The organism is Streptomyces sp. BK208 (assembly GCF_004364245.1).
GTDB lineage: Bacteria > Actinomycetota > Actinomycetes > Streptomycetales > Streptomycetaceae > Streptomyces.
The window spans coordinates 1-114669 of sequence record NZ_SOAV01000008.1 but is presented as its reverse complement, the minus strand read 5'-3'; the positions used below and the strand labels follow the sequence as shown (position 1 = coordinate 114669).

Genomic DNA, 114669 nt, shown 5'->3' with positions numbered 1-114669 from the left:
TAACTTCTGCGAAACAAATGGGTCACGCCCGAGAAATCACCCGTCCCTAGGGTCGAGGGAGCGTGTGCCACCCGCACTGGCCGCACGAACGATCTACCACCCCGGCGGGACGGTCGGGAGTAGGAGGAGCTGGATGTTCCAGAACGCCGACGACGCCAAGAAGTACATCGCGGACGAGGACGTCAAGTTCGTCGATGTCCGGTTCTGCGACCTGCCGGGCGTCATGCAGCACTTCACGTTGCCCGCCGAGGCGTTCGACCCCGACGACGAGCAGGCCTTCGACGGGTCCTCGATCCGCGGCTTCCAGGCCATCCACGAGTCGGACATGTCCCTGCGCCCCGACCTGTCGACGGCGCGCATCGACCCGTTCCGCCGGGACAAGACGCTCAACATCAACTTCTTCATCCACGACCCGATCACGGGCGAGCAGTACTCCCGCGACCCGCGGAACGTGGCGAAGAAGGCCGAGGCGTACCTGGCCTCCACGGGCATCGCCGACACCGCGTTCTTCGGCCCGGAGGCGGAGTTCTACGTCTTCGACTCCGTCCGCTTCGCCACCAGCGCGAACGAGTCCTTCTACCACATCGACTCCGAGGCCGGCGCCTGGAACACCGGTGCCCTGGAGGACAACCGCGGTTACAAGGTCCGTTACAAGGGCGGCTACTTCCCGGTCCCGCCGGTCGACCACTTCGCCGACCTGCGCGCCGAGATCTCCCTGGAGCTGGAGCGGTCCGGCCTGAAGGTCGAGCGCCAGCACCACGAGGTGGGCACCGCCGGCCAGGCCGAGATCAACTACAAGTTCAACACGCTGCTCGCGGCCGCCGACGACCTCCAGCTCTTCAAGTACATCGTGAAGAACGTGGCCTGGAAGAACGGCAAGACGGCGACCTTCATGCCGAAGCCGATCTTCGGTGACAACGGGTCGGGCATGCACGTCCACCAGTCCCTGTGGTCGGGCGGCGAGCCGCTCTTCTACGACGAGCAGGGCTACGCCGGCCTGTCGGACACCGCCCGCTACTACATCGGCGGCATCCTCAAGCACGCCCCGTCGCTGCTGGCCTTCACCAACCCGACGGTGAACTCGTACCACCGCCTGGTGCCGGGCTTCGAGGCGCCGGTGAACCTGGTGTACTCGCAGCGCAACCGCTCGGCCGCGATGCGCATCCCGATCACGGGCTCGAACCCGAAGGCCAAGCGCGTCGAGTTCCGCGCCCCGGACGCCTCCGGCAACCCGTACCTGGCCTTCTCGGCGCTGCTGCTGGCGGGCCTGGACGGCATCAAGAACAAGATCGAGCCGGCCGAGCCGATCGACAAGGACCTCTACGAGCTGGCTCCCGAGGAGCACGCGAACGTGGCGCAGGTCCCGACCTCGCTGGGCGCCGTCCTCGACCGCCTGGAGGCCGACCACGAGTTCCTCCTCCAGGGCGACGTGTTCACGCCGGACCTGATCGAGACGTGGATCGACTTCAAGCGCGCCAACGAGATCGCGCCGCTGCAGCTGCGTCCGCACCCGCACGAGTTCGAGATGTACTTCGACGTGTGATCGACGCCCCACGCCGTTCCGGCCGGCGCCCCCGTCCCCGTTTCCCGGGGGCGGGGGCGCCGTCGTGCGTGGCCGAAAACACTTCACAGGGTGCGGGCGGGCCGGGATCATGTCCACTGACACGGTTGTCCGAGTCGGGTTGCACGTCGGGGGGACGGGGAGAGTGCCGGAGATGGCGGAGCCAGGCGACGAGGAGCGCGAGTTCGACCTGAGGTGGGCGGACGGCGCCGAGCACAAGGAGCCGTCGGCGCGGGCGCGGATGCTCGCCGCACGCTGGAAGGAGAACCCTCCCGGCCCGGTCCCCTTCCGTGCCGACCCCGACCACGTGGGCTCCGGCCGCCGGTCCTCGTGGGTGTCCACCGCGGTGGTGCTCGGCTGCGTGGCCGCGGTGATCGTGCTGCTCGGTTACGTCGATCTCCGGGCGCCGTACTAGTCGCGGCGCCGCCCTCCCCCGCCGGCGGGTTCGGCGGAAGGCCTCGACGTGACGGGCGGCCCGGTCGGCGAAGGAGCGCGGGACACGGCCGAGGACGCGCCCGACGTGCGGGCTGAGGCGCAGCTCGGCCGGGCCCGGGTCGCCGAGGGTGTCGAGAGTGTCGTCGGAACACGAAGCCGTCCGGGCCACGGGCCGCCGGTTGTCAGTGGTGTCGGGCACGATGTCCCCACCGAGGACGCGACGCGCGTACGGACGGGTGGAGGGCCTGCATGGGTGAGGGCGTACGACGGCACATCGGGACGGCCGAGCGGCGGGACCGGCTGGCCCTGCGGCAGCTGCTGACGGCGTCCGCGCGGGCGGAGAGCCCGGAGGAGGTCGCCGGTGCACTGGTCGCGCTGCACGGCACGGACCCGGCGGCGGTGCACCTGGCCGTGGGCGCGCGGCTGGCGGACAGCGCGCAGACCGTGGGAGAGACGGAGCGGGCGCTGTACGAGGACCGGTCGCTGGTCCGGATGCACGGCATGCGGCACACGGTGTTCGTGTTCCCGACGGAGCTGACGGCCGTCGTGCACGCCTCCACCGGACGCACCGTCGCCGCCCGGGAGCGGGCCAGACTGGTCAAGAACATGGCGGAGGCGGGGGCCCCGGACGCCGCCTGGCTGGCGGAGGTCGAGGAGTCGACGCTGGCCGCGCTGGCCCGGCGCGGCCAGGCCACGGCGGCCGAGCTGGCCCGTGACGAGCCGCGCCTGAAGGAGCAGTTCGCCTACGCGGCCGGGAAGAGCTACGAGGGTGTGCACACCGTCTCCACCCGCCTGCTGCGGGTGCTGGGCGTGGAGGGCAAGGTGGTGCGGGGCCGGCCGCTGGGCTCGTGGACGTCCAGCCAGTTCCGCTGGGCTCCGGCGCCCGAGCATCCCGAGCTGGACCCGGGCGGGGCCCAGGCCGAGCTGCTGGGCCGGTGGCTGGCGGCGTGCGGTCCGGCGACCGAGGAGGACCTCAAGTGGTGGACCGGGTGGCGGGTGACGGAGGTGCGCCGGGCACTGACCGCGATCGGCGCGGAGGCGGTCTCCCTGGACGAGGGCACGGGGTACGTCGTCGCCGGTGACGCCGGCCCGGTCGCCGGGCCCGCCGAGCCGTGGGCGGCGCTGCTGCCCGGCCTGGATCCGACGGCGATGGGCTGGCAGCAGCGGGACTGGTACCTCGCCCCCGGGCTGCGGCCGGCGCTCTTCGACGGCAGCGGCAACGTCGGTCCGACGGTGTGGTGGAACGGCCGGGTGATCGGCGGCTGGGCCCAGCGGGCCGACGGCGAGATCGTCTGGCGGATCCTGGAGGGCGAGGGCGTCGGCCGTGAGGCGGAGACCGCGATCGCGGCGGAGGCCGAGCGGCTGGCGTCCTGGGTGGGCACGACCCGGATCACGCCCCGGTTCCGGACGCCGCTGGAGCGGGAGTTGTCGGCGTAGGTCCCCGCTCGGCGCCGGTCGGGAGGATCGGCCCCTCCGGGGGAGTCGAGGGCGGGGCCCGTCAGGGCCGAAGTGGGGGCGCGGTGCCGGCAGCCCCCAGGGACGGCGAACGAGCGCCGGGCACCGTGGACGACACGGCACCCGGCGCCGAGGTCACCGCGAGTACCGCATCAACGCCCGCACCATGTGGCACGTGGTGTCCGACGGCGGGTGGACCCCGATGGTGAGCGCGGCGCTCCGGATCCTCTCGTTGCGCGCCTGGGCGGGCAGGTAGACGCCGGAGTCCAGCAGGGCGATGGCGAGGCGCATCGCCTTGAGCCGGCGGTTGTGCGACACGTACCACTCGCGGGGGCGGCCCGCCGGCAGCGGACGCTTCTCCACGGGCTCGTACGGCAGGTCGAGCAGGACGGGCCGCTTGGCGGTGGACTGGGTGGGCAGCGGCTTCGGCTTCAGTGCGGCAGCGGGCACGGGCATCCTCCTGTCGCGGTCAGGGCGCCGTCCGGACCTCCCGGCGACACCCTCGAACACTGCTTCTATTTTACCGCCCCCCACTGACAAAAGCCCCTGCCCACAAGGGCTTTCGGGGCCGCTGTGACCCCCGTGGTGAACGAGTTTCCGCACCCCTCCGGTTACCGTGTGCGGCATGGAGATCTGGATCAATCCGGCCTGTTCGAAGTGCCGCAGCGCGATCAGCCTGCTCGACGCCGAAGGGGCCGACTACACCGTCCGTCGCTACCTGGAGGACGTGCCCAGCGCGGACGAGATCCGCGAGGTGCTCACCCGGCTCGGACTCGAACCGTGGGACATCACCCGCACCCAGGAGGCGGCCGCCGAGGAACTGGGCCTGAAGGACTGGCCCCGTGACGAGGCGTCACGTGACCGCTGGGTCACCGCGCTCGCCGGACACCCGAAGCTGATCCAGCGGCCGATCATCACGGCGGACGACGGGACGGCCGTGGTGGGGCGCACCGACGAGGCGGTCCGGGAGGCCCTGTCCCGGTAGTCCGGGATCCGAGGGTGTGACGCAGGTTACGTGCGCGCATCGACGCGACCGGTGAGCAACTCCGTTCGGTATCTCGTACATAGCGGCGTACGCTCCCCTACCTCTTCAGGAGGCGCGCATGTCGCGCAGGAGAACTCTCGGCACGAAGAAGAAGATCGCGCTACTGGTGGGCGCCGCCACGGTGGCCGGCGGCGGCGCCTTCGTCATGGCGAACGCCTCTAATGCCGCGCAGACCACCCAGGAGGCGCGGACGACGGCCGCCCAGGACTCGGGCGTCTGCCAGGGGCTGGCCACCGCGCTCGGCAACAACCAGCGGTTCATCGAGGGCCAGCGGGCCGAACCCGACGCGCTGTCCCAGGCCCGGATCGAGAACCGCGAGGCGGTCGTCGCGGAGATCGAGCGCAAGCAGGCGGCGTCCGGCTGCGCGGTCGGGGAGTCGGCTCAGGACTCCCAGACCGCGCCGCCGGCCCGGAGCGGCTCCCCGTCCGCGCAGCCGCCGCAGGCCGGGCAGGAGACGGGCCAGGACGCCGGGCAGGAGTCCGGAGAGCAGGCCGGGGGCCAGGACGCCGGGCAGGAGACGGGAGAGCAGGCCGGGGGCCAGGCCGGCGGGGCCGGGCAGGCCGGCGAGCAGGTCTGCGCCGGTTCCACCGTCACCCTCTCCGGCGAGGGCGGCGCACCCGCCGCCTCCAGCAACCAGTTCCCGGTGGGCACCGACCTGCGGGTGACCAACCTCGACAACGGCAGGTCCACGACCGTCGAGGTCACCTCGGTCTCGGGCAGCTGCGCGCTCCTCAACAACGCGGCGTTCGAACAGGTGCGGGAGGAGGGCAAGTTCCTGATCCGGCGCGCGCTGATCGAGAAGGTCGGCTGACGATCAGCCGGCCGGTGCGGCGAGGAAGCCGCCGAGGCGCCGCCCCAGTGCGGACGGCGCGGACTGCGGCAGCGCGTGGTGGGACACGTCCGGCAGGACGACCGTCTCCACGTGCGGCAGCAGGGTCCGCGCCCGGGCCGCCACCTCCGCGGCGTCGTGCGTCCTGCTGTTCCCGGCCAGGAGCAGCAGGACCGGCACGTCGAGGGCGCGCAGGGCCTGCGGGGCCGGGCGCGGCCCGGTGACCGGCCTGCGCTCCGGGAAGCCGGCGGCGGCCTCCTGGAGGGCGAGCCAGTCGGCGTCGAGCGGGGTCGCGCCCGTCTCCCAGTCCAGGAAGGCGCGGACCCGGCGGGGCGTGGGCCGCAGCAGCATCGGCAGCGCGTGCAGCAGGTAGGCCGCCTTGAGCCCGGCGAAGCACTGGGTCGGGTCCAGGAGGAACAGGCGGCGTACCCGTTCGGGCGCGTGCAGGGCGTGGTGCAGGGCGATCCAGGCGCCGTAGGAGTGCCCGCCGAGGTCGGTCTCCGCGATGCCGAGGCCGTCGAGGAGCGCGTCCAGCCAGCCGGTGAGGTCGGCGACCGTACGGGGGTGCCGGTCGCCGGCCGGGATGCTGCGCCCGGGGGCGCCGATCAGGTCGACGGCGTGGACGCGGTGGGTGCGGGACAGCTCGGCGGCCTGGGCGTACCAGGACGCGGAGGTCGCCGCGCCGCCGCCCGGCAACAGGACGAGGGGGCGGCCGCCGGCCGGACCGGTCACGTGGACGTGCGTCTCGCCGAACGGGGTGGGCACGGTCACCGCCTCGGTCCCCGCGGGCCACTTGGCCATGACCTTGTCGTAGGCGTCGTGGAATCGGCCTGCTTCGTACGAACCGCGCGCGCTCATGAGCGTGCCCCCTGTCTCGTTCGCTCCCCTGGTCCCTGCATGTCCCTGCATCCCCGCTACTATCTCGCTGAACAAGATACTTGTCGAGCGAGATGATCCTGAAGGAGGGTGCCGGATGTCCGACCGGGGACCGGAGATGGAGATCGTCCACCTGTTGCGGGCGCTCACCGTGGAACTGGGCGCGCACAGTGCGCGGTTCGCGCAGCGCAACGGCATGCACCCCACCGACGTCCGCGCGCTCATCGCGCTGATGGACGCCGCGCGGGCGGGCGATGCGCTGACCGCCGGGCACCTGGGCGCCGCGCTCGGGCTGAACTCCGCGGGGACGACGGCGCTGGTCGACCGGCTGGAGCGGGCGGGGCACGTGCGGCGGGTGCGTGACGAGCGGGACCGGCGCAAGGTCACCGTCGAGGTGGACGAGCGCGCGGTCGCGCTGGGCTGGTCCCACTTCGGGCCGCTGATCACCCGCGCGGTGGAGCTGCTGAGTGGATACGACGCACGCGAACGGGCCGCGATCGAGGGCTTCCTGTCCGGCATGCGGGAGGCGGCCGGCGACGACGTGGGTGAGCCGCACCACAAGCAGCCCGGGTAACACGGGGTTCACACACGGGCAACGGTCGGGAAATCGCCCGTTGGCAGGCTGCACGGCAGTAGACGCGGCGCCCCTGCCGCCCAGCGCCGCAGCACCCGCGAGTGCGCCCAGACCACCCCGAAGGATGTGGCCCCCGTGACCTTCAAGGCCGAGTACATCTGGATCGACGGCACCGAGCCGACGGCCAAGCTCCGTTCCAAGACGAAGATCATCACGGATGCCCCCGCCGGCCTGGACGCGCTGCCCGTCTGGGGCTTCGACGGCTCCTCCACCAACCAGGCCGAGGGCAACTCCTCGGACTGCGTGCTGAGGCCGGTCTTCTCCTGCCCCGACCCGATCCGCGGCGGCGACGACATCCTGGTGCTGTGCGAGGTCCTCGACACGGACATGACGCCGCACCCGAGCAACACCCGCGCCGAACTGGCCGAGCTGACCGAGCGCTTCGCCGCGCAGGAGCCGATCTTCGGCATCGAGCAGGAGTACACCTTCTTCAAGGGCGCCCGCCCGCTCGGCTTCCCCGAGGGCGGCTTCCCGGCCGCGCAGGGGGGCTACTACTGCGGTGTCGGCTCGGACGAGATCTTCGGCCGCGACGTCGTCGAGGCGCACCTGGAGAACTGCCTCAAGGCCGGACTCGGCATCTCCGGCATCAACGCCGAGGTCATGCCCGGCCAGTGGGAGTTCCAGGTCGGCCCGCTGTCCCCGCTGGAGGTCTCCGACCAGCTGTGGGTGGCCCGCTGGCTGCTCTACCGCACGGCCGAGGACTTCGAGGTCTCCGCCACCCTCGACCCCAAGCCGGTCAAGGGCGACTGGAACGGCGCGGGCGCGCACACCAACTTCTCCACCAGGGCGATGCGCGAGGGGTACGACGCCATCATCACCGCCGCCGAGTCGCTCGGTGAGGGGTCCAAGCCGTTGGACCACGTCAAGAACTACGGCGCCGGCATCGACGACCGCCTCACCGGCCTGCACGAGACCGCCCCGTGGAACGAGTACTCCTACGGCGTCTCCGACCGGGGCGCCTCGGTGCGCATCCCGTGGCAGGTCGAGAAGGACGGCAAGGGGTACATCGAGGACCGCCGCCCCAACGCCAACGTCGACCCGTACGTGGTGACGCGGCTGCTCGTCGACACCTGCTGCACGGCGCTGGAGAAGGCCGGCCAGGTCTGAGACCGGCCCGCGCCGTCAGTGGCGCGTGCGAGGGTGGGGACATGGAGATCGGCGGAGTCCTCGCCCTCAAGGTCCTCACGGAGAGCGGACGGACGCACACCCGGTCGCGTGCGGCGGAGCTGCGGGAGCTGATCGCGCGTATCGGCCGAGCCGGCGACCGCTTCCTGCTGATGCAGCGGATACCTGACCTCCCCGACGTGTTCGCCCAGGTGTGGCACGAGGGCAGGTCGGGCAGCGGGTGTGCGAGCAGCTCCCCTGCGGCCACGACGACCGCGGGACGCTGACGGAGATCGCGGAGGAACACCTCGTCGGCGGCGCGTACGGCGAGCGGCCGGTCTCCCGTGCCCAGGCCGGGCTGCTGGTGGACCGCGCTGTGGCGGGAGCGGGTGGCCGAGCAGGAGAGCTGGGGCGGGGAGACCACCGACCCGGACCGGCTCACCCGGGTCTTCGAGGCCCTGGACGCGGCCGGCATCACCGCCCGGGAGGACTTCACCTGCTGCCGGGGCTGCGGGGCGGCGGAGATCGGCGCGGAGCGCCGGGGCGCCCGGGGCTTCGTCTTCTTCCACCGGCAGAGCACCGAGGCCGCCGCCGAGGGCCACGGGCTCATGCTGCACTACGGCGGTTTCGACGGCTCGCAGGAGACGACCACGGCCGCCGGGCACGAGGTCGTGGCCGCGTTCGCGGGCTCCGGCCTGTCCGCGCAGTGGGACGGTGGCCCGGGCCGGGCGATCGAGGTCGCCCCGCTGAACCGGCGCAAACGGCTGGTGGGACGACCGTTTCGACGTCCGGATCCCGGCCGGCCGGCGTCCACGCACTGAGAGGACTCTCCTCTCCCCCGCCGCCGTCTGCTTCAATGGGGCCCATGGCCAGCTTCCGGAAGTACGCAGCGACGGGTCGCCATGACCTCGAGCCCTTCTGGCCTTCCCGTCAGCACGACGACTTCGACCGGGTGTGTTGCCGCGCGACGATCGCGCCGGCCCGCTAGGAAGCCGTACATCCCAGGCCTTCTGCGCCTGCCGCCGGTGCGCACGACGTACGTCCCGCGACGCGCCCGACCACGAACTCGCGCCCGTCGCCCCTCCCGACGAACCTCTCGCGCGAAAGAGCTGACGTCTCATGGCGACCACCCGTTCCCTGTCCACCGTCACCCTCGACTCCCCCGCCGTCCGTCCCGACACCGGCAGCCCCCGGCACCGGCTGCGCGCCGTCGATCCGGACGAGGTGGTGGACGTCGCGGACCTGCTGCCGCCGGGCGCCACCTGGCTGCCCGCGCCCCCGCACACCCTCCCGGCGCTGCCGGGGCATCCGCCGATGGTCGGCTACCTGGTGCTCGTCCCGGCCGACCAGCAGCCGCCCTTCGGGGACCCGGGCCGGAGCCGGGACCGGATCCCGGGCCTTCCGGCGCAGAACCGGCCCCGAGACCGGGTCCCGGGCGAGAACCCGCTCGTCCGGATCGACCCCGCGCGGCGCACCGCCGCCGTGGAGGGTCGTGAACTCGACCTGACCTATCTGGAGTTCGAACTGCTCGCCCATCTCGTCGCGCACCCGCACCGGGTCCACACCCGCGACCAGCTGGTCACCACGGTGTGGGGCTACGGACACGTGGGCGACGGCCGCACCGTCGACGTGCACGTGGCCCGGCTGCGCCGGAAGCTCGGCGCGGAGCACCGGCAGACGATCCAGACGGTGCGCCGGGTCGGTTACAAGTACACGCCGCCCACCGGCCGCTGACGCCGGCCGCCCGTCTGCCGACGGCAGAGGACCGTTCCCTCCGAAACCCGCGCCCGGCACAGTGGCGGCATGAGACTACTGGTGCTGGGCGGTACGGAGTTCGTGGGGCGGGCCGTGGCCGAGGCGGCGCTCGGCCGCGGCTGGGAGGTGACCGTCCTGCACCGCGGACGGCACACCCCGCCGCCCGGGGTGCGGGCGCTGCACGGCGACCGCACCGCGCCGGACGGGCTCGCCGCCCTGGCCGAGGGCACCTGGGACGCCGTCGTCGACACCTGGTCGGCGGCGCCCCGCGCGGTACGGGACGCGGCGCGGCTGCTGCGGGGCCGCGCCGGACGGTACGTGTACGTGTCGAGCTGCTCGGTGTACGCCTGGGCGCCGCCCGCCGGGTACACCGAGGACGCCCCGCTCGTCGAGGGCGCCTCGGCGGACGCCGGGCGGAGCGACTACGCCCGGGACAAGCGGGGTGCCGAGCTGGCCGCCGTGGAGGCCTTCGGCGCGGACCGGTCGGTGCTGGTGCGGGCCGGGCTGATCCTCGGCCCGTACGAGAACATCGGCCGGCTCCCGTGGTGGCTGAACCGCGTCGCCCGCGGCGGCCCGGTCCTCGCGCCGGGCCCGCGGGACCTGCCCCTGCAGTACATCGACGCCCGTGACCTCGCCGACTGGACGCTCGGCGCGGTCGACCGGGAGCTGGGCGGACCGTACAACCTGGCCTCCCCGGCGGGGCACACCACCATGGGCGGACTGCTCGACGCCTGTGCGAGGGCCACCGGCGGCGCGGCGGAGCTGCGCTGGACGGCCCCCGAGGCCGTTCTCGCCGCCGGCGTCGAGCCGTGGGAGCAGCTGCCGGTGTGGACACCGCCGGGCAGCGACCTGCACGACGCACTGCAGGGTGCGGACGTCTCCCGGGCCCTGGCCACCGGCCTGACCTGCCGCCCGGTCGGCGACACGGTGGCCGACACCTGGTCCTGGCTGCGTGCCGTCGGCGGCACCGCGCCGCAGCGCCCCGGCCGGCCGCCGGTCGGCCTGGACCCGGACACGGAGGCGAAGGTCCTCGCGGCCGGCACCGCCTGACCCGGCGGAGGTGTACCTGGCACCACCCCCTGACCGGGGTGCCCGGCCCCGTGTCACCGGCCGCCGACTCCGCGAGACTGCCGTCATGAGCATCGACACGAAGAGCGGCGCCCGGCAGACCCGGCCCCCCGGGCGCACGACGCGGACGCGAGGCATGGCGCTGTCGGCCGTGCGGGGACTGGCCCTGACGTTCATCTCCCTGCCCGGGTCGGTGCTCTGCTTCTGCCTGACCCTGGTGTCCGTCGCCCTCGTCCCGATCGGCGTCGGCATCGTCACCACGCCGTACGTGCTGACCGGTGTGCGGATGTTCGCGGACTGGCGGCGGCTGCTCGCCGCCGAGTGGGGCGGGGTGCGCATCCGGCGGGCCTACCGGCCGCTGCCCGAGGGCGCCAACCCGTGGACGCGCACCTTCGGGATGCTCCGTGACCCGGCGACCTGGCGGGACTTCCGCTGGCTCCCGGTCGACATGACGGCGGGCTTCGTCACCGCGCTGCTGGCCTTCGCGCTGGTGGCCTACCCGCTGGAGGGGTTCACGATCGCGGCCGGGCTGTGGCGGGTCTGGGACGACACCTACTGGTACGGCTTCGTGCCCGTGTCCGACCAGACCACCGCGTTGTACGCCGCCGCCCTGGGCGCCGTCCTCCTCGTCTCCGCCGCCTGGCTCGGCCCGCTCGCGCTGCGGGCCCACTTCCGGCTCGCCGGCGCGGTCCTCGGCTCGGACCAGACCGAACTCGCCGAGCGGGTGAGGGTGCTGACCGAGACCCGGCGCGACGCCGTGGACACCTCCGCCGCCGAACTGCGCCGCATCGAACGCGACCTGCACGACGGGGCGCAGGCCCGGCTGGTCGCCATGGGCATGGACCTGGGCACCATCGAGGCGCTGCTGGAGAAGGACCCGCGCAGGGCCAGGGAACTGCTGGCGCAGGCCCGGCGTTCCTCCGCCGACGCGCTGACCGAGCTGCGCGAGCTGGTGCGCGGCATCCACCCGCCGGTGCTGGCGGAGCGCGGGCTCGGCGACGCGGTGCGCGCCCTGGCGCTGCGCCTGCCGGTCGCCGTCGAGGTCGACGTGGATCTGCCCGGCCGCGCCGAGGCACCCGTGGAGTCGGCCGCGTACTTCGCGGTCAGCGAGATCCTCACCAACGCCGTGAAGCACTCCGGCGCCGACCGGATATGGGTCGACGTGCACCACAGCGAGGGGAACCTGCGCGTATCGGTCACCGACAACGGCAAGGGCGGCGCGGTGGTCGGGGCGGGTTCGGGCCTGGCCGGGGTGGAACGGCGACTGGGTACATTCGACGGCGTCCTGGCCGTCAGCTCGCCCGCGGGCGGCCCCACCATGGTCACCATGGAGATCCCTTGCGCGTTGTCCTAGCCGAAGACCTGTTCCTGCTGCGCGACGGACTGGTCCGGCTCCTGGAGGCCCACGACTTCGAGATCGCCGCGGCCGTCGAGACCGGCCCGGAGCTGTCCCGGGCCCTGGCCGAACTGGAGCCGGACGTGGCCGTGGTCGACGTCCGGCTGCCGCCCACGCTCACCGACGAGGGCCTGCAGTGCGCGCTGGAGGCCCGCCGCGAAAAGCCGGGGCTGCCGGTCCTGGTCCTCTCCCAGCACGTGGAGCAGCTGTACGCGCGCGAGTTGCTGGCCGACGGGAGCGGCGGAGTGGGCTACCTGCTCAAGGACCGGGTGTTCGACGCGGAGCAGTTCGTGGACGCCGTACGCCGGGTGGCGGCGGGGGGTACCGCGATGGACCCGCAGGTCATCCAGCAGCTGCTCAGCCGGCGTGCGGCGGAGGACCGGCCGCTGGAGCGGCTCACCCCCCGCGAGCTGGAGGTGCTGGAACTGATGGCGCAGGGCCGGACCAACGCGGCGATCGCCGGCAAACTCGTCGTCACGGAGCGGGCGATCGCGAAGCACACGGCGAACATCTTCGCGAAGCTGAGTCTGGAGGTCTCGGACGACGACAACCGCCGTGTGCTGGCGGTTCTGGCGTATCTGGACCGCGGCCGCTGACCTTCTCACACGTCCCGCCCGTCCCACGGGACCCGGCAATTCCCGCCACGGGTGAACACCTCCGGAGCGGCTTCCGTATGAAGGGAAGCCGCTTCACTCCTGTCGGGCGCCCTCGATGCCCCGCAAGCGATGCCCCCGCAAGGAAGTCAGAGGAGTTCCATGGGACGCAACACGAGAAAACGCCGTACGCCGCTGGCCACCAAGATCGTTGCCGGGGCGGCGGCCCTGGCGGTCGGCGGGGGCGGGCTGGTCTGGGCCAACTTCTACGCTTCGGCGCACGAGGAGCACGGGGGTCACAACCGGACCAGGTCGGCCGCCGCGCAGGTGGCGACGATCGACTGCCCCGACGTCGGTCAGCAGATCCGGGACGTGCCGGACCGGGCGCGCGGGGAGGTGGACGGCGAACTGGCCACGATGGACAGCCAGATCACCGACGCCTACCAGCGTCTCGCCACGACACGGCGGGCTCAGGCGGGTGACGCGCAGTTCGTCGGCAACAGCATTCTCGGCCCGCTCAAGGAGCGCCGGAAGGCGATCATCGACCGGATCCAGCTGGAGATCAACCGGGCCGGCGGCCGGGCCGACGACGACCTGGACGAGCTGGCCGGATGCCAGGGCCGCCCCGCCGACCAGACGCAGAACGGCGGCGGCCAGAACGGCGGAGACGGGCAGAGCGGCGGAGACGGCCAGGACGGCGGAAACCAGAACGGGGACGGCCAGAACCAGGACGACAACGGCAACGGTGTCGCCGGTCCGGTCGCCGACGACTTCATCGACATCAACGACGTCCAGCCGAACTCCCGCAACAGCCGCAACGGCCTCGCCGCGAACGGCGACGGCGGTTCCACCGGCACCTTCACCACGGAGTGCGGCGTCAACGAGAACAACCTGTTCAACAGCGACAACCTGATCGCCGCCCCGGGTGTCGACAACGGCGCCCACCACACGCACGACTACGTAGGCAATCAGGACAACGACGCCTTCTCCAGCGACCAGGACCTCGCGGCCGCGGACACCTCCTGCCAGAACCAGGGCGACAAGTCCACGTACTACTGGCCGGTGCTGCGCCTCCAGGACGGTACGCAGGAGTTCGACGCGGGCGACCAGGGCGGTGGCGCCGAGGGCAACATCGGCAAGATCCTCAAGCCCGCGCAGGCAGAGATCAAGTTCGTCGGCAGCCGGCAGGGCGACGTGGTCGCGATGCCGAAGTTCCTGCGCGTCATCACCGGCGACGCCAAGTCCTTCACCAACGGCGACGCCAACGCCAACACCTCGTGGAGCTGCTCGGGCTTCGAGGACCGCCAGGTGACGGACAAGTACCCGCTGTGCCCCGAGGGCAGTCAGGTGCTGCGCACGATCAACTTCCAGAGCTGCTGGGACGGCCAGAACATCGACAGCGCCAACCACCGGGACCACATGGCTTTCGTCCAGGAGGACGGCAGCTGCGCGAACGGCTTCCAGGCCGTCCCCCAGCTGCAGATCCGCCTCGCGTACGACATCCCCGCCCCGACCGTCGAGAACGGCCAGGTGCAGAACCCGTACGCCGTGGACAGCTTCCCGGAGCAGCTGCACAAGCCCATCACCGACCACAACGACTTCATCAACGTCATGGACGAGGACCTGATGAACGAGGTGGTCGACTGCATCAACCGCGGCGAGGACTGCCGGTAGCGGTCCGGGCCCGGCACGCGTGAGAGGGCCGGTGGCGGATATCCGCCACCGGCCCTCCCCGTGTCCCCTCGTGTCCCGCGCCCGGTCAGCCGGTGTGTCCGGCGTGCTCGCCGTGCCCATCCGGGTGGCCGCCGTCGCCGCCGTGCCGGGCGCCCTGCTCCAGGGTGCCGCCGAGCCGACCGCGCAGGTCGGCGACGACGTCCTCGTGGCCGACGGCGACCCATTTGCGGCCGACGAGGTAGTAACCGCCGTAGTCCTTGGCGGTGTTGATCCACTCGCGCTGGCCGCGGTCGGTGGCGAAGGTGGCGAGGACGTACTTCTCGTCGCCCTTCCCGCACAGGGCCTGGCGGATGGTGTCCGCGTCGGTCTGCAGGTCGGGCGTGCACTTCGCCTCGGCGGCCAGGTGTTCCAGGCTGCCGGCCGCCGTCTCGGGGACGGCGGCCCCGCCGTCCCCGTCGGCGCCGCAGCCGGTCAGCGCGAGGACCGCCGCAAGGGCGGCCGCCGCGGGCATCGGTCGGGTCAGCCTCATGTGTTCCTCCGGTCCGCTGGGACGACATGCCGCACGGAGCCCCCGAGGGCTCTCGTCATCGATACGGGCGCGACGCGCGAAGTACTCAGGAACCCGGGTGCTCTTGTGCGGGGACCGTGCGAGAGTGGCGGGGTGGACCAGGACTGGGAACAGCGCGTGACGGCCGCCTGGGCGGCATTCGACGACTACGCCGAGGAGGATGCCGCCGACTTCCGTGCGGTCGTCGACGCCCTCGCCGACGAGCTGCCGGCCGACAGCCCCCTCGGCCTGTTCGAGCGGGCCTGCGCCTGGGACTCCACCGGCCACTCCGACCGTGCCGTGCCGCTGTACCGCGAGGCACTGGAGCGCGGACTCTCCGAGGCCAGCCCCTACAAGGGGCGCCGGGCGAAGATCCAGCTCTCCAGCTCCCTGCGGAACACCGGGCACCCGGAGGAGGGCGTGACGCTGCTCTCGCCGGAACTGGTCGCGCCGTCGGACGAGTTGGACGACGCCGTGCGCGCCGTGCTGGCGCTGTGCCTGTCGAGCATGGGCCGCGACCGGGAGGGCCTGGCCCTGGTGCTCGGCGCGTTGGCCCCCCATCTGCCCCGCTACCAGCGGTCGATGGCCCACTACGCGCGCCTCCTGGTGGAGCCGGAAGCGCAGTAGCGCGCCCCGGCGGGGGCGGCCCCACGGTGACCATCGCCCCGTTCGCTCGTTCTGCTGAACGTGCAGCCACAGGATGTCGCCCCGCGCCCCGCACCGTCCGCCGCCTCCCCGGCCGACCCGGTGGTCGACGTCGAGCAGGCCGAGGCCGCGCTCGTCGAGCACTATCCGCGCCTGGCCCGGCTGGCCTACCTGGTGCTGCCGCCGGGCCTCGGCCGCAGCCGCCGGGTACTGACCGCGCACGCCCTCACCCAGCGCGCCCTGCCCCGGAACCGGACGACGACCCCGGTGATCCCCGCCCAGTCCACCGGCCGGGCGGTCGACCCCGGGTACGCGCTGGTCCGGCTGCGGGTGGTGCGTACGGCGCTGGAGGCCGGGCTGCCGCTGCGGCGCCGGGCGTGGCCGCGGCGGTCCCAGCTGCCGCCGCTGCTGCCGCACGTGCGAGGCCTCAAGCTCTTCCCGCGCTCCGGCGGAGCCGACGAACTCGCGCTGGACCAGCGGCTGTCCGCGCTCTCCGGGCCGGGCCGGGCGGCGTACGTGCTGCGCGGTCTCGAGCGGCTGCCCGACGACGGGGTGCGGCAGCTGCTCGACGCCGCCGGGGTCGCCGACCCGGAGGCGGCCCTGCGGGAGGCGGACGGGGTGCCGGGCCAGTACGGGCTGCTCGGCTCGCCCGAGTTCGACCCCTGCTCGCTGCAGGCCAGGCCGACCGACCTGCTGCGCCGGCGTCAGCACACCAAGGCCGCGCTGGTCGCCGGAGCCGCGCTGGTGGTGTGCGGGGCGCTGCTCGGGCTGCCCGGGGACGGCTGGGGGCCGGACGGCGCCGCCGCCCCGTCCTACGCGCGCAACCCGGCGGCCGAGGCCGCGCTGGACCCCGGCAGGCTCACGAAGGCCGCGCCCGCCGCCTGGGAGACGTCCGCGCGCACCGACTTCTCGGTGTGGCCTGCGCGAGGGGGCCTCACCGGCGACGTGGAGCTGCTGCGCCGCGCCCTGGCCGTCTGGGCCCGGCCCGGCGAGAGCGTCGGGGTGTCCGCGACACCGGGGACCCCGACCGGCGGTCCGGCGGGTCCGCCGCAGCTGCTGTACGCCGGGGAGGTGGACAACGCCCGGGTGGTCGTCCTGCACGACGGCCTGCGCCTGGTCAGGTACGCCGAGCCGAAGGACGGTTCGACCGGTGCCGCCCTGGACTTCGCGCGGACCGACGGGGCGGGCCGCGCCGAGGCGACCGCGGTGGTCCTGGGCCGGGCCGACGGCAACGTCCGCTATCTGACGGCACCCTGGGTGACGGGGGTGACCGGGCGGGATCTCGTCGAGCCGGTCTCCGGCACCAGGGAGCTGACGCTCACCGACGGGGTGACGTCCCCGCTGGCCAGCCCGGTGCAGCAGCGGTCCGGCGCCTGCACGTCGTGGAACGTGCTGGAGCTGACCGACGGTTCGCGCACCCGGGTGGTGAGTGACCTGGGCGAGCTGGTGCCGGCCCGGCTCACCACCGGGCGTCCCGGTGCGGCGAAGGACGCCTCGGGCGCGAAGGCGCTGGACGCCTGGGCGCCGTACGCCTGCTCGCTGGGCACGGTGCGCGGGCAGGGGGTGCGCTCGGTGAACGCCTGGGAGTTCGCGGCGCAGCCGCTGCCCGACGGGACGGGGTCGGGCGTGTGGGTGTGCACCCGCGCCGAGACCTGGCGCGGTGACGGGACGCGGGTGCTGGCGCAGTTCCGGACGCCGGGCGGGGCGCAGGGCGCGGTGGCGGCGAAGGCGCAGGACGTGCCGGCGTGCGGCGAGCGCGACCCGCACGTGCTGGCCGGGGTGCTGTGGAAGTCGGAGGGCGGGCACTGGTACCTGCTCGCGGCGGGCAGCCGGGGCACGAGGTCGGTCGAGGCCACCGGCGGGATCGACGACTCCGCCGACGGCAACCTGCTGACGGCGAAGGCCGAACAGGGCGCGCGGGCCCAGCTGACGGGGACACTGGAGGACGGGCGGACGATCGGCGGGCTGCGCTAGCCCGGTCCCACACGGCGTCCGCCAACTTGCTGACACTGACGTCAACAAGTACTGCCAGAAGGGTTCCACGCGGAGCTACCGGTCAGTACATTGACGCCATGTCCAACAAGCTTGCTCCGCTGCTCACCCGGCGGCCGAGGCCGACGGTCCTGCTCCTCGCGGCCGGTGCCGCGCTCGTCGTCGGCCGGGCGGTGCGGCGCCGGACACCGGGCTCGCCGGCGGGAACGGGTTCCGCCCCCCGCCCGCCGGCCTCGGGACGGTCCCGCTCCTCCGCGCCGACGTTGCTGGTGACCGCGCACGAGCGGTTGGCCGACGGGGTGGTGCTGCTGCGCCTGGAGGGGACCGATCTGCCGCGCTGGGAGCCGGGCGCCCACCTGGATCTGGTGCTGCCTTCGGGCCTGGTCCGGCAGTACTCGCTGTGCGGCGACCCGGAGGACACCTCGTCGTACACCGTGGCCGCGCGGCTGGTCGAGGACGGGCGGGGCGGCTCGCGCGAGCTGCACGAGCAGGTGCAGGAGGGCACCGAGCTGGAGGTGCGCGGGCCGCGCAACCGCTTCCCGCTGGTCCAGGCACCCGCCTACGCGTTCGTCGCCGGGGGCATCGGGATCACGCCCGTGCTGCCGATGCTGCGGGCACTGCCCGAGGGCACCGAGTGGCGGCTGCTGTACGGCGGCCGGACGCGAGCCTCGATGCCGTTCCTGGAGGAGATCGAGAAGCTGGACCCGGACGGCGGCCGTGTCACGGTCGTCCCCGAGGACGAGGACGGGCGGCCCGGCGTCGGCGCCTTCCTGGCGGCCCTGCCCGAGGGTGCGGCCGTGTACTGCTGCGGTCCGGAGGGCCTGATGACGGCCGTGGCGGAGCACCTCCCCGACGGCGCCGCCCTGCACCTGGAGCGGTTCGCGCCGCGCACCACGGCGGACGGCGACGGGGAGTTCGAGGTCGAGCTGCACCGCAGCGGTCGCACGCTGACCGTGTCCGGCGACTCCTCGGTGCTGGCCGCCGTGCGCGCCGAGCTGCCGAACACCCCGTACTCCTGCGAGCAGGGCTGGTGCGGGACGTGCCAACAGAAGGTGCTGGAGGGGGAGATCGATCACCGGGACGAGCTGCTGACCGACTCGGAGCGGGGCGACTCGATGCTCATCTGCGTGTCCCGCTGCTCGGGTACGCGGCTGGTGCTCGACATGTGAACCGCCGGTGCCCGGTCCGATCCGGTCCGGTCCGTTCGAGGGCCGGATTCGATCGGTAAGGTATTCGTATGACTACCGGGGTGCGCCGCAGAATGGGCGTCGAGGAGCGACGGCAGCAGTTGATCGGCGTCGCGCTCGATCTGTTCAGCCGCCGCTCGCCCGACGAGGTCTCCATCGACGAGATAGCGTCGGCGGCGGGCATCTCGCGCCCGCTGGTCTACCACTACTTCCCCGGCAAACTCAGCCTGTACGAGGCCGCGTTGAAGCGTGCCGCGGACGATCTGGCGGCCCGGTTCGCGGAGCCTCGGACGGGTCCGCTGGGCGCGCGACTGCTGCGGGTCATGGGCCGCTACTTCGACTTCGTCGACGGCCACGGCCCGGGTTTCTCGGCCCTGATGCGCGGCGGCCCGGCGGTGGGCTCGTCCACGACCAACGCGCTCGTCGACTCCGTACGGCAGGCCGCGTATGTCCAGATCCTTTCGCACCTGGACGTCACCGAGCCGCCCGCGCGTCTGGAACTGGTCGTCCGCTCCTGGATCTCGCTCGCCGAGTCGACGGCGCTGCTCTGGCTGGACGGGCGCCGCATCCCGCGCGCCGAGCTGGAGGCGCAGCTCGTGCAGGACTTCGGCGCGCTGCTGGCGGTGAGCGCCGCGCACGACGCGTGGATGGCCGCCCTCGTGCGCCGCGTGGTCGCCGCCGAGCCGGCCGACGGCCCCCTAGGGAACCTGGCCGGCCGGCTCGCGGAGCTGCTCGGCTAGGGGGTGTCGTTTGGATCTTGCCGTGGGTCGCGGGGTCCGGCAACAGGGCACCGTCGCCCGGAGCCGGCCTGATCCGAACGACACCCCCTACCCCTCGAACTTCCGGTACGACGGGTCCAGGTCGCGGACCTCGGCCGACAGGTGCAGCCGGATGCCGTCCCTGGGCTGGACGTGCTTGCGCAGCAGTTCCACCACGGCCTCGGTGAGCCGGGCCTTGGTCGCCTCGTCGCGTCCGGCGAGCAGGGCGATCGAGACGTTGACGACGGCGTGCCGGTCGCGCTCCGCTCCGACGACCTCGTCCTCGGTGACCGTCACCCGCGTCTTGCACGCCTCCGGTCGCGCCCCGGCCGTCTCGACGACCACCGGGTGCAGGGCGAGCGCGAACTCCTCCCAGTCGACGTCGTCGAGATGGGGGGAACGCTCGACACTGATCTGCGGCATGGGTGCTCCTGTTCTGCGGTGGACAGGAGCACCCTAACCGCGGGGCGCTAGCTCCCGCGGGTGAAGACCGCCACCGTGCGGCCCGGCACCGTGAAGGTGCCCGATTCCTCCGCGTAGTCCGCCTTCTTCACGACCGGGTCCGTCCCCGACGCCTGCACCGGGTGCAGCCGGTAGCCGGTCCCCGCCGCCTCGGTCACCCGCTGGCGCTGCTCCCGCGGGGTCGCGTTGAAGACCACGACCAGGTCACCGAGGCTCATGGTGATCACGCCGGGGGTCTCCCGCGTGCCGGAGAGCGGGAAGGAGAGCCGGGACCGCACCTGCCCGGCCGTGGCCAGGGAGAAGTCCTTCTCGCCGGTGCGGATCCTCAGCAGGTCCCGGTACGCCGCCGAGGCACCGGTGATCTGCGGGCAGCCCACCCGCACCGAGCCCAGCAGGGGCTTGGCGTAGGACCACTTGTCCCGGTTGTCGGCGGCCGGCGGAAGTCCGCGGCCGAAGCCGTTGCCGTCGGCGCAGTTCCAGTGGAGGGCGTTGAACCAGTCGCCGCTGTCGAAGGAGTTGCGGTCCAGCGACTTGGAGCGCAGCAGGTCGGTGCCGGCCTGGGAGAGCGCCGGGCCTTGCGAGAGGGCGGCGGTCGCCATGGCGAGGACCTGCATGCGGGCCCGGTCGTCGGCGGAGGTGTCCTTCGGCAGCTTGAAGGTGAGCGCGTCGAACAGGGACTCGTTGTCGTGGGCGTCGGCATAGGCGAGGGCGTCGCCGGGGGCCGCCGCGTATCCGGCGGGGGCGCCGTTGTAGTCGACCTCGGAGCCCTTGACCACCTTGCCGTCGGTGCCGGTGAAGGTGTAGTCGGCGAGGTTGCCGCTCAGCCCGACCTTGATCAGGTCCTGGTAGTGCAGCAGGCGGGCCTTCTGCTCGGCCTCGGTGCCGTTGTCCGGCGAGCCGTTGGGGTCGGTGTAGAGGCCGGAGGCGAAGCCCTGGACGCCGGGGTCCTCGTCGAAGGGGCCGCCGCCGCGCACGGCGTCACGGGCCCGGTCGGAGAAGGTGGCGATGCCGGTGCCGGCCATGTTCTTCTGGGTGGCCTGGATGAAGCGGGCGTCGTCGGCGACCTCCCCGAAGTTCCAGCCCTCGCCGTACAGGATGATCTTCTTGCCGTCGACGCCGTCCTTCTCGGGGGTCAGCGCGTCCAGTGCCTTCCTGACCGCGAGGATGTTGGCCTTGGGGTGGTGGCCCATGAGGTCGAAGCGGAAGCCGTCGACCTTGTACTCCTTGGCCCAGGTGACGACCGAGTCCACGACGAGCTTGCCCATCATGGTGTTCTCGGTGGCGGTGTTGGCGCAGCAGGTGCTGTTGGCCACCGAGCCGTCGGCGAGCAGCCGCTGGTAGTAGCCGGGCACGATCCGGTCGAGGACGCTCGTCCCGGCCTGGCCGCTCGCGGCCGTGTGGTTGTAGACGACGTCCATGACGACGCGCAGGCCGTCGTCGTTGAGGGCCTTGACCATCCTGCGGAACTCGACGGTGCGCCCGGTGCCGTCCGGGTCGGTGGCGTAGGAACCCTCGGGGACCGTGTAGTGGTACGGGTCGTAGCCCCAGTTGAAGGCGTCCTTGGCGGCGGCCTTCGTCACGCACTCCTGCTGCTTCTCGGAGTCGGCCGGGAGGGCGGCGAGGTCGCAGTCGGGCGTCGTCTGCTCGGACTTCTTCTCGGGGATGGTGGCGATGTCGAAGGCGGGCAGCAGGTGCACGTAGGACGTGCCGGCCTCGGCCAGCTCGCGCAGGTGCTTCGAGCCGTCGCTGTCCTTGTCGGTGAAGGCGAGGTAGGTGCCGCGGTGGTCCGCGTCCGCCGTCGGGTCGGCGACGGAGAAGTCGCGGATGTGCAGCTCCTGGATCTGGGCGTCCCGCAGCGGCACCGCCTCGGGCTTCCGGTAGCCGTCCCAGCCGCGCGGGGCGAGGGAGCGGTCGTCCAGGTCGACGACGAGGCTGCGCTCGGAGTCGGTGGTCAGGGCGAGGGAGTAGGGGTCGGTGACCTTGTTGGTGACGACCTCGCCCGCGGTGGGCGCCCACACCTTGACGGCGTACCGGTAGGCCTTGCCCTGCCAGGACTTCGGGCCGGTGACGGACCAGACGCCGGTGGCGTCGTCGCGGCGCATCCGCACCGTGCGGTCGCCGATCTCCAGCTTCACGTCCTGCGCGGTCGGCGCCCACACGGAGAGGGTGGGCCGCCCGTGCCGGAAGACCGGGCCGAGGTCGGCCTTGGTCGCACGGTCCGCGTACAGGTCGTCCAGGGCGCCGGCGGTCTGTACGCCCGTCGCGGCGAGCAGGGCTCCGTCGGCGGTGTGCTGGGTGGCGACGACCTGGCCGCGCAGGGCCTCGCGGACCCGGTCGCGGTCGCGCGGGTCGACCGACCAGGCGGTGTACTCCTTCAGGTGCGGGAACTTCGCCTTCTGGGCGTCGGTGAGTGCGCTCCTGGTGAGGCGGAGCCACTGCTGGTCGTCGCCGGTGAGCCTGCCGCCTTCGGCGGTGATGGAGCCGGTGCGGGAGGCGAGCAGCTGGGTGGAGGCGGCGCCGTCCGAGCCGTTCCAGGCGACGGTGTTCCGGTCGATCCAGACCGCCTTGGAGGTGGTGAGGTCGACGGCCGCCGCGGAGCCCGCGGGCTGCGGCAGCAGGTACTCCTCCTGACCGCTCAGCAGCCACACCTCGTGGCCGTCGGCCTTGAGGTCGAGGGCCTGGTCGGTGGGCAGGTCCTTCTCGTCGCCCTTGTGGACGATGTAGCTGAGGCTGCTCGCGCCCTCGGTGAGGGGCACTTCGAAGACGGCGCCGTACGGGTCGGTCCTCACCGGCTGGAGGGGCTTCGCCCAGTCGGTGGGGTTCGCGGCGTCGCCCCAGACGTGCAGGCCCCAGCCGTCGTAGTTGCCGTCGGCGCGCTTGTAGTGCAGTACGGCCTTGGTGGTGTCCTGGGCCGGGTACTCGGGCTGCTCCGTGGCGACCTGCTCCTTGCCCTGCTCGATCCACACCTCGCCGGTCTCGGTGACGTCGATGGTGCGGTCGGCGGCGACGTCCTTGTTGCCGTCCTTGTCGATGACGAGGAAGCCGACGTTCGACGCGCCGGGCTTGAGCTTGACGTAGGCGAAGGCGCCGTAGGCGTCCCGGCCGGTGAAGGGGTGGGTCCCGGGCCAGGTGGTCGCCTCGCCGTCGGCGAGGTCGCCCCAGGCGTACAGGCCCCAGTCGTCGTAGTTCCCGTCCGCGCGCTTGTAGTGGACGACGGCGTAGTCCCGGGACGCGGCGGTGGGCACCTCCTCGGCGGGCGGGGTGCCGGTGGTGGAGGCGGCCGTGGCGCTCGCGGTGCGGCCGGCCGAGTCCACGACGACCGCCTTGTAGCGCAGGGCGGTGCCGGCCGGGGTGTCCGCGTCGACAGCCTGGGTGACCTTGTAGGGGGCGTGGTCGGCGGTGCCGAGGGTGCGCCACTTGCCGTCGCCGGTCTGGGCGGCGAAGACGACGCGGTTGAGCTGTCCACCCGCGACGTCGGCGTTCAGCTCGACGGTGCCGGTGGCGCCGGGTTCCGGAGCGCGGAGGGTGATCGTCGGTTTGGCGGCGGGCGCCGCGAGCCTGCCCGCGGCCTTGAGGACGACGGCCGACCCGGCCGGGACGGTGACGGTGACCTTCTTGTCGGCGCCCGACTTCACTTTGGCGTCGGTGCCGTACAGGCCGCGGAAGGTCATGTGCGCCGAGCCGGTGGCGAAGGCGGCGCTCTTCGCGGTGTCGGCGTTGTTGAAGGCGACGACGTACTCGGTGCCGGTCTTCGCGTCGGTGCGGGAGAAGGCGTAGATCCCGGCGCCGTCGGCCGCGTACCGCTCGGTCTGGACGCCGTCGGCGAGGGCGGGGTTGGACTTGCGCAGCTCGGCGAGGGCGCTGATCTGCCGGTAGAGCGGGGCGCTCGTGTCGTAGGCGGCCTCGGCGTGGGTGCGGTCGGTGCCGAGCTGGTCGTCGTCGAGGTAGTCGGCGGTGCGGGAGGCGAACATCGGCTGGCGGGCGTCCTTGTCGCCGCCGGCGCCGGTGAAGCCCTGCTCGTCGCCGTAGTAGACCACCGGGTTGCCGCGGCTGAGGAACATCAGCTCGTTGGCGAGCCTGTCCTTCTTCAGCAGTTCGGCGTCGGTTGCCTCGGGGTCGTCCTGCTTCAGGAAGGTCCCGATGCGGCCCATGTCGTGGTTGCCGAGGAAGGTGACCTGCTCGTAGGCGTTGGCCTTGTCGGTCGTGTACTTGTAGTCGTCGCCGAAGACCGAGGCGAGCTTGCGGGCGCTGCCGCCCTGGGAGGCGTACGCGCGGGCCGCGTCCTGGAACGGGAAGTCCAGCGTGGAGTCCAGGCGGCCCTCGGTGACGTAGGGCGCGGTGACGGAGGTGTCGGCGGAGTAGACCTCGCCGAACATGAAGAAGTCGTCGCGGCCCTTCTTGGCGGCGTAGGCGTCCAGCGCGGTCGCCCACTGGGTCCAGAACTCCATGTCGACGTGCTTCACGGTGTCGATCCGGAAGCCGTCGATGGCGAAGTCCTTCACCCACCGCTGGTAGATCTTCTCCATGCCGCCGACGACCTCGGGCCGCTCGGTCCACAGGTCGTCGAGGCCGTTGAAGTCGCCGTAGGTGGCGGACTCGCCGGCCCAGGTGGAGTCGCCCCGGTTGTGGTACATCGCCGGGTCGTTGAGCCAGGAGGGGACCTTGAGGTTCTTCTTGGCGGGCGGGACGACGGGGGTGCGCGGGAAGGCGTCGGTGTCCACCCGGGGGAAGCCGCGGTTCCCGTCGGCGTAGTCGGCGTCGTCGAAGGGCTGCCCGTCCTTGGTCAGGTACGGGAAGGCGCCCTTGGAGAGGTAGCCGTAGGACTTCTCCTCGTAGTCGACGACGTCGGCGGTGTGGTTGGTGATGACGTCGAAGAAGACCTTCATGCCCTTGGCGTGGGCCTTGGAGATGAGGTTCTTCAGGTCCTGGTTGGTGCCGAAGTGCGGGTCGACCTGGGTGAAGTCGGTGATCCAGTACCCGTGGTAGCCGGCCGAGGCGTTCTCGCCGGTGCCCTGCACGGGCTGGTTCTTGAAGATGGGCGCCATCCAGATGGAGGTGGTGCCCAGGCCCTTGATGTAGTCGAGCCTCTCGGTCAGGCCCTTGAGGTCGCCGCCCTGGTAGAAGCCCTTGTCGGTGGGGTCGTAGCCGGTGCTGAGCCGGCTGCCGGTCAGGCCGCCCTTGTCGTTGCGGGTGTCGCCGTTGGCGAAACGATCCGGCAGGACGAAGTAGAACTGCTCACGGGTCAGGTCGTGGCGTGCGGCGGTCTTCGCCAGCTGCGCGTCGGACGGGGGCGCGGGCGGGGCGTCGGCGCGCGCGGCGAGCGGGGGGAGCAGGGCGGCGGCGAGCGCGGTCACGGTGACGGCCGCGACCCGTCTCACTCGTGCGGTACGGCGCGCGTCAGGCACCGGCCATCTCGGTATCACAGGCGTGAGCTCCTTGCGAGTACGGCTCGTTCGGGTCCGACCCCGGCGAGACCGTAGCGCTGCCGCAAGTCTTGCGGCAAGACTTGCGAAAGTAACAGAAAGGATTTTCACCGGACTTGCTCGCGACATCCGGGCGTGCGGCGACACGCGAAGGGCCCGCCGCCTCCCCGGGGGAGGCGGCGGGCCCTTCGGCGGTCCGGACGGAGCGTCAGGTCCCGGTCAGCCGGCCGTCCACCACACCGTCGTGTCCGCGGGCACCTTGGCCTCGCCGGCCGCCTCGGTGATCTCCCCGCTGGCCAGCAGCACGCGGCCGTACGCGGGCATCGCCACCGACTCGCCGGTGGTGTTGGCGACGCACACGAACTCCCCGCGCCGGAAGGCGACGACGCCCTCGGGGGCCCGCAGCCACTCGACCGCGTCACCCGCGCCGAGGTCGCTGGTGGAGCGGCGGACGGACAGGGCATCGCGGTACAGCTCCAGGGTCGAGCCGGGCACGCCGGTCTGCGCCTCGACGCTCAGCTCGCCCCAGCCGGCCGGCTGCGGCAGCCAGCTCCCGCCGTCACCGAAGCCGTACGAGGAGCCCTCGCGGGTCCACGGGATCGGCACCCGGCAGCCGTCGCGGAAGCCGTCCTGGCCGGCGCCGCGGAAGTACGCCGGGTCCTGGCGCACCTCGTCGGGCAGGTCGACGACGTCCGGGAGGCCCAGCTCCTCGCCCTGGTAGACGTAGGCCGAGCCGGGCAGCGCGAGCATCAGCAGGGTCGCGGCGCGGGCCCTGCGCAGGCCCAGCGCGCGGTCACCGGCCAGGCGGATCTGGGTGCCGAGGCCCGCCGGGTTGGCGAAGCGGGTGGCGTGCCGGGTGACGTCGTGGTTGGACAGCACCCAGGTGGCGGGGGCGCCGACCGGGCGCATGGCGTCCAGGGTGCGGTCGATGACCGTGCGCAGTTCCTCGGCGTCCCAGTGGGTGCCCAGGTACTGGAAGTTGAACGCCTGGTGCAGTTCGTCGGGGCGGACGTAGTTGGCGGTGCGCTCGACGGTCGGGGTCCACGCCTCGGCGACGAAGATCCGCTCACCGCTGTACTCGTCGAGGATGCGCCGCCACTGCCGGTAGATCTCGTGCACGCCGTCCTGGTCGAAGAACGGCATGACATCGTTGCCCAGCAGTTTCAGCTGCTCGTGCGATCCAAGGTCGGGCAGGCCCTCGGCCTTCACCATGCCGTGTGCGACGTCGATGCGGAAGCCGTCCACGCCCATGTCCAGCCAGAACCGCAGGATGGAGCGGAACTCGTCGCCGACGGCCGGGTGCTCCCAGTTGAAGTCGGGCTGCTCGGGCGCGAACAGGTGCAGGTACCACTCCCCCGGCGTGCCGTCGGGCTCCGTGACCCGGGTCCAGGCGGGGCCGCCGAAGATGGACTCCCAGTCGTTGGGCGGCAGTTCGCCGTTCTTCCCCTTGCCGGGGCGGAAGTGGTAGCGGTCCCGGGAGGGGGAGCCGGGACCCTCGGCGAGGGCGCGCTTGAACCACTCGTACTGGTCGGAGGAGTGGTTCGGGACCAGGTCGACGATGATGCGCAGGCCCAGCGCGTGGGCGTCGCGGATCAGCGCGTCGGCGTCCAGGAGAGTGCCGAACATGGGGTCGACGGCCCGGTAGTCGGCGACGTCGTATCCGGCGTCGGCCTGCGGGGAGGCGTAGAAGGGGCTGAGCCACACGGCGTCCACGCCCAGGTCGCGCAGGTAGGGCAGGCGGGTGCGGACACCCTCCAGGTCGCCCATGCCGTCGCCGTTGCTGTCGGCGAAGCTGCGCGGGTACACCTGGTAGATGACCGCGTCCCGCCACCAGTCGTGGCGCTCGGAGACGGTGGCGACGGAGGAGGTGGGGGCCGGTGCGGCGGAGTGCTGCTGGCTCATGTCGTCCTTGGTACGTAACGGAAGCGGAGTGGAGGCGTGACGGCGGAAGAGGCGGCCGGCCGCGGTGCTGCGGGGTCGGATGGGCACCGCGGCCGGACGTTTCCGGGGCGGCTCAGCCCTTCGTGCCGCCTGCGGTGAGGCCGGTCACCAGGTTCTTCTGCACGAGGTAGAAGAACGCGGAGACGGGTATCGCGACGAGCACGGCGGTGGCCGCCATCAGGTTGCGCTGCGCGTCGTGTTCGCTGACGAAGCTCTGCAGTCCGACGGCGAAGGTGTACTTCGTGTCGCTCAGCATGAACGTCGAGGCGAAGGCGACCTCGCCGAACGCGGTGATGAAGCTGTAGAAGCCGGCGACCGCGAGGCCCGGCCGGGCCAGCGGCAGGATCAGCCGGAAGAAGGTGCCGAACGGGGTCAGCCCGTCGACGCGCCCGGCCTCGTCGATCTCGAACGGGATGGTGTCGAAGTAGCCCTTGAGCAGCCACGCGCAGTACGGCACCGCGGTGGAGCAGTAGACCAGGATCAGGCCGAAGTAGTTGTCGATGAGCTGGAGCTTCGACAGGATCTGGTACATCGGCACGATCAGGACCGCGATCGGGAACATCTGGGTGACCAGCAGGACCCACATGAGCTTCCTGTAGCCCGGGAAGCGCATCCGGGAGACCGCGTAGCCGGTCGTCGCGGCGACCAGCACACCGATGACGGTGGTGCCCAGCGACACGATCAGCGAGCTCTTCAGCCAGTCGAAGAAGTTGGTGTCCTGGAGGACGAACGAGTAGTTGTCGAAGGTCATCTTCGACCAGATGCGCCCCGGGTGCAGGTAGTCGTTCTTGTCCGGGCCGAGGGAGAGGAAGACCAGCCAGGCGACCGGGAAGAGCGCGACGAGGCTCGCGAGGGTCAGCACGCCGTGCGAGGCGAGGGACGCGGCGCGGCTGCGTTCGCCGCGGCCGCGGACCTTGCGCGGCGGCGCGGTGGAGGCGGTGACCTGCTCGGCGGGGGCCTTGGTGGGCGCGGTGCTTGTACTCATGGCGGCTCCTGCCTCAGTTCGCGAGCTGCTGCTCATTGCGGTTCAGCCAGCGGCGGTAGAAGGAGGTGAAGACGATCAGGATGGCCAGCAGCAGGATGCCGTAGGCCGCGGACTGCGCGAAGTCGCGCGGCTGCTGCCCGAAGCCGAGCTGGTACGCCCAGGTGACGAGGATCTGCGCGTCGGGGGCGGTGTTGCCGAACAGCAGGAAGATCACGGCGAACTGGTTGAAGGTCCAGATGATGCCGAGCAGCACGACGGTGGAGCTGACCGAGCGCAGGCCGGGGAGCGTGACGTAGCGGAAGCGCTGCCAGGCGTTGGCGCCGTCCATCTCGGAGGCCTCGTAGAGGCTGTTGTCGATGGACTGCAGGCCGCCGAGGAGCGAGACCATCATGAACGGCACGCCGCACCAGGTGTTGACCATGATCGCGGAGAACCGCTGCCAGAAGGTGTCCTCCAGCCACGCGGGGGTCGGCAGGTGCAGCCAGTCCAGGACGGCGTTGATGACGCCCTCGTCGGCGAGCATGAAGCGCCAGCCGAAGACGGTGACGAAGGTGGGCACGGCCCAGGGCAGCACCAGGATCAGCCGGTAGAGGGTGCGGCCGCGCAGCTTCTGGTTGAGCAGCAGGGCGAGCCCGAGGCCGATGAAGAAGTGCAGGCCGACGCATACGGCCGTCCACACGATGGTCCAGATGAAGTGCGACCAGAAGCGGTCGTAGGCCGTGGGGCCCCACAGGATGTCGGCGTAGTTGTCCAGGCCGACGAACTTGTAGGTGGCCTCGATCTCGTTGACGCCGATGGTGCGCGCGCTGTTGAGGCTGTTGGCGTCGGTGAGGGTCAGGTAGAGGCCGTAGCCCAGCGGGTACAGCACGAGGACGCCGATCACGACGGCCACCGGCGCGATCATGGCGTAGGCGTACCAGTGCTTCTGGTAGCCGTCTTTCAGACGCCGGCCGAGGCCGGGCCGCGGGGTGCGGTCACCGCGGCGCTTGCCGGTCGCGCGGTCGATGGTGACTGTCATGGTTCGACACCTTCGGGAGCATCAGGAAGATCGGGGGTGCGGCGCACGGCCGGTGACCGCCGGGCCCCTCCCTCGGGGGGACCCGGCGGTCGGGTGGATCTACTTGCTGAAGTCCGGCACCAGCTTGGCGATGGCGGTCTCGACGTCGCTCAGGCCCTCGTCCAGGGACTTCTTGCCACCGGCGATCTGGGGCAGTTCGTCGTCCAGCGGCGTCCACAGCGAGCTGTACTCCGGCAGCGCCGGGCGCGGCTGGGCGGCGGGCAGGACCGTCTGGAAGCCGGCGATGCCCGGGTCGGCCTTGACCTTGTCGGTGTAGGCGTCGTCGCGGGTCGGCAGCGTGGAGTTCTTCAGGGCGACGGTCTCCTGGGACTTCGCCGAGGTCATGAAGTTCACGAACTTCAGCGCGGCCTCCTGGTGCGCCTTGTCCGAACCGGCGTAGACCGACAGGTTGTGGCCGCCGGTCGGGGCGCCCGCCTTGCCGGTGGTGCCGGCCGGGACGGTGGCGATGCCGAGGTTGTTCTTGTCCTTGAACGCCGTGCCCTTGTAGAAGTTGGTGATCTCCCACGGGCCCTGGACGATCGAGGCGACCTTGCCGCTGACGAACGCCTCCTGGATGTGGGCGTAGGCGTCGGCGGTGGTGTCGGCCTTGTGCAGGCCCTTGCCGTCGAACAGGCTCAGCCAGGTGCCGTAGCCCTTCTTGGCCGCGGCCGAGTTGACGGTCACCTTCTTGGCGTCGGCGTCGACCGTGTCGGTGCCCTCGCCGTACAGGAACGGCTGCGCGTAGTAGCCGGCCGTGGAGGCCCAGTAGCCGTCGGCGCCGGTCTTGTCCTTGATGGTGGCGGCGGCCTTCTTGAGGTCGTCCCAGGTCTTGGGGGCCTCGACGCCGGCCTTCTCGAAGAGTTCCTTGTTGTAGACGAAGGCGAGGGTGTCGGTGACCAGCGGCACGCCGTAGGTCTTGCCCTCGTACTTGGCCTGCTCGATCAGGTTGGGCTGGAACTTGTCCTGCTCGGCGAGGGCGTCGGTGCCGTCCAGCGGCAGGAAGAAGCCCTTCTTGGCGAAGGCGGGCGTCCAGCCGACCTCGGAGCGCAGCACGTCGGGGGCGCCCTTGGAGCCTGCGGCGGTGTCGAACTTGTTCTGCGCCTGGTCGAAGGGGACGTTGACGAAGTTGACCTTGACGCCCTTGTTGGCGGCCTCGAACTCCTTGACCAGGGCCTTGTAGGTCGGCGCCTCGTTGGTCGCGTTGGAGGTGTCCCAGTAAGTGATGGTGACCGGTCCGCCCGACTCGCTGTCGCTGTCGCCGTCCCCGCCGCACGCCGTCGCCGCCAGGGCGAGGGACGCCACCAGCGCGGTGGCCGCTATGCCACGCCGCATGAGTTCTCCTTGAGGGTGAAAAGCCCGTGTCGTGCAGGGTGCGGGCCCGTCCGCCGCTCCTGCCGATGTCGGCCGCGTCGTTGCCGCCGCCGAGCGACGTGAACGTAACAGCGTTGAAAGCCCGGCGAAAGGTCTTGCAGCAAAAATGTGCAAGGGATCTCCGAAGTTATCCGGGCGTGACCTCTCGGCGACCGTCATGAGACGCTTGTTTACGGGGCCCGAGCGGTATCGGGCGGGTTGTGCAAGACTCTGCAAGCTCTTGCCGCCACTTTCTCGAGGGAGCGCGATGACGCAGCAGCCCGCCCCGGGCCGTCCGACGGGCCGCCCAACAGGCCGCCCACGGCGCCCGATCGGTGTGCAAGGAGGCGGGCGACAGGTACAGTCCACCCCTGTGACCACACGGCTTGCCGACATCGCCGCCCAGGCGGGAGTGAGCGAAGCGACGGTCAGCCGCGTCCTCAACGGGAAGCCGGGCGTCGCCGCCACCACCCGCCAGTCCGTGCTCGCCGCCCTCGACGTGCTGGGCTACGAGCGTCCGGTGCGGCTGCGGCAGCGCAGCGAGGGCCTCGTCGGCCTGATCACCCCGGAGCTGGAGAACCCGATATTCCCGGCGCTCGCCCAGGTCATCGGCCAGGCGCTGACCCGTCAGGGCTACACGCCGGTCCTCGCCACCCAGACGCCGGGCGGCTCCACCGAGGACGAGCTGACCGAGATGCTGGTCGACCGCGGGGTCGCCGGCATCATCTACGTCTCGGGACTGCACGCCGACACCACCGCCGACATGCAGCGCTACGAGCGGCTGCGCGCGCAGGGCGTGCCGTTCGTCCTCGTCGACGGTTTCTCCTCGCAGGTGCAGGCGCCGTTCATCTCCCCCGACGACCGGGCCGCGATGAGCCTCGCGGTCACCCACCTCGTCTCGCTCGGCCACACCCGGATCGGACTGGCCCTCGGGCCGAAGCGGTTCGTGCCGGTGCAGCGCAAGATCGAGGGGTTCGTGCGCACCGTGCAGGAGCAGTTGGGCCTGAGCGCCGAGACGGTGGAGAAGGAACTGGTCCAGCACTCGCTGTACACCCTGGAGGGCGGTCAGGCCGCGGCCACCGCGCTCATCGGCCGGGACTGCACCGCGGTGGTCTGCGCCAGCGACATGATGGCGCTGGGCGCGATACGCGCGGCCCGGCAGCTGGGCCTGGACGTGCCCAAGGACGTCTCGGTCGTCGGGTTCGACGACTCGCCGCTGATCGCCTTCACCGACCCGCCGCTGACCACGGTCCGCAAACCGGTCCCGGCGATGGGACAGGCGGCGGTGCGGACCCTGCTGGAGGAGATCGGCGGGACCCCGGCACCGCACAGCGAGTTCGTGTTCATGCCGGAGCTGGTGGTACGCGGCTCGACGGCGTCGGCTCCGGGCGAGCGCCTGCGCCCCTGACGTTTCCCGGGGTGCCGGCCCGGGGGCGGATGCGGGTCGGACCGGCCTGGGGGATGATCGGTGGAAGAAGGCTTTTCTGGCAGACTTCGTGCCTATGGGTGACGCGATCGTGAGGACTCGGGAACGCCAGGAGGACGTCGTCCCGCACCCCGTCCCCGGGACGACGGGTAGGGGCTTCCTGCGCCGTCCGCGCGCCCCGCGCCGTCCCCGTCTCTGGTTCGAGATCCTGCTGATCGCGCTGAGTTACTGGACGTACTCCCTCGTCCGCAACGCGGTGCCGGAACAGCGGACGGCGGCGCTGCGCAACGCCGACTGGATCTGGCACGCCGAGCAGCAACTCGGCATCGCCGTCGAGGAGTCCGTCAATCACGCCGTGAACTCGGTGACTTGGCTGGTCGTCGGCATGAACTACTACTACGCCACGCTGCACTTCGTGGTGACCCTGGGTGTCCTGGTGTGGCTCTACCGCAGTCATCCCGGCCGTTACGCGGCGACCCGGCTGGTCCTCTTCGCGACCACGGGTGTCGCCCTGGTCGGCTACTACCTGTATCCGCTCGCGCCGCCCCGGCTGATGAACGGCGGGCACTTCGTCGACACGGTGATGGTGCACGAGACGTGGGGGTCGATGGCGTCCGGGGACCTGAAGAACATGTCCAACCAGTACGCCGCGATGCCGTCGATGCACATCGGGTGGTCGGTGTGGTGCGGGCTGACGATCTTCGCGCTGGCGTCCGTGCCGTGGGTGCGGGTGCTGGGGCTGCTGTATCCGGCGCTGACGCTGGTGGTGATCGTGGCCACGGCGAACCACTTCTGGCTGGACGCGGTGGGGGGTGTGGCGTGTCTGGCGTTCGGGTACGGCGTGGCTCTCGTCTGGTACGGGAAGCTGCCGTACGCGTTGCCCCGGGTGGTGCCGGGCGCCGCGCGGCGGCGGAGGGTGTTGCCGGGGCGTACGTAGCCGCGGGCGATCGTGCCTCCCCCTGTGCCTGAAGGGCCTGCGAGGCCCCCCGGGGCGGCACCCCCGAGGGGGGCGGCAGCCGTCACGCGTAGAACAGTTCCTCCACCACCGTCCGCGCCCGGCGGGCCGTGCGGCGGTACTCGTCCAGCATGTCGCCCGCGTGGCCCGGGCCGTGGCCCAGGTAGCGGCCGACGGCGGCCAGCTCGCGCGGGTCGGTCGGGAAGGTGTCGCCGGCCCGCCCGCGGACCAGCATCACCGCGTTGCGCACCCGCGTCGCCAGCACCCACGCCTCGTCGAGGATCTCGGCGTGTTCCGGCGACACGAACCCGGCGTCGCGTGCGGCGGCCAGCGCCGGGCGCGTCCGGGTGGTCCGCAGCCCGGCGACCTCGTGCCCGTGCCGCAGCTGGAGCAGCTGCACGGTCCACTCCACGTCGGACAGGCCGCCCGGCCCGAGTTTGGCGTGCAGCTTGGGGTCCGCCCCGCGCGGCAGCCGCTCGGACTCCATCCGGGCCTTGAGCCGCCGGATCTCCCGTACGGCGTCCTCCTCCAGGCCGCCCTCCGGGTACCGCAGCGGGTCGATCAGCTCGACGAAGCGCCGTCCCAGGTCCTCGTCCCCGGCGACGAACTCGGCCCGCAGCAGGGCGTGCGACTCCCACCCCAGTGACCAGCGCCGGTAGTAGGCCTCGTACGACTTCAGGGTGCGCACCAGCGGCCCGGACCTGCCCTCGGGCCGCAGGTCGGCGTCGATCAGCAGGGGCGGGTCGGCGCTCGGCACCTGGAGCAGGCGGCGCATCTCGGCGACGACCTTGTTGGCCGCGTCCCCCGCCTCCCGCTCGCCCACCCCGTCGCGGGGCTCGTGCACGAACAGCACGTCCGCGTCGGAGCCGTAGCCCAGCTCGTGCCCGCCGAACCGGCCCATGCCGATGATCGCGAACCGGGTCGGCAGCACGTCGCCCCACTTGTCGCGCACGACCGCCCGCAGCGTCCCCGCCAGGGTCGCCGCCGTCAGGTCGGACACCGCGCCGCCCACCAGGTCCACCAGGGCGCCCTGGTCGGCCTCGACGGGCTGGGACTCGGTGCCGTAGGAGCCGACGATGTCCGCCGCGGCCGTGCGGAACAGCTCCCTGCGCCGCACGCCGCGCACGGCGTTGACGGCCTGGGTGGCGTCGTCGGCGCGGCGGACCGCGGCGAGCGCCTCCTGCTCCAGCTGGGCCCGGCCGCGCGGCCGCAGTCCCCCGGCGGCGCCGTCGCCGAGCAGTGCGACGGCCTCCGGGGCGCGCATCAGCAGGTCGGGGGCGAGCCGCCCGGCGGACAGGACGCGGGCGAGGTTCTCGGCGGCGGCGCCCTCGTCCCGCAGCAGCCTGAGGTACCAGGGCGTGTTGCCGAGCGCGTCGGAGACCTTGCGGAAGTTGAGCAGCCCGGTGTCCGGGTCGGCGGAGTCGGCGAACCAGCCCAGCAGCACGGGCAGCAGGGTCCGCTGGATGGCCGCCTTGCGGGTGACGCCGGACGCGAGCGCCTCCAGGTGCCTGAGCGCGGCGGCCGGGTCGGCGTACCCGAGGGCGACCATGCGTTCGCGGGCCGCCTCGGGGCTCAGCCGGGCCTCGCCGGGGGCCAGCTGGGCGACGGCGTCGAGCAGCGGCCGGTAGAACAGCTTCTCGTGCAGCCGGCGGACGACGGAGGCGTGCCGCTTCCACGCGCGCAGCAGCCCGGCCACCGGGTCGGTGCGCAGGCCGAGCGAGCGGCCGAGGCGGCGCAGGTCGGCCTCGTCCTCGGGCACCAGGTGGGTGCGGCGCAGCCGGTGCAGCTGGATGCGGTGCTCCATGGAGCGCAGGAAGCGGTACGCCTCGTCGAGCTGGGCGGCGTCGGTGCGGCCGACGTAGCCGCCCGCCGCGAGGGCCTCAAGCGCGGCCAGCGTCGTGCCGCTGTGCAGCGAGGTGTCGGCCCGCCCGTGCACCAGCTGGAGCAGCTGCACGGCGAACTCGACGTCCCGCAGGCCGCCGGGCCCGAGCTTGAGCTGCCGGTCGACCTCGGCGACGGGGATGTTCTCGATCACCCGGCGGCGCATCTTCTGCACGTCCGGGACGAAGTTCTCGCGGTCGGCGGCCTGCCACACCAGGGGCTGGAGGGCGGCGACGTACTCGGCGCCGAGGCCGGGGTCGCCGGCCACCGGGCGGGCCTTGAGCAGCGCCTGGAACTCCCAGGTCTTGGCCCAGCGCTGGTAGTAGGCGACGTGGCTGCTGAGGGTGCGCACCAGCGGGCCGTTGCGGCCCTCGGGGCGGAGGTTGGCGTCGACGGGCCAGATGGAGCCCTCGACGGTGGTCTCGGAGCAGATCCGCATCATGTGCGAGGCGAGCGAGGTCGCGGCCCGCAGCGCCTTGCTCTCGTCGACGTCCGCGCCTTCCGTGCCCGCCGTGCCTTCCGCGGCCTCCCCCACGAAGATCACGTCGACGTCGGAGACGTAGTTCAGCTCGTGGCCGCCGCACTTGCCCATCGCGATCACCGCGAGCCGGCAGCGCGCGGCGTCCTCGGGCGCGGCCGCCTCGGCGAGGGCCAGGGCGGCCCGCAGGGTGGCGGTGGCGAGATCGGCCAGCTCGGCGGCGGTCTCGGCGACGTCGATGGTGCCGCAGACGTCGCGGGCGGCGATGGACAGCAGGCAGCGCCGGTAGGCGACGCGCAGGGACACCGGGTCGGTGGCCTCGGCGAGCCCCCGTTCGAACTCCTCGACCCCGCGGTGCAGGTCCCGCGGCTCGTACGTCACCAGGGCCTGCCAGTCCCCGGCGTGCCGGGCGAGGTGGTCGCCGAGCGCCTCGGAGGCGCCGAGCACCCCGAGGAGACGGTCGCGCAGCGGCTTGGCCGCTATCAGGGTGTCCAGCAGTTCCTGGCGTGCGGTGGGGTCGGGCTGCGCCTCCAGGAGCCGCACCAGTCCGTGCAGGGCGAGGTCCGGGTCGGCGGTGGCGCCCAGCGCCTCAAGCAGCACGGGGTCGGCGCGCAGCTCGGCCAGCTCGGCGCCCTCCAGCAGCCGTTCGGCGGCCGAGGGATCGGTGAAGCCGTGCCGCAGCAGCCGCGTGAAGGTACTGCTCCTGCGCCCCGGCGCCGTCATCTCGGCCTCCTGTCGGACTGTGCGGGCGGTGGGCCCGGCGGGATCAAGGTCGTACGGGCTGAGCGTAACCGGGGATCGGCGCGCGGGCGCCGGGGCGTACCGCTTCCGGATCCCGCTGGACCGGCCCGGGCCCGTGCGCCATCTTGGACACGAACGGTTCGACGAAGCGGACGAAAGCGCCGCACAGTCCGGAGAATGCCGAAGGAGCGTCCATGGACTTCACGCTCGAAGTCATCCCGCTGCCCGTGTCCGACATCGACCGTGCCCGTGACTTCTACCGGGACAAGGTCGGTTTCCACGTCGACATCGACCAGGAGGTCATGCCGGGTATGCGGATCGTCCAGCTGACGCCGCCGGGCTCCGGCTGTTCGGTGGCCCTCGGTGACGCCATCTGGGACATGGCGCAGGGGCAGACCCGGCCGGAACCGGGCTCCTACCAGGGTCTCCAGCTCTGCGTCGCCGACATCAAGGCGGCCCACGCGGAGCTGACCGCGCGCGGCCTCGACGTCTCGGAGCCGGTGCAGTACGCCCCGGACGACGGCGCCACCTTCATGTACTTCAAGGACCCGGACGGCAACGGCTGGGCGATCCAGGAGTACCGGCGCCGGGTGGCGGAGCCGCTGCACAAGGTGCTGGCGGACCTCAAGAGCGAGGGCTGACCGGCCGCGCCGCCGGCCGGTCCCTCAGCCGCTCTCCCGCCAGCGGTTGGTGACCGGCAGGCGGCGGTCCTTGCCGAAGCCCTTGGACGAGATCTTGGTGCCCGGCGGGTACTGCCGCCGCTTGTACTCCGCGATGTCCACCATGCGCAGCGTCCGCGTCACCAGCTCGCGGTCGTACCCGGCGGCCACGATCTCGTCCGCGCTCCGGTCCCGGTCGACGTAGAGGTCGAGGATGGCGTCGAGCACCGGGTAGTCGGGCAGCGAGTCCGTGTCGACCTGGCCGGGGCGCAGCTCCGCGCTCGGCGGCTTGGTGATCGAGTTCTCCGGGATGGGCGGCGTCCGGCCGCGGTCCTCGGCGGCGCGGTTGCGCCACTCGGCGAGGCGGAAGACCGAGGTCTTGTACACGTCCTTGATGGGCCCGTACGCGCCCACCGAGTCGCCGTACAGCGTCGAGTAGCCGACCGCCAGCTCCGACTTGTTGCCCGGCGCCAGGACCAGGTGGCCCTCCTGGTTGGAGAGCGCCATCAGCAGCGTCCCGCGCAACCGGGACTGGAGGTTCTCCTCCGCCAGGCCGGTCAGCTCCAGCGCGCCCGTGTACGCGTCGAACATCGGCTCGATGGACACGGTGCGGTAGTGGAGGCCGGTGCGCCGGGCCAGCTCGGCCGCGTCGTCCCTGGAGTGCCCGGAGGAGTACGCGGACGGCATCGAGACGCCGTACACGTGCGGCGCGCCGAGCGCGTCGCAGGCGATCGACGCGACCAGCGCGGAGTCGATGCCGCCGGACAGCCCGATCAGCACCGAGCGGAAGCCGTTCTTCGTGACGTACGCGCGCAGGCCGGTGACGAGCGCCGAGTAGACCTCCTCGTCGTCGTCCAGCGGCTCGGCGCGCCCGCCGGACAGCCACTGCGCACCGGCGGGGAGCGGCGCCTGCCGCCCGGCTTCCCCGGCGAGGAGCACCCGGTCGATGCGCAGCCCGTCGTCCACGACGCCCGTGGGCGGCTCCGGCTCGGCGGCCGGCAGGTCGAGGTCCAGCACCACGCAGCCCTCGGTGAACTGCGGCGCCCGCGCCAGCACCTCGCCGTCCCGGTCGACGACGATCGAGTCGCCGTCGAAGACCAGCTCGTCCTGCCCGCCGGTCATGGCGAGGTAGGCGGTGGTGCAGCCGGCCTCCTGGGCACGCTTGGTGACCAGCTCCAGCCGGGTGTCGTCCTTGTCGCGCTCGTACGGGGAGGCGTTGACGGACAGCAGCAGCCCGGCGCGGGCCGAGCGTGCGGCCGGCACCCGGCCGCCGTCCTGCCACAGGTCCTCGCAGATGGCCAGCGCCACGTCCACACCGCGCACCCGCACCACGGGCAGGGTGTCGCCGGGCACGAAGTAGCGGAACTCGTCGAAGACGCCGTAGTTCGGCAGGTGGTGCTTGGCGAAGGTCAGCGCCACCTCGCCGCCGTGCAGCACGGCCGCCGCGTTCTGCGGGGCGCCTGCGGGCTGGCCGTACTTCGGCCGGGCCGCCGCCGAGCGGTCGAGGTAGCCGACGACCACGGGGACCCCGCCGAGGCCGTCGTCCGCCAGCCGGGCCGCGAGGGAGCGCAGGGTGGCGCGGGAGGCCTCGACGAAGGAGGACCTGAGCGCCAGGTCCTCCACCGGATACCCGGTCAGCGTCATCTCCGGGAACGCCACCAGGTGCGCTCCCTGCCCGGCCGAGTGCCGGGTCCAGCGCAGGACCGACTCGGCGTTGCCGTCGAGGTCGCCGACGGTGGAGTCGATCTGGTTCAGGGCAAGTCGCAGGCGGGGCACGCGCCCACTCTAATCGTCAGAACGACGCAATGGGGTGACGTCCGTGTTTCCGCGAGATTTCCGGGACCTCACGCGCGGCTCACGTCACTCGCGTCACTCATGTCCGGGGCTTCGCGCCCCGCTCGGCCAGCAGGTCCGCCATCAGCCGGATCTCCGACTCCTGCGACTCCACCATCCCCTGGGCCAGCCGCTTCTCCACGCCGACCGCGCACTTCTCGACGCACCCCTTCGCCATGTGGACGCCGCCCTTGTGGTGCTCGGTCATCAGCTGGAGGTAGTAGACCTCGGCCTGCTTCCCGTCCAGCGTCCCGAGCTTCTCCATCTCGGTGTCGGTGGCCATGCCCGGCATCAGCGAGCCCTCACCGGCGGAAGGGGCGTCGCCCATGCCCATCCAGGTCATGGGCGGGTCGGACGACACCTTGGGCAGCGCCCACAGGTCGAGCCAGCCGATCAGCATGCCGCGCTGGTTGGCCTGGGTCTGGGCGATGTCGTACGCCAGCCGCCGCACCTCCTCGTCGTCGGTGCGGTCCCGCACGATGTACGACATCTCCACGGCCTGCTGATGGTGGACCGACATGTCCCGCGCGAACCCGGCGTCGGCGGAGTCGGCGGCCGGGACCCGGCTGCCGCCGTCGTCCCCGGCGACCGCGAAGGTGATCCCGCCGGCCGCCACGAGCACCGCGGCCGCGCTCCCCGCGATCCAGCCGGCCCGTTTCCGGGTCACTGGGACAGTCCCTGGGTGCACGCGGCCCCGGGCTCGGGGGTCTGCTGGCCCTGGACGTACTTCTCGAAGAACTTGTCCACGTTCGGGTCGTCGGCGCCGGTCACGGTGCGCTGGTGGCCCCAGGCGGACAGCACGATCGGGTCCTTCTGCTTGTCGTCGGGGCTCATCAGCGAGTACGGCGTCTTCTTGACCTTGTCGGCCAGCTTCTCGACGTCGGCCTTCGGGGCCTTGTCGGTGTACGTCACCCAGACGGCGCCGTGCTCCAGCGAGTGCACGGCGTTCTCGTTGTTCAGCGGCTTCGTGTACACGTCGCCGTTGCAGTTCATCCAGACCTGGTTGTGGTCGCCGCCGACCGGGGGCTCGACCGGGTAGCTCACCTTCTTGGTGACGTGGTTGCGGCCGAGGTCGCCCTTCCAGGTCCGCACCCCGTCCGCGCCGGTGACGAACTTGCCGGAGGTCTTGCCGTCGGACGCCGTGTCGCCGGAGGAGTCGTCGGACTGGGACCGGACGAGGAAGACACCGCCGACGACGAGACCGGCGACCACCACGGTGCTGAGCGTGATCGCGAGGATCCGGTTGCGGCGGTCGCGGGCCTCCTCGGCACGCCGCATCTCGGCTATGCGGGCCTGTCGCGCCGTGTTGCTGCTCTTCTTGGCGGAACCCATGGGGTGTTGCCCTTCTGGGAAGAATTCTCGGGACACAGGAGCGGTGAGGTCCGCTGATCGTAATCGCGCGGGGCCTGTCATTCGTAGGGAGATCACAGGATCCGTCCCGGCCGGATCCCCGGAATGGCCCGATCGAACAGATGGCCTCTACGCTGCGGTCACGGGGCGGACCCGCCCGCCGAGGTCCGCAACGCGTACGTAACGGCGCTGTGGTGTGATGCTCAGGTGCCCGACCGCCTCCCGCCCTACCGGAGCCAGGCGGCCTGACCAGCAAGGATGGGGAAGCGGAAGATGGACAAGCAGCAGGAGTTCGTGATCCGGACGCTGGAGGAGCGCGACATCCGGTTCGTACGCCTGTGGTTCACGGACGTGCTGGGCTTCCTCAAGTCCGTCGCCGTGGCCCCGGCCGAGCTGGAGCAGGCCTTCGACGAGGGCATCGGTTTCGACGGCTCCGCCATCGAGGGCTTCGCCCGGGTCTACGAGTCCGACATGATCGCCAAGCCGGACCCGTCGACCTTCCAGGTCCTGCCGTGGCGCGCGGAGGCCCCCGGCACGGCCCGGATGTTCTGCGACATCCTCATGCCGGACGGTTCGCCGTCCTTCGCGGACCCGCGCTACGTCCTCAAGCGGGCCCTGGCCCGCACCTCCGACCTGGGCTTCACGTTCTACACCCACCCGGAGATCGAGTTCTTCCTGCTCAAGGACAAGCCGGTCGACGGCTCGGTGCCGACCCCGGCCGACAACTCGGGCTACTTCGACCACACCCCGCAGAACATCGGCATGGACTTCCGCCGCCAGGCGATCACCATGCTGGAGTCGATGGGCATCTCGGTGGAGTTCTCCCACCACGAGGGCGCCCCCGGCCAGCAGGAGATCGACCTCCGCTACGCCGACGCGCTCTCCACGGCCGACAACATCATGACCTTCCGCCTGGTCATGAAGCAGGTCGCGCTGGAGCAGGGCCTCCAGGCCACCTTCATGCCGAAGCCGTTCTCGGAGTACCCGGGCTCGGGCATGCACACCCACCTCTCCCTCTTCGAGGGCGACCGCAACGCGTTCTACGAGTCGGGCGCCGAGTACCAGCTCTCCAAGGTCGGCCGCTCCTTCATCGCGGGCCTGCTCCGCCACGCCGCCGAGATCTCCGCGGTCACCAACCAGTGGGTGAACTCCTACAAGCGCATCTGGGGCGGCACCGAGCGCACCGCCGGCGCCGGGGGCGAGGCCCCGTCCTACATCTGCTGGGGCCACAACAACCGCTCGGCCCTGGTCCGCGTCCCCATGTACAAGCCCGGCAAGACCGGCTCGGCCCGCGTCGAGGTCCGCTCCATCGACTCCGGCGCCAACCCGTACCTCACCTACGCCGTCCTGCTCGCCGCCGGCCTCAAGGGCATCGAGGAGGGTTACGAGCTCCCGCCGGGCGCCGAGGACGACGTCTGGGCCCTCTCCGACGCGGAGCGCCGCGCCCTGGGCATCGAGCCCCTCCCCCAGAACCTGGGCGAGGCCCTCGCCCTGATGGAACGCAGCGACCTGGTCGCCGAGACGCTCGGCGAGCACGTCTTCGACTTCTTCCTCCGCAACAAGCGGCAGGAGTGGGAGGAGTACCGGTCCCAGGTCACCGCGTTCGAGCTGCGGAAGTCGCTGCCGGTGCTGTAGGGGGCAGGTCGGGGCCGTACTTACCAGGGCGAGCGGGTGTCGCGGCGTGCTTCCGGGGTCTGCTCGGGCAGAGCCGTTTCCTGGTCGGTGCGCAGCAGGACGCCCGGGTCCGGTTCGGAGTCGTCGTCGGGCGGTGCCGGCTGGTGGAAGCGCTCGGTGCGCGCAAGGGCGACTTCCACCAGACGGCCCTCCTGGAACATCCACATCCCGAAGCAGTCGTCGTCCTGGTCGCGAAGCAGAATCTGCACGGTATGCGGATGCGGCCACGGCAGCGACTCCAGGTGCTTGAGCAGGCCCTTGCGGGCGTGCACCTTGTCGAACTCCAGAGCCCACCCGAACTCGTAGCCCTCGTGCCCCGCTATCGGGACGAAGCGGCCTTGCCACGTGCGTTCCGGGTCGTCCCGGGTCAGCGGTTCCATCACCTCGTCCGACCAGCGGGCGAGCACGATGACCTCGGCATCTCTACTCATGCAGGAGTATCACCGCGTCTACCCGAACCACCGCAACCTAACAGCTCATGTTGCCGGTGCTGTTGGCGGAGGCGGGGTCCGGGTCCGGAATCGGTCCCGGAAAACCCGGGAATCTCCACGGCGTTCACCTCGCGGGCGCACGGGCGGGGCGTGGGGTCGCCCTTAACGCCGGGCCCGCGGGCCCGGTGGCGCCGAACCGCCGGGCGACCCGGGGGATGCCGTGAAGATGCCGACGCTTTCCCCGACCGCATCCACACACCGGTGAACCCGGCGGCGCCGGACGGCGCCGGTCAACGGCTCGGCGATGGTGGGCCGTTCGACCCCGTGCTTTGATCGGTGCGCGACGCGCCGGTGGCCCGCTCCGGACTTCCCACTCCGGACGCCGGGCGTGCGCGCCGCACCGCTCCCCCGCCCCACGAAAGGAACAGACCTGCCATGAACACGGTCCCCCAGGTCGACACGGTCGAGATCTCCGACGCGGCCCTGGACGAGGTGTCCGGCGGCCTCGCCCTCAGCACGGTCCTCATCGGAGGCGACGGCGCGCTCGGCGCCGGCCTGCACGCGGAGGCCGGCGCGCTCTCCCTCACCACCGGCCTCGGCGTCTCGACGCCCTTCGGCGGCGCGGCGGCCGAGGGTCGGGCGCACACGATGAAGGCCTGAGCCGGGTCAGGGCCTCAGAGCCACCGCCGCCCCCACGAACCCCGCCCACGCCGTCCTGGTGACGACGAGGCGGGCGCCGTGGGGGCGCTTCGAGTCGCGGATGTGGATGGTGGCGGGGGTTATCGCGACCTCTACGCAGTCGCTGGGATTACTGGTGTCGCTGTAGCTGCTCTTGAACCAGGCCAGGTCGGCGAGGTGTCCGGATGTGCCCTTACGGCTCATGTCTCCCCCAGCAGTTGTTCGATGAAGGCCACTGACTCACGGGCGGGCAGCGCCTCGGCCCGGATACTGCCATAACGCAGTTCGAGGATGCGTAGCTGCCGGGGGTCCGTGACAGGCCGACCGCCGAACTCGTCGTCGGCCCGGCCGACCGCGGTGCCGTCGTCGAACTTGAGCACCTGCATCCGCCCGCCTCCCGGGTGATCACCACGAGACGTCGGCATCACCTGGATCTCCACGTGCCGCAGCCGCCCCACTGCCAGCACGTGTTCGAGCTGTCGGCGGAGAACCCCCATGCCTCCGACGGGACGCCTGAGGGTCGCCTCTTCCTGAACGAAGCTGAGTTGCGGGGCCGGAACCCGTTCGAGCATCGCCTTGCGGCCCATCCGTGCGGCGACGGCACTCTCCAGCTCCTCCTCGGTGAGGGCCGGCCGTCGTCTGCCGAGGAGTTCGCGCGCGTACTCCTCGGTCTGAAGGAGCCCGTGCAGGCTGTAGCTGCCGTACGAGAGCGACTCGACGGCACGCGCCTCCATCTTCGCCAGGTCCCGTACCTGCTTGGGATACCGAACCCTCTTCACGTCCTCCCAGGCCGCCGCGAGGAGGCCGCCCGCGTCGAGCACCTGGTCCGCCCGCTCCAGGTACTCCCGGCGAGGGATCCGCTTCCCGCCCTCGACCTTGTAGACGAGGTCCTCGCCGTACCCGACCGCCACACCGAAGTCGCCCGCCCGCATGCCCACCGCCTCGCGGCGCAGCCTCAGCTGCCTGCCCACGGTGGTGAGGACGGCCACGCCCCACTCGTCGTCCGGGTCGACCTCCCAACCCGGCTCGTCCGCCTCGCCGTTCACCGGCATCCGCACCCCTCCCTACGCGCCGTATCGCAACGCGCGACACGATAGAGGGAGGGCTACGGTGTGTGACGGGAAACGGTCAGTCCGTCACCCCGGCGTGGGACGCGGCCCGGTCGGAGTCCGGCACGTGCCCCGCGACCACGCGATCGCGGCCGGGTGCCGGGGCCAGAGCCGCGCGGCGCCGGTCCACCGCCCAGGCCGTGCCCGCGACCGCGAGGCCGAGGACCGCGAGGGCGGAGCCCGCCGTGGCCGGGGAGGTGACCCCGAATCCGGCGGCCAGGGCGAGGCCGCCGATCCAGGCGCCGCCGGCGTTGGCGAGGTTGAAGGCGGCCTGGTTGGCGGAGGAGGCGAGGGAGGGGGCCGCGGTGGCCTTCTCCATGACCATCAGCTGGAGCGGTGAGCCGGTGACGAAGGCGGCCATGCCGAGCAGGGCCACCGACGCTGCCGCCGTGACCGGCGTGCGCATCAGGAGGGGGAACAGGGCCAGGACGACGACCAGGGAGGCGAGGCCGCCGAAGAGGGTGCCGCGCAGGGAGTGGTCGGCCAGGCGGCCGCCCAGCAGGTTGCCCGCGGTGGCGCCGACGCCGAACAGGGCGAGCAGCAGGGTCACGCTGGTCTCGGCGAACCCGGCGGCGTCGGTGAGCATCGGCGTGATGTAGCTGTACGCGGCGAACAGCGCGCCGAACCCGGCGACCGTCGTGCCGAGGGCCAGCCAGACGGGCAGGGAGCGCAGGGCGGCCAGCTCGCCGCGCAGGCCGGTGCCGGGGGCGGGGGCGCTGTCGCGCGGGACGAGGAGGGCCAGCGCCGCTATCGCCGCCACGCCGATCGCGCTCACGCCGAGGAAGGTGGCCCGCCAGCCGAGCTGCTGGCCCATGGCGGTGGCGGCCGGGACGCCGACGATGTTGGCGACGGTGAGGCCCAGGAACATCAGGGAGACGGAGCGCGCCTTGCGTTCCGGGGCGACCATGCCGGTGGCGACGACCGCGCCGACGCCGAAGAAGGCGCCGTGCGGCAGGCCGCTGACGAAGCGGGCGGCCAGCAGGGAGATCTCGCCGGGCGCGACGGCGGACAGGGCGTTGCCGACCACGAAGAGCGCCATCAGGGCGATCAGGACGGCACGGCGGGACATCCGGGTCGTGGCCGCGGCGAGCAGCGGGGCGCCGATGACGACGCCGAGCGCGTAGGCGGAGACGAGGTGGCCGGCGGTGGGGATGGAGATGCCGAGGTCGTCCGCGACGTCGGGCAGCAGCCCCATCATCACGAACTCGGTGGTACCGATGCCGAAGGCGCCCACGGCAAGGGCGAGCAGGGCCAGGGGCATGAAGGGTCTCGCCTTTCGAGAGCGGGGTCCGTACGGGAGGGACGGGCACAGGGGGACGACTGTATGTTCCCGTACGGAACAAAGACTCTCAGGGCGGGTATTCCGCAGACGAATTCTAGGAAGCCGTTGTGTCGACCTTCACACGCGCGGCGATCGGCAGGTGATCGCTGCCGGTCTCCGGGAGCGTCCAGCTGGTCGTCGGTTCGACGCCGGTGACCAGGATCTGGTCGATGCGGGCCATCGGGAAGGACGCCGGCCAGCTGAAGCCGAAGCCGTCGCCCACGGCGCCCTGCGGGGAGCGCAGCTGGGAGGTGATCGCGGTGAGCGAGCGGTCGTTCATCGTGCCGTTGAGGTCACCCAGCAGGATCTTGCGGGGCAGCTTCTCGTCGGCGATGGCCTCACCGAGGGCGTCGGCGCTCTTGTCCCGCTGCCGGGCGGTGAAACCGGCCTCCAGCTTCACCCGTACGGACGGCAGGTGGGCGACGTACACGGCGATCGGCCCGGACGGGGTGGCGACGGTGGCGCGCATCGCGCGCTTCCAGCCCAGCTCGATGTCGACCGGCTTCACGTCGCTGACCGGGTACTTGCTCCACAGGCCGACGGTGCCGACGACGGCGTGGTGCGGGTACTTCGCGGCCAGCGCCTTCTCGTACGTCGGTACGGCGGACGCCTTCAGCTCCTCCAGCGCCATCACGTCCGCTCCGGCCGCGGCGACGGCGCGGGCGGTGCCCGCCGGGTCGGTGTTGTCGGCGTTGACGTTGTGCGTGGCCACGGTGAGGTCGCCGCCGGAGCCGGTCTTGGCGAAGAGCAGGCCGCCGAAGAGGTTGAACCACACGCTCACCGGCAGCACCAGCGCGATCAGCGCCGTCGCCGACTTGCGCACCAGGGCGATCACCAGCAGGACCGGGATCAGCAGGCCGAACCACGGCAGGAAGGTCTCGGTGAGGCTGCCGAGGTTGCCGATGGTGTTCGGGATGTGCGAGTGGGCCGCCATGACCGCGGCGAGCAGCAGGGCGACCACCGCCGTGACCAGGCCCCGGCGCCAGATCCGCCGGTCGCCGCGCCAGCCGCCGACCGCCCGGCCGAGCAGGCGCCGAATCCGGGTTCCCCGGCGCTCGGGATCCGAGCCGCCGCCGTCCGTCTCCGTGATGTACGCCTGCTGCGCCATACCGTCGCCTCACTGCCTGCTGTGCATACCGTCGCCCCCTGTGCTCAGCACCATAGGGGATGATCGGTTCCGATCCCGCCGTCCCGGGACGGCCGTACTGGCACGAGGACGTACGGGCCGCCCCGCGGAGTTCCGCACCGCGCCGGGACGGGCGGCTCTGTGACAGAACGGGCACATTCGACCCCATGAGCCGTCACACGGCACGAAACGAGGGTCCCCTAGCCGTCGCCCGCCACAGGTGCCACCATGGAGGGGATCCGGGGACGCCGTCAGGGCGCCTCGAGATGACATGAAGGAGCCGTTGCCATGACGCAGCTTTCGGCTGCCCAGACGACGCAGCGCACCCCCTCCGACGGGAGCAGGGCGCTGTACGGGGGCAAGATCAACCGCCGTATCACCGTCCGGGACATCACCGCCGCCAAGGAGCGCGGCGAGAAGTGGCCCATGCTCACCGCGTACGACGCGATGACCGCGTCCGTCTTCGACGAGTCCGGCATCCCCGTGATGCTCGTCGGCGACTCCGCGGGCAACTGCCACCTGGGCTACGAGACCACCGTGCCCGTCACGCTGGACGAGATGACGATGCTCTCGGCCGCCGTCGTACGGGGCACCAGCCGCGCCCTGATCGTCGGCGACCTGCCCTTCGGCTCCTACCAGGAGGGTCCGGTGCAGGCGCTGCGCTCGGCGACCCGGCTGGTCAAGGAGGCCGGGGTCGGGGCGGTCAAGCTCGAGGGCGGTGAGCGGTCGCACGAGCAGATCCGGCTGCTCGTCGAGTCCGGCATCCCCGTGATGGCCCACATCGGCCTCACCCCGCAGTCCGTCAACGCCATGGGCTACCGGGTGCAGGGCCGCGGCGAGGAGGCGGCCCAGCAGCTGCTGCGCGACGCCAAGGCGGTGCAGGACGCGGGTGCCTTCGCGGTCGTCCTGGAGCTGGTGCCGGCCGAGCTGGCCGCCGAGGTGACCCGGACGCTGCACATCCCGACGGTCGGGATCGGCGCGGGTCCGGACACGGACGCCCAGGTGCTGGTGTGGACCGACATGCTCGGGCTGACCGGCGGCCGGATGCCGAAGTTCGTCAAGCAGTACGCCGACCTGCGCAAGGTCATGGGCGACGCCGCCAAGGCGTACGCCGAGGACGTCGTCGGCGGCACGTTCCCCGAGGACGCGCACTCCGTGCACTAGCGGCGTCCGCCAGAAAACCATCGCGGTACGACCCGGCCCCGCCGATCTTCCCCCGTCGGCGGGGCCGGTGGTTCTCCCGCCCGGGAACCCCCGTCCGGTGGCGCCCCCGGCAGGGCTGTCGGCGGGATGTCGGCGGTGCCGGGGGCCTGTCGGCGGGATGTCGGTGCTTTGTCGGTGGCCCCTGCCATCGTCTGGGCCATGAAGCGAATCGACGACACTCCCCGGGCCGCGGACAGCGCGGTCACCGTGCGGGGGCTGGTCAAGCACTACGGCGAGACCAAGGCGCTGGACGGCGTCGACCTGGACGTGCGCGAGGGCACCGTGATGGGCGTGCTCGGTCCGAACGGCGCGGGCAAGACCACCCTCGTACGCATCCTGTCCACCCTCATCACCCCCGACTCCGGCCGGGCGCACGTCGCCGGGTACGACGTCGTGCGGCAACCGCGGCAGCTGCGCCGGGTCATCGGGCTGACCGGACAGTACGCCTCCGTGGACGAGAAGCTCCCGGGCTGGGAGAACCTCTACATGATCGGCCGGCTGCTCGACCTGTCCCGCCGGGACGCGCGCGCCCGCGCCGACGAGCTGCTGGAGCGGTTCTCGCTCACCGAGGCCGGCAAGCGGCCCGCGTCCACCTACTCCGGCGGCATGCGGCGCCGCCTCGACCTGGCCGCCTCCATGATCGGGCACCCGGCGGTGCTGTACCTGGACGAGCCCACCACCGGCCTGGACCCGCGCACCCGCAACGAGGTGTGGGAGGAGGTCAAGCGCATGGTCGGCGACGGCGTCACCGTGCTGCTCACCACCCAGTACATGGAGGAGGCCGAGCAGCTCGCCTCGGAGCTGACCGTCGTGGACCGCGGCAAGGTCATCGCGAACGGCGGCATCGAGGAGCTGAAGGCCAAGGTCGGCGGCCGCACCCTGCGGGTCCGCCCGGCCGACCCGCTCCAGCTGCGCCCGCTCGCCGCCTACCTGGACGAGCTGGGCATCACCGGGCTCGCCGACACCACCGTGGACGTCGAGCGCGGGTCCGTCCTGGTGCCGATCCTCAGCGACGAACAGCTGACGGCCGTGGTCGGCGCGGTCACCGCGCGCGGCATCACCGTCTCCGCCGTCACCACCGAACTGCCCAGTCTGGACGAGGTCTTCCTGTCCCTCACCGGCCACCGCGCCAGTGCCCCGCAGGATCCCGCGCCCGCCACCGACGACGCCCGCGAGGAGGTCGCCGCATGAGCGCCACCACGTACACCCCCGACACCACGTACACCCCGGACGCGCGGATCACCCCGCGCGCCCACCTCCGGCACACCGGCGCGCTGATCCGCCGCAACCTGCTGTGGATCCGGCAGGACCCGGAGTCGATGTTCGACGCCATCCTCTTCCCGATCGTCTTCACGCTGCTGTTCGTCTACGTATTCGGCGGCTCGATCGGGCAGTCCCTGGGCGGCGGTCAGCAGGCGTACGTGCAGTACGTCATCCCCGGCCTGATGGCCATGATGGGCATGAACATGGCCCAAGGGGTCGGGACCGGCTTCAACCAGGACTTCAACTCCGGTGTCATGGACCGCTTCCGGTCGCTGCCGATCGGGCGCGGCTCGGTGCTGTTCGCGAAGATCGCGGTGGAGTTGCTGCGGATGCTGTTCGCGACCGCTGTGCTGATGGTCGTCGCCGTCCTGGTCGGTTTCGACATCACCGACTGGGCGGGGCTCCTGGCCTCGGTGGGACTGTCCGCGGTGTTCGGCTCGGCCCTGATGTGGGTGTTCCTGACCCTCGGCGTGATCATGAAGAACGCGCAGTCCGTGCAGGCGATGGGGTTCCTGGTGCTGATGCCGCTGCAGTTCGGCTCGTCGATCTTCGCGCCGACCGACTCGATGCCGGGGTGGCTCCAGGCGTTCACGGACTACAACCCGCTGTCCTCGCTGGCCGACACCGCGCGCGGCCTGATGCTGGGCGGTCCCATCGCGCACGACCTCTGGGTGACGCTGGCCTGGTCCGCCGTGCTGACGGCGGTGATGGCGCCGGTCGCCATCCACAAGTTCCGTACCAAGTCCTGAGCACCACGCGGGCGCGGGGCGCGTCAGACGAGGGCGACGGCCTCCTCCACGGAGAGCCGGCCGCCCTCGGCGTACGCGCTCTCCCAGGCCTCGGTGCCGAGCACCTCGCGGACCCGGTCGGCGGCCCGCTCGCGCGCGTCCCGCTCCATGCCCGACGACACGTGGCCGGCCGGCAGCATGGCGTCGGCGGCGCCGAGGCACCGCGCGCCGTCCACGGCCCTGCGACCGCCGTCCAGGCGGGCCATCCCCATGGCGGCGATGGTCAGGTAGGCGGAGCGCATGTGCGGGGCGACGGCCGTGGAGAGCGGGTCCTCGGCGCGTACCAGGGCTTCGCGGATCTTGGTCAGGCACTCCTCGTGCCGGTCCAGCAGAGTGGCGAGCCAGGCCTCCGCGGCGAGGATGAAGGCGTCGAAGACCACGAAGTGGGCGATGGAGAACTCCTCGCGCAGCAGCCGCAACTGCTCGCCGGCCTCGGCGGTCCGCCCGGTCATGCCGAGCCACCCGGCGAGGTACATCCGGGCCGCGGGCATCGCGCCGTTGTGGCCCGCCCCGCGGGTGCGTTCGATGACGTCGCGCAGGATGCGCTCGCCCTCGTCGGACTCGCCCGCCTCGACCAGCACGCTGCCGAGGCGGGCGTCGAGGATGTCCACCTGGGCGTGGGCGCCGAGCCGCCGGGCGTGCCCGGCGGCGGAGCGGTAGTCGGCGGCGGCGAGCTCGTAGTCGCCGATGCGCTCCCGGGCCTCGGCGCGACCGGAGAGGGCCTCGGCCATCCCCCAGGCGTCGCCGAGACGGCGGTAGATCTCCAGCGACTCGTCGGCGTCGCGGAGTGCGTCACCCGCCCAGTCGCTGCGGTTGGCGAGCATGTTGGCGCGCATCTGCAGCGCGCCGGCCAACTCCCAGTCGTATCCCGGGGTCTCCCGGCAGGTGCGCACGGTGGCGTTGATGATCTCGTGCAGCCGTTCCATGTCACCGGTGAACATCACGGCGAAGAACCAGAGCAGGCCGGGGCTGGAACAGGTCTGCGGCATGCCCGGCTCGTACGTCTGCGTGATGACCCGCAGCTTGCGCTGGGCCGCCGGGTTCTGCCACGCGTCCAGTTCCGTGTCCATGCAGGCCAGGTGGGCCAGGTGCACACCGCGCCGGGCCTCAGCGAGGACCTCGCCGGTCATCGGGGGCGGGGCGGACGTGCACCGCTCCCACACCGGCTCGGCGGGCCGGGCCGGCTCGGCGAACGGGTCCGGGCCGAGCGCCATAACCTCGGCGAACCAGTTTCGGGCCTCCACCCGCAGGTCGCGCATCTGCCAGTACCAGACCAGCGACAGCGCCAGGCACAGCGCCTCCTGCTCGTCGCGTTCGGCGACGGCGTGCCGCAGGGCGGTGCGCAGGTTCTCGTACTCGCGCTCCAGCCGCTCGACGGCGGCGAGTTGCTCCGGCCCGCGCAGCAGAGGGTCGGTGGTGCGGGCGAGTTCGCGGTAGTACGTCAGGTGGGCACGGGCGGCGGCCGCCCGCCCGCCGGTCTCGTCGAGGCGCTCGCCGGCGTATTCGGCGACGGTCTCCAGGAGCCGGTAGCGCATGCCGTCGCCGGTGCTCCGGTCGGTCACGGGCGTGGCCACGACGAGGGACTTGTCGACGAGGGAGCCGAGTGCGTCCAGCGCGGCGGGCCCGCACACGGCCTCGGCTGCGGTGAGGTCGCAGCCGCCCGCGAACACCGACAGCCGTCCCAGTACCTCGCGCTCGTCCGGGTCGAGCAGGTCCCAGGACCAGTCGACGACCGCGCGCAGCGTCTGCTGGCGGGGCAGGACGGTGCGGCTGCCGGAGGTGAGCAGGCGGAAGCGGTCGTCGAGCCGGTCGGCGATCTGGCGCGGGGTGAGCATGCGCAGCCGGGCCGCGGCCAGTTCGATGGCCAGCGGCAGGCCGTCGAGGCGGCGGCAGATCTCGGCGCAGGCGGCGGCGGTCGCCTCGTCGGCGTCGACGCGGAAGCCGGGGCGGGCGGCGGCGCCCCGGTCCGCGAGCAGCCGCAGCGCGGCGGGCTCGGGCAGCGGCTCCACGGGGCGCAGCGACTCCCCGGGGACACCGAGGGGTTCGCGGCTGGTGGCGAGGACGGTCAGGTGGGGGCAGCGGGCGAGGAGTTCCTCGGTGAGGCGGGCGGCGGCGTCGACGACGTGCTCGCAGTTGTCGAGGACGATCAGCATGCGGCGCCGGCCGCAGTGCTCGACGAGGCGCTCGACGGCGGTGTCCTGCCCCTCGACGGCGGTGACGGCCCGCATCTCCTCGGCGCCGGCGCGGTAGAGCACGGTCTCGCGGGCGCCGACGGCGGTCAGCACGGCCTCCGGTACGGCGGCGGGGTCGTCGACGGGCGCCAGCTCGGCCAGCCACACCCCGTCGGGCGCCGTGTCCCCGGCCCGCTCGGCGACCTCCTGCGACAGCCGCGTCTTTCCGGCGCCGCCGGGCCCCAGGAGCGTGACCAGCCGCGCGGTCGCCAGGTCGGCGCGCAGTACGTCCACGTCGTGGTCCCGGCCGACGAAGGAGGTGAGCCGGGCCCGGAGATTGCCCCGGGGACGAGGCGCCTCCACACCGGTTCCGTCGAAGGACCCCGGGGGCGCCGCGGGCACCGGGCCGGGGGCGAGTGCGACTCCGGGGACGGTGCCGGGGCCGGTACCGGTACCGACGGCCGGGGCGGACACGGTGCCGGGGCCGGAGGACGGTGCGGATCCCGTGCCCGGGGCCGGGGCGAGGGCGTCTCCGGACCCGGTGCCGGGGGGAGGCACCGGACCGGAGGCCGACGGGACGGCGGGCGCCGCAGGGGTGCCGGGCACCGGGGCGGGACCAGGAGCGGACGTCGGGGCCGAGGAGGGGCCGGGCGCCGAACCGCGCCCCGGGGCCGCCCCGGAAACCGGAGCCGCACCGGGCGCCCAGCCCGAGCCGTGCCTCGGCCCCGGACCATGACCGGACGGCGAAGCCGACCCCGCAGCCGGGCACGGACCCGAAGCCTGACCCGCGCCGGGCTCCGATCCCCCGCCGGACGTCGAAGGCCAACCGTCCTCCAGACCCGGACCGGAACCGGACCCTTCACCCGCACCGGGCTCCTGACCCGCGCCGGACGTCGAAGGCCAACCGTCCTCCCGACCCGAACCCGAACCCGACCCCGCACCGGCCTCCCGACCCGCGCCGGACGTCGAAGGCCAACCGTCCTCCAGACCCGGACCGGACCCCGCACCCGCACCCGCACCCGGGCGCTGTCCCGAGTCAGGCTCCCGCCCCGCACCGGACCCGGGCGTCTCACCGGGGCCGTAACCGGATCCGGGCGCCGGACCCTCGCCGGGCACCGGAGCCGACCCGGCGCCCGGCCGCGCGCCGAACCTCGGGGACGGACCGGAGCCGGACCCGGACCGATACCCGGACCCGGACCCATACCCGGCCCCGGACCCGGACCCGGGTGCCGCCGTCGTGCCGGGGCCCGGCGTCGGAGCCGGGCCGGGGGTCGGGGGCGAGGCCGGGTGGAGCAGTTCCGCGTGCAGGGCCCGGAGGTCGGGGCCCGGGTCGGTGCCGAGGCGGGTGGCGAGGAGGCGGCGCACGCCGTCGTAGGCGGCGAGCGCCTCGGCGGTGCGGCCGGTGTCGCGCAGGGCGCGCAGCCGCAGCGCCTGGAGGGGCTCGTCCAGGGGGTGGGCGTCGCACAGGGCGGTCAGCTCGGGCAGGGAGTGCTCGGCCCGGCCCAGGCCCAGGGCGGCGGTGTGGCGGGCCCGCAGGGTGTCCAGGTGCCGGGTCTCCCAACGCGCCGCCTCCGCGGTGCGGTCGGGCAGGTCGGCGAGGACGGGGCCGCGCCACAGGGCGAGGGCGTCGTCCAGTACGACGGCAGCCTTGGCCGGGTCGCCGTCGGCGAGCGCGCGGGTGCCCTCACCGGCGAGCCGGTCGAAGCGGTGCAGGTCGACGTCGTCGGGGGCGGCGTCGAGGCGGTAGCCGCCGTCGGCCGAGGCGACCGAGTCCGAGCCCAGCGCCCGGCGCAGCCGCCCGACCAGCGCCTGCAGGGCCCCCGACGCGTCGGCGGGCGGGGCCCCGCCCCACACCTCCTCCACCAGCAGCCCCGTCGGGACGGCCCGGCCGGCCCGGAGGGCGAGCACGGTCAGCAGGGCACGCAGCCGCGCCCCGCCGAGCGGGACGGCCGTGCCGTCGGGACGGAGTGCCTGGGTGGTTCCGAGGATGCGATAGCGCACGGGCCCATTGTCCCCGCTGCCGTCGGAGCCGGTCACGGGGTTTCCGCCGCCCGGCGCGGCCGCCTCCGGGCAGCCCCCGCTCCCGACCCGCGCTCCCGCCCCGGAACGACCGCCGCCCGGGAGACGTTTCACCCCTGCGCCCGGTACGGTCGGGCAGTCCCGCAGCCCGCAGGTGCCCAGCCACACGTGTCCGACAGTCAGGGAGTGCCATGTCCACCGCCACCGCCCGTCCCAGCGACCGGCGGATCAGTCCCGTCTTCCTCGGGATCGTCGCCGTCGCCGCGGTCACGGGCTGGGCCGCCTGGACCGGGTTCGCCGAGCAGCCGGGTCTCGCCGTGTTCCTGTTCGTGACGGCCGCGTGGGTCGTGTCGCTGTGCCTGCACGAGTACGCGCACGCCCGCACCGCGCTGCACAGCGGCGACATCTCGGTCGGCTCGAAGGGCTACCTCACGCTGAACCCTCTCAAGTACACCCATGCTCTGCTCAGCATCGTCCTCCCCGTCCTGTTCGTGATCATGGGCGGGATCGGTCTGCCCGGCGGCGCCGTCTTCATCGAGCGCGGGCGGATCCGGGGACGCTGGCGGCACAGTCTGATCTCGGCGGCGGGCCCCCTGACGAACGTGCTGTTCGCCGTGGTGTGCACGGCGCCGTTCTGGCTGGACGCGCTGGACGGCGTGCCGCGCGACTTCCGGCTCGCGCTGGCCTTCCTCGCGCTGCTCCAGGTCACGGCCGCGATCCTGAACTTCCTGCCGGTGCCGGGCCTTGACGGCTACGGCGTGATCGAGCCCTGGCTGTCGTACAACGTGCGGCGGCAGGTGGAGCCGCTCGCGCCGGTCGGGCTGCTGATCGTGTTCGCGCTGCTGTGGATCCCGGCGCTCAACGGCGTGTTCTTCGACGCGGTCGACGCGCTCCTGCGGGGTCTCGGGATCGACGAGGCCGACACGTACTGCGGTTTCGAGCTGTACCGCTTCTGGCAGACCGACCCGCTGTGCACGCCGGGCGGGTGAGCGTCGCTCAGCCGAGGGGCGTCGCGGTGCGCCGGGCGTCCCGGCCGCGCTTGAGGTAGTACCAGCACATGTTGGACGACAGGCCCGACAGCAGCACCCACACGACGCCGATCACGACACTGCCCTGCACGAAGGAGACGACGGCGGCGGCCACGGCGAGCACGCAGACGACCAGGGCGTAGAGGGCGAGGCGGGGCATGGGAACGGCTCCTGTCGGGGGGACACTGGTACCGACCAGTGTCCCCCATCGCCTCATACGTCCGTGACCCGGAGCCCGGCGTGCGCCTTGTAGCGGCGGTTGACCGAGATCAGGTTGGCGACGAGCGACTCGACCTGGTGGGCGTTGCGCAGCCGCCCGGCGAAGACGCCGCGCATGCCGGCGATGCGCCCGGCGAGGGCCTGCACGATCTCCACGTCGGCGCGCTCCTCGCCGAGCACCATCACGTCGGTGTCGATCTCGTCGATCTCCGGGTCCTGGAGGAGGACCGCCGAGAGGTGGTGGAAGGCGGCGGCGACCCGGCTGTCCGGCAGCAGGGCGGCGGCCTGCTCGGCGGCGCTGCCCTCCTCGGGCTTGAGCGCGTAGGCGCCCTTCTTGTCGAAGCCGAGCGGGTTGACGCAGTCGACGACGAGCTTGCCGGACAGCTCCTCGCGCAGGGATTCGAGGGTCTTGCCGTGACCGTCCCACGGCACGGCGACGATCACGACGTCGCTGCGGCGGGCGGTCTCGGCGTTGTCGGCACCTTCGACGCCGTGCCCGATCTCCTCGGCGGCGGCCTGGGCGCGCTCGGCGGCGCGGGAGCCGACGATCACCTTCTGGCCGGCCTTGGCGAGGCGGTACGCGAGGCCCTTGCCCTGGGGCCCGGTGCCGCCGAGCACGCCGACGACCAGCCCGGAGACGTCGGGCAGGTCCCAGGGGTCCTTGGCCGGGGCCTTGGCGGCGGCCTTCTGTGCAGCACTGTCGGTAGAGGTCATGGGGCGACCCTACGTCCGCGGCGCCCGGCCCACGGGTACGGGTCCCGGTCGGCAAGAGGCGGTCCCCGGGCCGGGTGAATCGGGGGCGAACCCCGGACCGCGGGGACGCGGTTGCGGCAGGATGCGGCCGCATGGACGCCGTACGGGTCGCGCTGCTGCGGGAAGTGCTCGCCGGGACCGAGTGGCTGGGGGCCACCCGGAGGTTCGCGGGGGCGCTGCGCGGGTCGGTGGTGCCGCACGGGGGCGGCCTGCTGCTGGTGGGCACCCCCGCGTACGAGCCCTGGCACCTGGCGGCGCACCTGGTGGACGAGGCCGCCTGGTCGGGGACGCCGGAGCTGGCACCGACGCTGGTCCGGCACGATGCGCTCCCGTCGGACCCCGCGCATCTCGCGGTCGGTCTGGGGCGGCTGGCGGCGGCCAGGCGCGGCGAGACGCTGCTGGTGGTGACGCCCGACGAGCCCGGCGCGGGGCTCCTGGAGCGGGTGCACGACGCCCGCCGGGCCGGTGCGACGGTGCTGGCGCTGGGCACCGGCCGGGACCCGGGCGAGCGGGAGCTGACGGCGATGGCGCACGAGACGCTGACCGTCCCGGACGGCGCCGAACTGGACCTGGACACGGTGCAGCACCTGGTCAGCGCGTCGGCCGGGGAGAACGCGGTGCCGCCGCCCCGGGGCCGGCGCCGCTTGAGGGACCGCCTGTCGCGTCTGGCCGACCACCTGACGGCGCCCCCGCCGTCGGGCTGGTGACGGCCGCACGGCCCGGCCGGGGGCCGCCGGGAAAACCGGTTGCCCGCGCTCGTCCGGCCGCCGGACGATGACCCCTCGTGACCGACACCTCCCCCGCAGACGCCGCTCCCGCCGAGGCCTCGCCCACCGACGCGCCCACCGGCCTGCGCGCCCTGCTGCCCGACCTCTCCCCCTGGCGGGCCTCCCGCGACTTCCGGCGGCTGTGGGTCTCCGGTCTGATCACGAACTTCGGGAGCTTCCTGACCTTCGTCGCGCTGCCCGTGCAGATCAAGGAGCTGACGGGCTCGGCGACCGCGGTGGGCGCCGTCGGCGCCGTGGAACTGGTGCCGATGGTGGTGTTCGGGCTGTACGGCGGTGCGCTGGCCGACGCCTGGGACAAGCGGAAGCTGATCCTGTGGACGGAGGCCGGTCAGGGCGTGCTGTGCGCGGCGCTGCTGCTCAACGCGCTGCTGCCGAGCCCCGCCGTGTGGCCGCTGTACGTGATCGCCGCGTTCACCTCGGCGCTCGGCGCGGTCCAGCGGCCGGCCCTGGACTCGCTGACCCCGCGGATCGTGGCCCACGAGCACCTGCCGGCCGCCGCCTCGCTGAACGCGCTGCGCTGGCAGGTCGGCGCGATCGCCGGGCCGGCGCTGGCGGGCGTGGTGGTGGCGTACGCGGGGCTCGGCTGGGCGTACGCGGTGGACCTGGTGACCTTCGCCGTCTCGGTGGCGCTGGTGGTGGGCCTCGCCTCCTCGCCCGCCTCGCACGAGGCGGTCCGGCCGTCGTGGGCGGCGATCGCCGAGGGCGCCCGGTACGCGTGGAACCGCAAGGAGCTGCTGGGCACGTACGCCGTGGACATCGCGGCGATGCTGCTGGCCATGCCGCTGGCGGTGCTGCCGTTCCTGGCCGACGAGCTGGACGCCGAGTGGTCGCTGGGACTGATGTACGCGGCGATCCCGGCGGGGGCGCTGCTGGTGAGCGTGAGCAGCGGGTGGACGTCGCGGGTGCACCGGCACGGGCGGATGGTGGTGCTGGCGGCGGCCGGCTGGGGCCTGGCGATCGCCGCCGCGGGCTTCGCCGGGAACGTGTGGCTGGTACTGCTGTGCTTCGCCCTCGCCGGGGCGTGCGACATGGTCAGCGGTGTCTTCCGCGGTGCCATGTGGAACCAGACCATCCCGGACGAGCTGCGCGGCCGGCTCGCGGGGATCGAGCTGCTGTCGTACTCGGTGGGTCCGCAGCTCGGTCAGGTGCGGGCGGGCGGCACGGCCGCGCTGGCGGGGGTGCGGGCGTCGGTGTGGTCGGGCGGGCTGCTGTGCGCGGGCGCGGTGGGACTGCTCGCGCTGTGCCTGCCGACGATGATGACGTACGACGTGCGGACGAACGAGCACGCGGTGCGGCTGCGCGAGAAGCGCGCAGCCGCCACCGCGGGCGCCTGACCGGTCCGCCCGCTCAGTCGTTCCTGTCGCCGTCGGCGCTTCCCGCCGAGGAGGCGTCGTACCACCTGGGGTCGTTCTCCCACTCCAGGTTGCGTTCGCGGGCGGTCTGCATCGCCTGCTCGGCCTCGGTGCGGGAGGCGTACGGCCCGAAACGGTCCTTGCCCGGGCAGTCCGGGCCCTCCTCGACCTTCTGGTGCTCCAGGCAGTAGTACCACTCGCCCGGTTTGCCGACCGTGCGCTTCTTGAACAGGGCCATGGGCAGCTCCTCTCGCCACCGACATGTTCCCCCATGCGTGCTGGTTAGACTCGCTGCATGTCTGGCCAGTCGCTGCTCGTACCAGGGGAGCTGTCTCCCACCCGTTCCGTGCCCGGAAACATCCGCAGGCCCGAGTACGTCGGCAAACCCGCGCCGACCCCGTACACCGGTCCGGAGGTGCAGACGCCCGAGACGATCGAGGCGATGCGCGTGGCCGGGCGGATCGCGGCGCGGGCGATGGAGGAGGCCGCCAAGCACATCGCGCCCGGCGTGACGACGGACGAACTGGACCGGGTGGCGCACGCGTACATGTGCGACCACGGCGCCTACCCCTCGACGCTCGGCTACCGGGGCTACCCGAAGTCCCTGTGCAGCTCGGTCAACGAGGTGATCTGCCACGGCATCCCCGACTCCACGGTGCTGCGTGACGGCGACATCGTGAACCTCGACGTGACGGCGTACATCGGCGGGGTGCACGGCGACAACAACGCGACGTACCTGGTCGGTGACGTGGACGAGGAGAGCCGGCTGCTGGTCGAGCGGACCCGGGAGTCACTGGCCCGCGCGATCAAGGCGGTCAAGCCGGGCCGGCAGATCAACATCATCGGCCGGGTCATCGAGTCGTACGCGAAGCGGTTCGGGTACGGGGTGGTGCGGGACTTCACCGGTCACGGCATCAACTCGTCGTTCCACTCGGGGCTCATCGTCCCGCACTACGACAGCCCGCACGCGACGACGGTCATCCAGCCCGGGATGACCTTCACGATCGAGCCGATGCTGACGCTCGGGACGCACGAGTACGACATGTGGGACGACGGCTGGACGGTCGTGACGAAGGACCGCAAGCGGACGGCCCAGTTCGAGCACACGCTGGTGGTGACCGACTCGGGCGCGGAGATCCTTACCCTGCCCTGACCCCGCACGCCCCCGGACGGCCCGCTCTCCTCGGAGGGCGGGTCGTTTCGCGTCCGGGTGGGTACGCTTTTGCCGACAGCCCGTCGGCAACCTATTGACTTAGGTAAGCCTAACCACAGAAAATCGCGCCCATGGACTCCTTCTCGACCCTCATCCGCACGGCGTCCCACGAGCAGCACGTGGAGGCGGAGACCTCCACCTTCATGAGCGACCTGCTCGGGGGCCGGCTCGGCATGGACGCGTACGCGCGCTACACCGAGCAGCTGTGGTTCGTCTACGAGGCCCTGGAGGCCGCCGCCGGACGGCTGGCGGCGGACCCGGTGGCCGGACCGTTCGTCCGGCCGGAGCTGCTGCGGCTGGCTTCCCTGGAGCGGGACCTGGCGCACCTGCGCGGCGCCGGCTGGCGCGCGGGCCTGACCGCCCTGCCCGCGACCGAGGCGTACGCGGCCCGGGTGCGCGAGTGCGCCGAGGACTGGCCGGCGGGGTACGTCGCCCACCACTACACGCGCTACCTCGGCGACCTGTCGGGCGGGCAGATCATCCGCGACAAGGCCGAGCGGACGTGGGGCTTCGCCAGGAAGGGCGACGGGGTCCGGTTCTACGTCTTCGAGGAGATCACCAACCCGGCGGCCTTCAAGCGGGAGTACCGCGACCTGCTGGACGGCATCCGCGCGGACGACCTGGAGAAGCAGCGGGTCGTCGCCGAGTGCAAGCGCGCCTTCGCCCTGAACACGGCGGTCTTCCGGGCGCTGGGCGAGGAGTTCCCGCTCTCCGCGTGAGCGAGCCCCGGCTCTGCGCCGACGCGGACCGAGGCGCCCCGCGCACGCGCCGGTCCCCCTCGGCCGACGGGGCCGAGGGGGACCGGGAGAGCGAACGGCGGGACCGGCTCAGTTGTCGATGTCGTAGTCGTCGCTGCGGCAGTTGATGCCGCCGAAGTACAGGTCGCCGGTGCTGTCCGTGGTGATGGCGCCGAAGTACGGGCTGCAGGTGGCGTCCTCGTCACCGTGCATGGGGCCGTCGAAGGCGGTGGCCGCCGCGGCGCCGCCGGCGGTCATGGCGACGGTCAGCAGGACGGTGGCGAGGGCGGAGCGGATGCGCATGGAGTTCCTCTCGGGTCGGTGAGCGGTCAGGCCCAGAGGTCCCCCCTCGCCGTCGCGCGCACACGCTGTTCCACCCGTACGGAGGCGTGCCACGGGGTGAACTTCACCGCTCCAGGCGCACCCGGCCCCCGATCTCCACCCATCCACCGGGCTGAGGCGCCGTCAGAATCTGCGAACCGGCGCCCTGGGTGATGTTCAGCGCCCGGCCCAGCCGCCCGGTCAGCAGCAGCGCCGCCGCGCCGGTCGCCTCGTCCTCGTCGATGCCGTCGTCGCGACCGGGAAAGGCACGGGCCCGCACCCGCCCCGCCGCCTCGTCCTGCCACGCCCACGCGTACACCCACTCCGAGACTTCGTCCGGGGGGACTCCCACCCCGCTTCGCTCGCCCTTGGCGGGCACCTCGAGCGCCTCGACCTCGGCGACCGTGGCGTACTGGCGCAGGGTGCGCGGCGGGGCCCACTCGGGGCGGGCCTCGATCCAGGTGAACTCGCCGTCGAGGCGGGCGCCCACCACCCCGGCCGGCGTGACGAGTTCGGGCACGTCGAGCAGCCAGGCGGCGCCGACGCAGGGGTGTCCGGCGAAGGGCAGGCGCAGGGTGGGCGTGTAGATGTCGACGACGCCGCGCTCGGGGTCGTCGACGAACACCGTCTCGCTGAAGCCGAGTTCGGCGGCCAGCTCCTGCCGCCGCCCGGTCTCCGGCAGTACGGTCCCGTCCCGGACGACGCCCAGTTCGTTGCCGTATCCGCCGTTCGGCGCGCAGAAGACACGCAGTACGTCGTAGTCGGTCACCGGGGCATTCAAGCATCGCCGCGGCGGTCGCGGCGGGCGGGGGACAAGATCACCCTTGACGCAGCCTTGACCTTCCCATGAGCACCTCATTGAGCCACCGTGACCAGTCCGTGCTCATACACCGTCCATGAGATTCGGATCACCGTCCGGACAGGTTTTCCTTAGGAAGTCCTTAGGTATGTTAGGCCAGCCTCACCTTCCTCTGAGGCCCGTCACGCGCACTTTTCGGTCACCTCTTGGAGCCCCGCATGCGAGCCGCCAGACTTTCCGTCGTCACCGCCGTCGCGACCGCCGCGGCCCTGGCCGCCGTCACCGGGTGCACGGAGAAGAGCGACGCCGAGAACGGCGACCACGTCATCGCGGTGACGGCGACGGACGACACGTGCGAGGTGTCGAAGGCGGAGTTCCCGGCCGGGCACGTCGAACTCGCCGTCGAGAACAAGGGCTCCAAGGTCACCGAGGTCTACCTTCTCTTCCCCGACGACCGGGTGGTCACCGAGCGGGAGAACATCGGCCCCGGCACCAAGCAGCGGGTCACCGCAGAGGTGAAGGCCGGCGACTACCGGATCGCCTGCAAGCCCGGCATGAAGGGCAAGGGCATCCGCCAGGACGTCAGGGCCACCGGCGGCAAGGCCGCGGCGCGCGACCCGCGGCTCGACGAGGCCGTGGCCGCCTACCGCCAGTACGTGCAGCAGCAGGCCGACGAGACCCTCCCGAAGGCCGAGGCGTTCGCGAAGGCCGTCCGGGCCGGTGACCTGGAGGCGGCGAAGAAGGCGTACGCCCCCTCCCGCATCGGCTGGGAGCGCACCGAGCCGGTCGCGGAGTCCTTCGGTGACATCGACCCGCAGGTCGACGTCCGCGAGGACGGCCTGGAGGACGGCCAGGACCCGGCGACCGACTGGACCGGCTGGCACCGCCTGGAGAAGGCGCTCTGGCAGGACGGGAAGATCGGCGACCGGGAGAAGGAGCTGGCCGCCACCCTGGTCACCGACCTGAAGGACTGGCAGAACCGGGTCGGCAAGGCGGAGATCACCCCCACCTCCATGGCCAACGGCGCCAAGGAGCTCCTCGACGAGGTCGCCACCGGCAAGGTCACCGGTGAGGAGGAGCGCTACTCGCACACCGACCTGGTCGACTTCAAGGCCAACGTCGAGGGTGCGCAGAAGTCGTACGCGCTGCTGAAGCCGGTCGCCGAGGAGAACGACGCGGCGCTGACGACGGAGCTGGACGGCCAGTTCGCGGCGCTGGACAAGCTGCTCGACCAGTACCGGCCGAGCCCTTCCTCCTACGAGTTCACCTCCTACGACAAGGTCGGCAAGGCGGACCGCAAGGAGCTGTCCGACGCGGTCAACGCGCTGGCGGAGCCGCTGTCCAAGCTCGCCGCGGCCGTGGTCGCCCAGTAGGCGCGGGAAGACGACGATGACGGACACCGAGTCCTCCTCCCCCGCCCCCTCCCCCTCCCGGCGGGCGCTGATCGGCTGGGGCGGTGCGGGTCTCGCGCTCGGCGCGGCCGCGACGGCCGGCGGTGCGGTGGCGATGGACCGCACCGGCGACGACGCCGGCCCGGCCGGCGCGGGCTCCGCCGTCCCCTTCCACGGGCCGCACCAGGCGGGCATCGCCACCCCGGTGCAGGACCGGCTGCACTTCGCGGCGTTCGACGTGACGACCGAGGACCGCGCCGCGTTCGTCGCGCTGCTCAAGGAGTGGACGGCGGCGGCCCGCAGGATGACCGCCGGGCAGGCGGTGGGCGAGGGCGCCTACGGCGGGCTGGCCGAGGCTCCGCCCGACGACACCGGTGAGGCGCTGGGTCTGAGCCCGTCGCGGCTCACCCTCACCCTCGGCTTCGGCCCGTCGCTGTTCGAGAAGTTCGGTCTCGCCGGCCGGCGTCCCGGGGCCCTGGTCGACCTGCCGAAGTTCCCCGGCGACAACCTCGACACGTCCCGCAGCGGCGGTGACCTGTGCGTCCAGGCCTGTGCCGACGACCCCCAGGTCGCGGTGCACGCGATCCGCAACCTGGCCCGCATCGGCTTCGGCAAGGTCGTGGTGCGCTGGTCGCAGCTCGGCTTCGGCAAGACGTCGTCCACGACGCCCGACGAGCAGACCCCGCGCAACCTGCTCGGCTTCAAGGACGGCACGCGCAACATCGCGGGCACGGAGCGGGACCGGCTGGACAAGCACGTCTGGGCCGACGCGAAGGACGGGTCCGCGTGGATGGCGGGCGGCTCCTACCTCGTCGCCCGGCGCATCCGCATGCACATCGAGACCTGGGACCGCACGTCCCTCCAGGAGCAGGAGGACGTGTTCGGCCGGGACAAGGGCGAGGGCGCCCCGGTCGGCAAGGCGAAGGAACGCGACGAGCCGTTCCTGAAGGCGATGAAGCCCGACGCGCACGTGCGGCTCGCGCACCCCGACTCCAACGGCGGGGCGACGCTGCTGCGCCGCGGCTACTCCTTCACCGACGGCACGGACGGCCTGGGCCGCCTGGACGCCGGTCTGTTCTTCCTCGCCTACCAGCGCGACGTGCGCACCGGCTTCATCCCCGTCCAGCGCAATCTGGCGACGGACGCGCTCAACGAGTACATCCAGCACGTGGGTTCGGCGGTCTTCGCCGTGCCGCCCGGGGTCCGCGACGCGGACGACTGGTGGGGCAGCACGCTGTTCGGCAAGGAGGCGTAACCGTGTTCTCCAACTACCTGATCGGACTGCGCGAGGGCCTGGAGGCCTCGCTCGTCGTCTGCATCCTGATCGCCTACCTGGTCAAGACGGGCCGCCGGGACGCCCTGAAGCCCATCTGGGCGGGCATCGGCGTGGCGATCGCCATCGCGTTCGGCTTCGGCTGCGCGCTGGAGTTCGGCTCGCAGGAGCTGACGTTCAAGGCGCAGGAGGCGCTGGGCGGTTCGCTGTCGATCGTCGCCGTGGTCCTGGTGACGTGGATGGTCTTCTGGATGCGGCGCACCGCCCGGCACCTGAAGGCGGAGCTGCACGGCAGGCTGGACGCGGCCCTCGCGATGGGCACCGGCGCCCTGGTGGCCACGGCGTTCCTCGCGGTGGGCCGGGAGGGCCTGGAGACCGCGCTGTTCGTGTGGGCGTCGGTGCACGCGGCGAGCGACGGCACCCCGCGCCCGCTGATCGGCGTGGCCCTGGGCCTGGCGACCGCGGTGCTGCTGGGCTGGCTGTTCTACAAGGGCGCGCTGCGCATCAACCTGGCCAAGTTCTTCACCTGGACCGGCGGCATGCTGGTCGTCGTGGCGGCGGGCGTCCTGGCGTACGGCGTGCACGACCTGCAGGAGGCCGACCTGGTGCCGGGCCTGACGCACCTGGCCTTCGACATCAGCGGCACGGTCGACCCCTCCAGCTGGTACGGCACCCTGCTCAAGGGCGTGTTCAACTTCCAGCCCGATCCGACCGTCCTCCAGGTCACGGTGTGGCTGCTGTACCTGGTCCCGGCGCTCGCGCTCTTCCTCGCCCCGGTAGGGTTCGCCTCCGGGAAGGGGAAGGTGAAGGAACCTGATGAGCCAGGATCGCGGCCCTCGAAGGCCCCGCAGGCTTGAGAAGTGCGCGCTCATATCCGCCTCGGCGACCGCTTTGTCGTTGGCGGCGAGCGGATGCGTGGTGGTGCACGGTGAGCGCGAGGTGCTTCCCTCGGCCACCCGCGCGGAGGCCGCGAAGGCACTGGAGCAGTTCACCGTCGCGTACAACAAGGCCGACAAGGCGTACGACGCCTCCCTGGACGCCGACCGCACGACGGGTGCCCTCGCCGCGATCGACTCGGCGCGGCTGAAGGCGGGCGCCGCCAACCACCCGGACGGCAATCCGGCGCACACCCCGCTGGAGCTGACCGACGCCAGGTTCACCGTCCCGAAGAAGGCGGGCTGGCCGCGCTGGTTCGTCGCGGACGCCGAGGCCAACAAGGGCGGGAACGCGCGCTGGTTGCTGGTGTTCACCCGGAACGGCACGAAGGACCCCTGGGAGGCGGCGTACCTGACGCTGGTCGCCCCCGGGAAGGTGCCCGAGTTCAAGACGGACCGGGACGGCTGGGCGGAGGCCGTGCCCGCGAACTCGGCCGACGTGAGCGTCCCTCCGGCCTCTCTGAGCAAGGACTACACGACCTACCTCCAGGACGGCGGGAAGGTCTTCGCCGACGGCACGCACACCAGTGCCTGGCGCGCCGCGCGCGCGAAGCGGTCGGCCCGCCCCGGCCTGGCCACGCAGTACATCGACGAACCGCTGGCGAACGGCGACTACGCGCCGCTGGCGCTGCGCACGAAGGACGGCGGGGCGCTGGTGTTCTTCACCACCCGGCACTTCGAGAAGCAGACCGCCGCGCGGGGCGCGTCCGTGCCGACGCCGAACAAGGACGTGCTGGCGCTGACGGAGGGTGAGATCAAGCAGTCGCTGACGATGGAGTTCGTCTCCAACGAGGTGGCGCTCGATCCGGCGGACGGCCCGGTGACGGTGCTGGGCCGGGTCCAGGGCCTGACGTCGGCGAAGGGCGAGTAGCCCGTCAGCGGCGCAGGGGCCAGGCGGCGCCCGCGTGGTCGCTGTCCTCACCGGTGTGCCGGGAACAGGCGTCGGTGAGGGTCTCCAGGAGGGTCAGCGGGTCCGGCAGCGGATGCTCCGGGCCGCGCACCCAGTGCACGGTCCGGTCCTCGCCCGGCAGCCGGGCCGGCGGCACCAGTACGTAGGAACCGCGGCAGTGCCAGCGCAGCCCGGGATGCTCGTCCATGGTCTCGGGGTGGCAGTCCAGCTCGCAGGGCCACCACTCGTCCTCGTCCTCGGGGGTGCCCCGGGTGAGGGTGAACAGCAGCATGCGTCCGTCGTCGCTCTCGGCGACCGGACCGACCTCGACACCGGCGTCGAGCAGCCGCCGCAGCGCCTCGCGGCCGGCTTCCAGCGGCACGTCGAGCACGTCGTGCACCATGCCGGTGGCGGTGATGAAGTTGGCCTCGGGCTGGTGCCGGGCCCAGCGCTCGATCTGGCCGCGGTCGGTGGTGGACTGGGTCTGCCAGGCGAACGACACCGGGTGCCGGGCCGGGGTGGGACAGCCCACGCGGTCGCAGGAGCAACGGTAACCGGCGGGGTGCGCGGCGGGCGCCAGGGGCAGTCCCGCACCGGCGGCGGCGAGCAGCAGGTCCTCCCGGCCACCGTCCGAGGCGGCCTCCTTGGGGCGGCGTCCGCGCAGCCACGAGGAGAGTTTGCCCTGCAGACCGCTCCGACCGCCGAACTCCGCGCTCATCTATCCCCTTGCCCTCGCCGTCGTGCGCACCAGCATGCCCTATCGTCGCACCATTTGACGCTTCGGGGTCGCGAAGGGACAAACTTCCCTGGTCAGGCCTCTTCGGTCACCGTGGAGCGAGGCCGTGGAGCGCGTAGTCGACGAGGGTGTCGGTGTACGCGTGGTCGAACGGTCCCGTGTGCTGGAGCCAGCGCTGGGCGAGCGGGGAGACGAACAGCTCCAGGGCGATCCGCAGGTCGATGTCCTGCCGTACCTGCCCTGCCTCCTGGGCGGCCCGCAGCCGGTCGGCGTGCAGCTGGAGCGACGGCTCCAGGAGCCGTTCGACGAAGGCCCGGCCGAGCTGTTCGTTGACGACGCCCTCCGCGGCCAGGGCGCGGTAGGGGGCCTCGAACCCGGGATCGCGCAGTTCGTCGACGGTGGCCCGCAGGACGGTCTTGAGGTCGGCGGCGACGTCCCCGGTGTCCGGAATGGTGTACGCCTCCTCGCCGGCGGACTCCACGAGCCGCTCGCCCAGGTCGAGGAAGGCCTCCAGCAGGACGTCCGCCTTCGAGGACCACCAACGGTAGATCGTCTGCTTGCCGACTCCGGCGCGGGCGGCGATGCCCTCGATGGTGGTCCTGGGGTAGCCGATCTCCCCGACCAATGCGAGGGCGGCGTCGTAGATGGCCTGGCGGGAGCGCTGGCTGCGCCGGGCGGCGTCGGGGTGCGGTCGCTGGGCGGCGGGGGTGCGGGTGGACTTCTGTGTGGCCATGCTCCGAAGTTACCAGGTTGACAAGACGGACCGTCTCGCTGACAGTGGAGCAACGGTGCGAGACGAACCGTCTCGTGCCGCAGCGGTCACGAACACGAAGGAGAACCCCGATGACCCGAGGCGGAACCGGAAACATGCTGGGCGTCGGCGGCACGCGCCGGAACCTCGGACGTGACGCCCTGCGCGGCGGCGACCGGGCGGGGCGCGGCGGCGGCGGCCCGTCCCCGCAGGCCCAGAAGCGCGAACTGCTGCGCGCGCTGCGGCAGCGCCGGCAGGATCGCAGCACCTGAGCGAGCTGTCCCCGGCCGCTCAGTGGCGGGGCGCCCGCGCGCTCTCCAGGTAGTGCAGGACGGCCGCCACCCGCCGGTCGACCTGGTCGGCCGGGGACAGATCGAGCTTGGCGAAGATGCTGCGGATGTGCTTGTGGACGGCGCCGTCGGTGACCACGAGCCGTCCGGCGATGGCACTGTTGCCCAGGCCCTCGGCCATCAGGGCGAGCACCTCCCGCTCGCGCGGGCTCAGCCGCTCCAGCCGGGTGTCCTGGCGGCTGCGGGTGAAGAGCTGGGCGACGACCTCCGGGTCGATGGCGGTGCCGCCGCCCGCGACCCGGCCGAGCGCGTCCATGAACTCCTCGACCCGGCCGACGCGCTCCTTGAGCAGGTAGCCGAGGCCGCCCACACCGCCGGTCAGCAGGTCGGTGGCGAAGGACTGCTCCACGTAGGCGGAGAGCACGAGGACGGCCAGTCCGGGACGCCGCCGCCGTGCCTCGACGGCGGCGCGGACGCCTTCGTCGGTGTGGGTGGGCGGCATGCGCACGTCCAGGATGGCCACGTCGGGTTCGTGGGCGTCGATGGCCGCAAGCACCGACTCGGCGGTCTCCGCGGTGGCCACCACGTCCAGACCCTCGGCCCGCAGCAGCAGGGCGAGCCCTTCGCGCAGCAGCGGATCGTCCTCGGCGATCACGATCCGCAGGGCGCGGTGCACGTCACGTTCCACGGGGAGTCCATTCCAGCTAGACGGGCGCCGACGACCCTACTCCGTAAGGAGGTTGACCCGGGGGGTCACTCGTCCCCCGTCGGCCACGGGTCTCCCCAGGCCACGTCGCGCGCCGCCTTGTACAGGTCGCCGTGGCGCTTGGTGACCGTCCGGCGGCGGATCTGCTCGTCGGGCTCGCAGAGGTCGAGCAGGACCTGTCCCTTGCGGATCTGCGGACGCCGGACCACGCGGGAGGGCGCCGGCGAGACCGGGAGGCGGGTGGCGGCGACGTAGCTGAACTTCTCGTCCTCGTAGGCGAGGGAGCCGCTCTTGACCTGCCGGTGCAGGGAGGAGCGGCTGACGCGCGCCGCGAAGTGGCACCAGTCCGTGCCGGGCACGATGGGACAGGCGGCGCTGTGCGGGCAGGGCGCGGCGACCCGGAACCCGGCGGCGATCAGCCGGTCGCGGGCCTCGATGACCCGGGCGTAGCCGGCGGGGGTCCCGGCCTCGACGATCACGACGGCCTGCGCGGCGCCGGCGGCGGCGTCGACGAGGGCGGCGCGGTCGGACTCGGTCAGCTCGTTGAGCACGTAGGACACCGTGACGAGATCGGTGCGCTCGACGGTGAGCGCGGCCCCGATGCGGGAGCGCTGCCAGCGGGTGTCGCGCAGGGCGGGGAGCGAGGCGGCGATCTCGCGGCCGAGGGCGAGCGCGGGTTCGGCCCAGTCGAGCACGGTCACCGGGCGCGTACCGTCCCAGGTGTCGCTGACGGCCCAGGTCGCGGCGCCGGTCCCCCCGCCCACGTCCACGTGGCTGCCGGGCGCCCAGTCCGGCACGGCCGCGGCGAACTCGGCGAGCGCGGAGCGTACTGCGGCGAAGGTGGCGGGCATGCGGTACGCGGCGTAGGCCACGACGTCGGCGCGGTCGCGGAGGATGGGGGCGTCGGTCGGGGTGTCCCCGCGGTAGTTGGCGATCAGCCGCTCCACGGCCTGCGCGGCCTGGCGGGGCGGGAGCCCGTCGACGAGGTCGGTGAGGGTGGCGCGGAGGGTGTCGGCGGGGTGGTTCACTCGGCGATTGTACGAGGCACTCCGTGGGGTGGCGTTTGCCGGTGGGCCGCGTGGCCCGGCGTCGGCCGGTGGCCCGGGGTGGTACGGGCCACTGCTCGGCGTTTCCCGGTGGGCCGGGGTGGGTGCGGGGCGAGGAGAGGCGTGGCCCGGCGCTGCCGGGGTGCCTCCCCCACTCTCGACTTCGCTCGAGCGGGAGGTGCCCCCACCGCCCACCCGTGCCGCCCCAGCGGCACGACTGCCCGCAGCTGGGGGGGGCGGCGGGGCGGCGACCACCCGCGGCGACGCGGCGATGGCGACCGGCACCCGCGTACGGCGGGGAGGGGCCGCCGGGGGATGGCGACCCGCACCCGCGTACGGCGGGGAGGGGCCGCCGGGGGATGGCGACCCGCAGCCGCGTACGGCGGGGAGGGGACGGGGTGGGGGGTGTCCGCCCGCAGCGGTTGGCGCGTCAACAGAGTTCACTTCTGCGGCCGACCGATTCCGCGCCGTTCCGAGGACGGACACCCCCCGCCCCGGCCCCGCACCACCCACCGAACCCAAGGCGCTACACGCACCCCCACCGAACCCGCACAGGCGCCGCAGGCATCGCAGGAACCGAACCCCGCACAGGTGCCGCAGGCATCGCAGGAACCGAACCCCGCACAGGCGCCGCGGGCATCCACCCCCACCACAACCGAACCCGCACAGCCCGCCGCAGGCACCCGGGTCAGGGGCGTACCGCTCGGGCCAGCTCTGTGCACAGGGTCGCGCGGGGTGTGTTGGACGGAGGGCGGCGGCGGGGGTGGACGGTGTTGGCGAGGAGGACCGCGAAGGTGTCCGTGGCCCGGTCGAGGACCAGCATCGTGCCGGTGAAGCCGGTGTGCCCGGCCGCCCCCCGCCCCGCCAGCTCCCCCATGAACCACGGCTGGTCGAGGGCGAAGCCCAGCCCCGGTTCGGTCAGCAGCAGTTCCACGAAGTCGGGCCCGAGGATGCGCGCCGGCCCGTGCGAGCCGCCCGCGAGCAGCGTCCGGCAGAAGACCGCGAGGTCCCGCCCCGTCGAGAAGAGCCCCGCGTGACCGGCCACGCCGCCCAGCGCCCACGCGTTCTCGTCGTGGACGACCCCGCGCAGCATCCCCCGGTCCACCTTGGCCCAGGGCCGCCGCTGGTCCTCGGTGGCCGCCGCGCCGGGGCACGGCCCGAAGTGCGTCGCCGTCATGCCCAGCGGCCGGGTGATCCCGTCGCGGACGAGGACGTCGAGCGTACGGCCGGTGATGCGCTCCAGAACCTCCTGGAGGAGCAGCATGTTCAGGTCGGAGTAGCAGTACGTGCCCGGCACCCCCACGGGCGGCTCCGCCCGCAGCCGCCGCCTCCGTTCCTCGTCGTCGGCGCAGTCGTACAGCGGGAGTTCGGCCCGCAGCCCGGAGGTGTGGGTGAGCAGCTGCCGTACGGTGACGCGGTGCTCGGCCGCGCCCCGGAAGTCCGGCAGGTAGGCGCCCACCTCCGCGTCGATGCCGAGCGTGCCCCGCTCGATCTGCTGCACGGCGGCGACCGCGGTGAACAGCTTCGTCAGCGAGGCGAGGTCGAAGGGCGTGTCGACGGTCGCCGGCACCCGGGAACCCGCGGGCAGCTCCACGCCCGTGTCGGTGTGCGGGTCGTAGGCGGCGTAGCGCACGGCCCAGCCCGCCGCCTCCTCGACGGCGAGCACGGGTCCCCGCCCGACGGCCACGACGGCGCCCGCCGCCCAGGGGCGTTCGCCCGCCGTGAGGTCGTGCACCAGGGCGACGACACGGCGGAGCCGCTCGGGGTCGAGCCCGGCCCGCTCCGGGGTGTCGCCGCGCAGTCTCGGAGCGCTCAGTTGTCCGCTCCCTTGCCCGCGGGCTTGCCCGTTTCCCCGCGTGTCCCCCGCCCGCGGCACATGGTCACGAGGAAGCCCAGCGCCACCACCGCCGCCACCAGCTGGACCACGGCCATCGGTACGGCGGTGTCCTCCCCGGCGATCCCGACCAGCGGGGAGGCGACGGCACCGATGAGGAAGGAGGACGTGCCGAGCAGCGCCGAGGCGGAGCCGGCGGACTGCTTGACCCGCATCAGGGCGAGCGCCTGGGTGTTGGGCAGGCTGATGCCCATCGCCGACATCAGCACGAACAGCGCGACGGCGACCGGGGCGAGCCCGACCTCTCCGAAGACGCCCAGGGACATCAGCAGCAGCGCGGTCGCGGCGGCGATCACGACGACGAGGCCGAGGGCGAGCACCCGGTCCAGCCTGACCCGTCCGACCAGGACCTTGCCGTTGATCTGTCCGACCACGACGAGCCCGATGGAGTTGAGGCCGAACAGCAGGCTGAACGTCTGCGCGGAGGCCCCGTAGATCTCCTGCACGACGAACGGCGAGGCCGCGACGTAGGCGAAGAGCGAGGCGAAGGCGAAGCCGCCCGCGAACATGTACCCGGTGAAGGCCCGGTCGGCGAGCAGCCCGCGCATCGCGCGGAGGGTGTCGCCGACGCCGCCGGCGTGCCGCTCCTCGACGGGCAGCGTCTCCGGCAGTCTGGCCCACACGAGCGCGCCGAGGGCCACGCCGACCACGACGAGGACGACGAACACGCCCCGCCAGTCCGTGAAGCGCAGGATCTGCCCGCCGATGAGGGGCGCGACGACGGGCGCGACGCCGGAGATCAGCATCAGGGTGGAGAAGAAGCGGGCCATGGCCACGCCGTCGTACAGGTCGCGTACGACGGCGCGGGAGATGACGATGCCGGCGGCACCCGCGAGCCCCTGCACCAGCCGGAAGGCGACGAGGACTTCGACGGTGGGCGCGAAGGCGCACAGGGCGGTGGCGACGACGTAGACGGCGAGCCCGGCCAGCAGCGGTCGCCGGCGCCCCCACTTGTCGCTCATCGGGCCGACCACGATCTGCCCGAGGGCCATGCCGGCGAGGCACGCGGTGAGCGTGAGCTGGACGGTGGCGGCGGGTGCGCCCAGGGACCGGGTGACCTCCGGGAGCGCGGGGAGGTACATGTCCATCGCGAGCGGCGGCGTGGCGGTGAGGCTGCCGAGGATGAGGGTGACGAGCAGGCCGGTGCGGCGGGCGGCACGCAGCGAGCGGAGAGCCGGTCCGTTCCCCGCCTGCGGCATCGGCGCCGCCGCCGTCGAAGACGTTGACCGCGTTGACGGCATTGACGCCGTCGCCGCCGTCGAAGACGTCGGCGGCGACGGCGGCGTGGTCGTGTCCGGTGACCGGTGCGGTACGGACGGCCCGCGCTCGGGCATGTGCCCCTCCCTCTCCTACGGATCCGCCACCTATGCTCTCAGCTCGTACGCCGTTGAACGAACAGACTCGAACAACGAGCGGCGAACGACGGAAAACGAACCTGAGCGAGGGTGGGGCACGGTGTCTGCGGTGACCGGTCAGAAGGTGCGCTGGGGGATTCTCGCGACCGGCGGGATGGCGGCGCGTTTCACGGCGGATCTGGTCGATCTGCCGGACGCGGAGGTGGTGGCGGTCGCGTCGCGGACCGAGGCGTCGGCGAAGGCGTTCGCCGAGAGGTTCGGCATACCGCGGGCGTACGGCGCCTGGGAGACGCTGGCGCGGGACGAGGACGTCGACGTGGTGTACGTCGCGACCCCGCACTCGGCGCACCGGGCCGCGGCCGGCCTGTGCCTGGAGGCCGGGCGGAACGTGCTGTGCGAGAAGCCGTTCACGCTGAACGCGCGCGAGGCGGCGGAGCTGGTCGCGCTCGCCCGCGAGCGGGGCGTCTTCCTGATGGAAGCCATGTGGATGTTCTGCAATCCGCTGGTGCGGCGCCTGAAGACGCTGGTGGACGACGGAGCGATCGGCGAGGTCCGCAGCCTCCAGGCGGACTTCGGCCTCGCGGGCCCCTTCCCGCCGGCGCACCGGCTGCGCGACCCCGCGCAGGGCGGCGGCGCACTGCTCGACCTGGGCGTGTACCCGGTGTCGTTCGCGCAGCTGCTGCTCGGTGAGCCCGCGGACGTCACGGCGCGGGCGGTGCTCTCGGAGGAGGGCGTCGACCTCCAGACGGGTGCGCTGCTCTCCTACGGGAGCGGCGCACTCGCCTCGGTGCACTGCTCCATCACCGGTGGTACGCCCAACTCGGCGTCGGTCACCGGCTCCGAGGGCCGTATCGACGTCCCGAACGGCTTCTTCTTCCCGGACCACTTCGTCCTGCACCGGGACGGCCGCGAACCGCGGGTGTTCCGCGCCGACCCGGCCGACGGGCCCCGCGAGAGCCTGCGGCACGAGGCCGAGGAGGTCATGCGGGCCCTGCGCGCCGGGGAACGCGAGTCGCCGCTGGTCCCGCTGGAGGGCACGCTCGCCGTGATGCGGACGCTCGACGCGATCCGGGACCGCGTCGGCGTCCGCTACCCCGGCGAGGAGACCGCGCCCGCGGACCGTGAGGTCACGCCGGCTTGAGCCCCGGCTCCCCGGCCTCGGTGACGAAGGACCCGGCGGTGGTCAGCGGCGCGCCCTCGGTGGAGACGTGGGACACCGTCTTGAAGTCGGCGCGCGCCGACTCGCGGCCGAGGGACACCGTCGCGTAGCCGCGCCGCCCGTTGAAGAACTTGAGGTGCGGGTTGGCGGTCATGAGGGTGTCCCAGTTGGAGGGCTTCTCCGAGCCGTCGCGGCCGCTGGTGACGGAGGTCGTGACGATCTCCGTGCCCAGGGTCCGGGAGTCCGGGTCGTCGAAGTCGCGCTTGATGTCGAAGCCGTAGGAGACGTGCACGTCGCCGGTGAGGACCATGAGGTTCTCGATCCCGGCGGCCTGCGCGCCGGCCAGGATCCGTTCGCGGGAGGCCGGGTAGCCGTCCCAGGAGTCCATGGAGACCTGGGACGGTGTGGTGGTCATGTTGTACCGCTGGGAGAAGGTGACCTGCTGGGGCACCACGTTCCACAGGGCGTTCGACCGGTGCCAGCCGTTGATCAGCCAGCGCTCCTGGGCGTCACCGGTGAGCGTGCGGGACGGGTCCGTGGACTCGGGCCCGGGGTACTGCCAGCCGTCGCCGTACGCCTGGTCGGAGCGGTACTGGCGGGTGTCGAGCACGTCGAACTGGGCGAGCCGCCCCCAGTACAGGCGGCGGTAGAGCTTGAGGTCGGGGCCGTCGGGCAGCTGGGGCGTGCGCAGCGGCATGTTCTCCCAGTAGGCGCGGTAGGCGGCGGCCCGGCGGATGAGGAACTCCTCCGGCGGGACGCTGTTCTCCGGGGTCTCGTCGGCGTAGTTGTTCTCGGTCTCGTGGTCGTCCCAGGTGACGATGAACGGGTGCGCGGCGTGCGCGGCCCGCAGGTCGGGGTCGGACTTGTAGAGGGCGTACCGCAGGCGGTAGTCCTCCAGCGTCACCGTCTCGTGGTTGAAGAGGGCGGGCAGGGTGCCCGCGGGGTAGGCGCGGGAGCCGCCGGTGGCGTTCACGGCGTACTCGTAGAGGTAGTCGCCGAGGTGGAAGACGACGTCCACGTCCTCCCGGGCCAGGTGCTTGTACGCGGTGTAGTACCCCTCGTCGTACTTCTGGCAGGAGACGAGGCCGAACGTCAGGTCGGAGACCCTGCTGTGCTGCGCGGGCGCGGTGCGGGTGCGGCCGACCGGGCTGACGTACCGGCCGGCGCGGAAGCGGTAGTGGTAGACGTGGCCGGGCTCGAGGTGGTCGACCTCGACGTGCACGGTGTGGTGGAACTCGGGGTGGGCGGTGGTCCGGCCCCTTCTGACGACGCGGCGGAACCGTTCGTCCAGGGCCAGCTCCCAGCTCACCTCGACGCGTTTGGCGGGCAGTCCGCTGTCGGCCTGGTACGGGGCAGGGGCCAGGCGCGTCCACAGCAGCACGGAGCCGGGCTGCGGGTCGCCCGAGGCGACGCCGAGCGTGAAGGGGTTTGCGGTCAGCTGCGCACCGTCCAGTTCGGCGGCGCTCGCGGTGCCGGCGGTCGGCAGGTTCACGGAGAAGGCGAGCGCGGCGGCGGCGCCGGTGACGGTCAGGAAGCGGCGGCGGCCCAGGCTGCGGGCGGCGGCGCGGAGTTCGGGCGCGTGCGAGGTCTTCGTCCGGGCCGGGCCCTGGTGGTTCGCGGGTGTCATCCGTTCCTCCCCAAGCGGTGGTTGCAAGGGGAATTCGAAGCGCCGGGAACGACCCCGGCTTGGCGCGGACATGGCGATCGCATGTCGGACGGATGAGTTCCGCATGTTCCGCGACCCGTACGCTGCCGACTCATGAACACCGTGAGAACCACCGCCGAGGAAAGCGCCGGCCCGCCGAAGGTCGCCGTCGTCACGGGCGCCGGCTCCGGCATCGGCCGGGCGGTCGCCGTCGAACTGCTCCGGGCCGGCTGGTCGGTGGCGCTGGCCGGCCGCCGCCCCGAACCCCTGGCACAGACGGCCGCGGCGGCACCCGCGGGCGGCGGCACGGCGCTCACCGTCCGCGCCGACGTGTCCCGCCCCGAGGAGGTGGCGGCCCTGTTCGGCGCGGTGCGCGACCGGTTCGGGCGACTGGACCTGCTGTTCAACAACGCGGGGACGTTCGGTCCCGGCGGCGTGCCGGTCGAGGAGCTGCCCTACGACGCCTGGCGGCACGTGGTGGACACCAACCTCAACGGGGCGTTCCTGTGCGCGCAGGCGGCGTACCGGCAGATGAAGGAGCAGGACCCGCGGGGCGGGCGGATCATCAACAACGGTTCGATCTCGGCGCACACGCCGCGCCCGCACTCGGTGGCGTACACGGCGACCAAGCACGCGCTGACGGGCCTGACCAAGTCACTGTCGCTGGACGGCCGTCCCTACGGCATCGCGGTCGGCCAGATCGACATCGGCAACGCGGCGACCGAGATGACGGCCGGCATGCGGACCGGGGCACTCCAGGCCAACGGGGAGACGGCACCCGAGCCCGTGATGGACGTGGCCGACGTGGCCCGCACGGTGCGGCACATGGCCGAGCTGCCGCTGGAGGCCAACGTGCAGTTCGCGACGGTCCTGGCGACGACGATGCCGTACGTGGGGCGCGGCTGAGCCGGTCCGCCGGGCGAACTCACCGAGACGGGTCACCGAGCGCTTCGCCCCACGGATCACTTCGGCTGTTCACATCATCGGAATTTCAAAGTCCGCGGTATTGCAGCCGGTGAAGGACATATGCTCAAATCTCCTTCACCGGAGCTTCACACATGAGGCGTTGGTCTTCCACAACGCTCCACGGACCATGCCGAGGGGGGAGACGGCAGCCGTTCCGCCACACCGGCTGGGGGTGGGTCCCGCGCGGGATGCGCGGGGTGCACACCGGTGGACGGAACGGCTGCCGCACTTTCCCGGCGCGTTACGCCTGCCCGGTCTCGAACCGGGCGATCCGGCCGTCCTCGTCCACGGTGAAGTCCCACCGGGTGCGCATCTCGCCCCAGGTGTCGTTGCGGTAGCGGGCGATGAGGGCACGACCGTTGTTCGACTCGTTGTCGACCTCCAGGTGACCGTTGGAGGAGAAGATCTCCTGGTCGATCCACTGGTCGAGGTCCCGGTCGTCCCCGTCGTCGGCCATGGTGGCGCCCGGCGCGAGCAGCGCGAGGAAGGCCTCGCGGTCGTGGGCGTTGACGGCGGCGACGAAGGCGCGGACCGCCGGATCGCTGAGTCGCGTGGTCTGAATCGTCATGGCGGCAGCGTCACACCGGCTCCGCACCCCCGCCACCGGGCCCGCCGACCGGCCCACCGCCCGCCACCACCCGAACGGCGTCCGCGACGGGCCCCGCCGCCGCGGACGGGTGACGGTGGGGAGGTGATCCGCCGCCGCCCGCGGCGGGCGTCCGCGAGGGAGTCGAAGTGAACTGCTCTGACCGACGTGATCTCGGGCTGCTGCTGCTCCGCCTGGGCACCGGCGGCGTCCTGGCCGCGCACGGAGCGCAGAAACTGCTCGGCTGGTTCGGCGGCGGCGGGATCGAGGGCACCGGCCAGGCCATGGAGGCCATGGGCTACGCACCGGGGCGGGCCAGCGCCACCGCGGCGGGTCTCGCGGAGGCGGGCGGCGGGGCGCTGCTGGCGCTGGGCCTGGCCACCCCGGCCGCGGGCGCGGCCGCGGCCGGCGCGATGGCGGGCGCCGCGGCGGTGCACGCCCCGAACGGCTTCTTCGCCCAGGCGGGCGGCTACGAGTACGCGGCCTCCCTCGGCCTGACGGCGGCTGGTCTGGCGGTCGCGGGACCCGGCCGGCTCTCCCTCGACCACGCGCTCGGCCACGCGGTCAACCGGAACTGGATGGTGCCCGCCGCCCTCGCGGTGACGGCCGCGGCCACGACGGTCGTCGTGGGGGCCAGGAACAGGCGGCTGCGCAGGGCGGCGGAGGGACAGCAGGAACCGCTGTTCGACTGACCGCCGTTCGACTGACGGCCGCGAGCGCGGCGGGGGCCGTGGCACGCTGCTCCGCATGAGCGACAACCCGGACGGTGTACGAGCCGACCCCTGGACCACCATCGACGACCTGTGGACGTGGCTGCAGGCGGACCAGCCCGTCGGCGGCAGGGAGGGCCTGCTGCTGCGCATGCTGAAACTGTCGGAGGAGGTCGGTGAGGTCGCCGAGGCGGTGATCGGCGCGACCGGCCAGAATCCGCGCAAGGGCGTCTCCCACACCTGGGAGGACGTGGAGGCGGAGCTGTGCGACGTCGTGATCACGGCGATGGTGGCGCTGCGCACGCTGACTCCCGAGGCCCGGGTGGTGTTCGGCCGGCACCTGGCACGGGTGGCGGACCGCTCGCTGGGTGCGTGAGCGGCGCGCCGGTGCGCACCCGTGCCGACGTGGCCACGGGTGCGCACCGGCGCCGGGTCAGCCCGCGGTGCAGGAGACCGAGGGCCAGTTCCAGTTGCCGTTTGCCTGGATGGTGGCGCCCCAGGTGCTCCCGCCGCCGTTCGGCTTGGCGGTCAGCGTCTGCGCGCTCGGATAACTCGCGTTGACGTTCCACGTCGACAGGACCTTCGCCGGAGACGGCACGTTCATCGTCACCGTCCAGCTGCTCGCCCCGCTGACGGAGACGTTCAGGTTGTACCGGTCCCCCCACTTCTCCCCGGCGGACAACGTCGCCGTACACCCGCCGCCACCGCCACCGCCGCCACCGCTGCCGTCGGGGGCGACCGCACGGCCGGTCTGCGGCGAGATCATGCCGGAGCACAGTCCCTTGCCCGCCAGGGTCTGCGCGATGCGGGGGATGGCCGCCAGGGTGTTGGCGGGCCAGTCGTGCATGAGGATGACCTGGCCGTTGCCGAGACGGGAGACGGCCTGCACGATCGCGTCGGTACTGGCGTTGTTCCAGTCCTGCGAGTCCACGTCCCAGATCACCTCGGTCAGCCCGTACTTGGCCTCGACCGACCGGAGCGTCGCGTTGGTCTCGCCGTACGGCGGCCGGAACAGCTTGGGCGTCCCGCCGCCCGCGCCCGCGATCGCCTGCTGGGTGCGGGAGATCTCCGAGTCCATCTGGGCCTGGCTGAGCTGGGTCATGTGCGGGTGGGTGTAGCTGTGGTTGGCGACCCACATGCCGGCGTCGACCTGGGCCCGGACCAGGGACGGGTTCTGGGCGGCGTACTGCCCCTGGTTGAACATGGTGGCCCGCAGCCCGTTCTGCTTGAGCACGTTCAGCAGGGACTGGGTGCTGCCGGAGGGGCCGTCGTCGAAGGTGAGGCCGACGTATCCGGTGCAGGCGGCGGCCTGGGACGGGGCGGCGCCCGCCACCACGGTGCCCGCGGCCGCGAGCGCGGTCACGGCCACACCGGTGGCCAGGGTGCGAAGGCGGCGCGACGGACGGGGGCTGGTGCGCGTACGCATGGATCCTCCTCGCTGGTGTCGTGCGGTGGGGTCGGCCCGCGGTGCAGGAGACCGAGGGCCAGGTCCAGTTGCCGTTGGCCCGGATGGTGGCGCCCCAGGTGCTCCCGCCGCGGTGGAACGAGCAGGTTCATGGAAGGCGTTCCTCTTCTGCGGGGGTTCGGACAACGGCGCCAGTGTTGGCCTGCCCTCGTCGAGCGTCAACACTTTCGGTCGATATTTCGAAACCTGCGGCATCGCCGTGAGAACCTCGCGGAGGTTTCACGCGCAGCTCAGTCCACCTGTAGCCCCCGGCGGCATGCTGCGAGCAGAACGGACTCGCAGATGCCGCCGGAAAGGCATTCGACGCCCTCCGAAAATTTCGAAGAGGGGTTCAGCAGCCCCCGTCCGCCAGCACGAAGTACCCGGGGGACGTCTCCTTCAAGGTGTGGGTGACGGCGACGTTGTACAGGCCCATGTTCTGGTTCGACCCGTTCGCGTAGGTGTAGCCGCCGCTCTGGTGGGCCCGGCCCGCGGCCACCTGGTGGTAGTTGGAGGCCGTGTAGCACCGGGGCGCGGCGCCCGTGGTCGTGGCCGTGACCGCCCCCGACCGCGTCCCCTCCGCACCGGAGGGAGCGATCGCGGCGACGGTGTAGCGGTAGGCGGTGCCCGCGCTCAGGCCGGTGTCGGTGAAGGACGTGCCCGTCGGGGAGCCGACCTTGCCGCCGTCGCGGTAGACGGCGTACGAGGCGGCGCCGCTCACGGCGGTCCAGGACAGTCCGGCGCTCGTGCCGGTGGTGCCGGTGACCGTCAGCCCGGACGGCGCCGGCAGGGTGCCCTCGCCGTCGCCCGGGGACGCGTCCAGGCCCCAGAACTTCCCGGTGTAGTAGCTGGAGCAGACGCGGTCCAGGTAGTACGTGCCGGTGCTTCCGCAACTGTCGGCGCCCGATCCGGGGCTCACCGCGAGCCCGTGGCCCATGCCGGAGACCGAGAACAGGGCCACGGCGGGCCGGCCGGCCGGGTCGTCGTAGGTGCTCTCGATGGTGCCGCCGGGCAGGCTCCGCGTGCCGGAGGCGGTCTGGCCGACGCCCCAGACGTCGGTCCACTGGTCGCGCAGTTCGGTGCCGTTGACCGGGGCGACGGTCCCGTCCGCGGTGCCCTGCCAGATCGCGACGCGGGGCCACGGACCGGTGTACCCGGGGTAGGAGCCGCGGACCTTGTCGCCCCACTGCTTCGGGGTGAGGCGCTGGTCGCTGTACTGGCAGCCCGACGCGGCGGCCAGGCTGGTCGCGCACTGCGCGGGCAGTCCGGAGGCGACCGCGCCGCCCGCGAAGACGTCCGGGTAGGCCGCGAGCAGGTCGGCGGTCATACCGCCGCCCGCGGACAGGCCGGTGACGAAGACGCGGTGGCGGTCGGAGCCGTACCGCGCCGCCGCGCGGTCGACCATCTGCACGACCGAGGCGGCCTCGCCCCGGCCACGGGTGTCCTCGGCCGGGTCGAACCAGTTGAAGCAGGACATGCTGTTGTTGGCCGGGCCGGTCTGCGGGTACACCACCGCGAAGCCCCACGCGTCGGCGAACTTCTGCCAGCCCGAGTGGGTGTGGTAATCGCTCGCCGACTGGGTGCAGCCGTGCATCGCCACGACCAGCGGCGCGTTCGCGGGCAGGTCGGCCGGCGCGTACACGTACATGCCCAGGTTGCCGGGGTTGGAGCCGAAGTCGGTGACCTGCTGGAGGCCGTCGGCCGCGACGGCGGGCCGGGCGAGCGGGGAGAGGGTGGTCAGGCCGGCGGCGAGGCCGAGTGCCACGGCCAGGACGCGGCATCCGAAGGCGCCGCGCAGGGTGAGGAAACGCATGGGGTGACTCCCGTGGGTGTGAGGTGGGAGAACTGCTGCGGACGCGGCGGCGGACACCGCCCGCCCGACGACGTACCGGCGTGCTGGGAGCGGACCGTACGACCGCGCCGGTGACCGCGACATGTGAGCGGGGCCCAGCGGGCGCCCGCCGCAGTGGTGGCCCGGACCATGGCGCCGCCGATGCCGCTGTGGCAGGGGAAGGGGATGGTGGAGGCCACCATGCCGGGGAGCGGAATTGTGTGACGGGCCCCCGTGTCTGCGCTCTCGCTTCCTTCCTACGGTGTTCCGCCATGGAGAGCACCGAGAATCCCCTCACCCCCCGGTTCCTGGCCGGACGCAAGGCCCTGGTCACCGGGGCGGCCGGCGGAATCGGCCGGGCCTGCGCCGAGGCCTTCGCCGCGGCGGGCGCCGAGGTGTACGTCGTGGACCTGGCCGCCGAGGCCGCCAAGGACGTGGCCGCGGCGACCGGCGGCACGGCGATCGTGGCCGACCTCTCCGACCCGGACGCGGTGGAGGCGCTGCCCGGCGACGCCGACATCGTGGTCAACAACGCCGGCCTCCAGCACGTCGCCCCCGTGCACGAGTTCCCGATGGACCGCTTCGCCCTCATCCAGCGGGTGATGGTGGAGGCGCCCTTCCGGATCGTGCGCCGCACCCTGCCGCACATGTACGCGCGCGGCTGGGGCCGGGTCGTCAACGTCTCCTCGGTGCACGGCCTGCGCGCCAGCGCCTACAAGTCGGCGTACGTCATGGCCAAGCACGCCCTCGAAGGGTTCAGCAAGGTGGTCGCGCTGGAGGGCGCCGCGCACGGCGTCACCAGCAACTGCCTCAACCCCGGCTACGTCCGCACCCCGCTGGTAGAGGACCAGATCGCGGACCAGGCGCTCGCCCACGACATCCCGGCGGGTGAGGTGGTCGAGCGGGTCTTCCTGGAACGCACCGCGATCAAGCGGCTGATCGAGCCGGCCGAGGTCGCCGAGGCCGCCCTGTGGCTGTGCGCCCGCAACACCGGCTACATCACCGGCTCCTCACTGCCGCTGGACGGCGGCTGGACCGCCCACTGAGAGCCGGCCGGCACACCGCGGGCACTTCACCGGCTCCCCGTCCACCCGACGACACGGAGAACAGCCGTACCTCTTGATGCGGGCCGAGGCCCGCGTGAGGAGGTACGGCTGTTCGATGTCCGCCGTGCCTGCGGGAATCGTGAACCGTTCTGCCGTGCGCAGGTGGGAGGCGTGTTCCGGCAGGGCCCCGAATGCGTCGCGAAGGTGGCGCCGTCGACCGTCCACGGCTTCCTGGATGACGGCCTTCCCGATATCACTTTTCGCACGCTGTTAACGACGCGATTTCGGTGCGCCGCACCTTCCGCAATTCGGGTCCGGGGCCGATGCTTCATCAATTGCCCCCGGCGACCGAGGGGGCCACAATGAAGCGCGCACATGTCCCGCCGACAGGACAGTACTGCGGCATTGCCGAGCACTCACTACACCGTTGAAAGGTGGGTTCCGCATGTTCGTCCCCAGCCATTACCGGCAGCCGGAAACGTCGTGGATGGTCGATCTGATGCGCTCCAACCCGCTGGCCCTGATGGCCAGCAACGGCACTCCCGAGGCCGGACCGTTCGCCACCCACCTCCCCGTCATCTTCGACCCGGAGGGCGGGGCGGAACCGGCCGACGACCTCGCCGGACTGCCGCTGCTGGGGCACATGAACCGAGCCAATCCGCACTGGTCGGCGCTGGAGGACGAGACGGTCGTCCTCCTCTCCTTCACCGGCCCGCACGCCTATGTCTCGCCCACCGTCTACGATGTGACCCCCGCCGCCCCCACATGGAATTTCACGTCGGTTCACGTGCACGGGGTGGTGGAGAAATTCGATTCGACCGAGGAGACCCTGGAGGTCGTCCAGGCCACGGTGCGGGCTTTCGAGGAGAAATTCGGCGACAACTGGGACATGACCGATTCCATCGACTATTTCCACAAGATCGTTCCCGCCGTCGGCGCGTTCCGTATTCGTGTCACCAAGGCCGAGGGCATGTTCAAACTAAGCCAGGAGCAGGATCCGGAAATCCGGGATCGTGTGGTCCGGTCGTTCGCCGGGCGCGGCTGCACGCGGCACTCCCAGACGGCCACGCTGATGAGCCGCCTGCCGTGACGGTGCCCTCCGACGCGAGGGGTCCGCATCCCTCTCGGGTGTGCGGACCCCTCGACGGGTGACGACGGCGTACCGTCACTCCAGGGCGGCCTGCCGCATGCCGCCCTCTTTCAGCACTCGGTCGGCCGCTGCGTCGAGGGTGTGCATCACCCACTCCGCCAGCTCGGTGCCGGACTGTTCCGCCGCCTTGTGCCACCACTGGAGCCGGTTGTCGGGCACGGCGAGGCGGCGCGTCGACGCCTCGCCGGCGTCGGCGGCCGGCGGAGTGCCGTCACGGTGGGCGCGGAGGGCGTTGCGCAGTTGCTTGGTGCTCCATTTCATCCGCTCGGCGCGGTCCAGCCAGGTCTCCTGCTCCTCCACGGGCAGGGACGCCAGCTCGGCATGGTGCTGGAAGCTGAGCGCGGAGCGCCGGCGGTACAGTTCGAAACGGCGGGACACCCAGGCGTAGTTGCGCAGCGTCTGGTACTGGAGGCCGGCGGCGCGGATCCCTCGTTCGTAGCGGTCGGCGTAGTGGTCCTTGCCGTAGACGAGCCAGTCACCCAGCCACCAGGACGACGAGTTGAGCAGTCCGGACAGCTGGCGCCCGGCTCGCTCCCACTCCTCGAAGGCGAGTCCGGCGGGTATGTGCAGCCCCACGTTCGTGGTGAGCACCTGGTCGCGGCGCGACTCCGGCGCTCCGGCAGTCCGCGCCTTCTGCGCGGCCCGGCCGAACGGCAGCGCCCTGGAGCCTTCTACTTCAGTGACCTGATTTCTCATCACGCCCTCCATAACAACGCCTTCGTCAGCCGTACCGGTTCGCGGTGGCTCCTTATCGCATACAGAAAGCGTTCACCCCGTCTTAATCGGACAGCACCGAAATCAGTGGCCACGGTCGGGCACCAGGAGTAGACACCCCTGCTCCAGCGGAACCCCGAGTACGACGCCCCGGCCAGGCCGGTTGCCCAAACGCCGCGCTTCTCGAGTAGATCCCGACACCGGATCCAAATTCAAGGATCTTGGCGCCACCGAGCGCGACTTTGCGGAGTCCGAGCTTCCTCTCGACTCCAGAGGTCCAGTCCACTGACTGGCGTGTTTCGTTCGTCCCACCGGTTCGGCCGCACGCCGCGGGTCGAGGTCGTCGGCGACGGAGCGCCTGCCGCGGGTACACGGCGCTTCACCTCGAACGATCAAGGAAGTCGCAGTACAGGGAGGCGCCGAGGAAGACGGCGCTCGCGCCCGCACCCCGGAGGGGCGACCGGGCCCGTGCGGTGGCCGGAACGGAATCCGTTCGTCCTCAGCCACTCCTGCGTCCTGCGAGCTTGCGCCACCGCAGGCGCCAATACAAGCCAGGCCCCCGCCAGGGAGTGGCGCCATTGCGACACGCCGCTTAGACTGCGCCGCATCACCGCTCGGTAACATCGGGGGAGTTATTGCGGCATGGATATGGCTTATGCAGGCATGTCACCAAGATCAAATCTTGCCCCACGCGACAGCAATTCTGCATTGTCACTGGCCGATTTCAGCTCGACGATATTCCGTAGTTTACGTCGGGCCGACCAGCGCAAGTGGGCCTACACCTATCTGAACGGTCTGCTGATCACGCACGGGAAGAAATCGGTGCGCCGGCTGGCGGCCGCCGCCTCGAGCGATCCGTCCGTGGCGCAGGCGCTGCGGCAGTTCGTCAGTCTCAGTCCGTGGGACTTCGACGCCGTGATGGAGGAACTGACGCACTGGGTGGAAGGCCGTGCGTCCGAGCCGGTGTGGAACCTCGGCCGGGTGATCCTGCCCAAGCGCGGCAACCGCTCGGTGGGAGTCGACCGGCACTTCGACCTGGAGTCGGGCCGGTCCGTCAACTGTCAGCTGGGACTGGGCTCGTTCCTGTCCGTGGGCGCCGTCCAGTTCCCCGTCGACTGGAGTCTGTACCTGTCCCCGGCCTGGGTGCAGGACCCGGACCGGCGCAGCGACGCGCGCATTCCCGACTCCGAGCAGTACCGCCCGCTGTGGGCGCTGGCGCTGCGTCTCGTCGACCGGCTCGCGGCCCGGACGTCGTCGTCGTCCCCGGTCGTCGTGGCGGACATGGGCGACGAGCCGGACGTACGGTACCTGCTGAGCGGACTCGCCAAGCGACGGTGCGACTTCGTCGTGGCCGTGCCTCCGCACCTCCCGGTGCTGCCCGTCGGCAACATGGCGGCCACTCCCCTGCCCGTCAGCGCGAGAGCGAGGCTCTCGGCGCAGAACACGGAACCGGCCGTGGTCACCGCACCCGACGGGCGGCAGCGCGTCGCCTCCTTCCAGACCTCGCTCGTCCATGTGCCCGGGCTGTCGCAGGGCCACTCCCCCGGTCCGCCCTACCGGTTGTTCACCGAGATGCGCGAGCCCTCGGTCACCGGTCCGCTGTGGATCACCAGCCTCGCCCATCACGGCCTCCCCGAGGTCGCCTCGCTCGCCGCCGCGCACACCGGGACGGCGGACGCGGTGGCGTTCCTGGAGCGGGACTTCGGACTGCTCGACTTCGAGGGGCGTTCGTTCCCCGGCTGGCACCACCACATGGCCCTCGTCTCCGCCGCGTACACCTATCGGCATCTCGACGCACCCGCCGCACCCGCCCGCTCCGGCAAACGGTGCGGAGCGGGCGGGCAGGCGCCGTAGCGCCCGGGCCGGACCTCGCGTGCCGGCCGTGGGGCCGTCCCGGACCGGGACGGCCCCACGCCGGTCAGCGGCTGTACTCGGGTTCCTGGGTCTGCCTCGGATGGGGCGGGGCACCGAGCCGGCGCGCAAGCTTCCCGCCCTCCACGTCCATGTCCGGCAGCACCCGGTCGAGCCACTTCGGCAGCCACCAGGCCCGGTCGCCGAACAGGGCGAACAGGGCCGGGATGACGGCCATGCGCACGACGAACGCGTCGAAGAGCACGGCAAGGGCCAGACCCAGGCCGACCATCCGCACGAAGTCGTTGTCCTCCATGACGAACCCGGAGAACACGCTCGTCATGATCAGGGCCGCCGCGGCGACCACCCGTCCGCTGTACCGGAAGCCGGTGACGACGGCCTGGTGAGTGGACTCGCCATGGACGTAGGCCTCGCGCATCCGCGTCACCAGGAACACTTCGTAGTCCATGGCCAGGCCGAAGACCACACCGATCATGAAGATGGGCATCGTGGACATGATGGGCCCCGGCTGGTCCACGCCCACGATGTCGGCGAACCAGCCCCACTGGAAGATGACCACGACCACGCCGAGTGCCGCGGAGACCGACAGCAGGAAACCGAGGGCGGCCTTCAGCGGCACGAGGAGCGAGCGGAAGACGAGGATCAGCAGGACGAAGGCGAGGCCGACGACGAGCGCGAGGTACGGCACCAGCGCGTCGTTGAGCGTCCTGGAGAAGTCGATGAACATGGCCGTCTGACCGCTCACCAGTACCTCGACGCCATCGGCCCGCCCGAAGTCGTGCAGGTCGCCGCGCAGGGTCTTCACCAGCTCTTCCGTCGTGCCCTCCGTCGGCCCGGTCTCGGGTACGACGTTGACGATGGCGGTGTCACCGGCCTCGTTGGGCGTCGGCGCGCCCACCTGGGCGACACCGGGCCGGCCGCTGAGTTCACCGGCGACGTCCTCGGCCACGGCCTTGGCGTCCTCGGCCTCGACGGTCACCAGCAGAGGACCGTTGAAGCCCGGGCCGAAGGACTCCGACAGCATGTCGTAGGCCTTGCGCTGGGTGGTGTCGGGGGCCATCGTGCCCTCACCGGGCAGACCCAGTTCCAGCCTGGTGGCGGGCGCGGCGATGACGCCGAGGCCCAGCACCCCGAGCAGCAGGACGGCGGCGGGGCGGCGCAGGACGAGCCCGGCCCAGCGGGCTCCGAGGTTCGGCCGCTGCCGGGCCGCCCGCTTCTCGTTCTTGCGGCGCTGCCGGGCGCTGAGGCGCTTGCCCGCGATCCGCTTGCGCTCCCGGCGGGGCAGCACCCGGTAGGGGGCGAAGCCGAGCAGCGCGGGCACCAGCGTGACGGCGACGAGGACCGCGATAGCGACGGTGCCGGCGGCGGTGAGGCCCATCTTGGTGAGTATCGGGACGTTGACGACGGCGAGGCCGGCGAGGGCGACGATCACGGTGAGGCCGGCGAAGACGACGGCGGATCCGGCGGTGCCGACGGCCCGTCCCGCGGCCTCCCCTCGGTCCCGGCCCTCGGCCATCTCGGCACGGTAGCGGGAGACGATGAAGAGGGCGTAGTCGATCCCGACCGCCAGGCCGATCATCATGGCCAGCGTGGTGGTCGTCGAGGACAGGCCGAGGGTGCTGCCGAGCGCGCCGATCGCCGAGATGCCGATGCCGACGCCGATGAGGGCCGTGATCAGCGGCATGCCGGCCGCCACCAGCGAGCCGAAGGTCAGGACGAGGATGACCGCGGAGACGCCGATGCCGATGAGCTCGGCGGTACCGCCCAGCGCCTGGTCCACGGGGACCGCGTCACCGCCCATCTCCACCGTGAGCCCCTCCGCCCGGGCGTCGGCGGCGGCCCGCAGCAGTGCGTCGTGCGCCCGGTCCGAGACCTCGGCGGCGGCGACGTCGTAGGTGACGACGGCGTAGGCCGTCGTGCCGTCCTCGCTGACGGCTCCCCCGGCGAAGGGGTCGGAGACCCGGACGACCTCCGGGGCCTCGGAGAGGTCGGCGACGAGGGCGGCGACCTCCTTGCGGGGCCCGGTGTCGGAGATCTTGCCGCCCTCCGGGGCGCGGACCACCACCCGGGCCGAGGCACCGTCGGCGCTGGCCGCCGGGAACTTCTCCTTGAGCAGGTCGAAGGCCCTCTGGGACTCCGTGCCCGGCATGGAGAAGGTGTCGGCGGGCGGGGCGGGCGCGGTCGAGGCGGCGAACGCGGCACCGCCGAGTGCGAGCAGCCACAGCAGGACGACGACGCCTCGTCGCCGGAAGGCGAACCGGCCCAGTTTGTACAACAGGGTGGCCACGGTGCATCAACTCCAGGTGAGTCATGGGGGAAGGCGAGGTGAGCGAGGGAGCGACCGGCGGCTGGGCCACGCCCCGGTCAGGGCGGCCCGGTCCGGTCGGGCGACGGGGCGTCGCGGCGTCGCCGCGGTCCGGCGCGGGCCTGGGTCGTGAGGAGCGGCACGGCGCACAGCGCGATCACCGGTAGCGCGCCCAGCAGGAAGCGGGGTCCGGCCTGCGCGGAAAGGGCGAGGATCAGCAGCGCCGCGGCCGTCACGGCCAGGGCGCTGTGCCGCCGCCACCGGTCGCCGCGGGTCTCCCCGCCGGCAGCCGCCCGTCCGGCGGGAACGGCACGGCCCGCGGGCGGTGCGGTGGTGAGCGCGGTGACGGCGTCCTCGATGCCGGGGCTGCGCACGGACAGCCGACGGGGCACGAGGCGGGCGTCGTCCAGGACGTCGAGGACGGCGCGCACCAGGCCGGCGCTGCCGTCGCCGGGGATCTGCAGGCTGAGCGCGGCGGGATCGATCTCGGCGGTGTGCAGACGGAACAGCCCGGCCGCGGTGGCGAGGTCGGCGGCGGTGGCGAAGTGGAGCCGGATGTGTCCGCCGGGCACCAGCCGCAGCAGTTCCTCCCGGGTGCCCTCCGCGACGATCCGGCCCCGGTGCAGTACGCCGATCCGGTCGGCGAGGCGGGCCGCCTCGTGCGGGGAGCGCGTGGTGAACACGACGGCGGCGCCGTCGGCGGCGAGGTCGCGCACGACCCCGCGCACCAGGCGGCGGCCCACCGCGTCGAGGCCCTCGGTGGGTTCGTCCAGCAGCGCGACCTCGGGTTCCCCGGCCAGCAGCACCGCCAGCGCCAGCCGGCGCCGCAGGTCGGCGGAGAGGGTGGCCGCCGGTACGGCCGCCGCCTGCGTCAGTCCGAGCTGTTCGACGAGTCCGGCGGCCCTGGCCCGGGCGCTCGGCGCCGGCAGCCGCCGCAGCCGGGGGGTCAGGAGCAGGTTCTCCTCGGCGGTGAGGCGGCCGTCCACCGCGGGGGCCCGGCTGAGAAGCCCGGCCGCGTCACGCACGGAGCGCGGGTCGGACGCGGGGTCGTACCCGGCGATCCGTATGCGGCCGCCGTCCGCGGGGGTGTGGGCCGCCAGGACGCGCAGGGCGGTGGTCTTGCCGGAGGATCCGGTGCCCAGCAGCGCGAAGGCGGTGCCGTGCGGGACGCTCAGGTGGAGACCGTCGAGGGCGGTGCGACGCCCGTACGCCTTGCGCAGCCCGCGCACCAGGACGGCCGGCGCGTCCGTGCCGGGCGGCCCGGGTACGGCCCGGTGACCGGTCACGCCGCCCTCCCGCCGGTGAGCAGCGGCAGGAGCCGCGGTCCTGACACCTCCGGGGAGGACAGGAAGACGGGCGGGTTGTCGGGGTCGGTGCGCAGCCGGGGGAAGCGGTCCAGGAGGGCGCCCAGCGCGATCCTGCCTTCCAGCCGGGCCAGCGGGGCGCCCAGGCAGAAGTGGATGCCGCGGCCGAAGCCGAGGTGGGGGTTGGGATCGCGTGCGGGGTCGAACACGTGCGGCCGGGAGAAGACCTTCTCGTCGCGGTTGGCCGCGCCCAGCCAGAGCGCGACGATCTGACCCGGCAGCAGCCGCTGCCCGCCCAGTTCGACGCGCTCGGTGACGACGCGGTGGAAGACGGCGAAGGGGGTCATCAGCCGCAGCGACTCCTCGATCACGGCGGGAACGCCGCTCCGGTCGGCACGCAGCCGGGCCGTGTGTCCGGGGTGTGCGTCGAGGCAGAGGGCGGTGTTGCCGAGGAGCAGGGCGGTGGTCACGTATCCGGCGAGGAACAGCAGTTCCACGAAGGCGGTCAGGGCCGTGCCGCTCAGCCGTTCCCCGTCGATCTCGGCGTGGACGAGCCGGCTGAGCAGGTCGTCTCCGGGGTGCCGGCGACGTTCCTCGATGTGCGCCGCGAAGTACTCGCTCATCCGCCGTGACAGGTCGTACGCGGCGTCGACGTGCCGGTCCTGCTCCGGGTTGCCGCCGACCGACGGCGGCTCGGTGCCCGGGAACAGCTCGTCGGCCCACTGCCGGAACAGGGCGTGGTCCTGACGCGGCACACCGAGCAGGCAGGCGATGACGGTGATGGGCAGCGGCTGGGCGAAGTCCCCTATCAACTCGATCTCGCGCCGGCCGTCCACGGCGTCGAGCAGCTCGCGGGTGAGCGAGGCGACGCGCGGCTCCAGGGCGGCGACGGCCCCCGGAGTGAAGGTCTTGCCGACGAGCCGGCGCAGGGCACGGTGCTCGGGCGGATCGAGCTGGGTGAGCATGCCGCCGGCGTCGTAGTCGTCGGGCTCCGGCAGGAAATGCCGGTTCGTGTCGGAGGAGAAGACGCCGGGATCGGAGAGCACCCGGACCGTCTCGGAGTGTCCGTAGACGTTCCACACACCCTGGCACTCGTCGAAACCGACCGGCCCGGCGGGCCGGTCACCACGGAGCCAGAAGTGCTGTTCGGGCACTCCCCATCCGTCGGCGAGCCGGGCGATCGGAGAGCGCGGCAAACACGGAGGAGCCATAGCGCCATCATGACATCACATGGCGCCACAACCAAGCGGACACGGGTCATGATGGCGCACAGTGTGCGGTCCGCGGCCGAAAGCGCGCCCATATTCTTGTGTATTCAACAGCTATGACCAGGGAAGCAGCAGGTCAGCGGGGGTCAGGCAGCGGGAGAGTCAGAATGACGCCATTGTGGGGCCGCTTCGCCCGTCGGCTGGCGCCGTGCGGCATACGTGCGACGACCCGGGCCCTCGTGGAAGCAGGACCCGGGTCGTCGGGAGGTCGTCGGCGGCGGTGTCAGCCCAGTCGAGCGCGGATCAGCTCCGCCACCCGGCTCCAGTGGGAGGCGAGGTAGAAGTGCCCGCCCGGCAGGACCGTCAGCTCGTGCGGCCCGGTGGTGTGCGTGGCCCAGTCGCGCGCCTCGGCCGGCGAGAACTGGGGGTCGTCGTCGCCGGTGAGGACGGACAGGGGGCACCGCAGCGGCGGCCCCGGCGTCCACCGGTAGGTCTCGGCGGCCCGGTAGTCGGCCCGCATCGCCGGCAGGATCAGCTCCAGCAGCTCCGGGTCGCCGAGGATCCGGGCGTCCGTGCCGCTGAGCCGGGCGAGGTGCGCGATCAGCGCGTCGTCGTCCGCCCGGTGGATTCCCTCGTCGCGGACCAGGCGCGGAGATCGCCGGCCCGACACGAACAGGGCCGCCGGAACACTCCCCTCCGCTTCCAGTCGCCGCGCCACCTCGAAGGCCACGGAGGCGCCCATGCTGTGGCCGAAGAGGGCGAGGGGGCGGTCCTGCCACTGACGCAGCTCACCCACGACGGCGTCGGCGAGGGCCGGGACGCTGTCCACGCACGGCTCGCCACGGCGGTCCTGGCGCCCGGGATACTGGACGGCGAGCACCTCGGCGCCCGGCGCCAGTGCGGCCGACAGCGGGAAGTAGAAGGAGGCCGCGCCGCCTGCGTGCGGGAAGCAGACCAGCCGGGGCGCGTCGGTGTGTGCGCGGTGGAACAGCCGCAGCCATCCGGTTCCGGCCGCCGGCATGGCGGTGCCCGTCGCTGTCTCGCTCATGTGGGTCCTCTCGTCCCGACCGCCGTACGGTCTCGTCGTCCGCTCGTCTCGTGTGCGCTCCCGGGGCGCCGGGAACGGGCAACGCCCGTGACCGGGCCGGTCAGCACCGCACGACGGTGCATCCCCAGTGCATGCCGCGGCCCATGCCGGCCAACGCCACCAGATCCCCGTCCCGCAGGTCGCCCGACGCGACGTGGTGGGGCAGCGTGAGGAGGTGGTCCGCCGCGCCGAAGTGGCCGTGCTCCATGGAGAAGTCGAGATTGGTGCGGTCCAGTGGCACGTCGAGCCGCTCGGCGAGCGCGGTGAGCGTCTGCCGGTTGTCGTTGAGCAGGACGACCCGGGCCAGATCTCCGGGGTCGACGCCGGCCCGCTTGCAGGCACGGGCGACCACCTCCCGCACCCGGTCGTTCATCAGGTCGATGAACGCCTCGAAACGGTCGGAGTCGTAGTCGAAGAACTCCATCATGTCCCAGGCGTCCCGCGCCGCCGGGCTCTCGTCGCCGGGGGTGAACGGCAGGGCCGCACCGCCCTGTTCCATCAGGAAGAAGTCGGCGTAGCGTCCGTCGGTGATCACCTCGCTCGCCAGCCAGCGGAACCGGTCGTGGCCGCGGTCCGCGACCGTGGCCGCCGCGCCGTCGGAGAAGAGCAGCGAATGCGTCGCCATGCGGTTCCAGTAGGTCTCGCACGTGCGGTTCGCGCCGACGAACAGGGCCCGCCGGTAGTCCGGATGGGTCGCGAACCGGCCCGCGAGCGTGTCGAAGCCGGTGATGCCCCCGTGGCAGCCCTGGCTGATCAGGACCGCCTCGGCGCGGTGGGCGCCCAGCCGGGCCTGGAGCTCGGCCGCCGGGTCCCAGTACAGGTACTCGGGGACGTCGGTGATGGCGAACACCAGCAGGTCGAGGTCCGCCGGGTCGGTGCCCGACTCCTCCAGGGCGCGGCGGGCCGCGTCCTCCGACAGGTCGGTGAGACCGACGTCGTCACCGGCGCGGTGGACGGCGCGGTAGCCGTACGCCAGGACCCGCTCCACGTCGGGGGTGTACTCCGACACGACGTCGGCCACCGGGACTCGTTCCCCGGTCGCCGAGCCAAACGACATCATCCCGAACACCGCAGCTCCCTCGTCATGGTCGGTCGCTCCCGTCGTCGAGCAGGGTCCGCAGCTGGTCCGGCTGCTCCAGGCGTGCCTTGAGGCGGGTGAGGAACAGGACGGCGTCCCGGCCGTTGACCGCCCGGTGGTCGTAGGCGAGGCCGAGGTGCACGGTACGGACGGGAGCCGGTGTGCCGTCCTGCCCCGCTCGGTACTCCTCACCGACGGCGCCCACCGAGACCATGCACAGCTGGGGCCACAGCACGATCGGGTGCACCAGGACGACGCCGGGGTCCGGGTTGAGCGAGACGGAGATGGCACCGCCGTCCAGTTCGGCGGCGGAGAACCCCTGGGTCAGCGCCTTCATCCGGAAGTCCATCAGGGTGTCGGCGATGTCGGCGAGCGACTGCCGGGCCGCGTCGCGGACGACCGGTACGTACAGCCCTCCGCCGGCGTCCACGGTGACCCCGACGTGCGGGGCGTCGGCGACGACGACGGTGCGCTCGTCCACCAGCGAACCGAAGAAGAGGGGAAACTCGTCGTACGCCGCGGCCACCGCCTTGATCACCGCCTCGGCGAGCCCGAACGCCTCTCCGGTCTCCTCCTCGATCCGGCCGAGCGCGTCCAGGGCTGCGTCCACCTCGGCCCGGACCACGGTGAACCCGGCCGGTACCTCGCGATGGCTCTTGGCGACCACGGCGGCGGTGCCCTGCTGGGCACGGTCGAGCGTGTGGACGGCTCCCGGTGCCGGCGCCCCGGCGGAGGGAGCCGCCTCCGGCGCTTCGGCGGCGGGGGCCGCGTCCGGCGCTTCGGCCCGCCGGGCCGGCGCCTCCCGGCCGGGAGGCTGCGGCAGGAGGAGACCCAGCAGCGCACCGACCCCCCGCTCCTCCCCCGCGGGCACGCGTTGCCGGAGGTAGCCGGAGACGGGCGCCGTGACGTCCTCGATGGCCTTGGAGGTCTCCAGGGACACGACGGGGTCGTCCTCGTCGACCCATGCGCCGTCCTCGGCCAGCCATTCCACGACGAGGTAGGAGGTGTCGTTGTTGTTGAGCTTGGGCACGCTCAGCGCGACGTCGTCCGCCGCCGCCTCGCCGGTGGGCCGGGCCCCGCTCTCTGCCCGTTCCCCGGCTCCGGCCGCCGCCGGGACGTCCCAGCCGGCCGCGGCCCGCACGGCGGCCTCGATGTGGTCGCGGCCCAGCAGCACCCGGCTCTCCAGGTGGGCGGCGGTCGGAATGATCGAGTCGGCGGAGTTCAGCAGGATCACCGGTCCGGTCAGTGAGGACCAGATCCGCTCGTACAGCAGGCGTGCCACCTCGGCGCCCCAGGTCCCGCCGGCCGTTCCCTCCTCGACGACCGCGATCCGTCCCGCTCCGGCGAGCAGCGGCAGCACCGGCTCCAGGTCCAGCGGGTACAACCGGCTGGGGGTCAGCAGGTGCACCGACCTGCCGTACCCGTCCCGCAGCGCGCGGGCGGCGTCCAGGGCGCGGTGGGCCATGCCGCCCGGGGCGATCACGACGAGGTCGGCGGTGCCGCGCTCTCCCTCGGGGAAGGTGTGCGCCCAGCCGGTGCCGGCCGTGCCCAGCATCTCGTAGCGGTAGTCGTCACCGGCCCGGCCGTCCTGGTACATCCGCCGGGTGTAGAGCACCTTGTCCTCGAAGAAGACGGCAGGCGTGCCCTGTTCGAAGGCGGAGTCGAGCACGGCACCGGCATCGTGGTAGGGCGAGAGCTCGTAGAGGGAGAGGTTGGGGATGCCGACGAAGTGCTTCTGCGGGCTCTGGCTGTGGGTCGGCCCGTAGCCGCGGTTGCCGCCCACCGGGCAGCGGACGACCAGCGGCACGGGGACTTCGCGGCCGTACATCGACACCGACTTGGAGGCGAAGTTCAGCACCTGGTCGAAGCCGAGGGCGATGAAGTCGCCGAACATGATCTCGACGATGGCCTTGTCGCCGGCCAGGGCGAGCCCGCCGGCCACTCCGAGAATGCCGCCCTCGCTCAGTGGGGTGGACAGCACGCGGTCCGGGAACCCGGTGGAGAGTCCTTTGGTGATCTTGAATGCGCCGCCGTACGGGTCGGACACGTCCTCGCCGAGCAGATGGAGCCGCTCCTCACGGCGGAACAGGGCGTGCAGCGCGCGATTGAGGTGCTGCGCCACACGGGGCGCGACGGTGCCGACGGCGTCGGCCGCGACGGTGGTCATACCAGATGTCCTCTCTCCGCCAGGACCTGGCGCAGGTCACCCACGCTGCGGCAGGAACGGGCCTGCCGGGGGGTGAGTCTCACCCCGAACCGCCGGTTGACGGCTGCGACGATCTGCACGTGCCGGAGACTGGTCCACTCCGCGTTGGCGGCCGGCCCGGTGTCGTCGGTGATCTCGTCCTCGCCGATGCCCAGCACCTCGGCGACGATCCCGTTCAGCGTGCTCACGCGGCGGCCCCCGGGTACGCGTCGACCAGGCCGGGCCACCGCGACGGCGGCCGGGCGGACACCTCCGCCACCAGATCGGCCATCAGGGACTTGGCCCGGGCGTCCGCCGCGGCGAACCGGTCGCCGTAGTGCCTCGCGTACCGCGCGCTCCACTCCCGGGCCCGCACGTCGGCCAGTTCGGCCTCGGAACGGGTGTCGTCGCCCTTGCTGTGCGGGCCGAGCCGCAGGCAGTGGAAGTGCACGACGGCCGGGACGCCCCGTCGCACGTCCGCCACGACCGGAGCGAGTTCGGCGCGAATGGCGTTGACGTCCGTGCCGTGGATCGAGTGGTACTCGACGTCGAACGCCCTGGCACGGTCGGAGACGGTGCCGGCCAGCTGCCGCTCGGTCGGGGTCGACTGGGCGATGCCGTTGTCCTCCACGACGACCAGCAGGGGCGCCTCCCACAGGCGTGCCATGTTCAGCGCCTCGTAGACCGAGCCCTCGCCCCAGGTGCCGTCCCCGATGTGCGCGACGGCGATGCGCTCCTCGCCGGTCCGCCGGTAGTGCAGGGCGACGCCCACGGCCACGGGCAGGCTCTGCCCCTGCACTCCGGTCGACAGGAAGCCGTCCCGGTAGATGTGCTGGCTGCCGCCGACGCCGGCGCACACCGCGCCGGACCGGCCCATGATCTCCGCCAGCAGCCCGGCGGGGTCCCGGAACCGGGCGAGGTAGTGCCCGTGACCGCGGTGGTTGCTGAAGACGAAGTCGTCACGGAGCAACGGAGCCAGGGCGACCGGCACGTACTCCTGCCCCAGGCAGGTGTGGGTCGTACCGTTGAGCTGTCCCGCGGCGAACAGATCCAGCAGAGCCAGCTCGAAATTCCGTATCAGCAGGAGGAGTTCGAGGTCGTCATCGGCCAGCTCGGTGATTTCCGGCGCCATCTCGGCCGCCTGAACACGCATGTCTTCTCCGCTTTCTCGACAATGTGGCGGGATGCGAGGCTGTTCAGGCCCGGTCGGCCGCCATGGCCTCGGCCAGGCTCTTCGGACGCATGTCGGTCCAGTTCTCGTTGATGAAATCGAGGCAGGCCTGACGGCTGTCCTCACCCTTGGCGACGGTCCAGCCGGCGGGTACGTCGGTGAAGGACGGCCAGAGGGAATACTGCCCCTCGTCATTCACGAGCACCAGGTACACGCCGTTTTCGTCCTCGAAGGGATTCGCCATTTGTGTCCCCTTCCCAGAAGGAAGTCGTCGGTAAGTCAGGCGGGTTCTCGAAGGCTATACGGCCTTCGAACGCGGTGACCATCCTCGACCCGGCGGTGTCCTGGCGACGGGACACCCGGCGTCGGTGCGGACCTTGAAGCACCTGCGTCCGCCGGTCTAGCGTGACGACGCCACGTTCTCCGACGACGGCGACGATTCCGCTCCGGAAGCGGCCGGGCCGCGTCATTCACGGACACCGGACTTCGCGACCGAATTCCTTGCCTCCGGCAGGGCGAGTCGCGGGGCCGACCGGCACCACCACACCCGTCCCGGACTCCGGGCGACGCATTTTCGGCACGCCCGCAAGACCTTTGAACGCACCTGCGAGAACGACAGGAGGAACTCCCATGCAGGTTTCCGCGGCGAGCGACGAGACGGCCGGTGAATACAGCCGGCCGGACATCGAGCGCTCCGTCGTCGAGTGGCTGCGCGCCGAGCTGGACGATCCGGAAATCGTCGGGTCCGACAACTTCCTCGACATCGGAGGTCATTCGCTGACCTTCGCGCATTTGAACAGGTACCTCGGCGACACCTTCGGCGTCGCCCTGGACAACAGGATCACCTACTCCGAGCAGCTCAGCACGGCCGTCGCACAGGCGCGGCCGGCCGAGCAGGGCTGACCGTGAACCGCAACTGAGGGGGCAGGACATGACCACCACCGCACGGAGCGACTTCTCCCTGTCGGACGAGGAAGTGGCGTCGTTCCACAAGAACGGCTACATCGGCCCGCTGACCATCTACACCCCCGAGGAGATGGACGAGATGTGGAAGGCGGTCCGGCGCGAGTCGCTGGACCGCACCCACGCCGCCTATCCGGAGGTGGACAAGGGCGTCGGTGCACCCAACATCTTCAACTACGACCGGCACCTCGACGTCGACCTGCTCGCCCGGCACGCGTGCAACCGCCGGATCGTCGAGCGCGTGGCGTCCCTGCTGGGACCCGACCTGCTGTGCTGGCGTTCGGAGTTCTTCCCGAAGTACCCGGGCGACGAGGGCACCGACTGGCACCAGGCCGACACCTTCGCCAACGCCAGCGGCAAACCGCAGCTCCTGTGGCCGGGCGAGACGGAGGACAACTTCGGCGCCGGCACGCTGACGGTGTGGACGGCGTTCACCGACTCCACCAAGGAGAACGGCTGCCTCCAGATCATCCCGGGCACGCACCGCCAGATGAACTACGACGAGACCAAGCGGATGGACTTCGACGAGAGCCGCATCAACTCAGAGGTCAAGGACGGTGTTCCGCGCGGCTTCTTCGGCTACGACTACCGCCAGCTCCAGCACGACCCGGACTGGAAGCCCAACGAGGAGGACGCCGTCTCGCTGGTCATGGAGCGCGGCCAGTGCGTGATCTTCCTGTCGACGCTGATGCACGCCTCGCTGCCCAACATCAGCACGGGCAAGAAGTACCGGATGGGCTTCGCCACCCGCTATGTGCCGACCAAGGTGCAGATCTACCCCGGTACCGACCACATCGAGGAGTACGGCGGCAGCATCTCGCTGGAGAAGTGGTCGGCCTTCCTGGTCAGCGGCCGTGACGAGTACGGCCACAACAAGATCAGCGACAAGACGCTGCGGGGCACCCCGATCCACGAGGCGTGAACCCCCGTACGCGTCGGATGATCGGACGTCCATGACACAGGAGCACCGGCCGGTGGTGGCCTTCGTCCCGCCCTCGTGCTGCGGCACCGGCTACTTCCGGCCGCTCAGGCGTGCCCTGGGCGACCGGATCGAGTTCCGGCCCGTGGAACTGCCCGGACACGGCCGCCGGTTCGAGGAGCCGTGCCTGGTCACGGCGGACGACGCGGTGCGCGACGCGGCCGGGCAGCTCGGCGGTCCGGTCGACGCCGTGTACGGCGAGAGCCTCGGCGCCTACGTCGCCCTGGCGGTGGCGGCGACGCTCCGGCAACCGCGGCCGCCGCTGCTGTTCGCCGTGTCCAACTCACCTCCGTCGGCCCGCGAGCCGCTGGACCCGGCGGAGGTGACGTCCATCGAGTCGGCGGTGGCCGTGCTGACGGCCATGGGCGGTGAGATCCCCGCGGAACTGGTCGCGGACCCGGTGCTGGCGGCCGGAGCGTTCCCGCTGATCCGGGACGACCTGCGCCTGGCCGGCTCGTTCGTCGCGGCGCACCGCAACACCCGCTCCCCCGGTGACATCCAGGTCGTCGCCGGGCTGGACGACACCGCGTCCTCGGACCTCACCGCGTGGTCGCGGCACACCGAGGCCGGCTGCTCGGTGCTGCGACTTCCAGGCGGGCACCTGCTCTCCGCCGTCAACCCGTCGGGCGTGGCCGAGGCGGTGCTCGACGCGCTCTCCGGCCGGACGGCCGAGGCCTTCCCCCAGGTATGAGGACGAGAGATGACGACAGCGTTAGCGGCCGGGGCCGTCCCCGCGATCGGCCACCACCACCTGCTGCTGCTCCTCACCCAGGTCTGCGTGTTCCTGACCGCCGCGGTGGTGCTGGGCAGGCTGGCGACCCGGCTGGGGCTGCCGGCCGTGGTCGGCGAGCTGAGCGTGGGCGTGCTGCTGGGCCCGTCGATGTTCGGCGATCTGCTGCCCGGTCTGTCCGACTGGCTGCTTCCGCCGGACGCGGACCAACGGCATCTGCTGGGCGCGGTCGCCCAGCTCGGCGTCCTGTTGCTGATCGCCGTCACGGGCGCGCACATCGACCTGGGCCTGCTGCGACGCCAGGGGCGGGCCGTGGGCCTGGCCAGCGCGGGCGGTGTGCTGCTGCCGCTCGCGCTCGGCTTCTGCCTCGGGCTCCTGACGCCCGGTTCGCTGATGGCGCCGGGCGCCGAGCGCGTCACCTTCGCCCTGTTCATCGGCATCGCCCTGGCGGTCAGCGCACTGCCGGTGATCGCCAAGACCCTCCTGGACATGAACCTGCTGCACCGCAACGTGGGGCAGCTGATCATCGGCGCGGCGGCCGTCAGTGACATCGTGGGCTGGCTGCTGCTGTCGCTGGTGTCGGCCATGGCGACGGCGGGTGTGCACTTCGGTCTGGTGGCCAAGAGCATCGGCTACCTGATCGCCGTGCTGGCGTTCACCCTGTGGGTGGCCAGACCGGTCGCCGCGCGGGTGCTGCGGTACGCCGCTCGGCCGGACAGGCCCGAGGGGACGACGGCCGCGGTCGTCGCCATGATCATGGCCTCGGCCGCGGCGACCCACGCCCTCGGCATGGAACCGATCCTCGGCACGTTCCTCTGCGGCATCGTCATCGGCTCCCTGGGGCCGGCCGGCCGCGCGGCCCTCGGCACGCTGCGTCCGTTCGTCATGGCCGTGCTCGCCCCTCTGTTCTTCGCCACCGCCGGGCTCCAGGTCGACCTGACCGCGCTGGCCCGCCCGGAGGTGCTGGCCGCCGCGGTGGTCGCGCTCACCGTGGCCACGCTGGCGAAGTTCGCGGGCGGTTACCTCGGGGCCCGCGCGGGCCGGCTGGGCCACGCCGAGGGGATGGCCATCGGGGCGGGGCTCAACGCCCGGGGCGTGATGGAGATCGTCCTCGCCGGCGTCGGTCTGCAACTCGGGGTGCTCACCAACGCCACGTACACGGTGATCATCCTGATCGCCGTCGTGACCTCGGTCATGGCACCGCCCCTGCTGCGCCGCGCCACCCGGCACATGCCGAAGACGGCGGCGGAGACCCAGCGGGAGAAGGAGTTCAGCACGGCCTGAACCGCCCTGCGCGAGGACACGGGCCGCGGCGGCCGGTACGGGACACCCGTACCGGCCGCCGCGGTGGTTCCGGTGCGACGGGCACCCGCCCGGACGCGGCACGGGACGGCCCGGCGGCGGACGCAGGCGCGGGCACGGCACGGGTACGGCACGTGCGAGTACGGCACGGGTACGGCGCGGCACGGCGCGGCACGGCGCGGCACGGCGCGGCGCGGCACGCACCCGGGGTGCGGGCCGCGCGGTCGGAAGGTCAGCGGGCGGCCGGGTCCGGGAGCGCCGCCCGGTCGAGTTTGCCGTTGGGGGCGAGCGGGAGGCGGGGCAGGGTGACGAACGCCGCCGGGATCATGTAGGCGGGCAGCCGCTCGGCGACGTACCGGCGCAGCGTGCGCGCGGACGGCGCCTCGGGGGCGCCGTCCGGGCCGGCGAGGACCAGATAGGCCACCAGGCGGCTGCCGCCGGATCCCGGATCCGGGCGCAGCGCCACCGCGGCCTGGGCGACGCCCGGGTGCCGTGCGAGAGCGGTCTCGATCTCGGCGGGTTCGATCCGGAAGCCGCGCACCTTCATCTGGCCGTCGCCGCGCCCGACGTGCTCCAGGAAGCCGTCCGCGTTCCAGCGGGCCAGGTCCCCGGTGCGGTACATCCGCGACCCGGGGGGCCCGAACGGGTCGGCCACGAAGCGCTCGGCCGTCGCCCCCGGCCTGCCGTGATAACCGCGGGCGACCGACCCGGCGACGTACAACTCGCCGGTCACGCCGGGGGGTACCGGCACCAGGCCGGGGCCGAGGACATAGGTCCGCATGTTGTCCAGCGGCCGGCCGATGGGCACGCTGCCGCCCCGCCAGCCGTCCGGGACGGTGAACGCGGTGGCGTAGAAACTCTCGGTCTGGCCGTAGGCGTTGACCACGCGCGCCCCGGGGACCGCGGCGCGCAGCCGCTCCACCAGGTCCGCGGGCAGCCGCTCGCCGGCGAACATCAGGACGTCGGCGTGCACTCTCCCGGCGATGCGGTCGGTGAGTCCGGCGAACACCGACGGCACGGTGTGCAGCACACCGCCCCGCCAGCCGCTCCGCTCGCCGAGCACCAGGACGTCGCGCACGACCTCCACGGTGGCGCCCGTGGTGAGCGCGGTGAACACCTCGAACACGGAGACGTCGAAGTTGATGGAGGTTCCGGCCAGTACCCGGGTGCCGGGCCGGACACGGGCCACGGCCGCCAGGCGGGTGACGCCGTTGACGATGTTGGCGTGGGTGACGGCCACGCCCTTGGGGACCCCCGTCGAGCCCGAGGTGTACATCACGTACGCCAGGTGTCCGGGCCCCGCGGCGACCCGGCGGCCCGTCTCCGCGGGTTCCCGGAGCGCGAGGTCCTCCATGAGACACACCGGGGCGGCGGGGTCCGGGAGGTCCCCGGCGGTCTCCTTGTCGGTCAGCACCAGGTCCGGTGCCGCGTCGCGGAGCAGGAAGGACAGCCGCTCGGCCGGGTAGCGGGGGTCGACCGGCAGATACGCGGCGCCGGACTTCAGGATGCCGAGCAGGGCCACGACCAGGTCCGCGGAGCGGGGCAGGGCCAGAGCGACGAGGGACTCCGGGCCGGCGCCGGCCCGGAGCAGCCGTGCCGCCAGCGAGCCGGCGCGCTCGTCCAGCTGCCGGTACGTCAGCGACTGCGCGCCGCACACCACGGCGACCGTGTCCGGGGTGGCCGCGGCCTGCCGGGACACCAGGTCGGGCAGCGAGCCGTCCGGGGTGGGTGCCCGGCGGCCCACCAGTTCCTCCAGCAGCAGTCGGTGTTCGGCGGGGTCGAGGACCGTCGCCTCGCTCACCGCGCTCCCGGGGTGGTGAGCGAGCTGCCCGAGCACCCGGGTGAAGCGGTCCGCCAACGCCTCGGCGCCCGCCGGGTCGAAGAGGTCGGCGGCGTACTCGAGCCGGCCCGCCGGCGCCCCGCCACCGGTCCCGAAGCCGTGCGGGAAGCGGAGCACCAGGTCGGGCACGCAGTCGCCGGCGAGGCCGCGGTCCTCGGTGACCGACAGACCGGCCGGCACCGTCCCGGACGGCCAGCCGACGGCCTCACCGGTGGTCACCATCACCGGGAAGAGCGGGTGCCGGTCCGCGGGGGGCTGCGGGGCCAGCTCGGCGACCAGCCGGGCGAACGGCACCCGGGTGTGCTCCCGTGCGGCTTTCGTCCGCTCCCGCACCCTGTCGACCAGGTCGGCGAAGGAGGGGTGGCCGGACACGTCGGCGCGCAGCACCCAGGTGGTGCCGGGCAGATCGGGCGCCGCCCCCGAGGCGATGTGGACCCCGACGGGCAGGTCGGTGCCGGCGCCGAGCTGGTGCAGCAGGGCGCACAGGGCCGCCTGGATCACCATGGCGGGGCTCGCGCCGCGGTCCGCCGCGACCTTGTGCACGGCTTCCGCGACGCGGTGGTCCAGGACCAGCGGCACGCTGCCGGTGCGGCCGCTCGCCACCGCGGGGCGCGGGTGGTCGTACGGCAGCGGCAGCGTGTCCGGTGCCTGGGCGAGCGCCGCCCGCCAGTGGGCGGCCTCGGCCTCGACGACGGCGTCCGTCCCGGCCGGGGCCGGTCCGGTGCCGGCGCCGTGGGGCCGCGCCGTTGCGGCGCGGCCCGGGCGGGCGGCGGCCGGCTCCTGGCCGGCGCAGCGGGCGGCGAGGGCGTCCGCCAGATCGCGCACCAGCGCCGCGGCGGGCCGGTCCTGTACGGCGAGGGGATGCAGGACCAGGACGAGGACGTGCTCGTCGGCGGCCGTGCGCAGAATGCGGGAGCGCAGCGGCGGCTCGGCCGTCACGTCGAACGGGCGCTCACGCAACTCCCGTACCGCGTGCGCGAGATCACCCGGGGCCACGGCCTCCACCCGCGGGTGCGGACCGGCCTCCGCCGGGGGCGGCACCCGCCGGGCGGGAGTCCCGGAGGCGTCCTCGCACAGCAGTGAGCGCAGGATGTCGTCGCCGGCCGCCGCGTCGGCGACCGCCGCGGCCAGGGCGGCGGTGTCGAGGGGCCCGCTCAGACGCCACACGAGAGTGATGTGCCGGGCGCCCTCCGCACCCTGCGGGCTGCGGGCGAACCGCAGGCACTGCTGCGCGAACGACAACGGGATCATGCGTACCTTCTCCTTCGGCGTCCTGCTGGTGTCGTCGTCCGGCCGCGGCCCACCGCCCGCCGCTTCCGGCGGACCGGTCAGTCCTGTCGGGCCGCGGCCGTCTGCCCGGGCGTGGCCAGGGGACCCGCCGGGACGAGCAGTTCGGGCGTGAGGTCGCGGACGCTGCCGCAGCCGCCGAGCGTCAGCGCGAGATCGAGTTCGGCGAGCAGGCAGCGCAGCACGTGCCGCACACCGTCGCGGCCGTCCAGGGCCAGGCCGTACAGGTAGGGCCGGCCGAGGAGCACCGCGTCCGCGCCGAGCGCCAGGGCCTTGACCACGTCGGCGCCGGTGCGCACACCGGAGTCCACGAGCACCGGAGCGCCGTCCCCCACGGCCGCGCGTACGGCGGGCAGGCAGTCCAGGGCGGCGACCGTGCCGTCGAGCTGCCGGCCGCCGTGGTTGGAGACGATCACGCCGTCGGCGCCGTGTGCCAGGGCCGCGCGGGCGTCTTCGGGGTGCAGGACGCCCTTGACCAGGAGGGGCAGGTCGGTCAGTCGCCGCAGCCACGGCAGCCGGTCCCAGGTGAGCGCGGGGTTGGCGGAGACGGCCGCCCAGTGGGCCACGGCCTCGCGCGGTCCGGCCCCCGGGGGAAGCGCCGCGTCGAAGACCGGATCGGAGGTGAAGTTGGCCAGTCCGGCACCGTGCAGGAAGGGCAGGTAGCCGTGGTCGAGGTCGGTGGGGCGGTAGCCGAAGGCGGGGTTGTCGACGGTGAGGACCAGTGCGCCGTAGCCGGCGGCCTCGGCGCGCCGCACCAGGGACTCGGCGAGCGTCTGGTCCGAGGGCCAGTACAGCTGGAACCAGCGCGGCTGTGAGCCGGCCGCCGCGGCGGCCTCCTCCATGGAGTGGGAGGAGAAGCACGACAGCACGAAGGGCAGGCCCACGTCGGTGGCGCCGCCGACGGACGCGAGTTCACCGCTGGGGTGGACGACGGTCTGGGCGGCGACGGGCGCCAGCAGCACCGGTGCGGCCAGATCCTGTCCGAACAGCCGCACCCCCAGGTCGCGCCGGGTGATGCCGCGCAGCATCCGGGGCACGATCCGCCACCGGTCGAACGCCTCGCGGTTGCCGCGTCCGGTCGCGCCGCTCCCGGCGTCGCCCACGACGTAGCCGTACGCGGACGGCTGCAGCACCTGGCGCGCCGACTCCTGGAGGGTGGTGAGGTCGGTGGAGAGGCGGGACGGCCGGCCGTCCGGTCCGGCGAGGTAGATCTCCCGCACCAGGTCGGCCGGCGGGCCGGCGGTGCGGGCGGCCAGGTCCTCGCGGATCCGGCCGTCGAGCAGCCGTGCGCTCTGCCCCGCCCGTTCGGTCAGCGCGAAGTGGCCGCCGGGATGCACGGCGAGGGTGTGTGCGGCGGAGGTGTGCCGGGCCCAGCCGCGCATCTGGTCGGCGGTGTTCTTGGGATCGTCCTCGGCGAGCAGGACGGTGAGGGGGACGGCGAGCGCGGTGTCCGGCTCGCACCGGTAGCGGCGCAGCATGCGGTGGTCGGCGCGCAGCAGGCGCAGCACCTCGGCACGCAGGTCGGGTTCGGCGAGCAGGGCTTCGGGCACGCCGCCCAGTCGCCGCAGCCCCGCGACGACCGCCTCGTCGTCGAGGGTGCCGAGGTCCGGCTCCTGCCAGTCGTCGGCGGGTGGCCGGGCGGCGGAGACGAAGAGGCGGGCCACGACGGACTGCCGGGCCAGCAGCCGGGCCGTCTCGAAGGCGGCCAGGGCCCCCATGCTGTGGCCGAGGAGGAACAGGGGGCGGCCGGTGTACGGGCCGAGCGCGGCGGCCGTGGCCTCGGCGACCTCGGTGACGTCGGCGGCGCAGTCCTCGGCACGGCGGTCCTGGCGGCCCGGGTACTGCACGGCGAGCAGGGCGATGTCGTCGGGCAGCGCCGCGGCGAGGTCGGCGAAGGCGGTGGCGGTGCCGCCCGCGTGCGGGAAGCACACCAGGCGGGCGACCGGGTCCTCGTCGGCGGGGAAGGCCCGCAGCCACCGGGAGGACCCGGTGACGGACCCGCGGCGGACGGCCGGGACGACGGGGGTGTCGGTGCGCGCGGGGCCCAGGGTCGCGGTGGTGCGTTCGGTCATGTCCTCGGTGTCCCGTCCTCGATGGTGGTGGGCAGCTGGTCCAGCAGGTGGCGCAGGCGCTCTCCCAGCCGGGCGCGTTCGGCAGCCGCGAGGGCGTGATCGGCGACCAGTGCCTCGACGCCGGCCAGCGCGTCGGACAGGGGGTCGGACAGGGGGTCGGCGGCCGTCTCCCCGGGCAGTTCGGTGCGCAGGTGGCCGACCAGCTCGCGAGGTGTGGGCCAGTCGAAGGTGAACGTGGCCGGCAGGCGCACCCCGGTGGCGGACGCGAGGCGGTTGCGCAGTTCGACGGCGGTCAGCGAGTCGAAACCGATCTGGTCGAAGACGCTGTCCGGGCCGACCTCCGTCTCCGAGGTGTGGCCGAGCACGGTCGCGACCTCGCGCAGGACCAGACCCATGAGGTCGCCGCCCGCCGCGCCGCCCGGCGTACCGGGATCCGGCGCGGCGGGTGCCGCGGGGGACGCCGCGTCCGGCCGGGCGCCGGCGGCCGGGACCGCCGCGGGAGGCGCCGCGGGGGGCGCGACGTCGTCGAGCAGGGCCGGCAGGGTGCCGTCGCGGCGATGCTCGGCGAGCCGCTCCCGGTCCCATCGGGCGGCCACGGCGACGGGCGTGCGCTGCTCCAGGGCGGCGTCCAGCAGGCCCAGGCCGCGGGCGGCCGCCAGCGGCCGCACTCCGAGCCTGGCCATGCGGGCGACGTCGGCGCCGGTGAGGGCGGCACCCATGCCGCCGGCCGTGTCCCACAGCCCCCACACCAGGGACGCGCCGGGCCGGCCGTCCGCCCGGCGGCGCTCGGCCAGGCCGTCCAGGAAGGCGTTGCCGGCGGCGTACGCGGCCTGTCCGGCGGAACCGAGGGTGCCGGCCAGCGAGGAGTAGACGACGAACGCCGACAGGTCGTGCCCGGCGGTCAGTTCGTGCAGGTTGACCGCCGCGTCGACCTTCGGCCGCAGGGCGCGGTCGAGTTGTTCGAAGGTGAGGGCGGACAGCAGCGCGTCGTCGACGACGCCGGCGGCGTGGACGACGCCGCCGATCCGGATGCCTTCGGCGTCGAGGCCGTCGAGGGCGGCGGCCAGCGCGTCACGGTCCGCGGCGTCGCAGGCGAGGACGCGAACCTCGGCGCCGAGGCCGCGCAGTTCCTCCAGGTCGCGGGCCGCGTCCTCGCCAGGCGCGCCGCGTCCCATCAGCACGACGTGGCGTATGCCGTGCCCGGCGACCAGGTGGCGGGCGGTGAGCCGGCCGAGCCAGCCGAGTCCGCCGGTGACGAGGACGGCCCGCTCGGTGTCCCAGACGGGGCCGGGCAGTTCGAGGACCACCTTGCCGATGTGCCGGGCCTCGGCCAGGTGACGGAACGCCTGCGGCGCGTCGCGCACGTCCCAGGCGGACACCGGCGGCGGCCGGAGCGCGCCGGACTCGAAGAGGGCGAGCAGCGCGCGGAGCATCTCCTGGATCCGGTCGGGTCCCGGTTCGCGCACGTCGTAGGCGCGGTAGAGGACGCCGGGATGCTGCCGTGCGACCTCGGCCGGGTCCCGCCGGTCGGTCTTGCCCATCTCCAGGAAACGGCCGCCGCGGGGCAGCAGACGCAGCGAGGCGTCGGTGTAGGGGCCGGCCAGGGAGTTGAGGACGACGTCGACGCCCGCCCCGCCGGTGGCGTCGAGGAAGCGCTGCTCGAAGTCGAGGTCGCGGGAGGAGGCGATCCGGGTGTCGGGCAGGCCGGCGGCGCGCAACGCGTCCCACTTGCCGGGCGAGGAGGTGGCGTAGGCCACGGCTCCGAGGTGCCGGGCGAGTTGCAGGGCGGCCGTGCCGACACCGCCCGCGCCGGCGTGCACCAGGACCGACTCCCCCTCGCTCAGCCCGGCCAGGTCCACGAGGCCGTAGTAGGCGGTCAGGTAGGTCACCGGGACGGCCGCGGCCTGCTGGTACGTCCATCCCCGGGGGACGGGGCACACCAGTCGCCGGTCGGTCACGGTGATCGGTCCGATGCCGGAGAAGAGGCCGAGGACCCGGTCACCGGGGCGCAGGTCGCTGACTCCCTCGCCCACGTCGAGGACCACACCGGCGCCCTCTCCCCCCTGGCCCCGGTCGCCGGCGTCGGGATCCACCGAGGGCGGGATCACCCCGAGGGAGAGCAGGACGTCCCGGAAGTTGAGGCCGGCGGCCCTCAGCCGCACCCGGACCTGGCCGGGTCCCGGCGGCCGGTCCGCCTCCGGCCAGGGTTCCAGGGACAGGTCGGCGAAGGACTTCTTGCCTACGTAGTCCAGCCGCCAGGTGCGGGTTCCGGCCGGCGGGAGCAGTCCGCCGCGTTCCGGCGCTTCGGAGAGCAACGGCCGGTGGGCGGTGCCGTCGCGCAGGGCGAGTTGCGGCTCGCCGGTGGCCACGGCGGCGGGCAGCGCGGCGCGGGAGGCGTCGCTGCCGTCGTCGTCGACGAGGACGAAGCGGCCGGGGTGTTCGGCCTGCGCCGCGCGCACCAGGCCCCACACGGTGCGGTGGGCGAGCCGGCCGGGTGCCCCCGTGCCGGACACGGTGACCGCCTCGCGGGTGCGGACGACCAGGCGGGTGCCGGCGAGCCGCTCGTCGTGGATCAGGAGCCGGGCGGCGTCCACCACCGCGTGCAGGACGCCGCGTACGGCGGCCGGGTCGCCGTCGGCGTCGGCGCAGCCGAGCAGCACGACCTCGGGGGCGGGGGCTCCCGCGGCCAGGGCGTCCGCGAGGGCGGCCGCGTCGGCGAGGGCTTCGCCGGGGCCGACCCGCGTCCAGCGGTCGGTGTCCGCCGAGGGGAGCGGCTCGGTCAGGGAGGTCCAGCGCGGCAGCAGGAGGCCGGCGGCCGGCGCGGCGGGGCCCGAGGGGAGCGGGCGCAGGCTCAGCGAGTCGACCGAGGCCACCGGCCTGCCGTCGGCGTCGGCCACCTCGACGGCGACCGCGTCCGCTCCGGCGGGTGTCAGCCGCACCCGGAGCGGTCCGGTCGCCGCCCGGTGGACGCGCACACCGGACCAGAGGTAGGGCACCAGGCGCCGGCCGTCCTCGGCGAACCCCGCGGCGGCGAGGGGGTGCAGGCAGGCGTCGAGCAGGGCGGGGTGCAGGGCGTACCGGCCCTCGGGCCACCGCTCGGCGGCCGGTGCCACCTCGGCGAAGACCTCGTCGCCGCGCCGCCACATCGCGCGTACGCCCCGGAAGACGGGTCCGTACTCCAGTCCTCGCGCGGCCAGGTCCTCGTACAGCTCGCCGGGCGGCACCGCGACGGCTTCGGCGTCCTCGGGCGGCCAGTCGACGAGGGGGGCGTCGTCGCCGGGCCGGGGGGCCGGTGCGGCGAGCGTCCCGTGGGCGTGGCGGATCCAGTCCCCGGGTTCGGGCCCGTCGGCGCGGCGGGCGTGGACGGTCACGGTCGTCGTGCCGTCGTCGGCGGGTGCGGCCAGCAGCACGCGGAGCTGGATCTCCGCGTCGCGGGGCACGGGCAGGGGGGCCTCGAGGACGAGTTCGCCGACCGGTCCGCGGTCCTCGTCCCGGGCGGCGCTCGCCACCAGGTCGAGCAGTGCGGTGCCGGGCAGCAGCACCTGTCCGGCGATCCGGTGGTCGGCCAGCCACGGGTGGGCGGCCAGCGAGAGCCGCCCGGTGTACACGGTGCCGGCCGGCGGGGGCAGCTCGGCGGTGGCGGTGAGCATCGGGTGGTCGCATCGGGTGAGCCCGGCCGCGCCGACGTCGCCCGGGGTGTCCGTCCGCTCGATCCAGTAGGTGCGGCGCTGGAAGGCGTACGTCGGCAGCGGGACGCGGCGGGCTCCGCGGCCGGCGAAGACCGCCGCCCAGTCGGTGGGGGTACCGCACGCGTGCAGCCGGGCCAGGGCGGTCAGCACGGCCGCCGGTTCGGGCCGCCCCCGGCGCAGGGCCGGGACCAGGGCGTGGGCGGCCGGGTCGGCGAGGCAGGCGGAGGCGGTCGCGACGAGGTCGCCGGCGGGCCCGAGGTCGAGGAAGCGGGTGCAGCCCAGTTCGCCCAGACTGCGCACGCCGTCCTGGAACCGGACCGTCTCGCGGGCGTGGCGGACCCAGTACTCGGGGTCGGCCAGGTGGTCGGAGGGCACCGGTTCGCCCGTCAGGTCGGAGACGACGGTCAGGTGCGCCGGGCGGAAGGTCAGGCCTTCGACGACGCGCCGCAGTCCGTCGAGGGCGGGCGCCATCAGGGGCGAGTGGAAGGCGTGGCTGACGGGCAGCCAGGTGGCCTTGCCGCCGGTGGCCTCGAACCGCTCGACGAGGCGCACCAGTTCGTGCCGGTCGCCGGAGAGCACGGTGGCGGCCGGGCCGTTGACGGCGGCGAGGGAGACGCGTTCGGTGTGGCCGGCGACGAGTGCGGCCGCCTGTTCCTCGCTCGCCCGCAGCGCGACCATGGCGCCGCCGGCCGGCAGCCGCTGCATGACCCGTCCCCGGGCGACCGCCAGTTCGGCGGCGTCGGCCAACGAGAGCACGCCGGCGGCGTGGACGGCGGCGAGTGCGCCCACCGAGTGCCCGAGCACCGCGTCCGGCCGGACGCCCCAGGACTCGAACAGCCGGAAGAGCGCGACCTCGCAGGCGAACAGGGCGGGCTGGGTGTACTCGGTGCGGTGCAGCAGTGCGGCCTCGGCGGAGTCCTCCTCCGCGAACAGCACGTCGCGCAGGGGGCGCTCCAGCCTGGCGTCCAGTTCGGCGCACGCGGCGTCGAAGGCCTCGGCGTAGGCGGGGAACTCCGCGTACAACTCGCGCCCGGCTCCGACCCGTTGGGAGCCCTGCCCGGCGAAGAGGAACGCCGTACGGCCGTCGGCGGCGGTACCCCGTACGGCGGCCGGGTGCTCGGTGCCGCCGGCCAGCGCCCGCAGGGTGTCGCGCAGCTCCGCCTCGTCGCGGGGCAGCAGCACGGCGCGGTGCGCGAGGTGGGCCCGGGTGGTGGCCAGCGAGTGGCCGAGGTCGACCGGGCGCACCGGGCGCCCGCTCAGCCGGTCGAGGAGCCGGGCGGCTTGGTCGCGCAGCGCGGCCTCGCCTGCCGCCGACAGCGGGACGGGGACCACGGGCAGCGGGGCGGCACCGTCCTCGTCGGTGGAGGCGGGGGCGGGTTCGGGGTCCTGCTCGAGGATGACGTGGGCGTTGGTGCCGCTGATGCCGAAGGACGACACGGCGGCCCGGCGGGGGTGGTCGTGTTCCGGCCACGGGGTGGCCTCGGTCAGCAGTCTCAGCGCCCCGTCGGACCAGTCGACGTGCGGCGTGGGTTCGTCGGCGTGCAGGGTCCGGGGCAGTACGCCGTGCCGCATCGCCTGCACCATCTTGATGACGCCCCCGACACCGGCGGCGGCCTGGGTGTGGCCGATGTTGGACTTCAGCGAGCCGAGCAGGAGCGGGTGGCCGGCGGGCCGGCGGGCGCCGTAGACGGCCTGGAGGGCCTGGGCCTCGACGGGGTCGCCGAGGGAGGTGCCGGTGCCGTGGGCCTCGACGGCGTCGACCTCGTCGGCGGGCACGCCGGAGGTGGCCAGGGCGTCGGCGATGACGCGTTCCTGGGCCCGGCCGCTGGGGGCCGTCAGGCCGTTGCTCTCGACGCTGTGGTTGACGGCGCTGCCCCGGACGACGGCGAGCACCCGGTGGCCGAGGCGGCGGGCGTCCTCGAGCCGTTCCAGGAGCAGCAGGCCGGCCCCCTCGGCCCAGCCGGTGCCGTCGGCGGACGCGGCGAACGACTTGCAGCGGCCGTCGGCGGCGAGTCCGCGCTGCCGGCTGAACTCCACGAACGGCATGGGTGTGGACATGACGGTGGCCCCGCCGGCCAGGGCGAGCGAGCACTCGCCCCGGCGCAGTGCGGCACTGGCCAGGTGCAGGGCCACCAGAGAGGAGGAGCAGGCGGTGTCCACGGTCATCGCGGGGCCGCGCAGGCCGAGGGTGTAGGCGACGCGTCCGGAGGCGACGCTGCCGGCGCTGCCGAGCCCGAGATAGCCCTCGTACTCGGCCGGGGCGGGCGCGAGGCGCGAGCCGTAGTCGCCGTACATGGTGCCGACGAAGACGCCGGTGCGGCTGCCGCGCAGTGCCGACGGGTCCAGTCCGGCGTCCTCCAGGGCCTCCCAGGCGGTCTCCAGCAGCAGCCGGTGCTGCGGGTCCATGGCGTGCGCCTCACGCGGGCTGATGCCGAAGAACTCCGCGTCGAACCGGGCGGCGTCGGCGAGGAATCCTCCCTCCTTCACGTACGACGTGCCGGGGGCGTCGGGGTCCGGGTCGTAGAGGGAGGCCAGGTCCCAGCCGCGGTCGTCGGGGAAGGGCCCGACGGCGTCTACCTCGTCGGCGACCAGCCGCCACAGGTCCTCGGGGCCGGTGACGCCGCCGGGGTAGCGGCAGGCCATGCCGACGATGGCGATCGGGCCTGACGTCTGCTCGGCGTCGCGGGCGGCCGCCCTGAGGCGCTCGTTCTCCTTCAACGCCGCCCGCAGCGCGTCGACGACTTGCTCGTGGGATGTGGCCGTCATCGTGTCTCTCCGTAACTCGCTGCTAGAGCTGTTCGGGGCGGGCCTCGCCCAGGGCCAGGCGGACCAGTTCGTCCGTGCTCATCAGGTCCACGGCGCTGCCGTCGTCGCCGGTGGCGGACTCCCGCGGCTCGGTGCGCGGGGTGAGGTGTTCGCCCAGGCGCTCCGCCAGCGCGCCGGGGCTCGGGTGGTCGAAGACGAGAGTGGGGGGCAGCCGGACGCCGGTGACCGAGGTGAGCCGGTTGCGCAGTTCGAGGGCGGTCAGGGAGTCGAAGCCCATGTCCTGGAAGCGCCGGTCGGCCGGGATCCGGTCCTGGGTGACGTGTCCGAGGACGGCGGCGACCTCGGACCGTACGGCTTCGAGAATGATGTGGCGCCGTTCCGTGTGGGGTGCCGAGGCCAGCCGGTCCTGGAGTCCGTGGGCCGGGGCCGCGGCGGGAGCGGGCGCGGCGATGTCGGGCCTCAGGCCCCGCAGGACGGGCGGTGCGGTGCCGGGATCGAGGTCGCGCAGGTCGAAGCGGCCGGGTGCGAGGACCGGCGCGCCGTCCGCGAGGGCGGCGTCGAAGAGGGCGAGCCCTTCCTCGGCGGTGAGGGCGCCGACGCCGGACCTGGCCAGCCGGCGCAGGTCGGTCTCGTCCAGGCCGGCGGTCATGTCGCCTTCGCCGGCCCACAGCCCCCAGGCCAGCGACACGGTGGGCGCTCCGTCGGCGTGACGGGCTCCGGCCAGGGCGTCGAGGTAGGCGTTGGCCGCCGCGTAGGCTCCCTGCCCGGCGGTACCGAGGGTGGCCGCGAGGGACGAGAACAGGACGAGCGCGGTCAGGTCCAGATCGCGCGTCAGCGCGTGCAGATGGACGGCCGCGTCGGCCTTGGGGGCGAAGACCCGGTCGAGGCGGTCCGGCGTGAGTGTCTCGACGACCTGGTCCTCCAGGACTCCGGCCGCGTGCAGCACACCGGTCAGCGGCCGGTCCCGGGGGACGCCGTCGAGGACGGCGGCCAGGGCGTCCCGGTCGGCCGCGTCGCAGGCGGCGATCGTGACCTCGGCACCCAGAGCCTCGAGCAGGGCCGCGAACTCCTCGGCGCCGGGGGTCCGCGGGCCGCGGCGGCCGGTCAGCAGCAGCCTCCGTACGCCGTGGCGCTCCACGAGGTGGCGGGCGAGGAGCCGGCCGAGGGTGCCCAGACCGCCGGTGATCAGGACGTGGCTGTGCTCGTCGAAGGGCGTCCGGCGCGAACCGGCCGACGGGCCCGCGTGGCGGCGCAGCAGCGGCACCCGCGTGCGGCCGCGGCGCAGGGCGACCTGGGGTTCGGCCGAGGCGAGTGCGACGGCCAGGGCCCGGCGGGAGCCGGGGTGACGGTCGGTGTCGAGCAGGGTGAACCGTCCGGGGTGCTCGGACTGCGCGGACCGGGTCAGGCCCCAGACCGCGGCGCGGGCCGGGTCGGGGCGGTCGCCGCTCTCGGCGGGGACGGCGCCACTGGTGACGAGGACCAGCCGGGAAGCGGCCAGCCGCTCGTCGGCGAGCCAGCGGCCCAGCAGGTCCAGTGCGGAGTGCAGGGGCCGGGTGTCCGCCCCGGCGGGCCGCCCGGGTCGGGCGGTTCCGCCGGAGGCGAGGGAGCCACGGGATGCCGCGGTTCCGGAGTGTCCTTCCGCTCCGCCGGGTGCGGCGGAGGTGCCGGACGTGGTGGGACCGCCGTGTGGCTCGGTCGCACCGGGCAAGGGGGCGACGACGAGCGCCGGGACCGGCGCTCCCTCGTCGAGTGAGCGGAGCAGGTCGTCGAGTCCAAGGTGGGCGGTGGTGCGGACGCCCGAGGCGCGGACGGCCGCGCGGATCTCCTCGGCGTCGGGTCCGAGGACCGCCCAGGGCCCTTCGGGCAGCGGTGCGTCCGGGTCCCGCTCCGTCCAGTCCACGGTGAACAGGGCCGCGCCGTCGGCGGGCCGGTCCTCGGCGCCGGTCAGCTCACGCAGGTCGAGCCGAACCGCGTCGAGGACGGGGGTGCCGTCGCCGGCGGCGATCAGGAGGGAGTAGGTGTCGCCTTCCTCTCGGCGCAGGCGCACCCGCAACGGGCCCTCGCCGGCCGGCCGGTGCAGGGTCAGACCGCCCCAGGCGAACGGCACGAGCAGGCGGGTGTCCTCACCGGCCGCGCCGAGGAGGGTGTGCAGCGCCGCGTCCAGGGCGGCGGGGTGCAGCGCGAAGCCCTCCGGGGCGGCGGGCGGCGTGACCTCCGCGTAGAGGTCGGTCGTGCCGCGCCACAGGGCGCGCAGGCCGCGGAAGGCGGGGCCGTAGGCGTAGCCGCGGTCGGCGAGGCGGTCGTAGAACCCGTCCAGGGACACGGGGACGGCGTCCGCCGGTGGCCAGACGCCGAGCGGGGCGGCCTCGTCGCGGGCGGCGGAGGCGTCCGTGCCGGTGGGGGCCAGGGTGCCGCCGGCGTGCCGGGTCCAGGAGGCCGTCGGTGTGCCGGCGGGCCGCGCGTACAGGACGAGGTCGCGGCTGCCGTCGGCGCCGGGGGCGCCGGCCATGAGCTGGAGATCCGCCGCCTCGGTCAGCGGCAGCGGCTGCTCCAGGGTCAGTTCGGCCACCCGGTGGTCCCCGGTGGTCCGGCGGGCCGCGTGCAGCGCGAGGTCGGCGACGCCCGCTCCGGGCAGGCGCGGGGAGCCGGCGATCACGTGCTCGGTGAGCCACGGCCGGGTCCGCGGATCGAGCCGCCCGGTGAACAGGGTGCCGGAGCCGTCGGCCAGTTCGACGCCGTCGTCGAGCAGGGGGTGGGCTCCGGTGAGCCGGTCCGGGGCAGGCCCGTCCGGTTCGCTCAGCCAGTACCGTTCCCTCTGGTAGGCGTAGGTGGGCAGGGGCACCGTGCGGGCCCCGGGGTAGAAGCCGCGCCAGTCCACGGGGACGCCGCTGACGTGGGCGCGGGCGAGCGCGGTGGTCAGGGTGCGGGTCTCCTCGTGGCCGCGGCGCAGCAGCGGGGCGGCCACGGGCACGCCGGTGTCGTCGTCCGCCAGGCTGCCGCGGACCATGGCGGTGAGCACCGGGTCGGGACCCAGTTCGAGCCAGACGGAGGCCCCGGCGTCGACGAGGGTGCGTACGCCGTCGTGGAAGCGGACGGTGCCGCGCAGCTGACGCACCCAGTACTCCGGGTCGCTCAGCTCCTCCGCGGTCGCCACCCGGCCGGTCACGTTCGACACCAGCGCGATCCGCGGAGCATGGAACACCAGCCCCGCGACCACCTCACGGAA

93 protein-coding genes and 2 pseudogenes are annotated in these 114669 nt (G+C 72.9%); 46 read left to right on the top strand and 49 right to left on the bottom strand.

Annotation, left to right across the window (positions count from 1 at the left end):
* Positions 1 to 133 precede the first annotated feature (133 nt).
* Complete coding sequence (gene glnA / locus EV562_RS20760) at positions 134 to 1543, top strand: type I glutamate--ammonia ligase (RefSeq protein WP_133888326.1); 1410 nt, start codon at positions 134 to 136, stop codon at positions 1541 to 1543.
* Between the two features lie 172 nt (positions 1544 to 1715).
* Positions 1716 to 1976 carry a hypothetical protein gene (locus tag EV562_RS20755; protein WP_208298390.1) on the top strand — a complete coding sequence of 87 codons (261 nt, stop codon included), beginning with the start codon at positions 1716 to 1718 and terminating at the stop codon, positions 1974 to 1976.
* A 33-nt stretch (positions 1977 to 2009) separates the two neighbouring features.
* On the opposite strand, the pseudogene EV562_RS35630 reads toward EV562_RS20755, so the two are convergent.
* A pseudogene (locus EV562_RS35630) lies at positions 2010 to 2144 on the bottom strand (NmrA family transcriptional regulator); the annotation flags it as partial.
* 101 nt (positions 2145 to 2245) lie between these two features.
* Between EV562_RS35630 and EV562_RS20745 the strand changes: the two are divergent.
* A complete protein-coding gene (locus tag EV562_RS20745) occupies positions 2246 to 3433 on the top strand; it encodes a winged helix DNA-binding domain-containing protein (RefSeq protein ID WP_133888324.1) in 1188 nt (395 codons plus the stop codon).
* 153 nt (positions 3434 to 3586) lie between these two features.
* Here EV562_RS20745 and EV562_RS20740 read toward each other — a convergent pair whose 3' ends face one another.
* Complete coding sequence (locus EV562_RS20740) at positions 3587 to 3901, bottom strand: hypothetical protein (RefSeq protein WP_133888323.1); 315 nt, start codon at positions 3899 to 3901, stop codon at positions 3587 to 3589.
* A gap of 175 nt (positions 3902 to 4076) precedes the next feature.
* Between EV562_RS20740 and EV562_RS20735 the strand changes: the two genes are divergently transcribed.
* Together EV562_RS20735 and EV562_RS20730 are read left to right on the top strand one after the other, a co-directional pair.
* Positions 4077 to 4436: an arsenate reductase family protein gene (locus EV562_RS20735; protein WP_133888322.1), complete on the top strand. Its 360-nt coding sequence runs from the start codon at positions 4077 to 4079 to the stop codon at positions 4434 to 4436.
* A gap of 118 nt (positions 4437 to 4554) precedes the next feature.
* Complete coding sequence (locus EV562_RS20730; RefSeq protein WP_133888321.1) at positions 4555 to 5307, top strand: hypothetical protein; 753 nt, start codon at positions 4555 to 4557, stop codon at positions 5305 to 5307.
* Between the two features lie 3 nt (positions 5308 to 5310).
* Here the strand turns inward: EV562_RS20730 and EV562_RS20725 are convergent, their stop codons facing one another.
* Positions 5311 to 6183, bottom strand: a complete 873-nt coding sequence (locus EV562_RS20725; RefSeq protein WP_133888320.1) for an alpha/beta fold hydrolase — start codon at positions 6181 to 6183, stop codon at positions 5311 to 5313.
* Positions 6184 to 6298: 115 nt separating this feature from the next.
* Between EV562_RS20725 and EV562_RS20720 the strand changes: the two genes are divergently transcribed.
* From EV562_RS20720 to EV562_RS20680, 8 genes and pseudogenes are all read left to right on the top strand, one after another.
* Positions 6299 to 6775 (top strand): MarR family transcriptional regulator, encoded by a 477-nt coding sequence (locus EV562_RS20720; RefSeq protein ID WP_133888319.1) that lies wholly within the window; start codon positions 6299 to 6301, stop codon positions 6773 to 6775.
* 135 nt (positions 6776 to 6910) lie between these two features.
* Complete coding sequence (gene glnII, locus EV562_RS20715) at positions 6911 to 7942, top strand: glutamine synthetase (protein WP_133888318.1); 1032 nt, start codon at positions 6911 to 6913, stop codon at positions 7940 to 7942.
* 41 nt (positions 7943 to 7983) lie between these two features.
* A pseudogene (locus EV562_RS20710) lies at positions 7984 to 8760 on the top strand (hypothetical protein).
* A gap of 298 nt (positions 8761 to 9058) precedes the next feature.
* Positions 9059 to 9673 (top strand): winged helix-turn-helix domain-containing protein, encoded by a 615-nt coding sequence (locus EV562_RS20700; protein ID WP_133888317.1) that lies wholly within the window; start codon positions 9059 to 9061, stop codon positions 9671 to 9673.
* Positions 9674 to 9742: 69 nt separating this feature from the next.
* A complete protein-coding gene (locus EV562_RS20695) occupies positions 9743 to 10744 on the top strand; it encodes an SDR family oxidoreductase (RefSeq protein ID WP_133888316.1) in 1002 nt (333 codons plus the stop codon).
* A gap of 85 nt (positions 10745 to 10829) precedes the next feature.
* Positions 10830 to 12116 carry a sensor domain-containing protein gene (locus EV562_RS20690; RefSeq protein WP_133888315.1) on the top strand — a complete coding sequence of 429 codons (1287 nt, stop codon included), beginning with the start codon at positions 10830 to 10832 and terminating at the stop codon, positions 12114 to 12116.
* Positions 12101 to 12754 carry a response regulator transcription factor gene (locus tag EV562_RS20685; RefSeq protein ID WP_133888314.1) on the top strand — a complete coding sequence of 218 codons (654 nt, stop codon included), beginning with the start codon at positions 12101 to 12103 and terminating at the stop codon, positions 12752 to 12754. The genes EV562_RS20690 and EV562_RS20685 overlap by 16 nt, the downstream gene beginning before the upstream one ends.
* A 159-nt stretch (positions 12755 to 12913) precedes the next feature.
* Positions 12914 to 14425: a DUF1996 domain-containing protein gene (locus EV562_RS20680; RefSeq protein WP_133888313.1), complete on the top strand. Its 1512-nt coding sequence runs from the start codon at positions 12914 to 12916 to the stop codon at positions 14423 to 14425.
* 85 nt (positions 14426 to 14510) lie between these two features.
* Here EV562_RS20680 and EV562_RS20675 read toward each other — a convergent pair whose 3' ends face one another.
* On the bottom strand, positions 14511 to 14954 hold the full coding sequence (locus EV562_RS20675) for a hypothetical protein (protein WP_133888312.1): 444 nt from the start codon (positions 14952 to 14954) through the stop codon (positions 14511 to 14513).
* Positions 14955 to 15086: 132 nt separating this feature from the next.
* On the opposite strand from EV562_RS20675, the gene EV562_RS20670 reads away from it, so the two are divergent.
* The 4 genes from EV562_RS20670 (at position 15087) to EV562_RS20655 (ending at position 19536) form a co-directional block, all read left to right on the top strand.
* Positions 15087 to 15599, top strand: a complete 513-nt coding sequence (locus EV562_RS20670; RefSeq protein WP_166661915.1) for a tetratricopeptide repeat protein — start codon at positions 15087 to 15089, stop codon at positions 15597 to 15599.
* Positions 15600 to 15659: 60 nt separating this feature from the next.
* Positions 15660 to 17591, top strand: coding sequence for a hypothetical protein (locus tag EV562_RS20665; protein ID WP_133888310.1), 1932 nt, complete (start codon positions 15660 to 15662; stop codon positions 17589 to 17591).
* A gap of 98 nt (positions 17592 to 17689) precedes the next feature.
* Entirely contained in the window at positions 17690 to 18778 is a 1089-nt protein-coding gene (locus EV562_RS20660; protein ID WP_133888309.1) for a PDR/VanB family oxidoreductase, read from the top strand.
* 68 nt (positions 18779 to 18846) lie between these two features.
* Entirely contained in the window at positions 18847 to 19536 is a 690-nt protein-coding gene (locus tag EV562_RS20655; RefSeq protein WP_133888308.1) for a TetR/AcrR family transcriptional regulator, read from the top strand.
* Between the two features lie 87 nt (positions 19537 to 19623).
* On the opposite strand, the gene EV562_RS20650 is transcribed toward EV562_RS20655, so the two are convergent.
* From EV562_RS20650 to EV562_RS20625, 6 genes are all read right to left on the bottom strand, one after another.
* Positions 19624 to 19977 carry an isomerase gene (locus tag EV562_RS20650; RefSeq protein ID WP_133888307.1) on the bottom strand — a complete coding sequence of 118 codons (354 nt, stop codon included), beginning with the start codon at positions 19975 to 19977 and terminating at the stop codon, positions 19624 to 19626.
* Between the two features lie 47 nt (positions 19978 to 20024).
* The gene (gene pulA / locus EV562_RS20645) at positions 20025 to 25439 is read right to left on the bottom strand and encodes a pullulanase-type alpha-1,6-glucosidase (RefSeq protein WP_166661914.1); all 5415 of its coding nucleotides are present in this window, start codon (positions 25437 to 25439) and stop codon (positions 20025 to 20027) included.
* Between the two features lie 219 nt (positions 25440 to 25658).
* Positions 25659 to 27341, bottom strand: a complete 1683-nt coding sequence (locus EV562_RS20640; protein WP_133888305.1) for a glycoside hydrolase family 13 protein — start codon at positions 27339 to 27341, stop codon at positions 25659 to 25661.
* A 112-nt stretch (positions 27342 to 27453) separates the two neighbouring features.
* Positions 27454 to 28365, bottom strand: coding sequence for an ABC transporter permease subunit (locus EV562_RS20635; protein ID WP_133888304.1), 912 nt, complete (start codon positions 28363 to 28365; stop codon positions 27454 to 27456).
* 13 nt (positions 28366 to 28378) lie between these two features.
* The gene (locus EV562_RS20630; RefSeq protein WP_133888303.1) at positions 28379 to 29383 is read right to left on the bottom strand and encodes a sugar ABC transporter permease; all 1005 of its coding nucleotides are present in this window, start codon (positions 29381 to 29383) and stop codon (positions 28379 to 28381) included.
* A gap of 99 nt (positions 29384 to 29482) precedes the next feature.
* Positions 29483 to 30754, bottom strand: a complete 1272-nt coding sequence (locus EV562_RS20625) for an extracellular solute-binding protein (RefSeq protein WP_133888302.1) — start codon at positions 30752 to 30754, stop codon at positions 29483 to 29485.
* A gap of 391 nt (positions 30755 to 31145) precedes the next feature.
* Between EV562_RS20625 and EV562_RS20620 the strand changes: the two genes are divergently transcribed.
* Positions 31146 to 32180, top strand: coding sequence for a LacI family DNA-binding transcriptional regulator (locus EV562_RS20620; RefSeq protein ID WP_133888301.1), 1035 nt, complete (start codon positions 31146 to 31148; stop codon positions 32178 to 32180).
* A 94-nt stretch (positions 32181 to 32274) separates the two neighbouring features.
* Complete coding sequence (locus EV562_RS20615; protein ID WP_133888300.1) at positions 32275 to 33135, top strand: phosphatase PAP2 family protein; 861 nt, start codon at positions 32275 to 32277, stop codon at positions 33133 to 33135.
* 82 nt (positions 33136 to 33217) lie between these two features.
* On the opposite strand, the gene EV562_RS20610 is transcribed toward EV562_RS20615, so the two are convergent.
* Positions 33218 to 36235, bottom strand: coding sequence for a bifunctional [glutamine synthetase] adenylyltransferase/[glutamine synthetase]-adenylyl-L-tyrosine phosphorylase (locus EV562_RS20610; RefSeq protein ID WP_133888299.1), 3018 nt, complete (start codon positions 36233 to 36235; stop codon positions 33218 to 33220).
* A 212-nt stretch (positions 36236 to 36447) separates the two neighbouring features.
* On the opposite strand from EV562_RS20610, the gene EV562_RS20605 reads away from it, so the two are divergent.
* Complete coding sequence (locus tag EV562_RS20605; RefSeq protein WP_133888298.1) at positions 36448 to 36894, top strand: VOC family protein; 447 nt, start codon at positions 36448 to 36450, stop codon at positions 36892 to 36894.
* Between the two features lie 24 nt (positions 36895 to 36918).
* Here the strand turns inward: EV562_RS20605 and EV562_RS20600 are convergent, their stop codons facing one another.
* The 3 genes from EV562_RS20600 to EV562_RS20590 all read right to left on the bottom strand — a co-directional run bounded on the left by EV562_RS20600 (position 36919) and on the right by EV562_RS20590 (position 40077).
* Positions 36919 to 38688: an NAD+ synthase gene (locus EV562_RS20600; RefSeq protein ID WP_133888297.1), complete on the bottom strand. Its 1770-nt coding sequence runs from the start codon at positions 38686 to 38688 to the stop codon at positions 36919 to 36921.
* Between the two features lie 97 nt (positions 38689 to 38785).
* Positions 38786 to 39412, bottom strand: coding sequence for a DUF305 domain-containing protein (locus EV562_RS20595; protein WP_133888296.1), 627 nt, complete (start codon positions 39410 to 39412; stop codon positions 38786 to 38788).
* Complete coding sequence (locus EV562_RS20590) at positions 39409 to 40077, bottom strand: DUF3105 domain-containing protein (protein WP_133888295.1); 669 nt, start codon at positions 40075 to 40077, stop codon at positions 39409 to 39411. The genes EV562_RS20595 and EV562_RS20590 overlap by 4 nt, the downstream gene beginning before the upstream one ends.
* 291 nt (positions 40078 to 40368) lie before the next feature.
* Between EV562_RS20590 and glnA (EV562_RS20585) the strand changes: the two genes are divergently transcribed.
* Entirely contained in the window at positions 40369 to 41730 is a 1362-nt protein-coding gene (gene glnA / locus EV562_RS20585; RefSeq protein ID WP_052840241.1) for a type I glutamate--ammonia ligase, read from the top strand.
* A 20-nt stretch (positions 41731 to 41750) separates the two neighbouring features.
* Here glnA (EV562_RS20585) and EV562_RS20580 read toward each other — a convergent pair whose 3' ends face one another.
* Positions 41751 to 42200: a hypothetical protein gene (locus tag EV562_RS20580; RefSeq protein ID WP_133888294.1), complete on the bottom strand. Its 450-nt coding sequence runs from the start codon at positions 42198 to 42200 to the stop codon at positions 41751 to 41753.
* Positions 42201 to 42635: 435 nt separating this feature from the next.
* Here EV562_RS20580 and EV562_RS20575 point away from each other — a divergent pair, with 435 nt between their 5' ends.
* A complete protein-coding gene (locus EV562_RS20575) occupies positions 42636 to 42860 on the top strand; it encodes a hypothetical protein (protein WP_133888293.1) in 225 nt (74 codons plus the stop codon).
* A 6-nt stretch (positions 42861 to 42866) separates the two neighbouring features.
* Here EV562_RS20575 and EV562_RS20570 read toward each other — a convergent pair whose 3' ends face one another.
* The 4 genes from EV562_RS20570 to EV562_RS20555 all read right to left on the bottom strand — a co-directional run bounded on the left by EV562_RS20570 (position 42867) and on the right by EV562_RS20555 (position 46416).
* On the bottom strand, positions 42867 to 43082 hold the full coding sequence (locus tag EV562_RS20570) for a DUF397 domain-containing protein (protein ID WP_133888292.1): 216 nt from the start codon (positions 43080 to 43082) through the stop codon (positions 42867 to 42869).
* Positions 43079 to 43930 (bottom strand): helix-turn-helix transcriptional regulator, encoded by an 852-nt coding sequence (locus EV562_RS20565; RefSeq protein WP_133888291.1) that lies wholly within the window; start codon positions 43928 to 43930, stop codon positions 43079 to 43081. Before EV562_RS20565 ends, EV562_RS20570 begins: the two co-directional genes overlap by 4 nt.
* Positions 43931 to 44006: 76 nt before the next feature.
* Positions 44007 to 45248 (bottom strand): MFS transporter, encoded by a 1242-nt coding sequence (locus EV562_RS20560; protein WP_133888290.1) that lies wholly within the window; start codon positions 45246 to 45248, stop codon positions 44007 to 44009.
* A gap of 115 nt (positions 45249 to 45363) precedes the next feature.
* Positions 45364 to 46416: an endonuclease/exonuclease/phosphatase family protein gene (locus EV562_RS20555; protein ID WP_133888289.1), complete on the bottom strand. Its 1053-nt coding sequence runs from the start codon at positions 46414 to 46416 to the stop codon at positions 45364 to 45366.
* Positions 46417 to 46722: 306 nt separating this feature from the next.
* Here EV562_RS20555 and panB point away from each other — a divergent pair, with 306 nt between their 5' ends.
* The 3 genes from panB (at position 46723) to EV562_RS20540 (ending at position 49649) form a co-directional block, all read left to right on the top strand.
* Complete coding sequence (gene panB / locus EV562_RS20550) at positions 46723 to 47598, top strand: 3-methyl-2-oxobutanoate hydroxymethyltransferase (protein ID WP_133888288.1); 876 nt, start codon at positions 46723 to 46725, stop codon at positions 47596 to 47598.
* A 198-nt stretch (positions 47599 to 47796) separates the two neighbouring features.
* On the top strand, positions 47797 to 48828 hold the full coding sequence (locus EV562_RS20545) for an ATP-binding cassette domain-containing protein (RefSeq protein ID WP_133888287.1): 1032 nt from the start codon (positions 47797 to 47799) through the stop codon (positions 48826 to 48828).
* Positions 48825 to 49649: an ABC transporter permease gene (locus tag EV562_RS20540; RefSeq protein WP_133888286.1), complete on the top strand. Its 825-nt coding sequence runs from the start codon at positions 48825 to 48827 to the stop codon at positions 49647 to 49649. The genes EV562_RS20545 and EV562_RS20540 overlap by 4 nt, the downstream gene beginning before the upstream one ends.
* A gap of 23 nt (positions 49650 to 49672) precedes the next feature.
* On the opposite strand, the gene EV562_RS20535 is transcribed toward EV562_RS20540, so the two are convergent.
* Positions 49673 to 53860: a BTAD domain-containing putative transcriptional regulator gene (locus EV562_RS20535; RefSeq protein WP_208298389.1), complete on the bottom strand. Its 4188-nt coding sequence runs from the start codon at positions 53858 to 53860 to the stop codon at positions 49673 to 49675.
* A gap of 209 nt (positions 53861 to 54069) precedes the next feature.
* Between EV562_RS20535 and EV562_RS20530 the strand changes: the two genes are divergently transcribed.
* Complete coding sequence (locus EV562_RS20530; RefSeq protein ID WP_133888284.1) at positions 54070 to 54867, top strand: site-2 protease family protein; 798 nt, start codon at positions 54070 to 54072, stop codon at positions 54865 to 54867.
* A gap of 7 nt (positions 54868 to 54874) precedes the next feature.
* On the opposite strand, the gene EV562_RS20525 is transcribed toward EV562_RS20530, so the two are convergent.
* Positions 54875 to 55066, bottom strand: a complete 192-nt coding sequence (locus EV562_RS20525) for a hypothetical protein (protein WP_166661913.1) — start codon at positions 55064 to 55066, stop codon at positions 54875 to 54877.
* Between the two features lie 53 nt (positions 55067 to 55119).
* Positions 55120 to 55839, bottom strand: a complete 720-nt coding sequence (gene npdG / locus EV562_RS20520) for an NADPH-dependent F420 reductase (RefSeq protein WP_133888282.1) — start codon at positions 55837 to 55839, stop codon at positions 55120 to 55122.
* 131 nt (positions 55840 to 55970) lie between these two features.
* Between npdG and EV562_RS20515 the strand changes: the two genes are divergently transcribed.
* Positions 55971 to 56585, top strand: a complete 615-nt coding sequence (locus tag EV562_RS20515) for a hypothetical protein (protein ID WP_133888281.1) — start codon at positions 55971 to 55973, stop codon at positions 56583 to 56585.
* 143 nt (positions 56586 to 56728) lie between these two features.
* A complete protein-coding gene (locus EV562_RS20510) occupies positions 56729 to 58000 on the top strand; it encodes an MFS transporter (RefSeq protein WP_133888548.1) in 1272 nt (423 codons plus the stop codon).
* 13 nt (positions 58001 to 58013) lie between these two features.
* Here the strand turns inward: EV562_RS20510 and EV562_RS20505 are convergent, their stop codons facing one another.
* Entirely contained in the window at positions 58014 to 58256 is a 243-nt protein-coding gene (locus EV562_RS20505; RefSeq protein ID WP_166661912.1) for a hypothetical protein, read from the bottom strand.
* A gap of 57 nt (positions 58257 to 58313) precedes the next feature.
* Here EV562_RS20505 and map point away from each other — a divergent pair, with 57 nt between their 5' ends.
* Positions 58314 to 59171: a type I methionyl aminopeptidase gene (gene map / locus EV562_RS20500; RefSeq protein WP_133888280.1), complete on the top strand. Its 858-nt coding sequence runs from the start codon at positions 58314 to 58316 to the stop codon at positions 59169 to 59171.
* A gap of 131 nt (positions 59172 to 59302) precedes the next feature.
* Positions 59303 to 59950: a biliverdin-producing heme oxygenase gene (locus EV562_RS20495; RefSeq protein WP_133888279.1), complete on the top strand. Its 648-nt coding sequence runs from the start codon at positions 59303 to 59305 to the stop codon at positions 59948 to 59950.
* 108 nt (positions 59951 to 60058) lie between these two features.
* Here the strand turns inward: EV562_RS20495 and EV562_RS20490 are convergent, their stop codons facing one another.
* Both EV562_RS20490 and EV562_RS20485 read right to left on the bottom strand, forming a co-directional pair.
* Positions 60059 to 60271, bottom strand: coding sequence for a hypothetical protein (locus EV562_RS20490; protein ID WP_133888278.1), 213 nt, complete (start codon positions 60269 to 60271; stop codon positions 60059 to 60061).
* Between the two features lie 103 nt (positions 60272 to 60374).
* Complete coding sequence (locus EV562_RS20485) at positions 60375 to 61058, bottom strand: PhzF family phenazine biosynthesis protein (RefSeq protein ID WP_133888277.1); 684 nt, start codon at positions 61056 to 61058, stop codon at positions 60375 to 60377.
* Positions 61059 to 61306: 248 nt separating this feature from the next.
* On the opposite strand from EV562_RS20485, the gene efeO reads away from it, so the two are divergent.
* Genes efeO through EV562_RS20465 form a run of 4 tightly spaced genes read left to right on the top strand, consistent with a single transcriptional unit; the run spans position 61307 to position 65558 of the window.
* Positions 61307 to 62461: an iron uptake system protein EfeO gene (efeO, locus tag EV562_RS20480; protein WP_133888276.1), complete on the top strand. Its 1155-nt coding sequence runs from the start codon at positions 61307 to 61309 to the stop codon at positions 62459 to 62461.
* Between the two features lie 16 nt (positions 62462 to 62477).
* A complete protein-coding gene (gene efeB / locus EV562_RS20475; protein ID WP_133888275.1) occupies positions 62478 to 63734 on the top strand; it encodes an iron uptake transporter deferrochelatase/peroxidase subunit in 1257 nt (418 codons plus the stop codon).
* A 2-nt stretch (positions 63735 to 63736) separates the two neighbouring features.
* Positions 63737 to 64609 (top strand): iron uptake transporter permease EfeU, encoded by an 873-nt coding sequence (gene efeU / locus EV562_RS20470; protein ID WP_133888274.1) that lies wholly within the window; start codon positions 63737 to 63739, stop codon positions 64607 to 64609.
* Positions 64569 to 65558 (top strand): hypothetical protein, encoded by a 990-nt coding sequence (locus tag EV562_RS20465; protein ID WP_166661911.1) that lies wholly within the window; start codon positions 64569 to 64571, stop codon positions 65556 to 65558. The genes efeU and EV562_RS20465 overlap by 41 nt, the downstream gene beginning before the upstream one ends.
* Before the next feature lie 4 nt (positions 65559 to 65562).
* On the opposite strand, the gene EV562_RS20460 is transcribed toward EV562_RS20465, so the two are convergent.
* Both EV562_RS20460 and EV562_RS20455 read right to left on the bottom strand, forming a co-directional pair.
* Complete coding sequence (locus EV562_RS20460) at positions 65563 to 66294, bottom strand: bifunctional DNA primase/polymerase (protein ID WP_133888273.1); 732 nt, start codon at positions 66292 to 66294, stop codon at positions 65563 to 65565.
* Between the two features lie 106 nt (positions 66295 to 66400).
* On the bottom strand, positions 66401 to 67045 hold the full coding sequence (locus EV562_RS20455) for a TetR/AcrR family transcriptional regulator (RefSeq protein WP_133888272.1): 645 nt from the start codon (positions 67043 to 67045) through the stop codon (positions 66401 to 66403).
* 110 nt (positions 67046 to 67155) lie between these two features.
* Here EV562_RS20455 and EV562_RS20450 point away from each other — a divergent pair, with 110 nt between their 5' ends.
* Positions 67156 to 67335 carry a DUF6243 family protein gene (locus EV562_RS20450; RefSeq protein WP_133888271.1) on the top strand — a complete coding sequence of 60 codons (180 nt, stop codon included), beginning with the start codon at positions 67156 to 67158 and terminating at the stop codon, positions 67333 to 67335.
* A 19-nt stretch (positions 67336 to 67354) separates the two neighbouring features.
* On the opposite strand, the gene EV562_RS20445 is transcribed toward EV562_RS20450, so the two are convergent.
* The 4 genes from EV562_RS20445 to EV562_RS20425 form a co-directional block, all read right to left on the bottom strand.
* Positions 67355 to 68017 (bottom strand): response regulator transcription factor, encoded by a 663-nt coding sequence (locus EV562_RS20445; protein WP_166661933.1) that lies wholly within the window; start codon positions 68015 to 68017, stop codon positions 67355 to 67357.
* 89 nt (positions 68018 to 68106) lie between these two features.
* Positions 68107 to 69087, bottom strand: a complete 981-nt coding sequence (locus EV562_RS20440; protein WP_133888269.1) for a small ribosomal subunit Rsm22 family protein — start codon at positions 69085 to 69087, stop codon at positions 68107 to 68109.
* Positions 69088 to 69793: 706 nt separating this feature from the next.
* Entirely contained in the window at positions 69794 to 70840 is a 1047-nt protein-coding gene (locus tag EV562_RS20430; protein ID WP_133888268.1) for a serine hydrolase domain-containing protein, read from the bottom strand.
* A 77-nt stretch (positions 70841 to 70917) separates the two neighbouring features.
* Positions 70918 to 72198, bottom strand: coding sequence for a multidrug effflux MFS transporter (locus EV562_RS20425; protein WP_133888267.1), 1281 nt, complete (start codon positions 72196 to 72198; stop codon positions 70918 to 70920).
* Positions 72199 to 72463: 265 nt separating this feature from the next.
* Here EV562_RS20425 and EV562_RS20420 point away from each other — a divergent pair, with 265 nt between their 5' ends.
* Positions 72464 to 73495 carry a Gfo/Idh/MocA family oxidoreductase gene (locus EV562_RS20420; protein ID WP_166661910.1) on the top strand — a complete coding sequence of 344 codons (1032 nt, stop codon included), beginning with the start codon at positions 72464 to 72466 and terminating at the stop codon, positions 73493 to 73495.
* On the opposite strand, the gene EV562_RS20415 is transcribed toward EV562_RS20420, so the two are convergent.
* On the bottom strand, positions 73482 to 75140 hold the full coding sequence (locus EV562_RS20415) for an alkaline phosphatase D family protein (protein WP_133888265.1): 1659 nt from the start codon (positions 75138 to 75140) through the stop codon (positions 73482 to 73484). The genes EV562_RS20420 and EV562_RS20415 overlap by 14 nt on opposite strands.
* 132 nt (positions 75141 to 75272) lie before the next feature.
* On the opposite strand from EV562_RS20415, the gene EV562_RS20410 reads away from it, so the two are divergent.
* A complete protein-coding gene (locus tag EV562_RS20410) occupies positions 75273 to 76064 on the top strand; it encodes an SDR family oxidoreductase (RefSeq protein ID WP_133888264.1) in 792 nt (263 codons plus the stop codon).
* A gap of 301 nt (positions 76065 to 76365) precedes the next feature.
* On the opposite strand, the gene EV562_RS20405 is transcribed toward EV562_RS20410, so the two are convergent.
* Positions 76366 to 76692 carry a nuclear transport factor 2 family protein gene (locus EV562_RS20405; RefSeq protein WP_133888263.1) on the bottom strand — a complete coding sequence of 109 codons (327 nt, stop codon included), beginning with the start codon at positions 76690 to 76692 and terminating at the stop codon, positions 76366 to 76368.
* A 167-nt stretch (positions 76693 to 76859) separates the two neighbouring features.
* On the opposite strand from EV562_RS20405, the gene EV562_RS20400 reads away from it, so the two are divergent.
* Both EV562_RS20400 and EV562_RS20395 read left to right on the top strand, forming a co-directional pair.
* Entirely contained in the window at positions 76860 to 77402 is a 543-nt protein-coding gene (locus EV562_RS20400) for a DoxX family membrane protein (RefSeq protein WP_133888262.1), read from the top strand.
* A gap of 55 nt (positions 77403 to 77457) precedes the next feature.
* A complete protein-coding gene (locus EV562_RS20395) occupies positions 77458 to 77796 on the top strand; it encodes a MazG-like family protein (RefSeq protein WP_133888261.1) in 339 nt (112 codons plus the stop codon).
* Positions 77797 to 77853: 57 nt separating this feature from the next.
* Here EV562_RS20395 and EV562_RS20390 read toward each other — a convergent pair whose 3' ends face one another.
* Positions 77854 to 78846 (bottom strand): polysaccharide deacetylase family protein, encoded by a 993-nt coding sequence (locus tag EV562_RS20390; protein WP_133888260.1) that lies wholly within the window; start codon positions 78844 to 78846, stop codon positions 77854 to 77856.
* A 370-nt stretch (positions 78847 to 79216) separates the two neighbouring features.
* Positions 79217 to 80677: a PHB depolymerase family esterase gene (locus EV562_RS20385; RefSeq protein ID WP_133888259.1), complete on the bottom strand. Its 1461-nt coding sequence runs from the start codon at positions 80675 to 80677 to the stop codon at positions 79217 to 79219.
* Positions 80678 to 80967: 290 nt separating this feature from the next.
* Between EV562_RS20385 and EV562_RS20380 the strand changes: the two genes are divergently transcribed.
* Complete coding sequence (locus EV562_RS20380; protein ID WP_133888258.1) at positions 80968 to 81741, top strand: 3-hydroxybutyrate dehydrogenase; 774 nt, start codon at positions 80968 to 80970, stop codon at positions 81739 to 81741.
* Positions 81742 to 82186: 445 nt separating this feature from the next.
* Positions 82187 to 82831 carry an FMN-binding negative transcriptional regulator gene (locus tag EV562_RS20375; RefSeq protein WP_133888257.1) on the top strand — a complete coding sequence of 215 codons (645 nt, stop codon included), beginning with the start codon at positions 82187 to 82189 and terminating at the stop codon, positions 82829 to 82831.
* Positions 82832 to 82906: 75 nt separating this feature from the next.
* Here the strand turns inward: EV562_RS20375 and EV562_RS20370 are convergent, their stop codons facing one another.
* Positions 82907 to 83587 carry an LmbU family transcriptional regulator gene (locus EV562_RS20370; protein ID WP_243860106.1) on the bottom strand — a complete coding sequence of 227 codons (681 nt, stop codon included), beginning with the start codon at positions 83585 to 83587 and terminating at the stop codon, positions 82907 to 82909.
* A gap of 726 nt (positions 83588 to 84313) precedes the next feature.
* On the opposite strand from EV562_RS20370, the gene EV562_RS20365 reads away from it, so the two are divergent.
* Complete coding sequence (locus tag EV562_RS20365) at positions 84314 to 85459, top strand: transposase (protein ID WP_166661909.1); 1146 nt, start codon at positions 84314 to 84316, stop codon at positions 85457 to 85459.
* Between the two features lie 64 nt (positions 85460 to 85523).
* Here the strand turns inward: EV562_RS20365 and EV562_RS20360 are convergent, their stop codons facing one another.
* The 9 genes from EV562_RS20360 to EV562_RS20320 all read right to left on the bottom strand — a co-directional run bounded on the left by EV562_RS20360 (position 85524) and on the right by EV562_RS20320 (position 96059).
* Positions 85524 to 87764, bottom strand: a complete 2241-nt coding sequence (locus EV562_RS20360; RefSeq protein ID WP_133888255.1) for an MMPL family transporter — start codon at positions 87762 to 87764, stop codon at positions 85524 to 85526.
* Between the two features lie 77 nt (positions 87765 to 87841).
* Complete coding sequence (locus EV562_RS20355) at positions 87842 to 89068, bottom strand: ABC transporter ATP-binding protein (protein ID WP_133888254.1); 1227 nt, start codon at positions 89066 to 89068, stop codon at positions 87842 to 87844.
* The gene (locus tag EV562_RS20350) at positions 89065 to 90240 is read right to left on the bottom strand and encodes a cytochrome P450 (protein WP_243860105.1); all 1176 of its coding nucleotides are present in this window, start codon (positions 90238 to 90240) and stop codon (positions 89065 to 89067) included. Before EV562_RS20350 ends, EV562_RS20355 begins: the two co-directional genes overlap by 4 nt.
* A gap of 337 nt (positions 90241 to 90577) precedes the next feature.
* Entirely contained in the window at positions 90578 to 91342 is a 765-nt protein-coding gene (locus EV562_RS20345; protein ID WP_208298386.1) for an alpha/beta fold hydrolase, read from the bottom strand.
* 100 nt (positions 91343 to 91442) lie between these two features.
* Positions 91443 to 92402 (bottom strand): 3-oxoacyl-[acyl-carrier-protein] synthase III C-terminal domain-containing protein, encoded by a 960-nt coding sequence (locus EV562_RS20340; RefSeq protein WP_243860104.1) that lies wholly within the window; start codon positions 92400 to 92402, stop codon positions 91443 to 91445.
* A 61-nt stretch (positions 92403 to 92463) separates the two neighbouring features.
* A complete protein-coding gene (locus EV562_RS20335; RefSeq protein WP_133888252.1) occupies positions 92464 to 94626 on the bottom strand; it encodes a 2-oxo acid dehydrogenase subunit E2 in 2163 nt (720 codons plus the stop codon).
* Positions 94623 to 94853, bottom strand: coding sequence for an acyl carrier protein (locus EV562_RS20330; RefSeq protein ID WP_133888251.1), 231 nt, complete (start codon positions 94851 to 94853; stop codon positions 94623 to 94625). The genes EV562_RS20335 and EV562_RS20330 overlap by 4 nt, the downstream gene beginning before the upstream one ends.
* Positions 94850 to 95797 carry a thiamine pyrophosphate-dependent dehydrogenase E1 component subunit alpha gene (locus EV562_RS20325; protein ID WP_133888250.1) on the bottom strand — a complete coding sequence of 316 codons (948 nt, stop codon included), beginning with the start codon at positions 95795 to 95797 and terminating at the stop codon, positions 94850 to 94852. Before EV562_RS20325 ends, EV562_RS20330 begins: the two co-directional genes overlap by 4 nt.
* A gap of 43 nt (positions 95798 to 95840) precedes the next feature.
* Complete coding sequence (locus EV562_RS20320; protein ID WP_133888249.1) at positions 95841 to 96059, bottom strand: MbtH family protein; 219 nt, start codon at positions 96057 to 96059, stop codon at positions 95841 to 95843.
* Positions 96060 to 96445: 386 nt separating this feature from the next.
* Here EV562_RS20320 and EV562_RS20315 point away from each other — a divergent pair, with 386 nt between their 5' ends.
* The 4 genes from EV562_RS20315 to EV562_RS20300 are packed head-to-tail and all read left to right on the top strand — an operon-like array spanning position 96446 to position 99771.
* A complete protein-coding gene (locus EV562_RS20315; RefSeq protein WP_133888248.1) occupies positions 96446 to 96718 on the top strand; it encodes an acyl carrier protein in 273 nt (90 codons plus the stop codon).
* Between the two features lie 28 nt (positions 96719 to 96746).
* The gene (locus tag EV562_RS20310) at positions 96747 to 97700 is read left to right on the top strand and encodes a chlorinating enzyme (protein ID WP_133888247.1); all 954 of its coding nucleotides are present in this window, start codon (positions 96747 to 96749) and stop codon (positions 97698 to 97700) included.
* 31 nt (positions 97701 to 97731) lie between these two features.
* Positions 97732 to 98448 (top strand): alpha/beta fold hydrolase, encoded by a 717-nt coding sequence (locus tag EV562_RS20305; protein ID WP_133888246.1) that lies wholly within the window; start codon positions 97732 to 97734, stop codon positions 98446 to 98448.
* Positions 98449 to 98457: 9 nt separating this feature from the next.
* Positions 98458 to 99771 (top strand): cation:proton antiporter, encoded by a 1314-nt coding sequence (locus EV562_RS20300; protein ID WP_133888245.1) that lies wholly within the window; start codon positions 98458 to 98460, stop codon positions 99769 to 99771.
* A gap of 250 nt (positions 99772 to 100021) precedes the next feature.
* On the opposite strand, the gene EV562_RS20295 is transcribed toward EV562_RS20300, so the two are convergent.
* The 4 genes from EV562_RS20295 to EV562_RS20280 form a co-directional block, all read right to left on the bottom strand.
* Positions 100022 to 102880, bottom strand: coding sequence for an amino acid adenylation domain-containing protein (locus EV562_RS20295; protein WP_133888244.1), 2859 nt, complete (start codon positions 102878 to 102880; stop codon positions 100022 to 100024).
* A 77-nt stretch (positions 102881 to 102957) separates the two neighbouring features.
* Complete coding sequence (locus EV562_RS35130; protein WP_133888243.1) at positions 102958 to 104988, bottom strand: alpha-hydroxy-acid oxidizing protein; 2031 nt, start codon at positions 104986 to 104988, stop codon at positions 102958 to 102960.
* On the bottom strand, positions 104985 to 111443 hold the full coding sequence (locus EV562_RS20285; RefSeq protein WP_133888242.1) for a type I polyketide synthase: 6459 nt from the start codon (positions 111441 to 111443) through the stop codon (positions 104985 to 104987). The genes EV562_RS35130 and EV562_RS20285 overlap by 4 nt, the downstream gene beginning before the upstream one ends.
* 22 nt (positions 111444 to 111465) lie before the next feature.
* The coding region (locus EV562_RS20280) for a type I polyketide synthase (protein ID WP_133888241.1) at positions 111466 to 114669 on the bottom strand (3204 nt) is incomplete at its 5' end.

Bases quoted from the DNA above. Each gene is read 5' to 3' on its own strand.
- EV562_RS20700 (WP_133888317.1), top strand. From the start codon at position 9,059: ATGGCGACCACCCGTTCCCTGTCCACCGTCACCCTCGACTCCCCCGCC.
- EV562_RS20515 (WP_133888281.1), top strand. From the start codon at position 55,971: ATGGACGCCGTACGGGTCGCGCTGCTGCGGGAAGTGCTCGCCGGGACC.
- EV562_RS20565 (WP_133888291.1), bottom strand. From the start codon at position 43,930: ATGCCGGTGAACGGCGAGGCGGACGAGCCGGGTTGGGAGGTCGACCCG.
- EV562_RS20310 (WP_133888247.1), top strand. From the start codon at position 96,747: ATGACCACCACCGCACGGAGCGACTTCTCCCTGTCGGACGAGGAAGTG.
- EV562_RS20370 (WP_243860106.1), bottom strand. From the start codon at position 83,587: ATGAGAAATCAGGTCACTGAAGTAGAAGGCTCCAGGGCGCTGCCGTTC.
- EV562_RS20660 (WP_133888309.1), top strand. From the start codon at position 17,690: ATGTCCAACAAGCTTGCTCCGCTGCTCACCCGGCGGCCGAGGCCGACG.
- EV562_RS20690 (WP_133888315.1), top strand. From the start codon at position 10,830: ATGAGCATCGACACGAAGAGCGGCGCCCGGCAGACCCGGCCCCCCGGG.
- EV562_RS20405 (WP_133888263.1), bottom strand. From the start codon at position 76,692: ATGACGATTCAGACCACGCGACTCAGCGATCCGGCGGTCCGCGCCTTC.
- EV562_RS20450 (WP_133888271.1), top strand. From the start codon at position 67,156: ATGACCCGAGGCGGAACCGGAAACATGCTGGGCGTCGGCGGCACGCGC.
- EV562_RS20675 (WP_133888312.1), bottom strand. From the start codon at position 14,954: ATGAGGCTGACCCGACCGATGCCCGCGGCGGCCGCCCTTGCGGCGGTC.
- EV562_RS20635 (WP_133888304.1), bottom strand. From the start codon at position 28,365: ATGAGTACAAGCACCGCGCCCACCAAGGCCCCCGCCGAGCAGGTCACC.
- EV562_RS20735 (WP_133888322.1), top strand. From the start codon at position 4,077: ATGGAGATCTGGATCAATCCGGCCTGTTCGAAGTGCCGCAGCGCGATC.
- glnA (WP_133888326.1), top strand. From the start codon at position 134: ATGTTCCAGAACGCCGACGACGCCAAGAAGTACATCGCGGACGAGGAC.
- EV562_RS20555 (WP_133888289.1), bottom strand. From the start codon at position 46,416: ATGGCGCAGCAGGCGTACATCACGGAGACGGACGGCGGCGGCTCGGAT.
- EV562_RS20725 (WP_133888320.1), bottom strand. From the start codon at position 6,183: ATGAGCGCGCGCGGTTCGTACGAAGCAGGCCGATTCCACGACGCCTAC.
- EV562_RS20375 (WP_133888257.1), top strand. From the start codon at position 82,187: ATGTTCGTCCCCAGCCATTACCGGCAGCCGGAAACGTCGTGGATGGTC.
- EV562_RS20395 (WP_133888261.1), top strand. From the start codon at position 77,458: ATGAGCGACAACCCGGACGGTGTACGAGCCGACCCCTGGACCACCATC.
- EV562_RS20530 (WP_133888284.1), top strand. From the start codon at position 54,070: ATGTCCACCGCCACCGCCCGTCCCAGCGACCGGCGGATCAGTCCCGTC.
- EV562_RS20345 (WP_208298386.1), bottom strand. From the start codon at position 91,342: ATGAGCGAGACAGCGACGGGCACCGCCATGCCGGCGGCCGGAACCGGA.
- EV562_RS20285 (WP_133888242.1), bottom strand. From the start codon at position 111,443: ATGACGGCCACATCCCACGAGCAAGTCGTCGACGCGCTGCGGGCGGCG.
- EV562_RS20755 (WP_208298390.1), top strand. From the start codon at position 1,716: ATGGCGGAGCCAGGCGACGAGGAGCGCGAGTTCGACCTGAGGTGGGCG.
- EV562_RS20380 (WP_133888258.1), top strand. From the start codon at position 80,968: ATGGAGAGCACCGAGAATCCCCTCACCCCCCGGTTCCTGGCCGGACGC.
- EV562_RS20655 (WP_133888308.1), top strand. From the start codon at position 18,847: ATGACTACCGGGGTGCGCCGCAGAATGGGCGTCGAGGAGCGACGGCAG.
- efeO (WP_133888276.1), top strand. From the start codon at position 61,307: ATGCGAGCCGCCAGACTTTCCGTCGTCACCGCCGTCGCGACCGCCGCG.
- EV562_RS20455 (WP_133888272.1), bottom strand. From the start codon at position 67,045: ATGGCCACACAGAAGTCCACCCGCACCCCCGCCGCCCAGCGACCGCAC.
- EV562_RS20640 (WP_133888305.1), bottom strand. From the start codon at position 27,341: ATGAGCCAGCAGCACTCCGCCGCACCGGCCCCCACCTCCTCCGTCGCC.
- EV562_RS35130 (WP_133888243.1), bottom strand. From the start codon at position 104,988: ATGACCGAACGCACCACCGCGACCCTGGGCCCCGCGCGCACCGACACC.
- EV562_RS20460 (WP_133888273.1), bottom strand. From the start codon at position 66,294: ATGAGCGCGGAGTTCGGCGGTCGGAGCGGTCTGCAGGGCAAACTCTCC.
- EV562_RS20720 (WP_133888319.1), top strand. From the start codon at position 6,299: ATGTCCGACCGGGGACCGGAGATGGAGATCGTCCACCTGTTGCGGGCG.
- EV562_RS20745 (WP_133888324.1), top strand. From the start codon at position 2,246: ATGGGTGAGGGCGTACGACGGCACATCGGGACGGCCGAGCGGCGGGAC.
- EV562_RS20560 (WP_133888290.1), bottom strand. From the start codon at position 45,248: ATGCCCCTGGCCCTGCTCGCCCTTGCCGTGGGCGCCTTCGGCATCGGT.
- EV562_RS20385 (WP_133888259.1), bottom strand. From the start codon at position 80,677: ATGCGTTTCCTCACCCTGCGCGGCGCCTTCGGATGCCGCGTCCTGGCC.
- EV562_RS20570 (WP_133888292.1), bottom strand. From the start codon at position 43,082: ATGAGCCGTAAGGGCACATCCGGACACCTCGCCGACCTGGCCTGGTTC.
- EV562_RS20730 (WP_133888321.1), top strand. From the start codon at position 4,555: ATGTCGCGCAGGAGAACTCTCGGCACGAAGAAGAAGATCGCGCTACTG.
- panB (WP_133888288.1), top strand. From the start codon at position 46,723: ATGACGCAGCTTTCGGCTGCCCAGACGACGCAGCGCACCCCCTCCGAC.
- EV562_RS20525 (WP_166661913.1), bottom strand. From the start codon at position 55,066: ATGCCCCGCCTCGCCCTCTACGCCCTGGTCGTCTGCGTGCTCGCCGTG.
- EV562_RS20320 (WP_133888249.1), bottom strand. From the start codon at position 96,059: ATGGCGAATCCCTTCGAGGACGAAAACGGCGTGTACCTGGTGCTCGTG.
- EV562_RS20295 (WP_133888244.1), bottom strand. From the start codon at position 102,880: ATGATCCCGTTGTCGTTCGCGCAGCAGTGCCTGCGGTTCGCCCGCAGC.
- efeB (WP_133888275.1), top strand. From the start codon at position 62,478: ATGACGGACACCGAGTCCTCCTCCCCCGCCCCCTCCCCCTCCCGGCGG.
- EV562_RS20610 (WP_133888299.1), bottom strand. From the start codon at position 36,235: ATGACGGCGCCGGGGCGCAGGAGCAGTACCTTCACGCGGCTGCTGCGG.
- EV562_RS20325 (WP_133888250.1), bottom strand. From the start codon at position 95,797: ATGCGTGTTCAGGCGGCCGAGATGGCGCCGGAAATCACCGAGCTGGCC.
- glnA (WP_052840241.1), top strand. From the start codon at position 40,369: ATGGACAAGCAGCAGGAGTTCGTGATCCGGACGCTGGAGGAGCGCGAC.
- npdG (WP_133888282.1), bottom strand. From the start codon at position 55,839: ATGACCTCTACCGACAGTGCTGCACAGAAGGCCGCCGCCAAGGCCCCG.
- EV562_RS20425 (WP_133888267.1), bottom strand. From the start codon at position 72,198: ATGCCGCAGGCGGGGAACGGACCGGCTCTCCGCTCGCTGCGTGCCGCC.
- EV562_RS20545 (WP_133888287.1), top strand. From the start codon at position 47,797: ATGAAGCGAATCGACGACACTCCCCGGGCCGCGGACAGCGCGGTCACC.
- EV562_RS20580 (WP_133888294.1), bottom strand. From the start codon at position 42,200: ATGAGTAGAGATGCCGAGGTCATCGTGCTCGCCCGCTGGTCGGACGAG.
- EV562_RS20305 (WP_133888246.1), top strand. From the start codon at position 97,732: ATGACACAGGAGCACCGGCCGGTGGTGGCCTTCGTCCCGCCCTCGTGC.
- EV562_RS20605 (WP_133888298.1), top strand. From the start codon at position 36,448: ATGGACTTCACGCTCGAAGTCATCCCGCTGCCCGTGTCCGACATCGAC.
- EV562_RS20650 (WP_133888307.1), bottom strand. From the start codon at position 19,977: ATGCCGCAGATCAGTGTCGAGCGTTCCCCCCATCTCGACGACGTCGAC.
- EV562_RS20575 (WP_133888293.1), top strand. From the start codon at position 42,636: ATGAACACGGTCCCCCAGGTCGACACGGTCGAGATCTCCGACGCGGCC.
- EV562_RS20625 (WP_133888302.1), bottom strand. From the start codon at position 30,754: ATGCGGCGTGGCATAGCGGCCACCGCGCTGGTGGCGTCCCTCGCCCTG.
- EV562_RS20695 (WP_133888316.1), top strand. From the start codon at position 9,743: ATGAGACTACTGGTGCTGGGCGGTACGGAGTTCGTGGGGCGGGCCGTG.
- EV562_RS20335 (WP_133888252.1), bottom strand. From the start codon at position 94,626: ATGACCACCGTCGCGGCCGACGCCGTCGGCACCGTCGCGCCCCGTGTG.
- map (WP_133888280.1), top strand. From the start codon at position 58,314: ATGTCTGGCCAGTCGCTGCTCGTACCAGGGGAGCTGTCTCCCACCCGT.
- EV562_RS20680 (WP_133888313.1), top strand. From the start codon at position 12,914: ATGGGACGCAACACGAGAAAACGCCGTACGCCGCTGGCCACCAAGATC.
- EV562_RS20540 (WP_133888286.1), top strand. From the start codon at position 48,825: ATGAGCGCCACCACGTACACCCCCGACACCACGTACACCCCGGACGCG.
- EV562_RS20315 (WP_133888248.1), top strand. From the start codon at position 96,446: ATGCAGGTTTCCGCGGCGAGCGACGAGACGGCCGGTGAATACAGCCGG.
- EV562_RS20590 (WP_133888295.1), bottom strand. From the start codon at position 40,077: ATGGGTTCCGCCAAGAAGAGCAGCAACACGGCGCGACAGGCCCGCATA.
- EV562_RS20630 (WP_133888303.1), bottom strand. From the start codon at position 29,383: ATGACAGTCACCATCGACCGCGCGACCGGCAAGCGCCGCGGTGACCGC.
- EV562_RS20490 (WP_133888278.1), bottom strand. From the start codon at position 60,271: ATGCGCATCCGCTCCGCCCTCGCCACCGTCCTGCTGACCGTCGCCATG.
- EV562_RS20390 (WP_133888260.1), bottom strand. From the start codon at position 78,846: ATGCGTACGCGCACCAGCCCCCGTCCGTCGCGCCGCCTTCGCACCCTG.
- EV562_RS20615 (WP_133888300.1), top strand. From the start codon at position 32,275: ATGGGTGACGCGATCGTGAGGACTCGGGAACGCCAGGAGGACGTCGTC.
- EV562_RS20415 (WP_133888265.1), bottom strand. From the start codon at position 75,140: ATGACACCCGCGAACCACCAGGGCCCGGCCCGGACGAAGACCTCGCAC.
- EV562_RS20410 (WP_133888264.1), top strand. From the start codon at position 75,273: ATGAACACCGTGAGAACCACCGCCGAGGAAAGCGCCGGCCCGCCGAAG.
- EV562_RS20505 (WP_166661912.1), bottom strand. From the start codon at position 58,256: ATGGCCCTGTTCAAGAAGCGCACGGTCGGCAAACCGGGCGAGTGGTAC.
- EV562_RS20465 (WP_166661911.1), top strand. From the start codon at position 64,569: ATGAGCCAGGATCGCGGCCCTCGAAGGCCCCGCAGGCTTGAGAAGTGC.
- EV562_RS20495 (WP_133888279.1), top strand. From the start codon at position 59,303: ATGGACTCCTTCTCGACCCTCATCCGCACGGCGTCCCACGAGCAGCAC.
- EV562_RS20300 (WP_133888245.1), top strand. From the start codon at position 98,458: ATGACGACAGCGTTAGCGGCCGGGGCCGTCCCCGCGATCGGCCACCAC.